102 protein-coding genes, 1 pseudogene and 1 riboswitch (2 of these 104 running past the window's edge) are annotated in these 115,343 nt (G+C 60.3%); of the genes and pseudogenes, 35 read left to right on the forward strand and 68 right to left on the reverse strand.

Features of this window, described 5'->3' with window-relative positions; translation table 11 throughout:
- The 3 genes from TSA66_RS13110 to TSA66_RS13120 form a co-directional block, all read right to left on the reverse strand.
- Positions 1-293, reverse strand: partial view of a DMT family transporter gene (locus TSA66_RS13110; RefSeq protein WP_040042557.1) — the 5' portion only. Its footprint begins 79 nt before the window's first position; 293 of the gene's 372 nt are visible here — the first part of the coding sequence; its start codon is at positions 291-293; its stop codon lies beyond the left edge, outside the window.
- Between the two features lie 11 nt (positions 294-304).
- Positions 305-1,765 (reverse strand): UbiA family prenyltransferase, encoded by a 1,461-nt coding sequence (locus tag TSA66_RS13115; RefSeq protein WP_052452304.1) that lies wholly within the window; start codon positions 1,763-1,765, stop codon positions 305-307.
- 157 nt (positions 1,766-1,922) lie between these two features.
- On the reverse strand, positions 1,923-3,176 hold the full coding sequence (locus TSA66_RS13120; RefSeq protein ID WP_084199593.1) for a glycosyltransferase family 39 protein: 1,254 nt from the start codon (positions 3,174-3,176) through the stop codon (positions 1,923-1,925).
- A gap of 535 nt (positions 3,177-3,711) precedes the next feature.
- Here TSA66_RS13120 and TSA66_RS26920 point away from each other — a divergent pair.
- Complete coding sequence (locus TSA66_RS26920) at positions 3,712-4,050, forward strand: hypothetical protein (protein WP_157691682.1); 339 nt, start codon at positions 3,712-3,714, stop codon at positions 4,048-4,050.
- On the opposite strand, the gene TSA66_RS13125 is transcribed toward TSA66_RS26920, so the two are convergent.
- The 18 genes from TSA66_RS13125 to prsT form a co-directional block, all read right to left on the reverse strand.
- Complete coding sequence (locus TSA66_RS13125; protein ID WP_040040356.1) at positions 4,009-5,472, reverse strand: lipopolysaccharide biosynthesis protein; 1,464 nt, start codon at positions 5,470-5,472, stop codon at positions 4,009-4,011. The two genes, TSA66_RS26920 and TSA66_RS13125, sit on opposite strands and share 42 nt — an antisense overlap.
- Before the next feature lie 151 nt (positions 5,473-5,623).
- Entirely contained in the window at positions 5,624-6,976 is a 1,353-nt protein-coding gene (locus TSA66_RS13130; RefSeq protein ID WP_040040357.1) for a phenylacetate--CoA ligase family protein, read from the reverse strand.
- Positions 6,977-6,996: 20 nt separating this feature from the next.
- A complete protein-coding gene (locus TSA66_RS13135) occupies positions 6,997-8,052 on the reverse strand; it encodes a glycosyltransferase family 4 protein (RefSeq protein ID WP_052452305.1) in 1,056 nt (351 codons plus the stop codon).
- Positions 8,053-8,108: 56 nt separating this feature from the next.
- Entirely contained in the window at positions 8,109-9,326 is a 1,218-nt protein-coding gene (locus tag TSA66_RS13140; RefSeq protein WP_040040359.1) for a TIGR04063 family PEP-CTERM/XrtA system glycosyltransferase, read from the reverse strand.
- A 25-nt stretch (positions 9,327-9,351) separates the two neighbouring features.
- A complete protein-coding gene (locus TSA66_RS13145; protein ID WP_040040360.1) occupies positions 9,352-11,286 on the reverse strand; it encodes an XrtA/PEP-CTERM system amidotransferase in 1,935 nt (644 codons plus the stop codon).
- Complete coding sequence (locus tag TSA66_RS13150; RefSeq protein ID WP_040040361.1) at positions 11,274-12,443, reverse strand: TIGR03088 family PEP-CTERM/XrtA system glycosyltransferase; 1,170 nt, start codon at positions 12,441-12,443, stop codon at positions 11,274-11,276. Before TSA66_RS13150 ends, TSA66_RS13145 begins: the two co-directional genes overlap by 13 nt.
- 4 nt (positions 12,444-12,447) lie before the next feature.
- Positions 12,448-13,995: an exosortase A gene (gene xrtA / locus TSA66_RS13155; protein WP_084199597.1), complete on the reverse strand. Its 1,548-nt coding sequence runs from the start codon at positions 13,993-13,995 to the stop codon at positions 12,448-12,450.
- On the reverse strand, positions 13,992-15,254 hold the full coding sequence (locus TSA66_RS13160; protein ID WP_084199599.1) for a TIGR03087 family PEP-CTERM/XrtA system glycosyltransferase: 1,263 nt from the start codon (positions 15,252-15,254) through the stop codon (positions 13,992-13,994). The genes xrtA and TSA66_RS13160 overlap by 4 nt, the downstream gene beginning before the upstream one ends.
- 4 nt (positions 15,255-15,258) lie before the next feature.
- Entirely contained in the window at positions 15,259-16,266 is a 1,008-nt protein-coding gene (locus TSA66_RS13165) for a FemAB family XrtA/PEP-CTERM system-associated protein (RefSeq protein WP_232429470.1), read from the reverse strand.
- Positions 16,267-16,340: 74 nt separating this feature from the next.
- On the reverse strand, positions 16,341-17,162 hold the full coding sequence (locus tag TSA66_RS13170) for an XrtA system polysaccharide deacetylase (RefSeq protein WP_040040363.1): 822 nt from the start codon (positions 17,160-17,162) through the stop codon (positions 16,341-16,343).
- 28 nt (positions 17,163-17,190) lie between these two features.
- On the reverse strand, positions 17,191-18,369 hold the full coding sequence (wecB, locus tag TSA66_RS13175) for a non-hydrolyzing UDP-N-acetylglucosamine 2-epimerase (protein ID WP_040040364.1): 1,179 nt from the start codon (positions 18,367-18,369) through the stop codon (positions 17,191-17,193).
- A gap of 503 nt (positions 18,370-18,872) precedes the next feature.
- Entirely contained in the window at positions 18,873-19,700 is an 828-nt protein-coding gene (locus tag TSA66_RS13185; protein WP_040040366.1) for an XrtA/PEP-CTERM system-associated ATPase, read from the reverse strand.
- Between the two features lie 16 nt (positions 19,701-19,716).
- Entirely contained in the window at positions 19,717-21,252 is a 1,536-nt protein-coding gene (locus TSA66_RS13190) for a TIGR03016 family PEP-CTERM system-associated outer membrane protein (protein ID WP_157691683.1), read from the reverse strand.
- A gap of 4 nt (positions 21,253-21,256) precedes the next feature.
- On the reverse strand, positions 21,257-22,147 hold the full coding sequence (locus tag TSA66_RS13195; protein ID WP_040042562.1) for an XrtA-associated tyrosine autokinase: 891 nt from the start codon (positions 22,145-22,147) through the stop codon (positions 21,257-21,259).
- Between the two features lie 95 nt (positions 22,148-22,242).
- Positions 22,243-23,772 carry an XrtA system polysaccharide chain length determinant gene (locus tag TSA66_RS13200; RefSeq protein WP_040040368.1) on the reverse strand — a complete coding sequence of 510 codons (1,530 nt, stop codon included), beginning with the start codon at positions 23,770-23,772 and terminating at the stop codon, positions 22,243-22,245.
- A 320-nt stretch (positions 23,773-24,092) separates the two neighbouring features.
- A complete protein-coding gene (locus tag TSA66_RS13205) occupies positions 24,093-24,749 on the reverse strand; it encodes a PEP-CTERM sorting domain-containing protein (protein WP_040040369.1) in 657 nt (218 codons plus the stop codon).
- Positions 24,750-25,367: 618 nt separating this feature from the next.
- Positions 25,368-26,138, reverse strand: a complete 771-nt coding sequence (locus tag TSA66_RS13210; protein WP_094299059.1) for a DUF4114 domain-containing protein — start codon at positions 26,136-26,138, stop codon at positions 25,368-25,370.
- 216 nt (positions 26,139-26,354) lie between these two features.
- On the reverse strand, positions 26,355-29,135 hold the full coding sequence (prsT, locus tag TSA66_RS13215) for an XrtA/PEP-CTERM system TPR-repeat protein PrsT (RefSeq protein WP_040040371.1): 2,781 nt from the start codon (positions 29,133-29,135) through the stop codon (positions 26,355-26,357).
- Positions 29,136-29,375: 240 nt separating this feature from the next.
- On the opposite strand from prsT, the gene TSA66_RS13220 reads away from it, so the two are divergent.
- A complete protein-coding gene (locus TSA66_RS13220; protein ID WP_040040372.1) occupies positions 29,376-30,014 on the forward strand; it encodes an XrtA/PEP-CTERM system exopolysaccharide export protein in 639 nt (212 codons plus the stop codon).
- Positions 30,015-30,146: 132 nt separating this feature from the next.
- On the opposite strand, the gene TSA66_RS13225 is transcribed toward TSA66_RS13220, so the two are convergent.
- From TSA66_RS13225 to TSA66_RS13245, 5 genes are read right to left on the reverse strand one after another with little or no spacing between them, the layout of a single operon-like run.
- Positions 30,147-31,361 carry a pyridoxal-dependent decarboxylase, exosortase A system-associated gene (locus TSA66_RS13225; RefSeq protein WP_232429472.1) on the reverse strand — a complete coding sequence of 405 codons (1,215 nt, stop codon included), beginning with the start codon at positions 31,359-31,361 and terminating at the stop codon, positions 30,147-30,149.
- 8 nt (positions 31,362-31,369) lie between these two features.
- A complete protein-coding gene (locus tag TSA66_RS13230; protein WP_040040374.1) occupies positions 31,370-32,962 on the reverse strand; it encodes an acyl-CoA ligase (AMP-forming), exosortase A system-associated in 1,593 nt (530 codons plus the stop codon).
- A 10-nt stretch (positions 32,963-32,972) separates the two neighbouring features.
- The gene (gene prsR, locus TSA66_RS13235) at positions 32,973-34,325 is read right to left on the reverse strand and encodes a PEP-CTERM-box response regulator transcription factor (RefSeq protein ID WP_040040375.1); all 1,353 of its coding nucleotides are present in this window, start codon (positions 34,323-34,325) and stop codon (positions 32,973-32,975) included.
- Between the two features lie 23 nt (positions 34,326-34,348).
- Positions 34,349-36,433 (reverse strand): XrtA/PEP-CTERM system histidine kinase PrsK, encoded by a 2,085-nt coding sequence (prsK, locus tag TSA66_RS13240; protein WP_040040376.1) that lies wholly within the window; start codon positions 36,431-36,433, stop codon positions 34,349-34,351.
- Between the two features lie 17 nt (positions 36,434-36,450).
- Positions 36,451-37,845: a TIGR03013 family XrtA/PEP-CTERM system glycosyltransferase gene (locus tag TSA66_RS13245; protein ID WP_040040377.1), complete on the reverse strand. Its 1,395-nt coding sequence runs from the start codon at positions 37,843-37,845 to the stop codon at positions 36,451-36,453.
- Between the two features lie 637 nt (positions 37,846-38,482).
- Positions 38,483-38,568, forward strand: a riboswitch (cyclic di-GMP riboswitch).
- Between the two features lie 157 nt (positions 38,569-38,725).
- Here TSA66_RS13245 and TSA66_RS25590 point away from each other — a divergent pair.
- Entirely contained in the window at positions 38,726-39,511 is a 786-nt protein-coding gene (locus TSA66_RS25590) for a lytic transglycosylase domain-containing protein (protein WP_084199603.1), read from the forward strand.
- Between the two features lie 216 nt (positions 39,512-39,727).
- Positions 39,728-40,438 carry a ShlB/FhaC/HecB family hemolysin secretion/activation protein gene (locus TSA66_RS13255; RefSeq protein WP_269748416.1) on the forward strand — a complete coding sequence of 237 codons (711 nt, stop codon included), beginning with the start codon at positions 39,728-39,730 and terminating at the stop codon, positions 40,436-40,438.
- 39 nt (positions 40,439-40,477) lie between these two features.
- Here the strand turns inward: TSA66_RS13255 and TSA66_RS13260 are convergent, their stop codons facing one another.
- Positions 40,478-42,118 (reverse strand): acyl-CoA synthetase, encoded by a 1,641-nt coding sequence (locus tag TSA66_RS13260; RefSeq protein ID WP_040040378.1) that lies wholly within the window; start codon positions 42,116-42,118, stop codon positions 40,478-40,480.
- Between the two features lie 130 nt (positions 42,119-42,248).
- Here TSA66_RS13260 and TSA66_RS13265 point away from each other — a divergent pair, with 130 nt between their 5' ends.
- Both TSA66_RS13265 and TSA66_RS13270 read left to right on the forward strand, forming a co-directional pair.
- On the forward strand, positions 42,249-44,279 hold the full coding sequence (locus TSA66_RS13265) for a PAS-domain containing protein (protein WP_232429473.1): 2,031 nt from the start codon (positions 42,249-42,251) through the stop codon (positions 44,277-44,279).
- The gene (locus TSA66_RS13270) at positions 44,276-45,004 is read left to right on the forward strand and encodes a response regulator transcription factor (RefSeq protein ID WP_040040379.1); all 729 of its coding nucleotides are present in this window, start codon (positions 44,276-44,278) and stop codon (positions 45,002-45,004) included. The genes TSA66_RS13265 and TSA66_RS13270 overlap by 4 nt, the downstream gene beginning before the upstream one ends.
- Here TSA66_RS13270 and TSA66_RS13275 read toward each other — a convergent pair.
- The 9 genes from TSA66_RS13275 to TSA66_RS13305 form a co-directional block, all read right to left on the reverse strand.
- Complete coding sequence (locus TSA66_RS13275) at positions 45,001-45,441, reverse strand: CopD family protein (protein ID WP_040040380.1); 441 nt, start codon at positions 45,439-45,441, stop codon at positions 45,001-45,003. The genes TSA66_RS13270 and TSA66_RS13275 overlap by 4 nt on opposite strands.
- Before the next feature lie 111 nt (positions 45,442-45,552).
- The gene (locus TSA66_RS26925; RefSeq protein WP_157691684.1) at positions 45,553-45,972 is read right to left on the reverse strand and encodes a hypothetical protein; all 420 of its coding nucleotides are present in this window, start codon (positions 45,970-45,972) and stop codon (positions 45,553-45,555) included.
- 78 nt (positions 45,973-46,050) lie between these two features.
- Positions 46,051-46,470, reverse strand: a complete 420-nt coding sequence (locus TSA66_RS26930) for a hypothetical protein (RefSeq protein ID WP_157691685.1) — start codon at positions 46,468-46,470, stop codon at positions 46,051-46,053.
- Positions 46,471-46,833: 363 nt separating this feature from the next.
- Complete coding sequence (locus TSA66_RS13280; RefSeq protein ID WP_040040381.1) at positions 46,834-47,628, reverse strand: c-type cytochrome; 795 nt, start codon at positions 47,626-47,628, stop codon at positions 46,834-46,836.
- Positions 47,625-49,250 (reverse strand): cbb3-type cytochrome c oxidase subunit I, encoded by a 1,626-nt coding sequence (locus TSA66_RS13285; RefSeq protein ID WP_040040382.1) that lies wholly within the window; start codon positions 49,248-49,250, stop codon positions 47,625-47,627. The genes TSA66_RS13280 and TSA66_RS13285 overlap by 4 nt, the downstream gene beginning before the upstream one ends.
- Positions 49,237-49,800, reverse strand: coding sequence for a cupredoxin domain-containing protein (locus TSA66_RS13290; RefSeq protein ID WP_040040383.1), 564 nt, complete (start codon positions 49,798-49,800; stop codon positions 49,237-49,239). The genes TSA66_RS13285 and TSA66_RS13290 overlap by 14 nt, the downstream gene beginning before the upstream one ends.
- Positions 49,801-49,802: 2 nt before the next feature.
- A complete protein-coding gene (locus TSA66_RS27320) occupies positions 49,803-49,979 on the reverse strand; it encodes a hypothetical protein (RefSeq protein ID WP_040040384.1) in 177 nt (58 codons plus the stop codon).
- A 9-nt stretch (positions 49,980-49,988) separates the two neighbouring features.
- Positions 49,989-51,263 carry a c-type cytochrome gene (locus tag TSA66_RS13300; protein WP_040040385.1) on the reverse strand — a complete coding sequence of 425 codons (1,275 nt, stop codon included), beginning with the start codon at positions 51,261-51,263 and terminating at the stop codon, positions 49,989-49,991.
- A 21-nt stretch (positions 51,264-51,284) separates the two neighbouring features.
- Positions 51,285-51,896 carry a c-type cytochrome gene (locus TSA66_RS13305; RefSeq protein WP_157691792.1) on the reverse strand — a complete coding sequence of 204 codons (612 nt, stop codon included), beginning with the start codon at positions 51,894-51,896 and terminating at the stop codon, positions 51,285-51,287.
- 524 nt (positions 51,897-52,420) lie between these two features.
- Here TSA66_RS13305 and TSA66_RS25595 point away from each other — a divergent pair.
- From TSA66_RS25595 to TSA66_RS13320, 3 genes are all read left to right on the forward strand, one after another.
- The gene (locus TSA66_RS25595) at positions 52,421-55,177 is read left to right on the forward strand and encodes an ATP-binding protein (protein ID WP_052452309.1); all 2,757 of its coding nucleotides are present in this window, start codon (positions 52,421-52,423) and stop codon (positions 55,175-55,177) included.
- Positions 55,178-55,397: 220 nt separating this feature from the next.
- Entirely contained in the window at positions 55,398-55,811 is a 414-nt protein-coding gene (locus TSA66_RS13315) for a VOC family protein (RefSeq protein WP_040040386.1), read from the forward strand.
- Positions 55,812-56,048: 237 nt separating this feature from the next.
- Positions 56,049-56,621, forward strand: a complete 573-nt coding sequence (locus tag TSA66_RS13320) for a hypothetical protein (RefSeq protein WP_040040387.1) — start codon at positions 56,049-56,051, stop codon at positions 56,619-56,621.
- Between the two features lie 41 nt (positions 56,622-56,662).
- Here the strand turns inward: TSA66_RS13320 and TSA66_RS13325 are convergent, their stop codons facing one another.
- The 3 genes from TSA66_RS13325 to TSA66_RS13335 form a co-directional block, all read right to left on the reverse strand.
- Entirely contained in the window at positions 56,663-57,193 is a 531-nt protein-coding gene (locus TSA66_RS13325) for a hypothetical protein (protein ID WP_040042568.1), read from the reverse strand.
- A 651-nt stretch (positions 57,194-57,844) separates the two neighbouring features.
- A complete protein-coding gene (locus TSA66_RS13330; protein WP_052452310.1) occupies positions 57,845-58,333 on the reverse strand; it encodes a hypothetical protein in 489 nt (162 codons plus the stop codon).
- Between the two features lie 48 nt (positions 58,334-58,381).
- The gene (locus tag TSA66_RS13335) at positions 58,382-58,708 is read right to left on the reverse strand and encodes a hypothetical protein (protein WP_040040388.1); all 327 of its coding nucleotides are present in this window, start codon (positions 58,706-58,708) and stop codon (positions 58,382-58,384) included.
- Between the two features lie 277 nt (positions 58,709-58,985).
- On the opposite strand from TSA66_RS13335, the gene TSA66_RS13340 reads away from it, so the two are divergent.
- The gene (locus TSA66_RS13340) at positions 58,986-60,113 is read left to right on the forward strand and encodes an aminotransferase class V-fold PLP-dependent enzyme (protein WP_040040389.1); all 1,128 of its coding nucleotides are present in this window, start codon (positions 58,986-58,988) and stop codon (positions 60,111-60,113) included.
- Positions 60,114-60,129: 16 nt separating this feature from the next.
- On the opposite strand, the gene TSA66_RS25600 is transcribed toward TSA66_RS13340, so the two are convergent.
- Entirely contained in the window at positions 60,130-62,187 is a 2,058-nt protein-coding gene (locus tag TSA66_RS25600; protein ID WP_157691686.1) for a PAS domain-containing hybrid sensor histidine kinase/response regulator, read from the reverse strand.
- A 165-nt stretch (positions 62,188-62,352) separates the two neighbouring features.
- Positions 62,353-65,829 (reverse strand): pyruvate carboxylase, encoded by a 3,477-nt coding sequence (locus TSA66_RS13350; protein WP_040042571.1) that lies wholly within the window; start codon positions 65,827-65,829, stop codon positions 62,353-62,355.
- A gap of 205 nt (positions 65,830-66,034) precedes the next feature.
- Here TSA66_RS13350 and TSA66_RS13355 point away from each other — a divergent pair, with 205 nt between their 5' ends.
- On the forward strand, positions 66,035-66,823 hold the full coding sequence (locus TSA66_RS13355) for a dioxygenase family protein (RefSeq protein WP_232429475.1): 789 nt from the start codon (positions 66,035-66,037) through the stop codon (positions 66,821-66,823).
- Positions 66,824-66,863: 40 nt separating this feature from the next.
- Complete coding sequence (locus TSA66_RS26935) at positions 66,864-67,004, forward strand: hypothetical protein (protein ID WP_157691687.1); 141 nt, start codon at positions 66,864-66,866, stop codon at positions 67,002-67,004.
- Positions 67,005-67,020: 16 nt separating this feature from the next.
- On the opposite strand, the gene TSA66_RS13360 is transcribed toward TSA66_RS26935, so the two are convergent.
- Together TSA66_RS13360 and TSA66_RS13365 are read right to left on the reverse strand one after the other, a co-directional pair.
- Entirely contained in the window at positions 67,021-67,584 is a 564-nt protein-coding gene (locus tag TSA66_RS13360; protein WP_040042573.1) for a flavin reductase family protein, read from the reverse strand.
- 56 nt (positions 67,585-67,640) lie between these two features.
- Positions 67,641-67,853, reverse strand: coding sequence for a hypothetical protein (locus TSA66_RS13365; protein WP_040040390.1), 213 nt, complete (start codon positions 67,851-67,853; stop codon positions 67,641-67,643).
- A 167-nt stretch (positions 67,854-68,020) separates the two neighbouring features.
- On the opposite strand from TSA66_RS13365, the gene TSA66_RS13370 reads away from it, so the two are divergent.
- The gene (locus tag TSA66_RS13370; protein ID WP_040040391.1) at positions 68,021-69,073 is read left to right on the forward strand and encodes a saccharopine dehydrogenase family protein; all 1,053 of its coding nucleotides are present in this window, start codon (positions 68,021-68,023) and stop codon (positions 69,071-69,073) included.
- Positions 69,074-69,077: 4 nt separating this feature from the next.
- Here the strand turns inward: TSA66_RS13370 and TSA66_RS13375 are convergent, their stop codons facing one another.
- Positions 69,078-69,956, reverse strand: coding sequence for a DNA ligase (locus TSA66_RS13375; protein WP_040040392.1), 879 nt, complete (start codon positions 69,954-69,956; stop codon positions 69,078-69,080).
- A 129-nt stretch (positions 69,957-70,085) separates the two neighbouring features.
- On the reverse strand, positions 70,086-71,000 hold the full coding sequence (locus TSA66_RS25605) for a queuosine salvage family protein (RefSeq protein ID WP_052452312.1): 915 nt from the start codon (positions 70,998-71,000) through the stop codon (positions 70,086-70,088).
- Between the two features lie 196 nt (positions 71,001-71,196).
- Between TSA66_RS25605 and TSA66_RS13385 the strand changes: the two genes are divergently transcribed.
- Positions 71,197-71,883, forward strand: a complete 687-nt coding sequence (locus TSA66_RS13385; RefSeq protein ID WP_040040394.1) for a haloacid dehalogenase type II — start codon at positions 71,197-71,199, stop codon at positions 71,881-71,883.
- 71 nt (positions 71,884-71,954) lie between these two features.
- On the forward strand, positions 71,955-74,177 hold the full coding sequence (locus TSA66_RS13390) for a malate synthase G (RefSeq protein WP_040040395.1): 2,223 nt from the start codon (positions 71,955-71,957) through the stop codon (positions 74,175-74,177).
- A gap of 146 nt (positions 74,178-74,323) precedes the next feature.
- Here TSA66_RS13390 and TSA66_RS13395 read toward each other — a convergent pair whose 3' ends face one another.
- Positions 74,324-75,040: a FadR/GntR family transcriptional regulator gene (locus tag TSA66_RS13395; RefSeq protein ID WP_040040396.1), complete on the reverse strand. Its 717-nt coding sequence runs from the start codon at positions 75,038-75,040 to the stop codon at positions 74,324-74,326.
- 138 nt (positions 75,041-75,178) lie between these two features.
- Between TSA66_RS13395 and TSA66_RS13400 the strand changes: the two genes are divergently transcribed.
- Genes TSA66_RS13400 through TSA66_RS13420 form a run of 5 tightly spaced genes read left to right on the forward strand, consistent with a single transcriptional unit; the run spans position 75,179 to position 80,268 of the window.
- Positions 75,179-75,958: a (Fe-S)-binding protein gene (locus TSA66_RS13400; RefSeq protein WP_040040397.1), complete on the forward strand. Its 780-nt coding sequence runs from the start codon at positions 75,179-75,181 to the stop codon at positions 75,956-75,958.
- Positions 75,958-76,647: a LutC/YkgG family protein gene (locus tag TSA66_RS13405; RefSeq protein ID WP_040040398.1), complete on the forward strand. Its 690-nt coding sequence runs from the start codon at positions 75,958-75,960 to the stop codon at positions 76,645-76,647. Before TSA66_RS13400 ends, TSA66_RS13405 begins: the two co-directional genes overlap by 1 nt.
- On the forward strand, positions 76,644-78,086 hold the full coding sequence (locus TSA66_RS13410; protein ID WP_040040399.1) for a LutB/LldF family L-lactate oxidation iron-sulfur protein: 1,443 nt from the start codon (positions 76,644-76,646) through the stop codon (positions 78,084-78,086). Before TSA66_RS13405 ends, TSA66_RS13410 begins: the two co-directional genes overlap by 4 nt.
- Positions 78,087-78,142: 56 nt before the next feature.
- On the forward strand, positions 78,143-79,801 hold the full coding sequence (locus TSA66_RS13415) for an L-lactate permease (RefSeq protein WP_040040400.1): 1,659 nt from the start codon (positions 78,143-78,145) through the stop codon (positions 79,799-79,801).
- Positions 79,802-79,812: 11 nt separating this feature from the next.
- Positions 79,813-80,268 carry a universal stress protein gene (locus tag TSA66_RS13420; RefSeq protein ID WP_198358794.1) on the forward strand — a complete coding sequence of 152 codons (456 nt, stop codon included), beginning with the start codon at positions 79,813-79,815 and terminating at the stop codon, positions 80,266-80,268.
- 118 nt (positions 80,269-80,386) lie between these two features.
- On the opposite strand, the gene TSA66_RS13425 is transcribed toward TSA66_RS13420, so the two are convergent.
- From TSA66_RS13425 to TSA66_RS13450, 6 genes are all read right to left on the reverse strand, one after another.
- Positions 80,387-81,076 carry a crotonase/enoyl-CoA hydratase family protein gene (locus TSA66_RS13425; RefSeq protein ID WP_040040402.1) on the reverse strand — a complete coding sequence of 230 codons (690 nt, stop codon included), beginning with the start codon at positions 81,074-81,076 and terminating at the stop codon, positions 80,387-80,389.
- Positions 81,077-81,271: 195 nt separating this feature from the next.
- The gene (locus TSA66_RS13430) at positions 81,272-82,411 is read right to left on the reverse strand and encodes a hypothetical protein (RefSeq protein ID WP_157691688.1); all 1,140 of its coding nucleotides are present in this window, start codon (positions 82,409-82,411) and stop codon (positions 81,272-81,274) included.
- Between the two features lie 178 nt (positions 82,412-82,589).
- Positions 82,590-83,738 carry a GNAT family N-acetyltransferase gene (locus tag TSA66_RS13435; RefSeq protein WP_052452313.1) on the reverse strand — a complete coding sequence of 383 codons (1,149 nt, stop codon included), beginning with the start codon at positions 83,736-83,738 and terminating at the stop codon, positions 82,590-82,592.
- The gene (locus tag TSA66_RS13440) at positions 83,735-84,940 is read right to left on the reverse strand and encodes a GNAT family N-acetyltransferase (RefSeq protein WP_040040405.1); all 1,206 of its coding nucleotides are present in this window, start codon (positions 84,938-84,940) and stop codon (positions 83,735-83,737) included. Before TSA66_RS13440 ends, TSA66_RS13435 begins: the two co-directional genes overlap by 4 nt.
- 279 nt (positions 84,941-85,219) lie before the next feature.
- The gene (locus TSA66_RS25610; RefSeq protein WP_052452314.1) at positions 85,220-86,209 is read right to left on the reverse strand and encodes an alpha-1,2-fucosyltransferase; all 990 of its coding nucleotides are present in this window, start codon (positions 86,207-86,209) and stop codon (positions 85,220-85,222) included.
- 49 nt (positions 86,210-86,258) lie between these two features.
- Positions 86,259-88,055: an ABC transporter ATP-binding protein gene (locus tag TSA66_RS13450; RefSeq protein WP_040040406.1), complete on the reverse strand. Its 1,797-nt coding sequence runs from the start codon at positions 88,053-88,055 to the stop codon at positions 86,259-86,261.
- Between the two features lie 448 nt (positions 88,056-88,503).
- Here TSA66_RS13450 and nirB point away from each other — a divergent pair, with 448 nt between their 5' ends.
- The 7 genes from nirB (at position 88,504) to TSA66_RS26205 (ending at position 95,660) form a co-directional block, all read left to right on the forward strand.
- Positions 88,504-91,032 carry a nitrite reductase large subunit NirB gene (gene nirB / locus TSA66_RS13455; protein WP_040040407.1) on the forward strand — a complete coding sequence of 843 codons (2,529 nt, stop codon included), beginning with the start codon at positions 88,504-88,506 and terminating at the stop codon, positions 91,030-91,032.
- 12 nt (positions 91,033-91,044) lie between these two features.
- Positions 91,045-91,392 (forward strand): nitrite reductase small subunit NirD, encoded by a 348-nt coding sequence (gene nirD, locus TSA66_RS13460; protein WP_040040408.1) that lies wholly within the window; start codon positions 91,045-91,047, stop codon positions 91,390-91,392.
- A 57-nt stretch (positions 91,393-91,449) separates the two neighbouring features.
- Positions 91,450-92,259, forward strand: coding sequence for a formate/nitrite transporter family protein (locus TSA66_RS13465; protein ID WP_040040409.1), 810 nt, complete (start codon positions 91,450-91,452; stop codon positions 92,257-92,259).
- 65 nt (positions 92,260-92,324) lie between these two features.
- Positions 92,325-94,058 carry a bifunctional protein-serine/threonine kinase/phosphatase gene (locus TSA66_RS13470; protein WP_040042575.1) on the forward strand — a complete coding sequence of 578 codons (1,734 nt, stop codon included), beginning with the start codon at positions 92,325-92,327 and terminating at the stop codon, positions 94,056-94,058.
- Positions 94,059-94,213: 155 nt separating this feature from the next.
- Positions 94,214-94,723 carry a glycine zipper 2TM domain-containing protein gene (locus tag TSA66_RS13475; protein WP_040040410.1) on the forward strand — a complete coding sequence of 170 codons (510 nt, stop codon included), beginning with the start codon at positions 94,214-94,216 and terminating at the stop codon, positions 94,721-94,723.
- A gap of 46 nt (positions 94,724-94,769) precedes the next feature.
- Positions 94,770-95,303, forward strand: a complete 534-nt coding sequence (locus TSA66_RS27725; RefSeq protein ID WP_052452315.1) for a glycine zipper 2TM domain-containing protein — start codon at positions 94,770-94,772, stop codon at positions 95,301-95,303.
- A gap of 171 nt (positions 95,304-95,474) precedes the next feature.
- On the forward strand, positions 95,475-95,660 hold the full coding sequence (locus TSA66_RS26205) for a hypothetical protein (protein ID WP_084199609.1): 186 nt from the start codon (positions 95,475-95,477) through the stop codon (positions 95,658-95,660).
- 100 nt (positions 95,661-95,760) lie between these two features.
- On the opposite strand, the gene TSA66_RS13485 is transcribed toward TSA66_RS26205, so the two are convergent.
- Together TSA66_RS13485 and TSA66_RS13490 are read right to left on the reverse strand one after the other, a co-directional pair.
- Positions 95,761-96,051: a PsiF family protein gene (locus TSA66_RS13485; RefSeq protein WP_040040411.1), complete on the reverse strand. Its 291-nt coding sequence runs from the start codon at positions 96,049-96,051 to the stop codon at positions 95,761-95,763.
- A gap of 211 nt (positions 96,052-96,262) precedes the next feature.
- Positions 96,263-96,709, reverse strand: a complete 447-nt coding sequence (locus tag TSA66_RS13490) for a hypothetical protein (RefSeq protein WP_040040412.1) — start codon at positions 96,707-96,709, stop codon at positions 96,263-96,265.
- 84 nt (positions 96,710-96,793) lie between these two features.
- Here TSA66_RS13490 and TSA66_RS13495 point away from each other — a divergent pair, with 84 nt between their 5' ends.
- Positions 96,794-97,153: a MerR family transcriptional regulator gene (locus TSA66_RS13495; protein ID WP_040042577.1), complete on the forward strand. Its 360-nt coding sequence runs from the start codon at positions 96,794-96,796 to the stop codon at positions 97,151-97,153.
- A 59-nt stretch (positions 97,154-97,212) separates the two neighbouring features.
- Here the strand turns inward: TSA66_RS13495 and TSA66_RS13500 are convergent, their stop codons facing one another.
- The 5 genes from TSA66_RS13500 to TSA66_RS13520 are packed head-to-tail and all read right to left on the reverse strand — an operon-like array spanning position 97,213 to position 101,236.
- The gene (locus TSA66_RS13500; RefSeq protein ID WP_040040413.1) at positions 97,213-97,791 is read right to left on the reverse strand and encodes a cytochrome c3 family protein; all 579 of its coding nucleotides are present in this window, start codon (positions 97,789-97,791) and stop codon (positions 97,213-97,215) included.
- Between the two features lie 10 nt (positions 97,792-97,801).
- Positions 97,802-98,272, reverse strand: a complete 471-nt coding sequence (locus TSA66_RS13505; RefSeq protein ID WP_040040414.1) for a nitrate reductase cytochrome c-type subunit — start codon at positions 98,270-98,272, stop codon at positions 97,802-97,804.
- A gap of 9 nt (positions 98,273-98,281) precedes the next feature.
- Positions 98,282-100,780, reverse strand: coding sequence for a nitrate reductase catalytic subunit NapA (gene napA, locus TSA66_RS13510; RefSeq protein ID WP_040040415.1), 2,499 nt, complete (start codon positions 100,778-100,780; stop codon positions 98,282-98,284).
- The gene (locus TSA66_RS13515; RefSeq protein ID WP_052452316.1) at positions 100,777-101,067 is read right to left on the reverse strand and encodes a chaperone NapD; all 291 of its coding nucleotides are present in this window, start codon (positions 101,065-101,067) and stop codon (positions 100,777-100,779) included. Before TSA66_RS13515 ends, napA begins: the two co-directional genes overlap by 4 nt.
- A gap of 10 nt (positions 101,068-101,077) precedes the next feature.
- The gene (locus TSA66_RS13520; protein ID WP_040040416.1) at positions 101,078-101,236 is read right to left on the reverse strand and encodes a periplasmic nitrate reductase, NapE protein; all 159 of its coding nucleotides are present in this window, start codon (positions 101,234-101,236) and stop codon (positions 101,078-101,080) included.
- A gap of 420 nt (positions 101,237-101,656) precedes the next feature.
- Between TSA66_RS13520 and TSA66_RS13525 the strand changes: the two genes are divergently transcribed.
- Positions 101,657-102,370: a hypothetical protein gene (locus TSA66_RS13525; RefSeq protein ID WP_052452317.1), complete on the forward strand. Its 714-nt coding sequence runs from the start codon at positions 101,657-101,659 to the stop codon at positions 102,368-102,370.
- Between the two features lie 634 nt (positions 102,371-103,004).
- Here TSA66_RS13525 and TSA66_RS13530 read toward each other — a convergent pair.
- Complete coding sequence (locus TSA66_RS13530; RefSeq protein ID WP_198358936.1) at positions 103,005-103,448, reverse strand: GNAT family N-acetyltransferase; 444 nt, start codon at positions 103,446-103,448, stop codon at positions 103,005-103,007.
- A 348-nt stretch (positions 103,449-103,796) separates the two neighbouring features.
- Between TSA66_RS13530 and TSA66_RS13535 the strand changes: the two genes are divergently transcribed.
- Positions 103,797-104,021: a hypothetical protein gene (locus tag TSA66_RS13535; RefSeq protein WP_040040418.1), complete on the forward strand. Its 225-nt coding sequence runs from the start codon at positions 103,797-103,799 to the stop codon at positions 104,019-104,021.
- Positions 104,022-104,634: 613 nt separating this feature from the next.
- Here TSA66_RS13535 and TSA66_RS13540 read toward each other — a convergent pair.
- From TSA66_RS13540 to TSA66_RS26940, 8 genes and pseudogenes are all read right to left on the reverse strand, one after another.
- Positions 104,635-104,994: a hypothetical protein gene (locus TSA66_RS13540; RefSeq protein WP_232429476.1), complete on the reverse strand. Its 360-nt coding sequence runs from the start codon at positions 104,992-104,994 to the stop codon at positions 104,635-104,637.
- Between the two features lie 9 nt (positions 104,995-105,003).
- Positions 105,004-105,550, reverse strand: a pseudogene (locus tag TSA66_RS13545) (type II restriction endonuclease); the annotation flags it as partial.
- Between the two features lie 29 nt (positions 105,551-105,579).
- Positions 105,580-105,954 carry a hypothetical protein gene (locus TSA66_RS13550; protein WP_040040419.1) on the reverse strand — a complete coding sequence of 125 codons (375 nt, stop codon included), beginning with the start codon at positions 105,952-105,954 and terminating at the stop codon, positions 105,580-105,582.
- A gap of 53 nt (positions 105,955-106,007) precedes the next feature.
- Positions 106,008-109,112, reverse strand: a complete 3,105-nt coding sequence (locus TSA66_RS13555; protein ID WP_040040420.1) for an efflux RND transporter permease subunit — start codon at positions 109,110-109,112, stop codon at positions 106,008-106,010.
- Between the two features lie 10 nt (positions 109,113-109,122).
- A complete protein-coding gene (locus TSA66_RS13560; RefSeq protein WP_040040421.1) occupies positions 109,123-110,244 on the reverse strand; it encodes an efflux RND transporter periplasmic adaptor subunit in 1,122 nt (373 codons plus the stop codon).
- A gap of 2 nt (positions 110,245-110,246) precedes the next feature.
- Positions 110,247-110,792, reverse strand: coding sequence for a hypothetical protein (locus TSA66_RS13565; protein WP_052452318.1), 546 nt, complete (start codon positions 110,790-110,792; stop codon positions 110,247-110,249).
- Positions 110,789-111,904 (reverse strand): TolC family protein, encoded by a 1,116-nt coding sequence (locus TSA66_RS13570; RefSeq protein ID WP_232429477.1) that lies wholly within the window; start codon positions 111,902-111,904, stop codon positions 110,789-110,791. The genes TSA66_RS13565 and TSA66_RS13570 overlap by 4 nt, the downstream gene beginning before the upstream one ends.
- A gap of 223 nt (positions 111,905-112,127) precedes the next feature.
- Complete coding sequence (locus tag TSA66_RS26940) at positions 112,128-112,484, reverse strand: hypothetical protein (protein ID WP_198358798.1); 357 nt, start codon at positions 112,482-112,484, stop codon at positions 112,128-112,130.
- 810 nt (positions 112,485-113,294) lie between these two features.
- On the opposite strand from TSA66_RS26940, the gene TSA66_RS13585 reads away from it, so the two are divergent.
- The 5 genes from TSA66_RS13585 to TSA66_RS26215 all read left to right on the forward strand — a co-directional run.
- On the forward strand, positions 113,295-113,816 hold the full coding sequence (locus TSA66_RS13585) for a cupredoxin domain-containing protein (protein WP_040040425.1): 522 nt from the start codon (positions 113,295-113,297) through the stop codon (positions 113,814-113,816).
- Positions 113,817-113,819: 3 nt separating this feature from the next.
- Positions 113,820-114,263, forward strand: coding sequence for a DUF411 domain-containing protein (locus TSA66_RS13590; RefSeq protein ID WP_040040426.1), 444 nt, complete (start codon positions 113,820-113,822; stop codon positions 114,261-114,263).
- Between the two features lie 32 nt (positions 114,264-114,295).
- Positions 114,296-114,655 carry a copper-binding protein gene (locus TSA66_RS13595; RefSeq protein WP_040040427.1) on the forward strand — a complete coding sequence of 120 codons (360 nt, stop codon included), beginning with the start codon at positions 114,296-114,298 and terminating at the stop codon, positions 114,653-114,655.
- Positions 114,656-114,845: 190 nt separating this feature from the next.
- The gene (locus tag TSA66_RS13600) at positions 114,846-115,052 is read left to right on the forward strand and encodes a heavy-metal-associated domain-containing protein (protein ID WP_040042582.1); all 207 of its coding nucleotides are present in this window, start codon (positions 114,846-114,848) and stop codon (positions 115,050-115,052) included.
- 258 nt (positions 115,053-115,310) lie between these two features.
- Positions 115,311-115,343 carry the start of a DUF2933 domain-containing protein gene (locus TSA66_RS26215; RefSeq protein ID WP_198358800.1) on the forward strand. Its footprint extends 237 nt past the window's final position, so the window shows 33 of its 270 coding nt (coding positions 1-33); it begins with the start codon at positions 115,311-115,313; its stop codon lies off the right edge, out of view.

The following is a 115,343-nucleotide window of genomic DNA, read 5'->3' on the forward strand; positions in this document are numbered from 1 at the left end:
AGTGTCAACGCGGCAAGGATCATTGTTAAGATGAAACCGAGAGCGACAAAAGGATAGGCGATACTGACGTCTATACGTGCAAGAACGCCAAGCCATACGACCGCACCAAGTGCGTATAAGGTCAAACCTCCCAGAATATGTAGGTTGGTTAAAACAGCCATGCAAATGGCAATGCCCCCTTGTTGAAGCGCGCTTTGCATCGAAGGGGATGCCATTCCGTACTTGAGAAATATCTGCGCAGCCGACGACATGGAGACGCTGACAAGCACGAGAACGAGAATGGAGGGAGTCATGTTGAACCTCATTACAAATGAGCCAATAGGGTAATCAAGACGAGGCTCCCAAATATTACCCAGCTTGCACGATCGCGCGCTGCATAAACGATCGGGTCGTCGTGCATCTCGCCGCGAGCTGTCTTTACCCAGATGCGGCTGACCCAATAGAGAAGCAATGGGCAGAGCAACCAAAGCAGGCGTGGGTGGCCGTAGTGGACGATCGTATTTGGAGATTCGATGAATAACGCCAGGACCAGTGTCGCGGAGCATCCTGAAGCGACACCCAGGGCGGTAAGAATCAGCGTATCCGTCACCCGGTAATCTCTACCCTGAGCCGATTGACGAGATTGCTCGGCCAGGCTGACAAGCTCGGCACAGCGCTTGACAAGCGCCAGGCTCAGAAACATAAACATCGAAAATGCAGCAAGCCAGTTGGATATTTCCGCACCTATCGCGATTGCCCCAGCAATAATCCGCCATGTGTATAAACCGCCCAGACAAAGAACATCGATGAGCATGTATCGCTTCAGCTTCCAGGAATAGCTTAGCGTCGCGACCAGATACACTATGACTGATGCAAGGAAAGCCAAGGATACAGTCGCGGCGAGCGTAAGTCCTCCAGCGAGTATTAGCAGGCCAACGGTGACAGCCTGCAAAATGCCAATCTGCCCAGAAGCAAGAGGCCTGTTTTTCTTTCTGGGGTGCCGGCGGTCAGAATCGAGATCCATCAAGTCATTCATCAGATAGGTGGCTGATGCGACAAGGCCAAATGCAATTATCGCGACGGCCGTGTGCAGAACTGCCACCGGATTCTGAAATTGAAACGCCGTAAGCAACGGTACACCAATCAAAAGATTCTTGAGCCACTGATGAATTCTGATCGCCTTGAGCCAGACTTTTAAGTCGGCCTGAGGCGCGTGGAATACTTTCTGAACGGACGCGACACTACGAGCAGCTGATTCGATGCCGCTATCCGGGTTCACCACGATCGCATGCCGCGCTTCCTGCCATATCGACAGGTCTGGTCTTGCGTTTCCCGCATAGTCGAATGGCTGCTTCGCGGAATGTGCTTTGATTGCGGCCAGCTTATTCTTACCTGCCATGTTGAGGCGATTTGTGCTGCCCATAGTGTCGGTGAAAAAGCCGAGATGGGAAGCAATGCCTTTAACGTAGGATTCATGAGAGGCGCTCGCAAGAATCAGTGCTCTTCCATTCGTGGCATGAAGACGCAGCCATTCAATAAATTCAGCGTGGTACGGGAGATGGGCAACGTCAATGCGAACGCGCCGTGCAATTTCGTGTTTGAGAACCGCCTTCCCGCGAATAAACCACATCAGCATCGCAAAGACATAGAGCGGATTGCGCAAGGCCAGTCGCAATGCCGACTCGACCAAAAGATCAGTCTTGATGAGCGTGCCGTCAATATCGACGTAAATGGGGCAGGCGCGCTCTGACTCAGGATTTTCACGAATAACCGTAGTATCTTGCATAAGAGGTCCTGACTGTCCGATGTCTAAAATTCCAGCGGCAGGTTGGAATGAATGCGGATGTCTTTTAAACGAAGGGAAGCGGCTTGGTCAGGTTTCTGGTCAGTGCCCGCAGAATACTGGATGTGCGGACTCGGATTGCGAAAGAGAGTCATGACGCTTATGTGGGGCTATTCCTTGCGCCTTTATACATTTTGATATGCACCTCCTTTCGCCTTTGCGTGAGTTTCATTCCGATGTATTCCATAAAAATAGCGGCCAGAATGCAAAGCACTGGCATGAGCGGCTCCCGATATCGAAAATTCACGTAATAAATCATATGAACTGCGGTGTAACCCATAATGGCAGTCCACGGCACTAGCATGAATCGGTTTCGAAGCCCTTTCAGGAATAGAGTGGCCGCTGCCGCGAAGGCGAGAATGCTGAATTGGACTAGCCACAAGAGGCGAAGCATACTTTCCGCAATAGAGCCTGGCCCTTTTCCTTTATGAATTGGTGGAAGCCAAAACAAGAATGCTTTTTTTACACTCAACGAAATAAAATCTAATGGGTGTTCCTTCATCCAGCTAATCGCTTCATGTCGTAGCATTTCGGAGGCATGCAGTTCGCCTCCGAGCCGAAGGTCATGCCAGGTAGCGCCGCGCGGTGTGTCTGCTATGGAGATGAAATAACCAGTGGCGTTCGAATTGTTGCCAAGGTAGAGGTTAAATCCGCTGTTTGTATTCAGGACGGGAGCACCCACAACCTGGTTGTTTCTGATAAGCCATGGAGTCAAAAGTGCAAGTGTGCAAATCAGGATGCACGCTGCGTGACGGAGTTTGTCCAATGAGGTGACCGGCGAGAGGGTCAGCGCAAAAAGCGCAGCTCCTGCAAAAGAAAAGCCGGCATTTCCAGTCAAGCCAATGAGACCGAACAGCAATCCAAGTGCAACTGCGAATTTCAAGGTGGGGTGTTTTTGCAGCAGAAGCGCACACCATATAACACCCAGCAAAAGAGGCGTCATCAGGTTTTCTTTTGCCAGGTACCCAGTATATGTCCATGAAGGAATATAAAGTGCGAACAGCACTGCCGCTGTAAGGCGCCCGGCTTTACCCGCGCCCATCTGTTTCGCCACCTCATAACAAATCACGATACTTGCGGCACCGAGCACGGCATTTCCGATCCAAGCCGCAACGAGATTTGCACCGAACACCGAAAAAATTGGTGCTAGGATAAATAGTGGATATCCCACGTTATAAAAGGCATCATTGATGCCGTCCGATAACCCTTTTCCACTAAGGAAATTGACGGCGATCGCATAGTAAGCAGCGTAATCACTTTCCGGTTGTGCTTTCAAAACAAGCGCAGCAAGAATTCGGAAAGCAAAACCGATGACGACAATAATTACTAGTAGCTTTTTTTCATTAACCGCCATATAGGTCTCCTTGGCCCTTCAGCGCATTCTCAGGAAAACACAAACACTTCATGCAAAGTTTTCCTGCACTTTCACCGGAGCGTCTATTAAGAAGGACGCATTCCTGTATCGGAGCCTTCCGGAGTGAAAAGCAAGATGGCTTTCGCCACGATCAAGATAAGGGAGTCGCATCGCCACAATTTCCTCCAATAGATACTGGCCCATCGGATTTGGTGCTTTGCCCAACAAGCCTATCTGGTAAAGGCGCTTTGTTGAGCGCAGATTATTCAGAATCCCGCAGGAGCGCAGCATTGACAATGTACGGCAATGATTGCGACCGCATAAACGTTCTTGGCATTATGTTTCCCCTTGCAGTCACAGATCGTCATAAATTTCTTGTTATATGAGCGGGCTACTTCGACGTTAACACTGACGTATGTTGTTGCAGCTAGTCCTGTGTGGGAAAAACGAAATGAAGCCTGTGGCATTATGAGAAACATGCGAATTGGCAATTTGCGATAGAACAAAGCTGATAGCATTTTGTGCTAACGCGATAATGAAAGAAACTGAAGCCGAGTGGTACTGGGAAGCAGGACACCTCAAGTCTCAACTCGCCAACATGGTACTCAAGCAAGTTCTTTCTTCTGTACGATGCGGCACAAATGACGAGAGCTTCGGTTATTCCGTTACGCCGGCTACGCTGCACGAAAACAGAAACCGCATTGCCCACGAAAGAAAGTCATGTGCAGCATCGTATCCCGAGATTTTTCTTCAGGCACAACAACACATCGCCAATACCACCGGTATAGAAAGCACCGGGAAAGCAGGTGCTCGCCCGAGCATCCCGGTAAAGCTATTTGCGAATACTGTCTGGCTGAGTAGCAACGCGACTTGAACGGAGCAGTGGTGCCACATGTTCTGCGAACGGATGACGTATCATAAAAATACCGGTAAGCCAGCCTGCCGCCGCACCAATCGCACCGACAGCCAGCGGCAGCCATGCATGCGACTCAAAGTTTGGCCAGAACGCCTTGACCATGAGCGGCGCAGCTACAGTAAATAAAGTTATTGCCCCGCTTTTTGCACATGCACGCAGCAGTGCCGGCAGGCTTACTCCGATGGCTTTCCACACGTACCAGGAAACCACGACCAGTGTGATGCATTCCGAGACGATGAGCGCACTGGCGACCTGTAGCAAACCGTATCGTGTTGCGAAGAGAACCGCGACAACCCTGAATGGCTGGACGATCAACTGAGCAACCGTGGCGTTTCTTACCTGTCCATTCGCCACCATGATTTGTCCTGAAAACATGGATACCGACGCAATCGCACCGACGAGGCACAGCAATTCGACCAGCGGAACCGAGGCATCCCATTGCGGACCATAGAGAGTGCGCACCACTGGAAATGCGAGCAGCATCATGGTTGCAAAGAATGGCCAGGCAAAGGCGGTGAGGTAGGACACTGACATGCAGTAATGCTCTGCAAGGTCATTTCCCTGGCGGCGCAAATGGGAGAAATAGGGAAGTATCAACGGCAGCAGCGCGTCGGTCAAAAAACGGGCGAACAGCTGGACCAGGCCATTTGCCCGGCTCAGATAGCCGACGGATGCCATATCCATCATTTTACCGACCAGCAAATCCGGCAGGTTGCCGCCAGCAGTATTGGCAGCATTACCCAAGCTGGCGACACTTCCGTACGACAGAATTTTCCTGATGTTCCTGAAGGTCGGAAGCCAAGGCAATCCCTTTGGACGAACGAGATTGGCCGCCATGCCGATTGACAGGATGCCGAAAAAATTCGCCCACGCCAGGCTCAATGCGCCCAAACCCTTCATTGCAAAGGTGATCGCCACGCAGACGTGACAAATAGTGCTGACTATCCTGATGAAGAAGACCTTTTTCAACTCCATTTCACGGCGAAAAATGCCGTGCAGGAGAGAGCCAAACGGTGAAATCGCAAAACTTCCCGCCATGACCCACAGGATTTTCCGGATCTCCGGGTTGCCATAAAAGTCTGCAATCGCCCAGCTGCTCAAGAACAGAACGAGTGCGACAGCAAGCGCCAATATGATCATGACGCCCATCGCTGCGCGGATTTTTTCGGTGGTCAGCTCGCGCTCCTGAATCAGATACTGCGGCACACCGAAATCGCGGAAGGCGTGCAAGACAGCCATGAGAAAGGCGGCGACGGAATAGACCCCGATTTCTTCCGGCGAGAGTATGCGCGCAAGCACCAGGACCGAGAGAAAGTGAATAACGAGTTCGAGGTATTGCCCTGCGAACGAAATTCCGATGGACTTCTTTGCGCTGATCATGTTTGCAATTTCTTTATTCAGAGCCTCCGGCCAGCAATGACAATGCATTCGTGCCGGGCGTGTAACAAGTCGCCGCTCGGTGCCGAGCGAAGTAATTTTCTTGACAGCTCACGGTTTCGCGCTGCTGCTATGGACTTCACCAACCAGTCGTTTATCGGGTTGGCACGTGGCTGACGACATAACGAAACTTCCCGGACTTTTCCGGTGCGATTTCTCCGACCTCTTCGATCTGGATCACGACGCTTTTTCCCAGCCGCGCCTGGAATTCGCGCATGATTTTGTCTTTGCTCTTCACGCCGAGTTCGCCTTGTGCGACAACCATCACACGGGTGAAATCCATGTTTTCCTGCACAATCTTAAAGGCGCGTACTTGAGGGATGTCGCGCAAGATATAGATCAGCGCCAAGCCATGCATCACCGTGCCGTCCTGCGCGACCACGAAATCGGTGCTCCGCCCCTGGATTTCCTTGAGGACGGGAAGACCGCGTCCACATGAGCATTTACGGTCGTCGAGCACGCCGACATCTCCGGTTCGATATCGAATGAACGGGAAATCGCGCGTAGCCAGATGCGTGACCACGATCTCCCCTGCCGTTCCATGAGGGACAGGATTGCCTTCCTGATCGATGATCTCGACAACAATATCTTCTGCGGTGATGTGCATGCTGCCATGCGGGCATTGATGCGCGATGAAGCCGGCATCACGCCCGCCATACCCATTGGCGACATCGCAACCAAATGTCTTTGAAATCTGCCGCCGCTGATCGTCATAAAGCCGCTCCGATGTGACGAACGCAACACGCACCCCAAGGTCGTTCATGCGCATCCCCTTGTTCTCGGCATGACGTGCAAAGTGCGACAGTGCGGACGGATAACCGAAGAGTATTTTCGGGCGCGTTCTGCGGATGTCGTCCAAAAACATATCGACCTTTTGCCCCGACATTTGGAAGGCGGGAAGCAGGCGTGTCCTGAATACCCGGTCGCGCAGCGCGCGCACCCTGTCTTGCGCGCCGAGTTCGATGGGCGAACCCCATACGACGATTTCCGGGTCCCCGATGTCGACGCCCCACCAGCGCGTTGCGCGCCACTTGGCGGCTACGTCATGACTGACGCGCTCCCTGCCGATAAAGAAAATCAGCGGCTCGCCGCTCGAACCGCCCGTATTAAAGCGTGCCAGACCTTGCGCGCAGTCCGACTTGAGCGCCTTGGTATTTGCCCGGATCGCCGCTTTGTCCAGTAACGGGAGTTTGGATAGATCAGCGAGGCTGCGAACATCCTCCGGTCGCATGCCAAGCTTGGCAAATAGCTGCCGGTAATACGGCACATGCGCGTCGGCGTGTGCCAGCAAGGCGTTGAGGCGCTTTAACTGGAAGTCCATTAGCCGCGATGAAGGCCACCATTGGCTCTGCTCCATCTGGCGCCGCACGGCGGTAGTCCGATGGCGTTTCAGTTTTTCATGCAGCGGGAAAAGCGCATGGGAGACAACGGATGTATAGAGGTTCATATCTGCAGAGAAGGACTTATTCACTTCGTTTTGGCGACCAGCTGCCCTCTTTGGGCAAGCACGTCCTGATACACCTCAAGCAGGCGCAAGCGCACTTTGGGCCACGTATACCGGCGAACCGATGCGGAGCCCGCCTTCTTCAGGCGGCTTGCCTTTGCAGGGTCGCACAGCACAGCCAGGATGGCGTCAGCCATTTTTTCCGGACATTGCGGGGGAACCAGGATGGCGGTCTTGTCATGTTCAACCAGCTTTGGAATTCCCCCTACGTTCGTGGATACCACTGGAACGCCACACGCAAGCGCCTCCAGAATGGAAATCGGCATGTTATCGGCAAGACTGGGGTTCACCGCCACATCAGCCTCGCGGTATAGCTTTGCCATGTCTTCATTTTCAACGCGCCCGGCAAAAATAACGGCCCGCTCCACGCCCAGCTCGGAAGCGAGCGTTTCCAGCGCGTGCCGCTGTGGGCCCGACCCGGCAATCACCAGTCGCGCCGAAGGGAACGATCGTTTGACAATCTCGAAAGCGCGCAACGCCGTCGCATTGTCGTAGATCGGCTCCAGGTTGCGTGCAACTAGAATGCATGGTGCTGCCGGCGTAGTAGAAGCCACGCGCGCAACAGCTGAGAATCGGCCCATATCAATAATGTTGGGTACGATGCGTGCTTGCCACCCACGGTTGCCAAAGACTGAACCCAAGAAGTCCGATGGAACGATAATCGCGTCCGCCTGGTCCATGGTGGGCTTGACCCATGTGAATGCCTTATCAAAAAACGATTCCGCCTCCCCTCCCCGGTAGTTGACGATGACCGGCTTTCCCGCCATCCGCGCAATCCACACTGCGGGAGCAGCGAAAAGATGCCACGACCAGCCGGAATTGGCCATGATGTGGTACAGATCGACCCGGCTGCTCGACCGCCACAGACGCACCAGATAGGGAACAAGCCGAAACCCGGCGCGAATGCCTTTCAGCCGCTCAACCCATCGCGGGCTGTATGGGGCATTGACCTGGATGACCTCGACCGTCGCGCCATCCTCGCGCAACAGCCTGGCCAGTTGCAATGTCTGGTTAGCCATCCCACCTGAAGGCGGCGGCAAGGGACCGACAAGACCAATGCGCAATCCTCGTGCTTTCACGCTGCTGCTCGCTTTCCGGTCAGGCCGAAATAGATATCTCGGTAGCGGGACACGCTGGCCCGCCAGTTGCGTTCAGTTTCGACGTACCGCCGCGCGGCGCTGCGCAACAACGGCCAGCGCAACGGTTGGGAAAGCAGCGCCAGCACCTGCTGTGCCAAGGCATCCGGATTGCCTGCCTCGAAAAGTACGCCTGTCCTGCCATCCTCGATCAGTTCGCGATGTCCGCCAACGTCCGATGCTACGAGCAGCCGCCCCTGCGCCATCGCTTCCAACGGCTTGAGCGGCGTGACCAGATCAGTCAGCCGCATCTTCAGGCGCGGGTAGACCAGTACGTCGATCAGGTTGTAGTAGCGCTGCACCTCTTCATGCGGCACGCGCCCTGTGAAAATCACCTTGTCGGCTATGCCCAGCTTCCCGGCCAGGTCCTTCAATGCCTTTTCCTGCGGCCCGCCTCCAACAAGCAAGACCCGGGTATCTGGCTGTTTGGAAAGTACCGCTGGCAGTGCCTGCAGCAGGATATCGAGCCCCTCATAGGCGTAGAAGGATCCGATGAAACCCAGCACCTGCTTTTGCTGCAGGCCCAGTTTTGCGGCCAATGCTGTATCCGCTGCATCATGCATGTCGAAACTGTCGATATTCACGGCATTGGGAATGACCGTAATTTTTTCGGCCGGAATACCTCGCTCAACGATATCGCGTCTGAGTCCTTCGCAGATGGTCGTCACCGCGTCCACCTTTTTCACGGCATAGCTTTCGAGAGCGCGCGTGAGCCGGTAGCGCGCGCCCCACTCGCGGCTGGTCCCGTGGTCTACCGCCGCATCTTCCCAAAAAGCGCGGATCTCATACACGACTGGGATGCCCAGTCGGCGGCCGACCCGTAACGCAGCAATCGCATTGAGCGCTGGCGAGTGCGCATGCAGGACATCGGGCTTGACGCGCATCGCAACCTGCTCCAAACGCCGCGCGAGGCTGCTAATCACGGCTACCTGGTTAAGCACCGGCAGTTTCGCCAAAGGGCTCGCGGAATGTGGTGTGCGAAAAAAATGCCAGTTGTCGACCTGCTCTTCCTGCGCATCGCAGGCACCCTGTTTCGGGCTGGTGATATGTGCGGTATCCCAGTGCATGGCCCGCTGCTCCTTCAGGATGGACAGCGTGCGGAAGGTATAGCCGCTATGCAGCGGAATCGAGTGGTCAAGTATGTGCAGAATACGCATTCTCTGTCCTTTAACGTCGCAGGCCCTACGCTACTTGCAGGATGGAGGGTGCTGCGTCGGCCACAGTCCCCTGATGCACGTTACGCAGAAATGCCTCAAACATCAGCAGGGACCAAAGCGGCGCACTGTAGTCACGCCTGCCGGACTCGTGCTGGTCGACCATCTCTTTCAGATAGGAGTGATTGAAGATGCCAGTCGCGGCAAGTGTCGGTCCGAGAACGGCACTTCGCACGCGCTGACGCAGCGGCCCGCGGAACCAGCGCGCCAGCGGTGTCGCAAAGCCCATCTTATTGCGATACAAAATGTCTCGCGGCAGGTGCGGCTGCAATGCTTTCTTGAAGATGTATTTGCCTTCTCCACCCTGCAGCTTGAGTGAGGGTGGAAGGCCGGAAATCCATTCAACGAGCTTATGGTCAAGCAGCGGAACTCGTACTTCCAGCGCATGCGCCATGCTTGCCCGGTCGACCTTCGTCAGGATGTCTCCCGGAAGGTAGGTTTTCATGTCAAGATATTGAATCATCGACAATGGATCGTCAGTCGGAGATTTTGTGGCGTGGCCACGCATGACTTCGACTGCACTGTAGCCTTGCAACTGGCGCCGGAAGCCGTGGTTGAACAGCCGCTCACGCATGCCATCGGACATCAACGACACATTATGAAAATATCCGTCAACCAAGTCACGCGACAGTGACTCGAACGTCGTTTTGGCGCGGAATATGCGCGGCGCCCAATCGGCTTTCGGATAGTAACGCCCGAGCGTTCCGAAAACGCCTCTGCGCAAGCCAGCCGGCAGCTTATCGCGCAAGTGCTGCTCGGCCAGAGTGAACCGGTAGCGTCTGTAACCGGCGAGGTTCTCATCACCGCCATCGCCGGACAACGCGACGGTAACCCGCTTTTTTGCGAGCTGACAGACACGGTACGTGGGGATGGCAGAGCTGTCAGCGTACGGTTCGTCGTACAGTCGTGCCAGCGTGTCGATCAGATCATAGTCATCGTTTTCCACGGTCTCGACGTGATGCCGCGTTCCATACAGTGAAGCAACCTTCGCAGCATGTCCCGACTCGTCGAACGCAGGATCGGTGAAGGCAATCGAGCAGGTGTTGACCGGTTCGTCCAATTCCTGCGCCATGGCGGCGACGACTGCACTGGAATCCACTCCGCCCGAAAGGAATGCCCCCAGCGGCACCTCCGCCACCAGGCGAATTCGCACCGCTTCGCGCAAGCGTTCCATGAGTTCGTGTTCGGCATCTGCCTCCGAAACAGGTTCGGAAAGCTTGAAGGGAACATCCCAATACTGTCGCGGCCGTATATCGTTGCTGCCCGACTTGAGGGCCAGGGCATACCCTGGCGGCAGCTTGCATACCCCCTGATAGATCGTGCGCGGTTCCGGCACGTACCCGTAGGCGAAGTATTCCTCGACCGCGAGCGGATCAAGCTCGCGTCGCACGCCCGGGTGGAACATCACTCCTTTCATCTCGGATGCAAATACAAACATGCCGTCCAAGGTCATCGCATAATAGAGCGGCTTGATGCCGAGCCGGTCGCGTGCAAGAAAAAATGTCTTGGTGCGGCGATCCCATAGCCCGAAGGCGAACATGCCGCGGAAACGATCCACGCATGCCTCCCCCCATTCCTCCCAAGCGTGCACAATGACTTCCGTGTCGCAGCGTGTTCGAAACTGGTGGCCACATTGCACCAGTTCTTCCATCAATTCCCGGAAGTTGTAGATTTCGCCGTTGTAGACAATCACCACGCTGCCGTCTTCGTTGAACAATGGTTGCTGACCTGACGAAAGATCGATGATCGACAATCTCCGGTGGCCGAGGCCCACACCTAGTTCAGTATGCAATCCGCCTTCATCAGGGCCGCGATGGTGCTGGGTCTCGTTCATCTGCGCAAGCAGCTGCCGATTGATTTCGCGCTCACCACGCATATCGAAAATGCCGACTATTCCGCACATGGTTTATACGCCCCCTGAAGTTTGTTCTTGCATAAATCGTCGTACATATCTGTGTATGCCGAAACCATGGAATCCATAGCAAATTTCTGTTCAACCCATGCCCTTCCGGCAGCGCCGTGACGTGCAGCAAGCTCAGGGTCCAGGCAATAGCGTGCCAGCGCAGCGGCCATTGCATCGACATCGTGCGAAGGCACCAAAAGCCCGGTCGCACCATCGCAAACTACATCCGGCACGCCGCCGACACGAGTTGCCACGACCGGCAATCCTGTAGCCATGGCTTCAAGAACAGAACCGGGGGTACCTTCTGCGAGGGATGACAGAGCAAAGACTGAGAATGCGTTGAGAATTTCCGGCACATCCATTCTTGCGCCGGGCATCCATACTATCTCCGCTAGCCCCAAGCGATCGGCCTTCTCCATGAGGAAGGTGTGCAACGGCCCCGTTCCGACAATCACAAGACGCAAACGCTCCCGACACAAAGGAACTAGTTCGCGCAATTTGGCGAACGCCTCGATCAGAAGCGTCTGATTTTTTACTTCCTGTATCCGGCCTACCGTGCCAACGACAAAACAATCGGCAGGAAAATGCTCCATGCCTTCCGGCCTTGCCAGCAGACGAGCAGGCCGAAAGCGGTCTGTGTCGATGCCATTGTTAAGTAGACGGATTTTCCCGTCAGGGACACCAATCACGGACTTATTCCAACGTAGCAAATCGGCCGAGTTGGAATAGCAAACGTCGTAAAATGGAATCAGCCACTTGCGCAATCGGTTATGCGAGCGGTTCCTTCCGTCCGGGTCGCTGGCTTCCCTGCCATGCGATCCATTAATGCGCACAGGTACGCCTGCAAGAAGCCCGGTAACACCATATTCAATCGCAGCAAGGTTATAGGTGTGCAGAACGGTAGGGCGAAGCTGCCGCAGCAACTTCCAGAGCTTGAAATGCGTTCCAGGCGCTTGCCCAGGTGGTTTATGAAGCGCGTACAGTGCAACATCAGGTTTTTTGATCTTTTTCGAAAAGTCGGTATAGCGCGTCAGGCAGATCACGGCATGGCGATACTTGTTGGTTGGCATTCTATTGATGCGTTCCACCAACAGCGATTCCAGCCCGCCGAAGTCGAGCGCATAGGTCAGGTGGACAATAAGAGGAATATCGACCATGTTCCTAACCGCCCCTTCCACCAGTGCCGGGCAGTGCCGCTTCCAGCAATTCGAGGTTGTCGTCCAAGAAGCGTCGCATGGCTAAACGCCCCACGTCGCCGTTTTCCCCATATGGAGCAAACAGGAAGACTGCAGCACCGTCGTTTCCTCGCATGAGGAGCTTTTGCCTTGCCTGCAGCAGCTTCCCGGCATAGTCGTTCGCGGTAAACCTGCCGTCGATCCAGTAGCCGTGCCACACCTGCAGCTTTTCGCCCTCTGACTGGATCACCGTCTCACGTACTGGGATGCTTTTACCGCCGACTACCTCGCTACGCACGGACGATTCGACTTGTCGCCAGCGGCGCTCATCCTCCGGAAGCATGTGGTTGGCGGAGCTGATCAATTGCACGCCACTCGCTCCGCTACGATACAAAAGAATCGCCACACCTACCGCTTTCGCATCTCGTTGATAGAAACGGTAGATTTCGGAGTCAGGCGAGAGAAAGGCGGGCTTCCATCCGGTAAACGGCGTCCCCCGCTCCCAATGGGGCTCGAAGCTAGTTATTCCAGCGCCCTGTTCACGATCCGCATAGCGTTCTGCATACGTCCCATATAGGGGCCAAATCGCCAGGCATGCGACAGCTGCCAAAGCCGCTGAGGCAATATGGCCGGTCGTACTCTGCGCGGTATGAACGACAACGCGTCCCTCGGGTTGTACCGGCGCCTTGGTGCGAGCGCCCCCCTCCTGCCACATGCCACCTATCCAGAACATGGTAAGCATGACCATGCCGAAAAACACCCAACCATAGATGAGATGGTCGACGCCCGCTGCGAGCTTGTTTCCGCTGAGATGCCCGATCAGCACGATCAGATAAGCACGAATGCCATTGGCGATAATTGGAACAATGATCGACAGCACGACGAAAGCGAGCCGACGAAAAAGTGAACGATAGGTGAGGTAAGCGAACAGGCACCCTAGGGTGAACGACGAAATCAGGTAACGTACGCCACTGCATGCTTCGACTACCGACCAGCTCCCTGAGGGAATCTCAAAGCTATTGCCGTTGCGTAGAACCGGAATACCCGTTGCCTGCAGCGTAGATACCGTAAAGTCTGCAGTGAATTTAACCAGCGGGTCGATAAACACTTCACCAAACGGCACAGCCAACAGCAGAAAGAACAATGGAAATGCCATGGCACGCGCCAGCTGCACGCCGAGGATCGCGAGCACAACAAGCGGCAGCATCGCGACGAATGCATATTGCCGTACCACTTGGACACCGGAAAGATCTGCCAGCAACCATACCGCGCCACATGCGGAAAGGGGAATAAGTGCAGGCCAGTAAGGCCGTGCCTGCAATTTCGCAAGATCATCCCTGCGGCGCCAAATGAGCCACAGGCTTACTGGAACAATGATGTAGCCATGCGCGTAGGTCTCCGAGCGGTTCCAGATCGCCACGATGGAATGCAGCGTTCCAAGATAAAGCACTACGGACGCGACAATTGCGGCGACAAGTGCACCATAGAGTTGCGGCTGTGTCGTCGACAGCGTGTGAATGGCAGTGCGGCTCATACACGCTCTCCGATATCTTGTCGCAGCGGCGACTCCTTTTCTTGCCACCTGCCCGGATGGCGTACTCGTTTCACATTGAGCAGCTCATCAATGCGTGCCAGGTTGCGGCTCCAGCCGTAGTGTTCAACTACTTTTCGGCGCGCGGCGCAGCCGATTTCCGGTCGATGTGCGCAAAGCAGCGCGCAAAGGGCCTCGATGAACTGCCGATCGCTTTCTGCGAGCAGTACCTCGCATCCCGGGCGCGCATCGATACCTTCGAGCGCCGGGGCAGAGACGATGACTGGCATTGCCATTGCCATCGCCTCCAGCACTTTGTTCTGAATGCCGCGTGCAATGCGCAGCGGCGCTACCGAAGCACAAGCATGGGCAAGATAGGGCCGTATGTCAGGCACCGTTCCGGTCACACTGACACCTGGCCGTCTTGCCAATGCCGTCACGTTTTCTGTCGGACGGGAACCTACAATGTAGAAATTGGCGCTCGGGTAGCGTTCGCGTACGGCAGGTAGCACCTTCTCGGCAAACCATTGCACCGCATCGACGTTTGGCCAATAGTCCATTGCGCCAGTGAACACGATCGGCAGCTCGTCCGTGGAATAAGGATTGTCATATGCGCGCTCAGGAGAAAAATATTCCGTATCCACTCCATTGCTGTAATAACCTATCCGATCATTGCACTCTGGAGCACGCTGGCGAAATAGTTCCGCTTCCGCAGGGGATACGAAAAGCGATGCATCGAAGGTTCGCGCCGTCCGGCGTTCATAACGGAGCAGCTCCCGGCCTTCGCGACGATAGAGCCATGAGAACGGCCAGCGTTTGCCGCGCGCATACTGCGTCCATTTGTCCGAGTCGACATCAACGAAATCGATAATGCGCTGGGCACCCTCTATGCCTTCCGCATATTGGGCCATGGCAGATGAAAAGACAACCACTCGGTGTATTGGCTGCCGCTGTAGCAGATTGCGTACCCAGGCATGCATGCCCGGATCATCGTAGTAATCGAGCGACATTGGGCGCTGGGCTGCGAGTGCGGAAATACTGCGTACTCTGGCGACAAAGGGGTGTAGCTTTCCGAAATAGGTTTCGTTGCAAAAGCGCTTCACTTCATCGACGTACCGCCAATCATCCGGATCATCCACAAAAGTGCCGAGATGCACGCAATAGCGTTTCGCCAAATGCCTCAACAAGTGGTAGGAACGGATCTTGTCTCCCTTATTGGGGGGGAAAGGTATGCGGTGCACGAGCAGTAGTAGATGTTCCACAATATCACCCGAGATTCTTGACGATATGTGGTCCGATCATATTGGCGGCCACCAGTGGCATGTGCTGCCAAAGCTTGATGAACAACTGGTATTTCGGATTGAGTGGATTATTGTCCGGCAGTGCCTTGGCACGATGCAGCTGGTACGCATACGGGAGCGGCTGCGCTTGAAAACCCCAGTTTTTCTTAAAATCGAATGCACCGGTTCCCATTTTGCTCCGCCCAAAGTCGAAAATCGTGTATCCACGCGCGGCGGCGCGACGCATCAGCTCCCAATACATGAAATCATTGCCAGCGACTTCACGCGCCTCCGCGGTGCCGCCGCCGTAATACGGCAGCACCTCATTGCGGAAATAAAAACTGAGTACGCTGCTCACGGTTCGGCCATCCCGCGTGATGGTCAAAATCTCACAGTCCTCCCCGAACGTGTCCCGCAGAATTTGGAAATATCTCTTCGCAAATACTGGTGTCCCCAGGCGATGTACACTTTCGGAATACGCAGCAAAAAAGCGCTCGACATCGTGGTCGACGGCACTCTGCAGATTGGCCTTGATGCCCTTGCGCACCATCGCGCGCTGCTTCTTCGGAATGGCGAGCATGTTGGACTCGTCATCAGGCGAGATCTCCTTGCGGAACGTGACGTACAGCTCCTTGGTAGCCCAAGCTTCCTGGCGCGCATGCATATTTCGGTATTCCAAGTGCCCGACGCCAAGCTGTGTCGCAAGGCGCTGCGCTTCCTGGTGCAGGGCATGGCGTGCGGCCTCCGTGTTCGCAGCTATTCCGCCATACACGCAGAATGGGAGGGATACCAGAGAATGGCCAAACATCAGGCTCTTGACCTGGGCTAACGGAAGCACGCCTTCGATCCGTCCTTCCGATTCCGCATAGAGAAAATATGTACGGTGGCCGAACGCACGTTCGATGACGGACTTCCATCCGGCGCGATGAAAGAAGGTCGCCTCTGAACACTTGTTGACGAAGGCATCCCATCGTTCCTGATCGCCATCACGCATTGCACGTACCGCAGGTGCCGGTCGAACGACGAGGGAAGGCATTGATACAGACAGATGGGATTCAGGAAGCGCGCTCAATTTTTCACCAAAAAAATGTCATCCATACGCCCCCACCGAAAATCACGAATCAGTGCTCGTAGACGGGCTTCTGTTCGATGGAGGTTGATGTAGTGCCGGAAGCGCGTTTTTAGCCCGACATTCGGCTGCCGAGGTTGTGCGGGATCGATTTCCCATGGATGGAAATAGAAAATTCCAGGCTGCTTGTCGTCGTAGTTAACCCGGCGCAGCAGCCAGCGGGATACGGGATAGGGAAATAGACGGAAATAGCCTCCGCCGCCCGAGGGAAGATTTCGCTTCATCAGCCGTACGGTCGTAATCGGCAGTTCCAGCATCCCTCCCCTACCCCGTGGGTAGAAGGCAAAACGTGGCGCATGCGGCATCCCGTAGTGATCGTGACTGATCGGATAGATGCTGGAGCTGTACCAATAGCCGCACTCTTGCAGGATGTCCAGCGCCCATAAATTACGGGTGCCAATCGAGAAGCTGGGAGCACGATAGCCCAGTACGCGCTGCCCGCCAACATCCTCCAGCAGGGCCTTGCTGCGAATGATGTCTTGACGGAATTCGTCTGCGCTTTGATCGGATGCACGGCAATGCGAGTATCCGTGGCTGGCGAGCTCATGCCCATTGTCGACAATGCGGCGGATCATCGCTGGGTATCGTTCCGCAATCCAGCCCAGAGTAAAGAATGTTGCCTTAACTTCTCCCGCATCGAGGAGCGCGAGAATACGCTCGATGTTCGCTTCGACCCGGCACGGCAATGCAGGCCAATGTTCGCGCGAGATGTGCGCTTCAAATGCGGAAACCTGAAAGTAGTCTTCCACATCGATAGTCATTGCATTTCGAATTGACACTGTCACTCCTTCAGGCGACTTTTAATGCCGGCGCTGGAGCCGTTACGCTCCTGATCCATGCATGAATGACTTGCGCAATCCGCAACGCCGCCCTGCCGTCCCAAAATTCCGGAATGCGGCCGGTCTTCCCTCCCGTGCGCATAACGTCGTCGAAGATCTTCAGGATGTTTTCCGGGTCGACACCGGCAAGAGTGTTGGTTCCTTCGATGAGAGTGATCGGGCGCTCGGTATTTTCGCGTAGGGTGATACAGGGCACACCAAGGGCTGTTGTTTCCTCTTGAATGCCGCCGGAGTCGGTCAGAACCACGCGCGCGTCCCGCATCAGCCCCAACATCTCCAGATATCCCATGGACGGCACCAGCAGAATGCGGGACGAGTCGAGCAACGCGGTCAAGCCATAGCGTGCAGCCATGGAACGCGTACGGGGGTGCATTGGAAAAATTACGGGTAGCGTCTTGGAGACCATCTCCACTGTCTTCATCAGACCGTCGAGCGTTTCAGGATCATCGACATTGGAGGCGCGGTGCAGGGTAAACACAGCATATCCCTCGGTATCTTTCAGGAAACCCACTGCACCGGACTGCTGAATGATAGTTTCAACCGGCACCGCGTGGTCCAGATTGCGCCGCAACGTATCGATCATGACATTGCCGACAAAGTGGATGCGTTCTTCAGCGATCCCTTCGCGCAGCAAGTTATTGCGCCCCTCGCGTTCGGTCGTAAACAGCAGATCGGCAATCTGATCTGTCAGAACTCGATTAATCTCTTCGGCCATCCGGCGATCGTGGCTACGCAATCCGGCCTCGACATGAATTACAGGCACTCCCTTTTTTGCAGCCACAAGTGCACATGCCAAGGTAGAGTTGACATCGCCGACGACCAAGATGGCATCGGGCATTTGCTCATCCAGAGCGGGTTCGAAACGACGCATTATTTCTGCAGTCTGGACTGCATGACTGCCCGCTCCAACTTCAAGGTTGACATCCGGCGCAGGAATGCCGAGCGCCTCGAAATACTGATGGCTCATCGCGGCGTCGTAATGCTGCCCGGTATGCAGCAGTCGCATGTCAATGTCGGGCGATACGTCCCCTAACGCGGCCATGATGGGCGCTATCTTCATAAAATTGGGACGGGCGCCAACGACGCAGAGGAGGCGAAATGGTTTATGGACCGACGTGTTGGATCGCATAATAGGCTTAAGGCTTGGAACTAATAGAGGCGGAAAGACGGCAGCTCTTGTTCGGAGCACAGCCTCAGTATGAGGGGCACGTGGGCGTTGCGCCTGTAATGGTCCTGCCGTGCGAGGCCACCGTCCAAGCTGCCCTCCACATAAACATGGAAAGGAGACCTTCGATGACAGAACGCTGTAAAGAAGAACGCATTGCACACTCCCTATTTTTTATTTTCTCGGATGTCGGAATGCGTGTCTTATTAATTTTTATTGCCACGCATTTCCTAGATTTTTTGTAACATCGGGAGCTATTGTGCTAGCAGGATGCAATGGTAGTTTTGATAATCAACAAATAGTGAAGATCTGCAAGATTGCCCATGCGCTATTGGAAGCAAACACTGGTGCACTTGCCAGCGAAACGTCCCAAGCACGGTGGCACCTGCCGTTAGGCTCGTTCTGAAAAATCAAAATATTCGACGCCGCCGGTCTTCCGTCATCACTTGAGCGCGATGCGATGGCCCTTATCCAGTCAATACGCCGAACTCGCGTTGTACTTCGCTGATCACTGTTTGAAGTTCCGCTTCATCAAACACATGCAATTCTTCCAGCGCCCCCATGAGGAAAAGGCGGTCGCATAAAGTATTAATCTTGCGTGGAATTCCGCCGGTGTAATCGTGGATCGCGGAATATGCTGCATCCGTTACCTGGGGGTCGTTTTTCCATTCGACGGTACGCAAGCGATGCTGGATATAAGAACAAGTTTCTAGATAGTCGAGTGGGCCCAGGTGATAAGCCGCAATAACGCGCTGCCGCAGCTGCTCCATATCAGGGCTAAGCATCGTCTGCCTGAATTGGGGCTGGCCAAGTAGGAATATCTGCATCATGCACTTGTCATCAGTCTGGAAATTGGACAGCATGCGAAGTTCCTCGACTGCTTGCGGTACAAGGTTCTGTGCCTCATCAACGACAAGCAATGCACGCCGGCCGTGCTGGTCTCCCTGACGCAAGAACAATTCAAGCCTTGAAAGCAAGGTAGTCTTGCTTGCGTTTTCATAGGGGAGCCCAAATGCAGCAGCAACGCTGCGCAACACGTCATCCGGGTCGAGATAGGTGTTGACGATCTGGGCTGCCCTGATCTTGCTTGAGTCGAGCTTTTGAAACAGATTGCGCATCAGCGTAGTCTTGCCGGCGCCGACCTCACCAGTAATCACGATGAAACCTTCACCACGCGAGACGCCATATTCCAGGTAAGCCATGGCCCGCTTGTGCCCTTTGCTACCAAAGAAGAAGTGCGGGTCCGGCTTGAGTTGAAATGGGTTGGCCGACAAACCGTAAAATGCTTCGTACATTGCGTGGTAAACCTCGCTAAAAGTTCATCAGGAGAAAAGCGGTTAACGCGTTTTCGCGGAATTCATTGCCAGCCTGGCTCGAACGCTTTTCAAGCCGTCGTAACTCGATTCCGCCATTGAGCTTGGGGTGCAGCTGGTGCGCTACGCCCATCCTGAATGTCATATTGTCGTCGTGTCTGTCGCTGGTGGCCGCACTTGCCCTGCTAAAGGCGGCATTCGCCGCAAGACGGGTACGCGGAGAAAGCGCCCAGTTCCAAAGGGCGCTGACGCCGTTCTGGCGCGTCGCATCGTCCAGCAGAGCTCCCGTCGAGGCCGTCGTTCCCGCTGCCGATTGTGGGTCACGTTCTGTATGAAAGACAGTGACGATTAATGTGTTCTTCGTCCCTCTGGATGCCACAGATACATTAGCGCTCTTCTGGAGGAACACGCGATTGGAAAAGGTATTGACTGGGGCTACAAGGCTCGGCGGCAGGTTGGCATCATGGATAAAGCGGCTCACCTGCTTTTCGCGCTCCACCTTGTCCGGCACGCTGTTCATCAGTAACCCATCCAGAAAGGCAGCCGTGTCGCTAGTCGATGGAAGAAGGAACTGCGAACGTGCGGTTGTAATTTCCTCCTGATAGGCTGCACTAAAGACGGCAATACGAGCGCGATGCTGTGCGGCGAACGATACGGTGTTGCCAAAGTAACGCCGCCCGGCGCTAATCGAGATGGAAGTCCGCTGTGCTGGCATCCAGTCAGCGCCGAGCGCCCAGAATGCACCTTCCGGCTTCTCGCCGATGGCAACATAATTGTTGCGTTCATAGCCGGCGCTTCCCGTCGCTGCGAAACGAGGTGTTAACAGATAACGCAGCGATCCGGACAACCTTTTCAAATCAACATCGTCGGAGGACTTGTAGTCGATTCTCTGCGCGTCGTACAAGGCGCTCCACTGCAAGGCTCTGAAATCTCGCCCGCTATCCAGGCTTATATGGACGCGATTCGACTGGCTATCGAGCAGATTGTCAGCGCTCGAACTAACTCCGTCGCAGCTAACACGCAATTCGGCAGTCGCACTATGACCGAAATGATGGCGCAAGTATGGGCTGAGCGTATAGGTCCGCACCTCAGCCTGATTTCCATTCAGGTTGCCGTTGTCGGCAACCTGGGCACCAAACGGTGAAATTGCCTGTTGCCCAAGCGATGCATCGCCATCGAAAAACAGCAAGTCATCAACCAAGGTCGCATCGGCTGCAGCATGCAGCTGATGCTGCGTATTCGATGCTCCGCTTGTGCGCGCGTAAAAGAAATTGCGCATGACATAATCTGCATTCAAATGCATGCGCGATCCGACTCCTCTCACTGCGAGGTTGGGTGCAACTTCAGTGACAAAATCACTGCGCTCGGCGCCGCGAGAAGCAAGCGTCAGGTTATCGGTATACGTTTCCCTTAGATCAAGACCTGGCGTAATGCTCCATTCCGCAGCACTAGCGGACTGCGGCCACGCAAGGGCAACACAGGCCGCCATCGGCGCCAGAGGAAAGAGGCAGACATAAGCACGACGGATTCGCATGGCACTAGTTGCTGTAATAACCATAGGAATCGTGCTCCGCGAAATCCCGCCTCTTATTGTAGAGGAGGCTCACATTGTCACACGTACCAATGCGACGCAACGCGTCCTTCACCGCGTTTTGCGTCGTCTTTTCCGCCTCCACGACCATGACGATTTGTCCCATCTGCTCCGCTAGTACGCGCGCTTCGCTGGTCAACAAAACGGGAGGCGAATCGAAGATCACAATCCGGTCTGCGTATCGCGCAGCGATCTGGTCAAGCAACAGCTTCATCGACTGGCTCGCCAACAACTCGGTCGCATTCTTTGGGCTGGCTCCGCTTGGCAGAATGGTCAGCGCGTCCACATTGGTCTTGACTAATACATCGCTCACGTCCAATGAATCGTCGCGTAACAAATCCATCAGGCCTTTCTGTGCCTCGATACCTAGTGTCGACAGTACGGACGGGCGCGCGACATCGGCATCCACAAGCAATACCGTATGATCCATCTCCATGGCGATACTCATGGCCAGGTTGATCGAACAAAAGGTTTTTCCCTCGCCAGGAAGCGCACTCGTCACCATAATCAGATTGCCGTGCCGTCCGGCCCGCTCATCCCGCCGCAACGCGGAGCTGATGAGCGAGCGCTTGATGAACCGAAATTCCTCGGCAATCGGAGTGCGCTCCCCATTAGGCGTCACCATGCCTTCGGCATGCAACCGCTCAAGATCGATATGGTGGCGCGGAGTGCTGGCGTTTTCTCGCGCTCGCGTTTCCGATTCCTGCGGCCTCCTGTCGATGTCAACTTGGGGGCCAAACGAAGCAGGTGTAGCCGCAGGAGACACGGAGGAAACACGGGGCCGGGTTTCCATGGATTTCTGGGCAAGGCGGCCGGCGGCCTTTTCAATAATGCTCACATTCTCTCCCAAGGAAATTTTAGTACTTGTATTACGACCGATTCGCCCGCCCCGCCTCTTTCTGGCAAAAGAGATAGAGGCAGGAGGCCTCAAATTTAGTACATGACCAGCATGCGCGCTGCGACGCCGCTACACAGTATGAGCAGCAGGGCAATGGATCCGACAAAAGCAACATTTCCTTTGCGATGCCGCATCCTTTCCTGTTCTGTCCAATACATGCCGACCGTTCCCAGGACCGGCAGCCCGGTCACTTCGCGCAGGCTATACTGCGTCAGGAATGTCGCACGGACTTTGCTCATCAAGAAGGCCGCCCCGATGCCAGCAGCGATGGCGCCGAACACAACACCGATGAACAGTTTCAGCCTGGGTGGGCCGGCGGGCGTCGGCGGCACCATTGGCGGATCGACGACACGGAACGTCAGCATGTCGGTGGTATTGGTAAGGTCGCCAGCCAGTTTTGCGGCTTCACGGCGTCCGAGCAGCTTCTCGTAGTTTTCCTTGTTGATCTGGTAATCGCGATTTAGTTGAGCGAACTGTGCCTCTACTTCGGGCACCGCCTTATTCATTGCCGTAAGGCGATTGACACGGCTTGCATATTCATCCACCCGTGCTCGCAGCGACGCCACACGTGCCTCTGCCTCGGCAAGGGAAATCGTCAACTTCTGGAGCAGGGGGCTGTAATTGGCGCCCCGGTCCGGATTCGGCCTTCTTATCTTGGCTTCCTCGCGTTTGCGTTCCTCTAGTTGCGCAATCAACCGCTGCGTCGCGATGATGTCGGGATGCGCAGAGGTAAACTGCATTTGCAAGTTATCGAGGTTCTTGCGCAGTGCCTGTAACCTCTCGTCGAGTTCTGGATTGCTTGCGGCGGCAGCGCGCATTGCTGTGGTGGCATCAGCTTCGTCACCGGCAATCTGACGCTTGAGCGCGTCACGCGCCTGTTCAGCCTCGTGCAGTTCGAGTCGAGCCTGATTGAGGGTATCGGTGGCATCCATCAGTTTGCTGTTGTAATCGCCGCCCTGCCGGGATAACAGCCCCGAATTCTTGAGCATGAACTCTTTGCGCGCATTTTCTGCCGCAGTCAGTTTCTCTTCATAAGACTTGATCTGATCGTCAATGAAGCTCACCGCATTCTCGGATTCCTTCTTCTTGTCGCCTATGCCGGCTTCCACAAAGATAGCTAGCAGAGAGCGGACCACATCCTTTGCCAGTTTCGGGTTCTCGTTGTTGTAGGTGATGGTGTAGATGTTGTCGTGCGGGCTGCCGGCGAGCTTGATATCACGCGCCAGCTTTTCAAGCAGCTCTTCCTTTTCCTTTGGCGTATTAATCTTGATGTCGAGATCCACCATCCGGACAAGCCGCTCCAGGTTAGGGCGGCTAAGTAAGGTCCGGCTCATGATTCCAACTTGCTGTTCAACATTGGGAACAGTCGTCATGCCAGAAAGGAGCGGCTTGAGGATGCTTTGCGTATCGACAAAAACCCGGGCAGAAGCCTCGTATTTATCGGGGAGGATATGCACAACAATACCGCCGGCAATCGCGACCAGCCAAGCTGTTGCAAGCGCTAACCAGCGATATTTCCAGATTCCCTTGACATGGGCGATCAGCTGCGCCAGTTGTTCTTCCATCTATCCGTGCTCCCTGATGTGTCGCGATAGGCTCCCGCGACCGGCGTGACTTGTATTGAAGGCAGCGCGATTTCCGCGCCATCAAAGGTTACTTTTATCCGCAGAGTAAGAGTTGACGTTTGTCAAGGTGACAACTGGAATTGGCGAAAAGTCGTGATGCCAAGCCGGTGAAGTTCACAGGCCAAGTGGTTACCGGACTAAATCGTTGAAACGGCGAGAAGCTCCGTCCGACGGGATGGGCGAATCCCAAAAATGACTAAATGCCGAGGATCGAACTCCTCGGCATAAAGAGAGGACATGCAGAAAATCGGGCGCTATGTTTAATTGCCACGCGCTCCCTTGCGCCGCATCGCGAGCATCCCCAGTAAACCGGCACCGAGGAGCGAGACGGGAAGAGGTTCAGGTACGTTGTTCGGCCCCTGCACTTCGCTGATCCGGAACTGTCTGCCGTCATCGATATTCACCATTTCGACGCCAGTGCTGCTGTTGATGTCGACGCTGGTGATACGCTGCCCGTTGGTAGCAAGGATCGTCAAGAAGTTTTCCCCGTTGCCGACCGCCAGATTGTAAGTCGCGTCCGGGCCGTTCACCTGGTGAACCGTGATCACAGCCGTACCGGTATCTCCCTGGACGGCGTTAAGATTGAAAATGAGATCGCCGAACGTGCCTCCATTGAGCAGCGAAACCGTCAAATCCGTGAAGGCGCCGTCGGCCGCATCGACGCGCGCCTGGCCGTTGGCCGGGGTCACCAGATTTTCCGTCGACGTAAAAGCGACCAGAACATCGGATTGATTGGTCCTGCCAGTTACCGTCAGCGCCGGGCCGGAAATGGTGCCAGCGCCATTGAACAGGATGTTTTCCTCGCCAGACTGTTGAGGATTATTTCCCGGTAAGAACATAATGTCGGCATGCGCCAAGCCGCTTGCCAAAGACAGTGCAACAGCCACTGCCGTCAGGCTCTTTTTAAAAATATCCATCGCTTCTCCTTATTGTTGCAGTTAGTAGAACGTGCCATGACACCACGCAGTAAAGAGCAACAAGCAGGCCAGGCTCATAATCTCTTTTTTTTTCAGGCACTTGCGCAAATAGAGAGCTCGTCAATTAGGACGGGTGTAAAACTAGTCGACAGCTCTTGTTGCGCGCATAGCCGAATATGGGCTTGCATACTGTGATCGCTAGCTGTACACATTGCAAGAGACTGAGTCGCAACAAGACAAACTCTGATTTTGGCGCTTGCTATTTATCGAGCCATCACATGCTCGCTGATCAAGCGACAGGTGAGAAGAGCGCATTCTGTCGTGGCGGCGCAAGGGCGGCATCGAAGACTGCGATGGTGGAAACCGGCGACAACGTCTATTTTTAATTGGGGTGTTTCCAATAACGGACCGGCCTTTGACACGATGCGCGCAAAGATAAAAGCTCCCACAACAATATCGCTATTTCACGACAATCTAAGGATTCCATGCAGACCAAGCCGGCAAGCTGCATGCTTGAACCTAGGTGCAGTAGTTCGAAAGTCGATATTCGTCTTGACGATGCACTGCATATAAAAAAACACAGCGGCCATACGGCCGCTGTTCATACCTGCTCTCCGATTAAACCTGCTTGCTGTCGCGACGACGGCGTGCCAACCCGCCGAAGCCCAGCAGGCCTGCGCCCAGCAGCAGCGCGGTGCCCGGCTCCGGCACTGCGGCAACGACGCTTTCCACACGAATCACCAGATCCTGAAAGTCGCTGTCACCACCAACGGTGTCCTCGAATCCGATCACCCAGTTGGTGCCATTCACACCGGTGCCATGGTATGCCACCGAGTAGGCATTGCCGCCATTGAGCTGATCGGCAGTATAGAAGTTGTTGCCGCTAGTGCCCGGGCCGGACAGGAAGAAGCCAAACTGTGCCCATGGGATACCGGAGAAGGTTCCGGTAACCACGTCACCTGCATTGCCACCGATCTGGCCAATGATGCCGGTGTCAGCGCCGGTCCATGCAATCGTGGCACGCGTACCAATGCTGGCTGATCCATTGAAGATGAGGCGTTCGGTCAATGCGGTCGTATCCGTGCCGCCCCACAGCCCCAAGCTGTTGGAATTGGCGTTTCCCGCGAATTCGAACGACAGGACCGGGGTCACCGTCGGAAAAATCGGGCTGGAAGAACTCCACATCGCGGCGCTGTCCTGATTTGTCGCGGCACTAACGCCTTGGCCCGGGAATACTGAATCAAGGATTTCCTGCATCGACGTCTCGCCGCTGACACCGATTGGTACCGGCCGCGTATTGGTCAAATCGATCGGGGCAGCCAGTGCACTTCCCCCCATCATCACGCCAACAGCGAGGCTGACTGCACTAGCTAGGTTTTTGAATGTCATGATCTTGCACTCCAAATTGAATACTTGTTTTGAAATTTGCTTGCTACTTACTGAGTGAATACCGATTGCTTCGTGTATTGCGAATCAGTAATCGCAATATGTATGCCATGCAATACAACTGCTTTCAAAACAAGGACTTAATAGATTTGACTGCCTTGTTGGCCGCGCCACTGTAAAGACTCTCGACAGCGCGGCAGCTTCGGTCCATCGTCGGCGTTAGAGTTGCGTGAGCAACGCGCGCGCTTCCTTTTCCTTCGAAAATTCCTTGCCTGCTGTAAGCAAATGCTGCAGTTCGGTGCGCGCCTTTTCCTTGTCGCCCGATTTCACCAGGCCGAGCGCGAGGCGATAACGGATCTCCATCGCATCGGGCGCAAGCGCCACTGCCTGTTGAAGAAGACTGATGCCACGGGCATGCTCTCCACGCTCCACCAAGATCCATCCCAACGTATCGAGCACGGATGGATTGCTGGAGTTTCCGGCATAGGCCTTTTCGGCATACTGCAATGCGCGGCTGTCCTTTTCCTGTTGATAGAGCCATGCGAGATTATTGAGTGCCCGGACATCGCTCGCATCCCGTTGCAGGACGGCTTCGTAGTGCTTGATCGCCTGCTTGTTCTGCCCAATATTGAGATAGTTCTGCGCAACGTAGGCATGCACCGCGGTATCGGCAGGGTGGTCTTTCAGCCATTGCTCAATGTACCGTTCCGCATCCTTCTCCCGTCCCGCCTGGCGTAGAACAGTATGCAGTTTCATTGCCAGCGTTGCCGTCCTGCCGAGCGCGTATGCGCGCTCATATGCTGCAATGGCAGGCTCCAGCTTGTGCTGCGCCAGCATAAGCTCAGCTTCCAGCAGATGGCCTGCCGGCGACTTCTCATGCTGCTTCTGGATGCTGCGCGCGAGCGTCAATGCCTGATCCCGGTTGCCCCGTGCTTGCTCGACACTGGCCAATGCGACCTGCGCTTCGAGATAGCCGGGCTGCAGCGAAAGCGCTTTCTTCAATGCTTCGGCTGCCTCCGCAGTCTTTTGCATGGTCATGTGGATTGCTGCAATCTTCACGAACACTGCCGCCGATGATGGATTAAGCGCTGCCAGCTTCTCGTAGCTGTCGAGGGCCGCTCGCTTGTCATTACTGGCGAACTGAACCTTGGCCAAGAGATCGAGGGCACCGGCATTAGTCGGGCTGGCTGCTTGAAGTTTTTGCGCAAGCGTGAGCGCTTTTTGATTCTGTCCTAGCCGCAAATAGTGCATCGCCAGCTGCGTTGCCGGCTCCAATGCATCGGGGTTTTCACTATGGGCCTGCTCGAACCAGCGCGTCGCTTCGTCATTCTGCTTTTGCGCAACTGCAATGCTTCCGAGCGCGATCATGGCTTGCACGTTCTTCTTGTCTGCTGCCAGCAGCGCTTCAAAGCGTTTTTTCGCAGCATCCGGCTTCTTGTCGATCATGTCGAGTCGAGCCAGGCTTGCCACCGCATTGAAATAGGTGGCGTCGTACGACAGCGCTCGCTCATAACTCTGGCGTGCGCTTTGCACATCCTTCTTGGCAAGGTAGATGCCGCCCTTCAGATGCTGCAGCTCCGGATTTTTGGGCTGCTCCTTTTCGATGGTAGTGACCATCGAAAGCGCCTTGTCATACTGCTTCTGCTGCAGATAGGCCAGGATGAGGGCTTTGTTCGCCTGCCCCGGCTCCTTTTCCAACGCCGCCGCCTTTTGGAATTCATCGATTGCGCCACCGCTGTCGCCCTGCCCCAATTTGATCTTGCCAAGCGCAGTGCGAATCATCGCATCCTGCGGCGCAGCGGCACTGGCCTTCTGAAAGTATTCGATCGCTCCGGAAAAGTCTTTTGCCTGTGCCGACGACTCGCCTGCCAGCGTCAGCAGTTGTGCATCCTGCGGCGCGTCCTTCGCGGCCGTCGAGACTATAGTGAGCGCCCGCTTCGGCTCGCCGTTCCTGAGCAGCGTCGCTGCGAGCAATTTGCGCGCGTGCAGGTCGTCAGGCCTTTTCTCGAGATACGTCTTCAGGTGCATTTCCGCCTGCTGCGTCGCACCGAGTTCATACTGAACGGTTCCCGCCAGCAGCTGGGCCTGCAAGTGGCCTGGTGCCGCACGCAGCACGTGCTGAAGCGACTCCAGTGCCGCAGCAGGTTTGCCCTGCTTGTAGTCGAGCAAAGCCTGCGTGTACAAAACGCCCAGCGTGCTGGCGCCCTTCTTGCGCGCGGTGTCCAAGCTCGCGCGGGCGGCATCGTATCTGCCGGCGCCAATTTCGATCGTCGCCTTTGCCACCAGCGCTGCAGCGTGATCGGGCTTGAGCCTGAGCGCTTCTTCATAGGCGGCGAGAGCTGCTTCGGCTTTTGCCTGCGCGCGCAGCAAGTCTCCCTTGAAATTCCAGGCATCCGCGTTCGCCGGATTCTTGCTGACAGCCTGCTCGCTGTACCGGGTCGCAGCATCGACATCCTTTAGCAAGAGCGCGTGCCTGGCCAGGCCGATGAGCGCATCCGGGTTGTCCGTATTGTCCTTGCGCGCGAGTTCGAAAGCATCCTTTGCTTCCTGTGCCTTGCCGAGGCCGAGATAAGCGTTTCCGCGCATGACGGCGATCTCGGCGCCGGTTGCGGCCCCAGCTGCCGGCGTCGTTTCCTCCAGCACCTTCTCGAACTTGCCCTGCATGAGAAGCGCCTTCGCCAGTGCAGCTAAAGCCTGGTCGGTATGGTTGCCAAGATCGATCGCCTTGCGCACTTCCTTTTCAGCGGATTGCGGATCGTTGGTTTCGATATAGATTGTGCCGAGCAAGAGCCGGGCGTCCTTGTCATCCGGGTTCTTCTGCAGCGCATTCTTCAACTGGATGATCGCAGCCTTGTTGTCGCCTTTTTGGTGGTAATCGCCGGCTTCCGCCACGAGCGCCTGCGCGCTTTGTGTCTTGCCGCAAGCCGTTAGTCCGCTCGCCAGCAGGGTGCCGGAAATCATCGCGATGCAAAGCGGACGTGTGTGATGAAGAGTGGCCATTGTTGATTCCTTATTAGTGATCGAGTCGCCGTAACGACGATTGCGTGAAAGCGCCCCTTCCGGCTGTCGGCCTTCCCTGATTCACGCGCCATATTCGCACCGGGAAAAGAGTTTATGCGAGGCATGAACGGCGAGACCTTGCAGGAGCACGTTCCATTGAGATGTATCAAAACATCAACATTCCAACACGCAATACTGGCGCTCTCATACAGCGATATCGATGGTTGCCAGGGAGAAAAAATGAAGAAAGTATTTCCTGACCTTGCGTCATGGGCTCAATGGTTCGGTTTTGTGCTTACCCTTTTCATCGCAGGGTGCGCAAGCAAACCGGCAGCCCCGACGGTCGGTGGCGAAGCGGATGCCGCCTCCTACCAACATGAATACCGGATTGGCCCGGGGGACAATGTCATTATTTCTGTATGGCGGCATCCGGAAGTGTCGTTGACGGTGCCGGTACGCCCGGACGGGAAAATCACTACTCCGTTGGTCGAGGATTTGACTGCCAGCGGGAAGACCGGAACCGAGCTCGCACGCGATATCGAAAAGGCATTGGCAAAATACATTCAGGACCCGGTCGTCACGGTCACGATTACCGGCTTCGTTGGTCCTTATGGCGAACAGATTCGGGTCATCGGACAGGCAGCCAAGCCTCAGGCACTCGCCTATCGTGAAGGCATGTCCGTCATGGACGTTGTCATTGCCGTCGGTGGATTGACTGAATTTGCCGCAGGAAACAAGGCAAGCATTGTCCGCACCATCGGAGGAAAGCAGCAGAAGCTTGCTGTACGACTGAACGATCTCATCCGCGACGGCGATCTCTCGGCCAATATGCCAGTCCGTCCGGGAGATATATTGGTCATCCCGGAAAGCTTCTTCTGACGCAGGCGCGGGCAGCGCCGTCGCTTGACGGCGCCGCTGCGTTTTTCACGCACTTGTTGCACTACTTTGCCGGTGCATCTTCCGCGTACGACTCATCAAGCCACAAACAAGGTTGACATCGCTAGGCACTACCTAAACCAGTACTTCTTCCGGCACCGGGTGCCCAAGGAACGCGGTCGGGCTAGCGGTGAGTCCGTAGGCTCCCGACTGGAGCACAACGACCAGATCGCCTATCTTGGCGGGCGGCAGGTCGATCTTATCTGCGATCAGATCAAGCGGCGTACACAGCGGTCCGACGACGGAGGTATTTTCGGAATTGTGGGCGGCGACACGGTTGCCGATCAGGACAGGGTAGTTTTTGCGAATTACCTGCCCGAGGTTGCCCGAAGCGGCAAGATGATGATGCATGCCGCCGTCGGCGACGAGGAAAGCGTGGCCACGCGACACCTTGCGATCGATGATGCGCGTGACGTAGATGCCGGCTTCACTCACGAGATAGCGCCCAAGTTCGATAGCAAGCTGCGCTTGCGGGAGCTGTGCTTCGAGGCGCGATACGACCTGCGCAAGATGGTCGCCAATCGATCGGATATCGAGCTCGTTCTCGCCAGAAAAGTAAGGCACGCCGAAGCCACCACCCATGTTCAGCAGACGCATGTCCTGCGGCGCATGCTGCGCAAGGCGCACTGCAAGTTCCAGCGTGCGTGCTTGCGCCTCAATGATTGCCTCGGCCTTCAGGCATTGCGAACCGCTGAAGACATGTAAGCCAACAAAATCCAGGCCGAGTGCAGCGATCTGCCGCAGTACCTGCGGCGCCAGTTCCGCATCGATGCCAAATTGCTTTGCACCGCCGCCCATCCTCATGCCGGAAGACTTCAGTTCGAAATCCGGATTGACGCGCACTGCGACGCGCGGCCGGATACCGAGACGGTCGCCAGAGCGTGCCACGCACTGCAGCTCGCGCATGGATTCGATATTGATGAGTACGCCCGCAGCGACTGCACGCGCCAGTTCGTCCTCACGCTTGCCCGGCCCGGAAAAACTGATGTGTTCCGGCGCCATCCCGGTATCGAGCACGACCTTCAGCTCGCCCGCCGAAGACACGTCGCAGCCATCGACCAACCCAGCCATGTGTTGCACCAGTGCGGGCATCGGGTTGGCCTTGACGGAGTAATGCAGCCGGACCTGCCGCGGCAACGTCGCACGCAATGTCTTGGCACGGGCGGTGAGCAAGCCGCGATCGTAGGCATAGAACGGTGTCCGGCCGACACGTTGCGCCAGGCGCGTGAGTGGCACGCCGCCGACTTGCAGACAATTGTCGACGACGGGAAATGGCAATTTCCGTGGCATGGTATCGGTCATGAAAGGGCAAGGCTGGTGGAAAACAGGGCATTGAACTTGTTCCGCAAGGCAGACCGATCGATCTTCCCGTTCGCGTTGCGAGGAAGCGCTTGTGGACTGAAAGCGACGTGCGACGGCACCATATATGCAGGCAGGCGTGCACGGCACTCCTGCGTGAGAATTGCCGAGGTCACGCCCTTCCCGGGTACAGGCACCACGACGGCGACGATTGCTTGTCCCAGGTTCGGATGAGGAACGCCGAACACGGCTGCCTCTGTCACGCGGCCGGTGGCATGCAACACTTCTTCGATCTCGGTCGGGCTCACGCGATAACCTGATACCTTGATCATTTCGTCGCGGCGGCCAATGAAATAGAGGAACCCTTCCGCATCCATGCGCACCGTGTCGCCGGACCAGACAGCGATCTCGCGCAGGGGCAGGCCGGCATGCGCACCAGGCAGCGGACGAAAGCGCTCGGCAGTCTTGTCCGGGTTATTCCAGTATCCGAGCGCTACGTGCACGCCCCGGTGCACCAGTTCACCCGGCTCATCCACCGCGCACGGGCTGCCGTCCGGTCGCACCACCAGAATTTCTGCCCCCGGAATCGCACGGCCAATGGAATCCGGGCGCCGTTCTAGTTCGGATGGCGGGAGGAAGGTCGAGCGAAATGCCTCGGTCAACCCATACATCAGGAACACGCGCGCATCGGGCAGAATATGCCGCAACGATTCCAGCACATTGCGCGGCATCGCCCCGCCTGAATTGGTCAAATAACGCAGCGTGGTATGGCGGGGCCATCGTTGTTGCGCGAACTGTATCCACAATGGAGGAACGGCCGCCAGACCGGTGATGCGCTCTTCCTCGACCGTCTTGATCACATCGCGCGGCAAAAGGTAATTCATCAATACCGCTGTCGCACCGCAGCAGAATGCGGTTGTCAACTGGCTCAAGCCGTAATCGAAACTGAGAGGCAGCACTGCCAGGATGCGGTCGCTTGCGGTATTTTCCAGGTACTGGACAACACTCTTGGCGCCGGCGACAAGATTACGATGCGACAGCACCACGCCCTTGGGGCGACCTGTGCTGCCCGAGGTGTACAGGATCGCTGCCATGTCGCTGTCGATGCAGCGGTGCGGGGTTATCGAGCGGGCATCCGAGAGGAAGTCTTCCCATTGCACGAGACGCGCTGCAGCGAACGATGGCCAAGCTTCGACGTCATCAACGACAACGATGGTATGCAGGTCGCCACAGCGTGGCAGCACCGGGGCCAACATGTGCAAACGCTGTGCGGACGTCACCAGAATGCGCACATTACAATCAGCGAGAATGTGGGCGACCTGATTGGCCTTCAGCAGGGGGTTAATCGGGACGAAAACGCCGCCGGCAGTGGACGCGCCGAACAGGGCGACCACCGTCTCGATGCGTTTATCCAGGAAAACGCCCACGCGCTCGCCGCGCGCAAGTCCGGCGGATAACAATCCAGATGCCATCCGGTCCATGTGCCCTGCCAGCTGCCCATAGCTGAGCCGGCGATCCCGATCGACCAGCGCCTCCGCGTCCGGTGTGGCGCGCGCGCGGTCGAACACGAACTGGTGGATGAGCCCGTTCACTTGATTGCCTTCACTTGATCCCGTGCCGGCTCATCAAGTCATAAATGGTCGGACGGCTAACCCCGAGCAATTCCGCTGCCTTGACGATATTGCCGTCCACCCTTGCCAGCGACTTGACGAGCGCCTTGTATTCCGCGTCGTCGCGTGCCTGCCTCAGGTTGATGAAATCATTCTCTTGCGCGGGCGGCACCAATCCGAGATCGTCGGCGGTAATCTGCGGCCCCTCGGCCATGATGACCGCGCGCTTGATGCAATTTTCCATTTCTCGCACGTTGCCGGGCCAGGTATGCGCTTCGATCGCAGCCAGCGCATCATCGCTGAAACCTAATGCAGAGCGGCGCTGCAACGCGGTGAACTTGTTCTTGAAATGATGGGCGAGCAAGGTGCAATCTCCAATGCGCTGCCGCAGTGACGGCACGGTCAGCACAATTTCGCACAGGCGATAGTACAAATCCTCCCGGAAGCGCCCCTGGCTGACCAGATCCTGCAGGTTCTGGTGGGTCGCACAGACAATACGTACATCGACTGGAATTTCAGCTCGCCCGCCAACACGCTCTATCACCCGCTCCTGCAAAAAGCGCAGCAGTTTGGCTTGCAAGGAAAACGGAAGATCCCCCACCTCGTCAAGGAAAAACGTGCCGCCGTTGGCCATCTCGATCTTGCCCAGCGTTTGCTTTACAGCGCCCGTAAATGCCCCCTTTTCGTAACCGAACAATTCACTTTCAAGCAAAGTTTCTGGAATGGCTGCGCAATTGATCGCGACGAACCGCTTATCGCGCCGCGGACTTAACTGATGTACCGCGCGCGCTAACAACTCCTTGCCTGTTCCGCTACTGCCCAACAGCATGACAGTCGCTGTTGATGGCGCGACCTTTTCGACGCTGCGGCAAAGCTTGAGCATGCCGGGGTCGCGGCTGACGATGCCGGCCATCGGCCCGTCATCCTGCGCCTGCAGCAGGCGGCGATTTTCCTGTTGCAATGCATGCAGGTGAAATGCGCGTTCGATCACCATCCCCAATGTAGTGCTGTCGAACGGTTTTTGGTGGAAATCATAGGCTCCCATGGACACGGCCTTCACGGCATTGACACGATCCTGATTGCCAGTCAGGACGATGACTTTGGTATCTGGGGCCATTGCCAAAATCTGCTGCAGGGTCGCCAATCCCTCCGTCACGCCGTCTGCATCGGGCGGCAAGCCGAGATCCATCGTGACGACGGCCGGTTCATGCCTCCGGATTTGGGCGATCGCGCTTTCCCTGTCGCCGGCAATCTGTATATCATAGGCTTCGAAGCTCCAGCGCAATTGCTTTTGCAGCCCGGGGTCGTCTTCGATGACTAGAAGTTTTTTCCTGTTGCCGCTCATGCGGTTATCTCCCTGGCCTTTTTCTATGCGGCGGCAGCCGCAAACTTGTGGTCGTATTGGTGAATTGGTAGCGACACCCTGAAAGTGGTTCCGCATGAAGGAACACTATGTACGTCGATCTCGCCGCCAAGCAAACGAACATACGCACGACTCTCGAACACTCCGATTCCCATTCCTGCCGTCTTCGTCGATTCGAAAGGCGTAAACAACTTGTCACGGATGAATTCCTCGGTCATGCCGTGCCCGGAATCCTGTACCTCGATCACTGCGTGGTCGCCGCTCCTGCATAACCGTACGGCGACCGTACCGGAACGGGGCGTTGCTTCGATCGCATTCTGAACCAGATGGCCCAGTACCCGTTCAAGCCGCGCATGATCGGCTAGCACTACAAGATCCGGTGTATCGAGATGAAGTACTGGCTTGAAGTCGAAGGAAGACTTTTGCTGGACCGCTTGCATCAAGATATCGGTGAGCAGCACGGGAGCAAATGTGTCCGTTTCTGGCCCGCGGCTCAATTTCTGAAGCAGTAGTTTCATTTTTTTGACGGATAGATCCACTGTTTCCAGCATGTCGGCCTGGAACTCCGGGTTATCCTTGTGCCTTTCCGCATTCGTCAGCATCAGGGACAGTTGCGAAATCAGGTTCTTCAAGTCGTGCACGATGAACGTCGACATCCGTGTGTACGATTCGAACTGGCGCGCCACCATGAGGGCATGTTGCGATTCACGTTGCGCCAAATAGCTTGCGGCTTGGGCTCCGGCAATCTTGAGCAAGTCGATTGCTTCCCAATTGAGCTTCATCCTGCTGCGCGGCCGGCCGAGCACCACGAAACCGAATAGCTGACGCTCCAAAAGCAGCGGTACCACCAGCCATGCCGCACGCATATTTGCGAGCCATTCAGGAAGAATGAGGCCTTCATATTTCTCCGGACAGGCTTCATACTCCTGCAAGTCGATCACCCACTGTGTGTTCTCGAGATAACCGCATAATGAACCGTCCAACGGCGCGGCATGGTGAATTGGCGGCATGTTCCAATGGGTTACCGATTCGCACGCCCCACTGTCGTCCTTGCGGAGGAAAAGTGCGCCGGAGGGGCTTTCCATTGGCTGGGCGATCGCTTCTATGGTGCGCTCGTTCAACCCGGCGCCCGCATCCGACAGGGCGCGCGTAAAACGGATCCATTCTTCCCGATAATCGTAGCGATAGCTATAGAAGTGCTTGCTGATGAACACCCGCAGCCAGGCGCGTGCCGAGCCAGAGAACAATGCCGCAAACAGCAGGATGGCGGCGCCGAACAGGAAAGCCACTTGCATTACTGTGCCCCAGGTGCCGCCGAACAGGCGCAAGTAATAGCCGGCTGCTGCCATGGCCAGCAGATAAGCAGCGGAACCGATGATGACTGCGGAGTGAAACAGCACGGTGCGCGATATCGCAAGTGCCTTGGACCATCGCGGATTGCGCGCCGCGGATATCGCGATCAACGGCGCGGTCAAGGCATCGGCCAGCCCGCGTGCCGCCCAAATTTCGAGGTTAATACGATGAAACAACATCGCGTCGCTATAGAGGTAAAAATCGTAGGCAAACAGGCCACCGATGCCCAGGCAGGCATATTTGATCGCCCATCGCTCCTCCTGTGCCGAATTGCGGTACAACTGCTCGACCAGCAGCATGTTCAATACTGCCGCTGCTGTTCGGCCAACAATGATGACCATAAATCCGCCTGCCCCTCCGATGTAAGCAGGATTAATACGCAGGAAGATGGTGGCCCCGAGGAGAAGAAAGCAAAAGAGGCCGATACCGGCGAGTGGAAACACGCTCGCTGTCGACATGCTTCGCTTTCCCGTGCGCAGTTGTCCCAGCACTGACAGCAGAAAGAACGCCCAAGCGGCGCTACGCAGTATTTCCAACACTTCAGACAGCCAAATCAGCGACTGGCCTTCCATGGCGACGGCTACCGTGGAAGCGCCCCACGCAGCCGTCAACAGGCACGCCCCGGCCAGTTCTGCTGCATGCAGTCGTGCACGCCAGCGCGTAAGCAAGAGCAGGGAGAGAATCAGAAAGGCTAAGGCGGCAAGGACATAACTCGCGGCCACGATACTGGTCGACATCTATGTCATTCCCGGCTTCACCGGCTTCCCTTGGCAAACAAAACGACCTGCAAGGTTTCAACCAGTATCAACAGGTCGAGGAAAAGACTATGGTTCTTTACGTAGTACAGATCGTATTGAAGTTTCTGAATCGCATCCTTAACCGAGGAGCCATACTGATAACGTACTTGCGCAAAGCCTGTAATGCCCGGCTTGATGGTATGTCGCACGTTGTAGTAAGGGATTTTTTCGTTAAGCTGCTGAACGAAGTAGGGGCGTTCCGGACGTGGTCCGACAAAGCTCATTTCTCCTTTCAACACATTGATGATCTGCGGCAGTTCGTCTATGCGCAGCTTGCGAATAATGCGTCCCACTCGTGTCGTGCGTGCGTCGTTGGTGGCCGCCCATTGTGGCGTGCCGCTCTGTTCCGCATCACTTCGCATACTGCGGAATTTCAGAACGAAGAAATTTCTGCCATTCTTGCCGACCCGCTCCTGCCGGTAGATGATCGGCCCCTGGTCTTCAAGAGAGATGCACAGCGCTGTCAGTAGCATGACCGGCAATGACAAGCCAAAGATAAGCAGACTGACGGTCAGATCGAAGGTGCGTTTGCATACGTTACGAAGAGTGTCCTGCTTGAAGCCATCACCGTAAATCAGCCAGCTCGGATAGAGGCTGTCGATACGAATCTGGCGCGCCTCGCGTTCAATAAACGCTGCAGCGCCGGTGACCTTGATTCCGTTGAGCTTGCATTCGAGCAGATCATGCAGCGGGAAACCGCCACCGCGCTGATTCTGGGTCGACACCACGATTTCACGCACGCTGTGCTTCTTCGCAATCGAGAATAGCGACTCGTCGGCAGGCAGGATCGCCGAGGAAGACACCAGGCATTCTTCCATGCGAAGCGGTACGAAGCCGACGATGTTGTACTTCTTCGACAACCCCTTGTCCTCTGCAAGGTTGCTGCACTCTTTCGCAAGAGCCCCTTCACCGACAAAAATGAGGCGCGACTCCAGAACGCTCAGCTCGAAAGTCCGGAAAATAACAGTCCGCAACGTCAAAATTGTCACCGCGGCACCGATGGCAGCAATCGCAAGGACGCGCAGGTCGAAATACATGTCCGGCAACAGCTGAAGCAACACGGCAGCCATGCCAAAGCCCAGTGCGGCGGATGGAGCAAGACGCAACGCCGTCATCGTCGCAGTCGGCTTGCCTTCCAAATGGTAGAGGCCGAACGCAGCCATGCTGAACACGGTGGTCAACGCGAAACCGGACGCCGATGCAAAGAAAGTCTTATCCATCGGCCGGACAGGATAGCCATACGCAACAAGGATGTCGTGCGCACCGTACAGCGAAAAAATCAATGTAAAGATCTCGATGAGCAGTAGTGCTGACACCAACTTGGAAACATAGTGATTGAAGATCTTTACCATGACTCACTCCGACAGGTCATTCATTGCGCTATTTTGTGCGGTGGCGGACGCGGCATCTCACATCGGTCGTGATGCACTATGCTTCCAAGTACGGGGGCTTTTTTACTGTTAGTCAATTCGAATGACGTAACTTAACTTTTGATACCTCGTGCATTCTTGAGAAAGCGCAATTAAGTTACAGCCTGTAATACTTTGCGGAAGGGTGTCTGCGGAGAATCAAATTGCCAACGGGGAACAAAGTACAGTGACTAAGTACTGGAATACTTTGCTGGGCGGGGCCTACTTATAGCTGACCGGACTCAGCGCTCAAATATATGTCAATGTGAACGAGAACATCACACTGCGACAAAATGTGTAATCCTCGCCCCAATAACGTGGGCAGGATTGCTCCCGGCTTCCGGGCGCCAAGGCTGCATATCAACTGGACGCAATGTCTCCACGCCCACGCGATACCATGATCGGCCGTGCAGTCCATATGCCCTCCATCCCGCCCGCTTTCCCCTTGACCCTTGCAACACCAGCAATACACGTGGTGTTCCTGCAACAAATCAATGGATCTCAATCAAGCTCCCGCCTCATATCGGAATTTTCAATTTCCTCTTGGAAATAACCGACGGTATGCTGAGAACTGCCATCATCTCGACATTGGCAAACCCGTTGAAAAGCGGGGACGCAAAGCTTCTGGTCTACTGGCCTGGCGCCTATGACAGCAGAGCTGCACAGAGTGAATGACACTGGAAGAACGCGTTCTTCCTGATCGCCTGTCCCCCTCGCAGCTGCCCAGCCACCATTTCGCACCCGAAGTCGTTCGCCCCTCTCTTTTCTCGCTCGCCGTCGGGACTACCGGGCCGCGCCAACGCGGCATTCTAGAGAGAGCGTTATGCATGCAAAGGAAGTACCCCGAAGTGGAGGCAAGCCGGCGATGTCGTACAAGGCCGGCGCAAACATGCTGCGCCTTGGGCAGGCGGTGGCATGCATCATTGTTGCGATGCTGCTAGGCGCGTGTTCCGGTGCATTGCCGTTCCAGTCCGACGGTCAGGCCCAGCCGAGCGCGTCTGCGACTTACGGTGCGCCGGGCAAATCGAAGCACATGCGCGCCACCACCGCCCGCGACATCCTGGCCGAATGGGGCACGTTCGGCATCGAGCGCAAAGCCGCCAGGCGGGGTCGCGTGCCTGACGCAATCCGCAGTTACGACGATCCGCCCGAACTCGCCATGTCGGTCGACGACATCATGGCCAACGCGGTATGCCACTCCTGCGATCAAAAGCCATATCACCAGATGGTGCTGAATGCATCGCAACAGCATGGCGTGCCGGCCAGCCTGATTCATGCCGTCATCCAGAAGGAATCCGGCTACAACCCGAGCGCCACCTCGAAACGGCATGCGCGCGGCCTGATGCAGATCACGCCGCAGACGGGTCGCTTCGTCGGCGTGCGCGACAGCCGGCGGCTGTACGATCCCCAAACCAACATCAATGCCGGCGCGGCCTACCTGAAATACCTGATGAGCATGCACGACACTGTCGACAAGGTACTCGCCGCCTACAACTCGGGACCGGGCAACGTGCGAAAGTACAAGGGCGTTCCGCCCTTTAGGGAAACCAAGCGCTATGTGAAGGATGTGAAGAAGTATTACGCCAGCGCAGCGATCCGGCCGCGCTGAACGCCTGTCGCGGCTCAGGCCGCGACATACTGGCTGATTTCGCGCTAGTGACGCTCTGACACACATACCAGCGCGAAACCGAACTGGCACTAGCTGTTTGACCAAACGCATGCACATGCCGCTTGCGGAAACATCAATCAGCACGCTATTGATCGTGGGGATGCTTGCCGCCATGACCAGCGCGGACGCGTCGCCTATACGCATTCGTTTTACACCCTGGCGGGCGACTTCAGCAGCCTGGACGCCACCGGCACGGCCGACGTCACCAGCCTCGGCCTGTCCTATCCGCTGATCCGCTCGCAGCAGCGCAACCTGGTGCTGGCGGCCAGCTTCGAGCACAAGCAGCTCAAGGACCGGCAAGGCGCGGCCGGCACCAGCAGCAGCAAGACCAGCTCCGGCATACCGGTCGCGTTGAGCTTCGACGTGCGCGATCAGCTGTACCGCGCCGGCATCACCTACGGCGCGCTGTCCTGGACCCGCGGCAGCGCGAACCTGGACGACACCTTGCAGGGAACGGACCAGAATACGGCGCGCAGCTCGGGCAGCTTCAACAAGTTCAATCTCGATCTCGCCCGCATTCAATCGCTGGCCGAACACGTCGACCTGTACGGCCGTGCATCGGCGCAATGGACCGGCAAGAACCTGGATTCGTCGGAGAAGTTCGGCCTGGGAGGCATCAACGGCGTGCGCGCCTATCCGAGCGGCGAGGGATTCGGCGACGACGGCTGGCTGGCGCAACTCGAGCTGCGCTACGCGGCGGGGCCGTATACGCCCTTTCTCTTCTATGACACGGGGCGGGTGAAGATCAATCACGATCGATGGACCGCGGGCGACAACCATCGCAGCGTTGCCGGCGGCGGCGCGCCGCGCTCGGACACGCAGGATCGCGTCCCGATGGCCTGGGGCAGCGTGCAGTACCGCTTCTGATGCTGTCGCTGTGGCGCCGCGCAAGGCGGCGTCACAGCGTTACTGAATCGCCGAGGCCGAGTTCATCCGCTGGCGGAGCGCGAACTTCTGGATTTTTCCGGTCGAGGTTTTCGGCAGCGAGCAAAACACGATGTCCTTGGGCACCTTGAAGTGCGCGAGCATGCTGCGGCAATGCTTGATCAGCTCCTCCGCCGTGGGCTGCGCGCCCGGCCGCAGCTCGATGAAGGCGCACGGCACTTCGCCCCACTTGTCGTCGGGCTTGGCCACCACGGCCGCCACCATCACGTCCGGATGGCGGTACAGCACTTCCTCCACCTCCAGCGACGAAATATTTTCGCCGCCGGAGATGATGATGTCCTTGGAACGGTCCTTGATCTTCACATAGCCGTCCGGCTGCACCACCGCCAAGTCGCCGGTGTGGAACCAGCCGTCGGCGAAGGCCTCCTCGGTGGCCGCCGGATTCTTCAGGTAGCCCTTCATGACGAGATTACCGCGGAACATGATCTCGCCCATGGTTTCGCCGTCCCACGGCACCGGCTGCATGGTGGCGGGATCGAGCACCGTGATCGCTTCCTGCATGTGGCTGCGCACGCCCTGGCGGCTGTTCAAGGCGGCACGTTCGGCCAGCGGCAGGTCTTCCCAGCTGTCATGCTTAGCGCATACCGAGGCCGGGCCGTAGGTTTCGGTCAGGCCGTAGACGTGGGTGAGGCTGAAACCCAGGCGCTCCATGCCTTCGATGATGGCCGCCGGCGGCGCGGCGCCCGCCACCATCGCCGACACCTTGTGCGCCAGACCGCTGCGCACGTCCTCCGGCGCGGAGATCAGCATGCCCAACACGATCGGCGCGGCGCAGAAGTGCGTGACGCGATGCGCGCGGATGAGCGCGAAGATCTGCCTGGCGTCGATCTTGCGCAAGCACACGCTGGTGCCGGCATTGGCCGCCATGGTCCAGGGGAAGCACCAGCCGTTGCAGTGAAACATCGGCAGCGTCCACAGATAGGTCGCATGCGGCGGCATGCCCCAGCCGACGATGTTGGACGTCGCGTTCAGATAGGCGCCGCGGTGGTGGTACACCACGCCTTTCGGGTTGCCGGTGGTGCCGGAGGTGTAGTTGAGCGCAATCGCGTCCCACTCGTCGGTCGGCAGGCACCAGGCGAACTGCGGATCGCCCTCGCGCAGGAAGGCTTCATATTCGATCTCGCCGAGGAACTTGCCGCCATCATGCAGGGCGTCGTCGACGTCGATCACCAGCGGGCGAGGTCCGTCCAGAAGCGCCAGTGCCTGCTCGACCGTCGCGGAAAACTCGCGGTCGGTCAGCAGTACCTTGGCCGCGCCGTGACGCAGCATGAAGGCGATCGCTTCCGCGTCAAGCCGGGTATTGAGGGTGTTGAGCACCGCACCCGCCATCGGCACGCCGAAGTGCGCCTCGTACATGGCCGGGATATTGGGCAGCATGGTCGCCACCGTGTCGCCGGCGCCCACGCCGCGTCGCGCCAGGGCCGAAGCCATCCGCCGGCAGCGCTCGTAGGTCTGCTGCCAGGTGTAGTGGGTGTCGCCGTGGATAAGCGAGGTGCGCTGCGGATAGACCTGCGCCGTGCGCTCCAGGAAACTGAGCGGGGACAGCGGCGTGTAGTTCGCCGCATTCTTGTCCAGGCCGAGGCTGAACGGATTGTCTTGCATGGTCAGACGTCTCCTCTGATGGTTATTGCGCGCCATAATTTCAGAGGAATTTTTCCCGACTATGTGTGAAATGTAACGAATGTTTGCAACATTTCGCCGAAGTGATAGCCGGCATGGAATCTGATCTAGAATGCGGGAATCCGAACCGACTCCTGCCATGCAAGCCCATCCGCCAGGCACGCCATCCTCCCCCCCGTCCGAGCCGCAACGCCATGAAATGCTGGCCGTCGGGCTGAACCTGCTGGACCAGGGGCTGACCGTATTCGACGTCGACCTGCGCCTGGTCGCATGGAACCAGGCTTTCCTGCGCCTGCTCGATTTCCCAGACGAGCTGGCCTATGTCGGCGCGCCATTCGACTCCTTCATCCGCTACAACGCCCGGCGCGGCGAATACGGCCCCGGCGACGTCGAGCACCAGGTGGGCGAACGCGTCGCCGCCGCCCGCACCTTCAGCGCGCACTACACCGAACGCGAGCGGCCGGGCGGGCAGATCATCGCCGTGCGCGGCGAGCCGCTGCCGCACCGCGGCTTCATCACGCTCTATACCGACATCACCGCGCAGCGGCGCTACGAGCGGCTGGCGCGCGAACAGAATGCCGAGCTCGAACAGCGCGTGCAGGAACGCACCCGCGAGCTGCAGGCGACCACGGCGGCGCTGCGCCGCAGCGAGGAGCGGCTCAGCCTGATCACCGACCGTGTGCCGGCCCTGATCGGCTATTTCGACCGGCACCAGATCTACCGCTACGCCAATCAGGGATACGCCGACTGGTTCGGGCGCAGCAAGGACAACATCGTTGGCCACCCGATCCGGGAAGTGATCGGCGAGCGCATCTACCGCGAGATCCTGCCTTCCATCGAGCGCGCCATCGGCGGCCAGCAGGCCACCTACCAGTACGCCATGGAGAACCGGGAAGGACGCAGCGTGCATGCGCGCAGCATGCTGGTGCCGGAATTCGACGGCAACGGCGACGTGCTCGGCTGCTTCGTGCTGTCCGTCAACATCTCCGAAATCAAGCGCGCCCAGGCAGCGCTGGTGCAGGCGCAGAAAATGGAGGCGGTGGGGCAGCTGACCGGCGGCCTGGCGCACGATTTCAACAACCTGCTGACGGTCGTGATCGGCAACCTTGCCGCGCTCAAGGAGCGCCACTCGCAGGACGACGTGGCCACCTTCCTCGACCCCGCGCTCAAGGCGGCCCACCGCGGCGCCGAGCTGATCCGCCGGCTGCTGACGTTTTCCCGCCAGCAGCCGCTGGAACCGCGCCCGGTCGACGTGGTGGAGCTGGTGGAGGACACGGTGACACTGTTGACGCGCTCGCTGCCGGAGACCATCCGCATTTCCACCCACGCCGCGCTGCCGCTGCTGTTTGCGCGCACCGACGCGCACCAGCTGGAGAATGCGCTGCTCAACCTCGCATTCAATGCGCGCGACGCGATGCCGCGCGGCGGGCAGCTGCACATCGAGCTCGCGCCGCTGACGGTAAGCGCCGACATGCAGGTCGAATGCGACGTCGCGCCCGGCAGCTATGTCCAGCTCTCCGTATCCGACAACGGCGCGGGCATGGACGCCAACACCGCGGCACGCGCTTTCGAGCCGTTCTTCACCACCAAGCGCTTCGGCTCCGGCAGCGGGCTGGGGCTGTCGATGGTCTACGGCTTCGCCAAGCAGTCGTGCGGCAGCGCGCGCATCCAGAGCGAGCCCGGCAGCGGCACCACGGTGCGCCTGCTGCTGCCGCGCTGCGAGGCCGCCGCCGCGTCGCCGCACTACGGAACCGGTGCGGCTGCGCCCGCCGCGAACCGCCGGCCGCTGGTGCTGCTGGTGGAAGACGACGACGCCGTGCGCACGGTGGTACGCAACCAGCTCACCGATCTCGGCTATCCCGTGCTGGAGGCGCAGGACAGCGCCGAGGCGCAATCCATGCTGCACAGCGTGCCCGACATCGGCATCCTGGTTTCCGACATCGTCATCCCCGGCGACATGAACGGGCGGGAAGTCGGGCGCATGACGCGCGAGCGCTACCCGCATATCCGCGTCGTGCTCATCAGCGGCTATGCGGACGACACTGGTAGTAGCGGCGGCGCGCCGGAGCCGGCGCTGTTCGTTCTGAAAAAACCCTTTACCAAAGCGATGCTGCAGGCGGCGCTGGATACGGAAATGCGATGACCGGACTGCCCGCCCACGACAGCCACGGAAAGATCGTCTACGTCGTCGAAGACGACGCGGACGTGGCCCGCCTGATCCGCGCCACGCTGCAGGATTTCGGCTTCGGCATCGTGGTCTGTCCGGCCGCGGCCGACCTGTTCCGCCGCATCGGCCGGCAGGCGCCAGACCTGTGCATCGTCGACCTGGGCCTGCCCGACATGGATGGCATGGACGTGGTGCGGCAGCTGCGCGAGCGCTGCGACTGCGGCATCCTGATCCTGACCGGGCGCGGCTACGTGGGCGACCGCATCATGGGGCTAGAGCTGGGGGCGGACGACTATGTCGCCAAGCCGTTCGACCCGCGCGAGCTGGTGGCGCGGGTGCGCAGCATCCTGCGCCGCACCGCCTCGCCGGCCGCCGGGCAGCGCAAGGCGCCGAGCACGGCACTGTTTGCCGGCTGGTCCTTCCACACCGGCAGCAACACGCTGGCCGCTCAGGATGGCCGCGAATGGAGCCTGAGCACGGCCGAAGCGCAGCTGCTCAAAACCTTCATCGCGCACCCGAACCGCATCCTGAGCCGCGAACAGCTGCTGTGCGAGCGCGATGTCTCGCCCTTCGACCGCAGCATCGACGTGCGCATCTCGCGCCTGCGCCGCAAGCTGGAAGCCGATCCGCAGAATCCGAAGCTGATCCGCACCGTGTACGGCGCGGGCTACCTGTTTGCTGCGGATGTGAGCTGGAGTTAAATCAGTCCGCCGCGGAACGACACGCCGACCACGACGAACAGCACCGACAGCGCCGTAACCAGCCTGATCCTGCGTCCCATGACGGGCAGCGTCTTGGCGCTGAGCCTGGGGATGATGCGCAATCTTGCATCGATCGCCAGGAGCACGGTCGCCGTCAGCAACGCCAGCTTGAACAGGATAAGCATCGCCGGCGGCCCTGCCATGGAAAACCAGGCGGAGACATCCGGCAGCATGGCATGCGCCATCCACAGCCCTGACGCCGCCTGGATCAGCAGCGCCGGCATGCCGATGCGTTCATACCCCGACTCGAAAGCGAGGAGGATGGCGGGGTCGCGCGCGGCGAGCGCGCGCGGCAGCACCGACAGGGCAAGCACCAGGTGACCGCCGGTCCATACCGTCGCGGCGAGCACATGTAGAAGAAGAATATAGCTATACATCGGGGGAGAGGGTTGGTGTGGAGGTCTAGCAGCTAAGTTGACCTGCTTACGTTGGAGGTAACCGAATCGACAGAAAGCTGCGCTTTTTTCCCGATCTGGTGGACGGACTTGTTATGTTGCACGGCGTACACCCAGCAATACGGCTTCGAGGTCTGTTTGTGCTACCGATGAACTGCCGAGCGCATCTTGACGCATTGCCACCACCATCTCAGTGAAGGCGCCGCACTGTTCCTTGGTGTTCATGGCGGCGCCCAAGCGTTCAAATGCTGCAAATGCTGAGATCACTGCAGGGGCGCCATAGAGCGAGATTCTGCATTTTGCATCTGCGGTTTTGGCACCTAGCTGTCGCCCTTCTATGGAACTTTTCTGGTGTCCAAGATTTGCGTGCTCACTTACACACTGTAAATAATCAGCGTATGCCTTTGCTCGGAGATCGCGCTGGTGCTTTTTGTTGTCGAGGTGCCGTGTGAACAGGAACTGCAATACAGCTCCGACAACAAGACCAATTAAAGAAACGACCGTGGTATTCACCTGGCATCCTTTGCAACATAACGATTCCGTTGACCCGCACTACGGTGTCGGAGTCGAACAACAAGTTAAGCCCACAAGTTAAAGTGCTGAGTACGAAGCTACGACGCGACGAAGTTTCGGCAAAACCACTAAGCGTGCCCCTCCACGGTTCGCAACTGCATAATAGCCAACATTATTCCATGCAGCGTCAATGACCTTCTTAATCTCAGCATTGCCTACTGCACATTTCAGACCGGCGCATGCCCCATTTGGCGAGTCCACTGATGTCCAATTCTCCGGCAAGGGTGTTGTATGCCAAGGGTTATAAGCTATCTTATAGCGACCTTCTTTTTGAGGTTCACTAGCCCGCTCGAAAAATTGAATTCTTTCTCGCTCGATTTCGCTTACCGTATCCTTTGAAAGTTCGAAAACCGCAACGCCTCCAGCGCAATTCCCCGAGAATAGCCAGTAGCCGTGAATAAAAACTAGGCCGTCTGTATGAATCTCGGCGGGCAGCATCTCCCTAAACATCCCTCACTTGCCGAACTCACAAGTAGTGTAAGTCGTCGCAATGATTGCAATACCAATCCACAAAAAATACTTTGACGCTTGCATTTCGACTCTGCTGAATTTTTACGTAGTTAGACTTAACTGTTTATTTGGACGGACAAATAAAAATTCGTGAAAGGCGGATAGCCATGCCGGCGGTTTGCACGGAACCGAGTGTAGAAGGAAATGACTCTTGCGGCAACGATGCCGAGTAGGGAGCGCATATCAAGCGCGAAGAGGAAATGGGCCGTTGCTGATTCTTCGTACAACAACGCAAGCAGCGCCCCACGCGCCCGGTCATTGCCGGGTGCGCATTATTGGGCTGATGCCGCGCTAACGCCGCGAATAGTAATCGACCACGGCCTTGATTTCTTCCGGCGTCATCTGCCGCACCACGTTTCGCATCTGGCCGTGGATGTCGTTATGGCGGGTGCCGTTGGCGAAGGCGGCAAGCTGCGTGTGCAGGTATTGCGCCGGCTCGCCGTCGAGCGTGGGACTGGCGGTCTTGCGGTCGCTGCCGCCATGACAGGAGACGCAGGGCGGGATATTCCTCATGGGAGAGCCGATCTGCACGATCACCGGCGCTCTCAGCTGTTCCACCAGCGTCGGCGGCGGCGCAAGACGCGGCAGGTCGGCGTAATAGGCAGCCAGGTCGCGCATGTCCTGGTCGCTCAGGTTGCGCACATGCGGCGCCATGATTTCGCTGATGCGGTGCCCCGACTGGAAGTCGCGCAGCTGCTTGTAGACCGATTCGGCATTCTGCCCGGCCAGGTTGGGCGTGTTCGCGCCGCTCATGCCGCGCGCGCCGTGGCACATGGTGCAACGCAGCGCCAGCGTGGCGCCGCGCCCGACCGAGATCCGGTCCTCGGAAATCATCTGCGGCACGACGATCACGTCGCTCGAATGCACCCGGCCGGAGCCGACGTCCGCCGGCGCTGCGGCGGGGCCGGGGGCGCCGGCGGCGCGGCAGATCGCATCCCACAATCCGCCGATACTCTTGTCGTTCTGCGCATAAGGCATCCAGACGAAGCCGACCAGCGCGGCCACCAGCGCGGTGCCGGCCACGGCCGCAACCGAGCCGACGAACCACGGATTCTTCAGGGAGAAAAGCTGTTCGCTGCCGCTCATTTCTTGATCCCCACAGGTACGGCGGGCACGGAAGTCTCGGGTGTCGCCATCAGCTTGGCGATCGGGTATCCGTAGTTCACCAGTGTCAGCGCAATCATCAGCGCCAGCCAGAGCGCAAAGCTGTTCAGGGCGACCGGCACCCGGTGCGGCTGGTGCACCGGCGCAGAAAAGCGGAATTCGGGCAGCGTCACGCGGGCGGCGCGGTGCCCGCGCAGCAGGATGAGGATGAACAGCAGCGCCGAGACCACCAGCAGCAGGCCGCCGAAGAAGGTGATGGTGACCGACAGCGCCTGCGGCGCGATGGCTGGATCGCTGTAGTCGAAATACGCCATGCGGCGCGGAATGCTGAGGATGCCGACGTAGTGCCAGGGGAAGGTGACGACCAGCATGCCGATGAACCACAGCCACAGCTGCGCGCGCATCAGGCGCAGGCTCTCCAGCGCCTTGCCGGTCAAGTGCGGCCACAGGTCGTAGGCGATGGCGAAGTACATGATCACGATCGCGCCGCCGAAGATAAGGTGGAAGTGGCCGGTGATCCACTGCGTGTTGTGGATGGTGAAGTCGAGGCGGTAACTCATGTTGATGATGCCGCCGGCGCCGCCGAAGCCGAGCAGGATAAAGGAGAACGCCACCGCCAGCATCATCGGATTACGCCAGGGCAGCGCGGCGATCCAGCCAAACAGGCCGCGTCCGCCGCGCAGGCGCCCGGCGATTTCGACCGAGGCCGTGATCGTGAAGATGGTCAACAGCGTCGGCACCGAGACCATGCCGGTGAATACCGCATGCAGAAACTTGAAGCCTTCGCCGACCTGCGGGTCCTGGAATACATGGTGGATACCGATCGGCATCGAGAACACGAGGAACAGCACGAAGGCGACGCGCCCCATCATGTCGCTGTAGAGCCGCCCGCCGATGGCGCGCGGAATGAGGGTGTAGAACGCGATATAGGATGGAATCAGCCAGAAGTAGACGATCGCGTGCAGCGTCCACGAGAACAGCACGCGCGCCAGGCCGGCGTCGATGGTGGACTTGAAGCCGAGTGCGACCGGCAGGATCTGGAACAGGATTTCCAGCGCCGCGCCCACCGACGTCCAGGCCCACAGGTAGGCGCCGGCGACGTTGGCGAACATCGGCAGCGGCACCGGCGTGCCGGGATTGTCCCGCTTCCACAGGCGCAGGTTGACCGACATTAGCGCCACCCAGATCCAGGAGCCGACCACCACGAGCACCACGCCGAGGTAAAAGAACACGTTGCCGACCATCGGCGGATAGAAGGTGTACAAGACCGAGGCCAGCCCGAGCGCCACCGGCACCATCGCCACCACGGTGCCGAGCACCACCAGCGCAAAGCCGGCCCAGGCCCATTTGAGGCCGGCCAGCGGGCGCTTTAACGCCAGCTCGACGATCGCATAGCCAAAGCCCATCGCCACCAGTGTCGGAAACACATAGGCCATCGCCGAGCCGTGCGCGGTGACGGAGCGGTAGTACAGCTCGGGATTGCTCAGGCCGGCAAACAGCGGGCTGCGCACATACATCTGCCATTCGCCCAGCAGCAGCGCCAGCAGGAAGGCGGCAAAGGCAAACCAGAAGTGCGCAAGCACTAGTTTTCTACTGTTGAACACAGCTTTGCCTCCGCTCGGTTTGCGCCTGTTTGAAGAAGCTGTCGCGGTCGATGACCTTCACCCGCGCCCACATGCCGGCGTGGCCGACGCTGCAGAATTCGTGGCAAGGCATCACATGCATGCCCGGCTTCCTGAAGCGCGCCTGGAAGGTCGAGATATAGCCGGGTTCGAGCATGACATTGACGTTGGTGTCGGCGATGATGAAGCCGTGGATGACGTCGGCGCTGGTGCCGCGGAACCGGACCGGCGTGTTGTCCGGCACGACAATGCATTGGGGCACGAAGGAATACTGCTGGCCGACCAGACGCACGGTGACAGAGCCGTCCGGCTCGACGGCCGAACCGAGGTTGTCCTCCACGAATTCGCCGGTCAGGTGCAGGGTGGTTGGATTGATCGTTTCGACGCGGCGGGCCGGCATCATGACCCAATGCAGGCTAGCAAAGGCGATCATCACCAGCAGCAAGCCGATGACGACCATCACGAACACGGCCCAGCGCAGCTCGGCTTGCGCGGCGACGTCCTCGCCATGGTTTCCGGGTGCGGTCGCCATGGCTAGTTCCTGGGCACAAAAACGAAGAGGTAAAAGGCGAACCAGATCGCCAGCACGATCAGCACCGCCACGCCGGCCAGGGCCATCGCACCGCGCGGGCCCTGCCGCACGACGTCGTCAACTGCTCGCTGGTCCGCGTCGGCCGCCGCCGGATTGTTATCGAGTGTCTCGTGGAACATCGGTCTCGTTTACTCCATGGTGACGACGCGCAGCGCATTGGCTTCGCGCGGGGTGACGGGGCCGCCATGGTTGCCCCAGGCGGTGCGGATATAGGTGACCACGGCGGCCACTTCCACGTCCGATAATTCCTGCGCAAAGGGTGGCATACCGTAGGGCATCGGATTCTTTCTGGTGCCCGGCGGATAGCCGCCGTTTAACACCATCCGGATCGGATTGACGGCCGATTCCATTTCGATCGACTGATTGTTGGCCAGCGGCGGATAGTGCGGCGGCATGCCGCGCCCGTCGCTGGCATGACAGACCGCGCATTTTGCCTCGTACACGCGCCGCCCTTCGGAAAACACCTGTACCGCGTCCGGCGTATTGGGCAGCTGGTTCGGCCCGTTCGCCGAGGTTTCCTTGTCGGGCAGGCTCTTCAGGTAGACCGCCATCGCCCGCACATCCTCGTCGCTGAGGTACTGCAGGCTGTTGTAGGTCACTTCCGCCATCGGCCCGAACACCACGCTGCGCCGCGACACCCCGGTCTGCAGCAAGTCCATGATGTCGCGGATGTCCCACTCGCCCAGCCCCGCTTCCCGGTTCGACGTCAGCGACGGCGCGTACCAGTGCTGCATCGGGATCAGCCCGCCCTGGAACGCCTTGGCTTCGGAAGACCCGCCCAACGCATTGATCGGGGTGTGGCACATCGCGCAATGGCCGAGCCCCTGCACCAGGTAGGCGCCGCGGTTCCACTCGGCCGACTTGGTCTTGTCCGGCTGGTATTCGCCTTCCTCGAAGTACAGCGTGCGCCAGCCGATCAGCAGCGCGCGATTGTTGTAGGGGAAACGCAGTTCGTGCGGCCGGTTTTGCTGCGTCACCGGCGGCACCGACTTGAGATAGGCGAAGATGGCGTCGGAGTCGGCGCGCGTGACCTTGGTGTAGGACGCAAACGGCATGGCCGGATACAGGAGCGAACCGTCGCGCGAGCGGCCGGTATGCATCATGTTGTAGAACTCGGCGGCGGTCCACCGGCCGATGCCGGTTTTCGGGTCCGGCGTGATGTTGGGCGCATAGAGCGTGCCGAACGGCGTGGGCAGGGCGCGGTTGCCGGAGAAAATCGGTTTACCGGGAACAGTGTGGCAGGCGATGCAGTCGCCGGCCTGCGCCAGGTAGCGCCCGCGCTCGACCTGGGCAGCGGAGGTGGTCGGCGGCGACTGCGGTTGGGATTGGCCTGCGACAAGGAAGGCACCGACCATGAACAGGCAAGCCGCCGCAACCATCATGCGATTTCGCCGAATTGTCATTGGCACCGTGAGATCTCCTTGCTAGTGCTGCTGGCTGCCGCAGGCAAGCGGCAGGCGTTCGGACGAAGCCTTCAGCGGCCGGGTATCGGCCGGAACCGGCATGGAGGACAGCCAGCCCGCCACGGCGGCCACTTCGGCTTCCGTCAGGCGTGCGGCGATCAGCTGCATGCAGTCCGGCTCCAGCGCGGTGCGGGTGCCATAGCGCCAGGCGCCGAGCTGGGCGCTGATGTAGTCGAAGCGCAAGCCGATCAAGCCCGGGATGCCGGGCTCGCGCCCGCTCAGGTTGGGGCCGTGGCAGGCGACGCAGGCCGGTATCTTGCGCCCGGGGTCGCCTTGCATCACGATGCTCTTTCCGCGCTGCCGCACTTCCTCCGACAGGACGGGGGACGCGGGATTGTCGTAAGGCACCTGGGCGTCGGCATAGTACTGCGCCATTTTTTTCAAGTACTCATCGGGCAAATAGGCGAGCAGAAAATTCATCGGCGCATACTTGCGCCGCCCGTCGCGAAATGCCGTGAGCTGGTGATACAGATAGCCGGCCGGCTTGCCGGCCAGCCGAGGAAAGTAGACATTGTTGGTGCCCTTGCCGTGCTCGCCATGGCAGGACACGCAAGCGCGCAGGCGCTCCTCCATGGTGTCCGGCGGCCGCTTGAGCGGCGCAGGGTTTTGTGCCGCGCCGGGACGGCACAGCGCTGCGAGAAAAACCACCGCCAGTGCGAAGAAATACCGGTTCACCCATTTCCTCCCGATACATACCGGTGCCGCGCCATGTCTTGCCCCTCGATCATTATCATTAAGACAATGCCAAAAGTAGACTGGCAAACGACTGAAAGATTCCCTCGCCGTACGAACATGGCGATGCGACGACGAATGCGCGCAGCAAAGATGGGAAAGCAAACCATGTCCAAAGTGCAGAAATGCACAAGGGCATCGCCATTGCTGCAGTGTCTTGTTGCGCTTATCGCAACTAGCGCGTCTGTCCCTGCGGCAAGAAGAGAGTTTTTGACTACAGAGTTGAATCGAAGCAACTTCATCCCGGTGCAGCCGCGTAAAATGACAGACCGCCCGGAACAGCGCGCCAAGGTGCCGCTCCGGGGCCAGCGCGCCGGCAGGAAATGTATGGTGCTCCGACAGAAATACTTTGCGACGAAGGCAGTATGGTTTCCAAGCTTGACGCACTCGCCGGCCGGCAGTCAGCGGGCCAGACCGGCAATTTATCGTCCTTGTGGTCCGTGCGCACCTTCCTGGTCTGCCTGGTCCTGGCCTGCCTGCTGCCGGGCCTCATCGGCGCGGCCGCGCTGTTCATCCACGACTATCGCAACAGCCGGGCGCAGCTGGAAAAAAACACGATCCTTACGGCGCGCGCGCTGGTGCAGACGGTCGACAGCTACCTGATGCGCTCGCAAGCGGCGGCGCAATCGCTGTCGACGTCGCGCGCGCTGGCAAGCGGCGACCTGGCCGAATTCCACCGACAGGCGCGCGAACTGCTGGAGATGGCCGCCCCGGGCACCAATATCGTGCTCAGTGACGCCAGCGGGCAGCAGCTCGTCAACACGCTGCATGAATATGGCGCCGCGCTGCCGCTCCACGGCAATGAAGTGCAGGTGCGCCGCGTGCTTGAAACCGGCAGGCCGGCCATTTCCGACCTCTTTATCGGCCCCGTGATGCAACGCCCCGTCATCAGCGTGGACGTGCCGGTCATCATCGGCGGCAAGACCACCTATGTCCTGAGCGTCGGCATGCTGCCGCAGCAATTCAACGAAATCCTGCGCAGCCAGGGCCTGCCGCAGGACTGGATCGCCGCCATTCTCGATACCAGCGGCACCATCGTGGCGCGCACCCATGTCCCCGACCAGACCATCGGCCAAAAGGGAACGGCCGAATACATCCGGCGCATCCAGGCCGTCGGCGAAGGGTCGATGGAAACCACGACCGTGGACGGCACGCCGGTGCTGTCGACCTTCAGCCGCTCGCCCGCGACGCGCTGGAGCATCGGCATCGGCATTCCGCGCCACAGCCTGGAAGCGGACATGGCGGGCTCGCTGATGCTGCTGGCGCTCGGCATGTCCGGCCTGTTCTTGCTCGGGCTGGTGCTGGCGTGGATCGCCGGGGGACGCATCGCGCGCTCGGTGCAGGCGCTGACCGGCCCGGCGCTGGCGCTGGGCGCAGGCGAAGCGGTTCCCGCGCCGCGCGTGCACATCCAGGAAGCGGCCGAAGTGGCCAGCGCCATCGCGACCACCTCCGAACTGCTGTCGCGCCGCACCGCCGAGCGCGACCTGGCGCGCCAGGAGCTGGAAAAGCACCGCGAACATCTGGAAGCCGAGGTGGCCGAGCGCACCGGAGCGCTCGAGGATGCGATGGCCGCGCTGGCCGAAAGCGAGCGCTTCATCAAGGCGATTACCGACAACGTGGCCGGCCTGGTCGCGTACTGGGACAAGGATTTGCGCTGCCGCTTCGCCAACCAGCCGTATGTCGAATGGTTCGGCAGGACGCCGCAGCAGATGCTGGGCATGCGCTTCGAGGACGTGCTGGGCGAAAGCGTGTACCGCATCAGCGAGCCGTATGCGCGCCGCGCGCTGGCCGGCGAGCGCCAGTCCTTTTTCCGCAGCCTGGTCAAGCCCTCGGGCGAGGTGGGCCACACCTGGACCACCTATATCCCCGACAGCGACGAAGCCGGCGCAGTGCGCGGCTTTTACGTCCTTGCGGCGGACGTCACCGAGCTCAAGCAGGCCGAGCTGCGCCTGCAGGAACTGAACGAGGAAATGGCGCGCGCGCGCGACCGCGCCGAAGCCGCGAGCCAGGCCAAGAGCGAGTTTGTGGCCAACATGAGCCACGAGATCCGCACGCCGATGAATGCCATCCTCGGGCTGTCGAGCCTGCTGGAAGACACGCCGCTGGGCGAGCAGGAACGCGACCATGTCGCCAAGATCAAGATATCGGCCCGCTCCCTGCTGGGCATCCTCAACGACATCCTCGACTTTTCCAAGATCGAGGCCGGCCGGCTGGAACTGGAGCGCACGCCGTTCGCGCTGGAGGAAGTCTTGCGCAACACCTTCGTCATCGTGTCGGCCAATGCGCGCGACAAGGGCATCGCCACCTCGTTCCACATCGCGCCCGACGTGCCCGGGACGATCGTCGGCGACCCCTTGCGCCTGCAGCAGGTGTTGCTGAACCTGGCCGGCAATGCGGTGAAGTTCACCGAGCACGGCAAGGTGACCGTGAGCGTGCGCAGGCTGGCCATCAACGACAGCGCGGTGACGCTGGAATTCTCGGTGCGCGACACCGGCATCGGCATCGCGCCGGAGCACCATGCGCGCCTGTTCGAGGCATTTTCGCAAGCCGACAATTCGACCAGCCGGCGTTACGGCGGCACCGGTCTTGGCCTGACCATCAGCAACCGCCTGGTCGCCTTGATGGGTGGCAGCGTGACCTTCACCAGCGCGCCCGGACTGGGCAGCGACTTCCGCTTCACCGCCATCTTCGGCAAGGAGGAAAAGCCGTGCGCCGAGGTGCCGGCGGCCGCTCGCCTGGCGCGCTTGCGCGTGCTGCTGGTGGAGGACGATGAAATCAGCCAGAAGGTGGCCGCACAGATCCTGCGCCGCGCCGGCGCCACGATGGCAGTCGCGGCCGACGGCCAGGCGGCACTGGCCCTGCTGCGCCAGGAAGGCGCCGGTTTCGACGCGGTGCTGATGGATATCCGCACGCCGGCTGTCAATGGCTACGAGACGGCCCGCCTGATCCGCAGCGAATTGAAGCTGGCACTGCCCCTAGTGGCGATGGGCAGCGGCGCTGACGCCGCCGAACGCGACCGCGCACGACAGGCCGGCATGCATGCCTATCTCGCCAAGCCGATCGATGCCGGCACGCTAGTGAGCACGCTGGCAGCGCTGATGGCTGAAATCCAGCCTGTCTAGAGAATGCTAGGAACTATTTTATTGGAAGCAGATAGGTTGGCGAAGGCAACACCGGCGGCAACCTAGGTTCCCGTTTGCAATACGCCCTGCAGGCAGCCCGTTTTCTTCTCGTTCCATGATGCCGCTCACAACGCATTTGCACCAACAGCGTGAAATGCCTACTTTATCGGCATAGCCGATGCGCATCCCGTCATATCGACGCCCCTCAACAAGGAACGCCATGCTAGTGCAACCCTATCTCTTCTTTGACGGCCGCTGCGAAGAGGCCATCACGTTCTACCGCGACACGCTCGGCGCCGAAGTGACGGCGCTCATCCGCTTCAAGGATAGTCCGGAACCGCCGCGGCCCGGCACCATGCCGCCAGGCTGCGAAGACAAGGTCATGCATGCAAATCTGCGCATCGGCGAAACCATGTTCATGGCGTCGGACGGCCACTGCCTCGGCAAGCCCAGCTTCCAGGGCTTTTCGTTGTCGCTCACCGCGGCCGACGATGCCGCCGCCGAAAAACTGTTTGCCGGGCTGGCCGACGGCGGACAGGTGCAGATGCCGATGGCCAAGACCTTCTTTTCTTCACGCTTTGGCATGGTGACCGACCGCTTCGGCGTTTCCTGGATGGTGATGGCGGCGCAGTGAGTGCGTCGCACGGCAGGATTAGGCGCCGCGCACCTGTCCGGAGACACGCGCCGGCTCCGCTCTGGCGGGGCATCCTTTCCCTACTGATGTTTGAGCGCTTTCATAAAGAGGGTCAAAAACGCGCATTCGCTAGAGATCGCACAACAAAATTTATTTCATGACGAGTTAAGTTTCAGGAAACGTTCCGACTATAACAACTGTCAAATTTGGATAAATTCGACACCAGGAGATATCTGCATGGCCTCCAATCTAAAATCCGCACGACAAGCCATTGAAGCGGAACTAGCGCATGCCAAACAAGGCGCCGCCTATTACGCGGCACGCGTGGAAGCGCTGGAAACCGCGCTGCAACAACTTGAAAGCGTAGAAGGCGGCGGCGCGACCTCGCCCCGGGCCGCAAGCACCCAGGCAAGCGCGGGCAGCCTCAAAAGAGGTGGTGCGCGCACGCGCCGCCGCATGCGTGCCGCGAGCACCAACGGCAACGGCGCATCGCTGGCCAACGGCGGTGCGCCCAAGCGCAGCCGCAAGGCACGCGCCGCGAGCAGCGCGAATCGCGCGGATGACAGCCTCTTCACCGGCGGCGATTTCTGGCTCAGCCTGGTCAGCGAACAGCCGCGCTCGGCCGTCGATATCGCCAATGCGGCAATCGAAACGCTGGGCATCGCCCCAGACCAGAAAGACAAGATTCAGAAACTGAAGCAGCGCGTATCCCCCGCGCTTGCCGGCCTGGTGTCGGCACACAAGATCAACGATTCGGGGGCCGGCCGCGAACGCCGCTTCTTCAAGGGCGGCCAGGCCGGCACGCACTGATGCCGTAGCCCCTTGCCGCACTGCCCCGCCACGCAGCGCGATTAGGGCCGCCGGAACGCATTCTCTATCCAGGCCTCGGCGCTGGCCTTGCTCAGCTTGAAGGTCGACGCCACGCGCACCTGGGCCAGCCGCGTTCCCGCTTCATCGTATGCGGCCAGCGTTGCATACGCGTGCTCGTCGTCGGGTTCGATATCGAGCGTGACCGTCACCGGCGCGGCGTCGACGGACACGGTCACCTGCTTGTGCAGCATCGCGTGCATCTGCTGCTCGTGCCGCCGGCGCACTTCGGATGCGCTCTTGACCAGGGTGGCAAACGCCACGGCATCCAGCGGCCGCGGGTTCTTCTTGTCGCGCCCCATCGTCCATGGGCCGACGAATGCGGGCTCCGTCTCGCCATCCCTTGTCATCGCCACCGCCCAGCCGTCGCCCTCGTCGTTCTTGATCACGCGCGCGGTCCATCCGTCGTCACACCAGCAGTGCGGCTGCCGGGTGTCCACCTCGGGTTCGGCAGCCGGTTCTGCGGGCAGGTCGGCCGCTGTGTCGCTCGGTGCATCGACCGGAATAGCGGGCATGTCCGTCGTTACCGGATCGCTGGCTTGAACGGCGTCGGCCTCAAAGGAGAGCGCAAGCTCCAGCTGATAAGGGCAGGTGGAGGTTTTCCGTTTCATTTTCTGCATTGGTACGGCCACGATGCTGGCGACGGGAGCGGTGCAATGGAACGTGTGCAGAGCGCAAGCCGCGCTCTGGCGAAGAATCGGTTATGCATGAATTTCATTGGACAGATCGTACCAAGTTTCGTTGGACGGCTCGCGTATGCAAGAGGTTCGCATCCGACGCTGGCGAAACTCGCGCGCCGCATTGACACGATGTCCATCGGCCGCATCGGCGCCGCTCTTTCAAGGGGCTGACCCGAACCGATGAATGCTGAGGCGATGCCATGTTCACCCTGCCGCTTGCTGGCCGCCTCCCCAACGACAAGACCCTGGATGATACGCAATGATTGCTAGCAATCAAAGCAATGTTCAAGCGGACATCGGGCGGTTGATGTTCTGCTGCTGGCTGAAAAAAGTTGAAAGACGATAAGAAGGCGCCCGTTTTGCCAACGTGGATCCATGCTCCCTGTCATTGCACAAAAGCAGCACGACCACTGCCACCTTAAAAAAGTGAGAACCTGCTAACAAATTCCGGTCTAAAACTTACTTCTGCAGTTTCTGAAGCATCCATTATTTCTCTGAAGGAGCGAGCATGAAGAAGTTACCTATAGCAATCTTTTTATCGCTGATCGGAATAGCGTCCCAGTCATTCGGCCAAACCACGACCACGACCACGACCAAGGACGATGCGGCCAAAAACAGTGCGGCGCCGTCGGGCACCGATGCGTCATCCGGCACCTCCAGCTCGTCCGGTGCCTCAGGTACCTCCGGCGCCTCCGGTTCATCCGGAACCGTAACCACGACCACCACCACGGTCAAACCGCCGAAGAGCGACTCCTCTTCGTCCGGATCGTCCGGATCCTCGGGCACGGACAGCAGCAGCGGCAGCTCGGGAGCGAGCTCCACGCCTGACACCAGCACTTCCGGCTCCGGCAGCATGAGCAGCGGCTCCAGCGGAACATCAGGCACAGGCACCACGCCTGACAGCAGCACCAGCACCAGCCCGGGCACGAGCAGCACATCGGGCAGCTCGGATACATCCGGCACCAGCTCCAGCACCAGTTCCGGTACTAGCAGTCCCAGCCTGAACGTGCCGCCGCCGCCCGATTACAGCAACAAGGGCAGCTCATCGTCCAGCAGCTCGCCCAGCACGTCGGGCACCGGCAGCACCATGCCCGGTACGGATTCCTCCGGTTCCAGCGGCAGCAGCGGCACTTCCGGCACGAACACACCGAGCACGTCCGGCAGCGGGTCCAGCGCAACGCCGTCGACCGATACCACGACGACGCCGTCCGACCAGAACAAGGCGAAATCCGGCACGTCGCAGTAAACGGGTAACGCGCCGGGTAACGCACAGCGAGTGGCCGCTTCGGCGGCCGCTCGCCATATATAAACGCCGCGCTGGCATCCCTTCCTGCTTTCTTCATTGCACATCCAATAGCAGCTTCCTTTGCTGCCGCAAAACCTCACCCGATGGCAGATGTGCTTTCCGGGAAGTCACAAAAAATTGTTCCATGTCAATTAGCCGAGCTTGACGGCATTCGTCCAGTGCGGACAAGATTACTGGCTTGACCCGCCTGTCGATCTGCCGTGTTCACCTTGTGCAGCGTGGACAAATACGCAACCGGGCAATACACTGTTTCTCGGCCAAGGCGAGTATCCGTATAACAACAAGTGCCCATTCCTTCATCCATTTTTTCCGGAGACAAGCGTGCCAGGTTTACTCCCCAATGTTGATCGCGACGGACTTCTCGAATATTCGGTGGTATATACCGATCGTGCAGTCAACCATATGTCCCAGCTCTTTCAGGGAACGATGCGCGACATTTCCGCCATCCTGAAAAAGGTCTACAACGCCCGCTCGGTGGCCGTCGTGCCGGGCAGCGGCACGTTCGGCATGGAAGCCGTCGCGCGCCAGTTCGCGACGAAGAAGAAATGCCTGGTGATCCGCAACGGCTGGTTTTCATTCCGCTGGTCGCAGATCTTCGACATGGGTGGCATCCCTTCCGACGCCATCGTGCTCAAGGCGCGCCCGGTCGAAAGCGGCCGCCAGGCGGCATTCGCGCCGGCACCCATCGAGGAGGTGGTGGCCGCCATCCGCGAGCACAAGCCCGACCTGGTGTTTGCGCCGCACGTGGAAACCGCTTCCGGCATGATGCTGCCCGACGCCTACCTGCGCGCGGTGGCGGACGCGGTGCATGCGGTCGGCGGCATGTTCGTGCTTGACTGCATCGCCTCCGGCACGATCTGGGTCGACATGCAAGCCACCGGCGTCGATATCCTGATCAGCGCGCCGCAAAAGGGATGGAGCGCGTCGCCCTGCTGCGCGCTGGTGATGATGAGCGCGCTCGCGCGCGAACGGATCGATGAGACAACCAGCACCAGCTTTGCCTGCGATTTGCGCAAATGGCTGCAGATCATGGAAGCGTATGAAAGCGGCGGCTTCGCCTACCACGCCACCATGCCCACCGACGCACTGACGACGTTGCGCGACGTGATGAAGGAAACCGAAGCCTATGGCTTCGACAAGGTGCGCGCGGAACAGCAGGAACTGGGCCGCCGGGTGCGCGCGCTGCTGGCAGGCAGGGGCATCAAGAGCGTCGCCGCACCCGGTTTCGAAGCGCCGGGCGTGGTGGTGAGCTACAGCGATGATGACGGCGTACGCTCCGGCAAGAAGTTCGCCGACGCCGGCCTGCAGGTCGCGCCCGGCGTGCCGCTGCAATGCGACGAGGGCGAGGACTTCAAGACCTTCCGCCTCGGACTGTTCGGCCTCGACAAGCTGCATCACGTCGATCGCACCGTCGATACCCTTGCGCAGGCGCTGGACCGCATTTTCTGACAAGAGCGCACGCTGCTCATCCGTGCGCCGAAGGCATCTTCAGGTCCGGCAAGATGCCCTTGATCGCATCGATCGTCACCGGTTTCGTCAAATGAAAGTCGAAACCGGCTTCCTTGCAGTCGGCGCGGTCCTTTTCACTGTCCCAGCCTGTCAGCGCAACCAGCCGGGATCTCTGCAGCGCCTGCTCCCGGCGCAACTGCCGCGCCACGTCGAGGCCGCTTATATCCGGCAATCCTATATCGAGGAATGCGATCTCGGGGTGAAACTCCCGCGCCACCCGCACCGCATCGCGTCCGTTATAGGCAAGCGCAATCCGGTGCCCGCCGATTTCGAACAACGTGCCAAGCGTATGGGCGGCATCGACATTGTCATCCAAGATCAGGATGCGCCGCTCCCTGCTAGACGCTGACAGCGGTGCGCGCGCCGCAGGGCCGGCATTGCCGTCTGCTGGGTCATGGCAAAGCGGTAAGCGCACAGTGAAGGTGCTGCCGGTCCCAAGGCCGGCGCTGTCCGCCGTCAGCGTCCCGTCATGCATTTCCGTCAATTGCCTGGCAAGCGACAAGCCGATGCCGAGCCCGCCTTTCCGGCGCTCGCGCGCGTCCTCTGCCTGGCCAAACATCTCAAACACCTTCGGCAGCATTGCGCGGTCGATGCCAATGCCATTGTCGCTGACACGGATAACCGCATTGCCGCACTCTTCTGACACCGCCACCGTGATGCGGCCGCCCTCCGACGTGTACTTGACGGCATTGTTCAGCAGGTTGCAGACAACCTGCTCCATGCGCATCAGGTCCGCTTCCACATACAGCGGCTCGCCGGGCAGGCAAACCTCGCACGTATGGCCGGACGCCTCGATGTGCGGGCGGCAGACTTCCATCGCATTGTCGATGATCGCCCGCAGCGCGATTTTCCGCTTCTTCAGCTCCAGCTTACCGGTGTTGATGCGGGAGACGTCCAGCAAGTCGTCGATCAGGCGTACCAGGTGGGAGAGCTGCCGCTCGACGATGGCGCGCACGCGCACGGGCGCCGGCGCCCCGGCCGGAACCAGTTTCATCAACTCCAGGCCGTTCTGGATCGATGCCAGCGGATTGCGCAACTCATGGGCCAGCGTCGCGAGAAATTCGTCCTTGCGCTGACTTTCCCGCATCACCACCTGTGCCGCCGCCTTTTGCGCGGTGATATCGATGAACGCGCCGACCGCGCCAAAAACTTCGCCGGCTTCGTTGAGAAGCGGCGCCGCGTTGGCCAGCAGGTGGATCTCTTCGCCGGAGTCGAAACGGTAGGTCAGCTCAACCCCGCGCACTTCCTTGCCCGTTGCGGCGGCGCGCTGCATCGGCAGCTGGTCGGGTGCGACCGGCGCGCCGCCGGCGTCCCGGTAGGGCCGGCGGTCGATCGGGTTGGCCGAAGCATTCTCGTCCGGCTTCAGATGCAGCATGCGATTGCCTTCCGCGTTGCCGATCACCTGATCGCAGGCCCTGTCGCGCGCAAGGAAGATGGCGGCGGGCGTGGCGTTCATCACGACTTCCAGTTCGCTGGCGCGCTGGCGCTCTCGCAACTCGCTCGCTTGCAAGGCGTCATGCAGCCGCTTTTCTTCGGTGACGTCCTCGACAGCGACGTTGATGCCGACCACGCAGCCATCGTCGGCGAGAATCGGATAGATATTTTCCCGCCAAAACCGGGGCACGCCCGGCTGCGCGCTGGTCGCCCCCTCGAACACGATGCCAAGCTGCGGCTTGCCGGTCCGAAGCACCTGCCGGAACAGGTCCTCCGCCTGTCTGGCGACATCGGGCACGACGTCGCGCACGGTCTTGCCGATATGGTCCCTCGCACTCACGCCGTTGAGTTGCGCAAGCAGCTTATTGATCCTGATATAGCGCAGGTCGCGATCGAGCATCGCCAGGCCGAGCGGCGCATGGGCGTAGGCCATTTCCATCTCTTCCAGCGCGCGCCGCGTCTGCAACGCCGTTTGCCGCAGCCCGCGCAGGCGATACCAGGCAGCCGCCAGACAGCATGCGAGCAGCGCGAATGCAATGCCCGCGATCACTTCGCCGGCGACGTAGCTATCTTGCCCCACCGCATATCCCGTCAACACAAACCGATAAGATAAGCGACCGACGGTTCACGACGCACGATATGGCGCAATGCGCTTCACACTCGCCAGATGGAAATATGCGTGGCGGCATCGACGTCATGCATGATCGATGCCGCCACGGGCGCTGGCTGCCTTCAGGCAGCCAGCTCAGCTAGCCAACTCGAGCAGCAAATCCTTCGCCGTCACCACCGCGCCCGGCCGCACATGGATGTGCTTGACCACCGCATCGCGCTCGGCGCGGATCATGGTTTCCATCTTCATCGCTTCAATGGACACCAGCGGATCACCCTTGGCCACCTTCTGCCCGGCCTTGACGGCGACCGTCACCACCATGCCCGGCATCGGCGCACCGACGTGGTTGGCATTGCCGTCCTGCGCGCGCGGATGCGTGACTTGCTTGACGGCGCCGGCGCGGTCGACGCGCACGAGGCGCGGCTGGCCGTTGAGCTCGAAGAACAGCTTGCTCTGGCCTTCTTCCTCCAGCTCGGTCTGGCCCTGCAGGCGCACCACCAGCGTCTTGCCCTGGTCGATATCGACCGAGATTTCCTGCCCTTCCTTCAAGCCATAGAAGAATACCGGGGTCGGCAGCACGCTCACGTCGCCATACTGGCGGCGGTGCTCCGCATAGTCGCGGAACACTTTCGGATACATCAGGTAGGACGCCAGCTCCTGCTCGCTGATGCTGCGGCCGACCGCCTTTTCGGCATCGGCCTTGGCCTGCGCCAGGTCGACTGCCGGCAGGTTCGCACCGGGGCGGCCCTGCATCGGCTGGCCGCCCTGGAGCACCTTCTTTTCCAGGCCCTTGGGGAAGCCGTCCGGCGGGAAGCCGAGTTCGCCCTTGAACAGCGAAATGACGGATTCGGGAAACGCGATTTCCTTGTCCGGATTCTTCACGTCATCCGGCGTCAAGTCGTTGGCGACCATGAACAGCGCCATGTCGCCAACGACCTTGGACGTCGGCGTCACTTTCACGATATCGCCGAACAATTGATTGACGTCCGCATACGCCTGCGCCACTTCGCTCCAGCGATGCTCGATGCCCATCGCGCGCGCCTGCTCGCGCAGGTTGGTGTACTGCCCGCCCGGCATCTCGTGCCGGTACACGTCCGAGGTGCCGGAGCGCATATCCGCCTCGAACGGCGCGTACTGCCGGCGCACGCCTTCCCAGTACTGCGAGATCGCGAACATCGCCTGCCGGTCCATCTGCGGGTCGCGCTCGGTGCCGGCCAGCGCGGCGGCGATCGCGCCCAGGTTCGGCTGCGAAGTCAGGCCACTCATCGCGTCCATCGCACCGTCGACCGCATCGCAGCCTGCTTCGACCGCCGCCAGAACGGTGGCGGCGGAAATGCCGCTGGTGTCGTGCGTATGGAAGTGGATCGGCAAGCCGACTTCTTCCTTCAACGCCTTGATCAACGCGCGCGCCGCGTGCGGCTTCGCTACGCCGGCCATGTCCTTGATGCCGAGAATGTTGGCGCCGGCCTTTTCCAGCTCCTTGGCCATGTTCACGTAATACTGCAGGCTGTACTTCGGACGCGACGCATCGAACGGATCACCCGTGTAGCAGATCGCGCCTTCGCATAAAGCGCCGGTCTCGCGCACCGCGTCGATCGCCACGCGCATGTTCTCCACCCAGTTGAGCGAGTCGAACACGCGGAACACATCGACGCCGCCAGCTGCCGCCTGCTGCACGAAATGCTTGACCACGTTATCGGCATAATTGGTGTAACCGACCGCGTTCGATGCGCGCAGCAGCATCTGGAACAGGATGTTGGGCACCTGCTCGCGCAATTGCGCCAGACGCTCCCACGGATCTTCCTTCAAAAAGCGCATCGCCACGTCGAACGTCGCGCCGCCCCAGCATTCCATTGAAAACAGGTTGGGCATCATGCGCGCGTAGTACGGCGCAATCGCCAGCATGTCGGCGGTGCGCATGCGGGTGGCGAACAGCGACTGGTGCGCGTCGCGCATCGTGGTATCGGTCAGCAGCACCTGCGGCTGCTCCTTCATCCATAGCGCAAACTTGTCCGCACCGAGTTCCTTCAGCTTGTCGCGCGTCCCCGGCAGTATCGGCGCGGAGCGGTTCATCGTCGGCAGCAGCGGCGCGGGAAGGATGCCGTCGATGCCTTTGCGGCCCTTCATTTCCGGATTGCCGTTGACCACCACGTCACCGAGGAAGCGCAGCAGGCGCGTGGCGCGGTCGCGGCGCTTGGCGAACTGGAACAACTCCGGCGTGGTATCGATGAAGCGCGTGATGCATTCGCCCGACTTGAACAGCGGGTGGTTGATCACGTTTTCCAGGAACGGCAGGTTTGTCGATACGCCGCGGATGCGGAATTCGCGCAGCGCGCGGTCCATGCGGGCAATCGCCTCATCCGACGTCGGAGCCCACGCGGTGACTTTCACCAGCAGCGAATCGTAATACGGCGTGATGACCGCGCCGGAATACGCCGTGCCGCCGTCGAGGCGCACCCCGAAGCCGGCCGCGCTGCGATAGGCGGTGAGACGGCCGTAGTCTGGCGTGAAATTGTTTTCCGGGTCTTCGGTAGTGACGCGGCATTGCAATGCATGGCCGTTCAGGCGAATGTCTTTTTGCGCCGGAATACCCGCGCCATGCTCGTCGGTTTCGCCGATCTTCACGCCTTCCGACACGCGGATCTGCGCCTTCACGATATCGATGCCGGTGACCTGCTCGGTCACCGTGTGTTCGACCTGGATGCGCGGATTGACTTCGATGAAGTAGAACTTGTTGGTGTCGGCATCCATCAGGAATTCGACGGTGCCGGCATGGGTGTAATTAACCGCGCGCCCCAAGCGCAACGCCGCGTCGCACAACTCGGCGCGGGTAGCGTCATCGAGATACGGCGCCGGGGCGCGCTCCACCACTTTCTGGTTGCGGCGCTGCACCGAGCAGTCGCGCTCGAACAGGTGCACCAGGTTGCCGTGCGCATCGCCCATCAGTTGCACCTCGACGTGGCGCGCGCGGCGCACCAGCTTTTCCAAGTACATTTCGTCGTTGCCGAATGCGGCCGCCGCTTCGCGCCGCGCCACTTCCAGCTGCCCCGGCAGGTCCGCTTCCGACTCGATCACGCGCATGCCGCGCCCGCCGCCGCCCCAGCTGGCCTTCAACATCAACGGGTAGCCGATCTCGGCGGCCATTTTCTTCGCCTGCTCGATATCGTGCGGCAGCGCGGACGTTGCCGGCATCACCGGCACGCCGGCCGACACCGCCGCGTTGCGCGCGGCGACCTTGTTGCCGAGCGTGCGCATGACTTCCGGCTTGGGGCCGATGAACACGATGCCGTTGGCGGCGCACGCTTCGGCAAAATCCGGGTTCTCGGACAAAAAGCCGTAGCCGGGGTGGATCGCATCGACTTCCGCTTCCTTGGCGATGCGGATGATGTCGTCGATGTCGAGATAGGCGGCAATCGGCTTCTTGCCTTCGCCGACGAGGTAACTCTCGTCAGCCTTGAAGCGGTGTAGGGCAAAGCGGTCTTCGGCAGCATAAATGGCGACCGTGCGGATGCCGAGTTCGGCGGCAGCGCGCATGACCCGGATCGCAATCTCGGAGCGGTTGGCAACGAGGATTTTCCGGATCGGATGAGGACGTGGTTGTGGCGTGGTCATGGTGGTCAAGGTTGGTAAGGAATGTGAAAGCTTGGGCAATTATTGTGGAGAGCGACAACCTGCACAATTGAATTTTCTTCATCGCTGCGCGCGAGGCCGCTGCATTCCCGGCCCCCGAAAAAACAGGGCATATGCCCTTGCCCAAGCAGCCAAACGCCGCCTGCCGCATACTGAAGGCTTCACCACCGACTGCTCCGGAGTACCGATGATGTCCCGCTTACCGACCTTGTTCATTTCGCACGGCTCGCCAATGCTGGCCATCGACGACAGCCCGGCGCGCCGCTTCCTGCAGGATCTCGGCCGCCAGCTGCCGCGCCCTCGGGCTATTCTCGTTGCCTCCGCGCACTGGGAAACGATGGGCGGCCCGGCCGTCAGCTTGGCGGCGCAACCGGAAACCATCCATGACTTCGGCGGCTTTCCGCCGGCGCTGTACGCGCTGCAGTACCCGGCACCGGGTGCGCCGGAGGTCGCCGCGCGCGCCGCCGATCGGCTGCAGCAAGCCGGCTGGACGGTCGGACGCAGCGACGCGCGCGGGCTCGATCACGGCGCCTGGGTGCCGCTGCGCCTGATGTATCCGGACGCGGACATCCCGGTGGCGCAAGTGTCGGTGGTGCGCGGCGGTACCCCGCAGGCGCATGAGAAGCTCGGACAGGCGCTGGCAAGCCTGCGCGAGGAAGGGGTGCTGATCATCGGGTCCGGTTCGCTCACGCACAACCTGTACGAATTGCGCGGGCAGGACATCGACGCGCCGGTGCCGGACTGGGTCAGCGCATTCGGCGACTGGATGATGAGCGCGCTGCGCGATGGCCGGCGCGACGCGCTGCTCGACTACCGCAAACAGGCACCGCACGCGGCGCGCAACCATCCGACCGAAGAGCACCTGCTGCCGCTGTTCGTCGCCATGGGCGCCGCCGGGGACAGCGCGCAGGCACAGAGGTTGCACACGAGTCATGAATACGGCGTGCTGGCGATGGATGTCTACGCATTTTCCTGACGCCGCAACATGCCATGGCAACCGCGCAAGAGCATAAGAGATGGACAAGCCGCACGAACCCCAGACAACGCAGCAGCAGCGCGCCGAGCGCATGTCGCGCGTCATCGTGTCGGTCATGACGCTGCTCGGCGCACTGGGATTGCTGGCACTTGTCTTTTTCCCGCTGCACTATCTGCGGTAGCGGGCAGCGCCAACGTTTACTGGTCGACGTCGAACGCGGCGCCGGTTTCGAAGAAATTACCGCCGGCAATGTAATGAATGCTGCGCGGCGCGCCTTCCTCGAATACCCAATGACCATCGCGGAAGGCGCGCGGGTCGGCCCAGGCGGCAACGACTTCGCCGAGGAACAGGTCGTAGCGCTGCTGAATATGCGGCTCCGGGATCACGCGGCATTCCAGCCAGCCGAGGCAGCCGTCGAGCAAGGGCGCGCCGATTTTTTCGGCTGCGAATGTCGCCAGCCGGTACTCGGCGAACTTGTCATGCTCGCGCCCGGACACCGAGCCTGCCGCCAGCGTTGCCTGCGCCATTTGGCGCGACGGAATGTTCAAGGCGAATTCCCCCGACGCCTCCACCAGCTCGCGCGTGCGCGTGCTGCGGTCGATGACGAGCGCGACCTTCGGCGGCGAGAAATCGAGCGGCATCGACCAGGCCGCCGCCATGACATTGGTGGCGCCGCCATGGGCGCTGCTGACCAGGACGGTCGGGCCATGGTTGAGCAGGCGATAGGATTTGGACAGTTCGACGGGCAGGCGTGAAGACATGGTCATTCCGGGAAGGAGGGGGGCTGCGGTGAAATACGGGATTATGCACCGCCGCGTCATACCAGTTCGAGGAGCGCTCCGTTGGGTCCCACCCGGGTCATTTGCACAATGGGCATCACCTTCGTCTTCCCACCGGTTTCCTCGATGAACAGCCACTCGCCGGCAATGCCGGTTACCACGCCCCGATACTTTGCCACCTCGCCCGAGGCGCACTTTCCGGCCACGTCGCGCCGGAACGCGACCGTATCACCCACACGAATCTTGCTCATTGTGTCACTCCGAAAATATTGATCGCTGGATAGACAGCTTCCATGGAGCAATGTTCCGGCAAAGATCGATAAGCCAAGCCGTCGTCACCGGCCCTTGATCTTCCATCATCAGGCAGCGTTTACAATCGTTCATCCTTGTCATCAGCGATAACACCACGGGAGCAGCGATGAGCAGCTGGATGATCTATGGCGCCAACGGCTATACGGGCGAACTGATTGCCCGCGAAGCGAAGCGGCGCAACCTGCGGCCGGTGCTGGCCGGTCGCCATCGGGAACGCATCGAGCGCCTGGCCGGCGAGCTGACACTGCCCTGCCGCGTATTCAGCCTCGACGATCCGCTGGAAGCGGCCAAGCAAGTCTCCGGCATGAGCTTGGTGCTCAATTGCGCCGGGCCGTTCTCGGCCACCAGCGCGCCGATGATCGAGGCTTGCCTGCAGGCGCGGGCGCACTATCTCGACATTACCGGCGAAATCGGCGTGTTCGAGCATGCCCACGCGCTCGATGCGCGCGCCCGCGACGCCGGCGTGGTGCTTTGCCCCGGCGTCGGCTTCGACGTCATTCCGACCGATTGCGTCGCCAGCGCGCTGAAGGCGGCATTGCCCGACGCGATCACGCTGCGCCTCGGTTTCGATTCGCGCTCCGGCTTTTCGCCGGGCACCGCCAAGACCTCGGTCGAGGGGCTGGCGCAGGGCGGCAAGGTGCGGCGCGACGGCCGGATCGTGACCGTGCCGCTGGCCTACCAGGTGCGCCGCATCGATTTCGGCGACGGCGAAAAGCTGGCCATGTCGATTCCCTGGGGCGACGTCGCCACCGCGTATTACAGCACCGGCATCCCGAATATCGAGGTCTACATTCCGGCGACGCCCGGCATGGTCAGCAACCTGCGCCGCGCCAATTACCTGCAATGGCTGCTGCGCATGAAGGCGGTGCAGGCGTTCCTGAAAAGGCGCATCGAAAAGTCGGTGCGCGGCCCGGACGAACAAACGCGCAACCGCCTGCCGACCCATGTCTGGGGCGAGGCGACCAACGCCGGCGGGCAGAAGAAGACCGCCCGCATCAAGACCGCCAACGGCTACAGCCTGTCCGTGGCCGGCGCGCTGGCGATGGCCGAGTTCGTGCTGTCACACGCGCCGGAAGGCGGCTATTACACGCCGTCGCTGCTGGCCGGCGCCGACCTCGTCGCGCGGCTGCCGGGCTCGGGCCCGCTCGTGCTCGAATAGGCGGCTACTCGCTGTCGCGCACGCGCAGGAAGCTGGCGAAGCGCGGCAAGCCGGCAGCGGTAAGATCGCGGTAGCGGTAGGTGACGGTGGCGCCGATGGCGGGAGGCGTACGGCGCGCGGCATCGCTCAGGCCCGTGCCCAGCCGGAAGCGCCGGCCGTCCGGCGTCATCACGACGAGCGCACCGAGCAGCCCCTGGTACTTTCCGCGCCCCGCCTCGTGCGCGACGACCACGGCTTCCGCATCCTGCTGCGGCTTGAGTTTCAGCAGCACATCCGAGCGCCCGGTCTGCCACGCCGCGTCGGCCCGATGCAGCATCAAGCCTTCGCCGCCGTCGCGCACGACTTGCGCCAGTTTCAGCTGCAGCGCGGCGCGGTCGGCCACGCGCACCTGGGGCAGCACGCGCAGCCACGGCACGCCGGCTTGCGCGACGCTGTCCTGCATGGCGGCGATGCGCTCGCTAAAGCTGCCGGCGCCGCCGGGCAGTTCGTAGACTTGATAGCTGATGCTTTTCCACTCCGCGTCGAGCGGCTCCTGGCGGCGCACGGCGGCCGATAGCTGCTCGAAGCTGCGCCGCCCCATCCACAGCTCGCCATCCAGCGCGTGCGCCGGCAGTTGTGCGGTGAACCAGGCCGGTGCGTGGATCGGCCGGCCGCTGCGAAATGCCAGGGTTTTGCCGTCCCAGTAGGCGCGCACGCCATCGAGCTTTTCGCTCACCAGATAGCCGGCGGGGTCATGCCCTTCGGGCCAGGTTTGCGCCAGCAGCAAAGGCGGCGCCCCGGCGTCGTGCCGGGCGGCGCATGCGGAGGTGGCGGGATGCAGCGCTCCGCACAGCAGGAGCAAGGCGAGCAGAGGGCGCAGGGCGGGTAATCGGATTGGCATCATGGCGGGTATCGGTGTGCTGTTGTCTCGGAAAGAATCGTCTTGAGCCGAGCATTTTATTATTAATTTTGCAACAAAACGAAAAAACCGGATCATCCAGTGCGAGTGCGGCGCGCCTGCAGGCGCGCAAGCTCAATAATCAGTGGTAATCGTCAAGTGATAAGGAATCGCCCCGCACGCATGCCGGTTCTGCCACAGGGTGTTGACCATTGCGTGCTCGGACACGCCCAGATGCTGCGCCATCGCCTGCGCGCCCAGCACCGTGGCGGCGCGGATGGCGCGTTCTTCCTCGCTGTCACGCAGGATGAACTCGTGGCTGTCGATCTTGGCGGCCAGCCCCGGCGCAAAGCGCAGGACTTTAATGGAGCGCATCACGCGCGGCATCTGGTAGCTGGCGGCGACTGTGACGTCGCAGTCGACCTGGATGCCTTGCTCCATCAGATAGCCGGCGTACCACATTACCGCCAGCTGCGCGCGCATCAGGTAGGCGTCCTGGCCGTACGCCATCGGGAAGCGCTTGGCCAGCCGCTCGGCATCGTCCGAACTGAGCCGGCCGGCGTTGCCGGCGGCGACCAGTTCGGCAGCGGTCTGCTCCAGCTGATCGCCCGACAGCACTTCGCGCAGGAATTGCGCGCGCCGGCGCGGCATGGGAATGTCGCCCAGGATATCGATGACCGCCTGCTCCAAGCCGGAACCGAGGCGCTCGCGCAGCCGGACTGGCGTTGGCTCGTCGCCCCACACCTGGTCAAAGGCGGCCTTCAGACCGTGCGCGCCGCCCTCGTTGTTCCAGTGGTAGCGCGCCATGCCCTCCGTTGTGGGCGTCCAGAACATGAAGTTCAGGCTGTTTAACGCGATGCTGTAGGCCGCCGCCCCTTCCGGCGTCTGGCCGGCGGGTTTGCCGAACAAGCCGACCGTCAGGTGGCTGAAGCGCTCGGCGCGCGCCGGCAGCCGCGCAATCGCCTCGGCATCGATGGCGACGAGTTCGGGCCGGTAATCTTGACAGGCCTGGTCGAGCAGGCGTTCTTTGGCGGTGTGCGGTGCAGACATGCGGTCTCCTCAATGTTACTTATAAGCAAGGATAACCGACAATAATCGCGATTGGACGACCCTAGCTAGGGAAAACTGCCTGAGAATCGCTCCATTTGTGACAAAAACGCACAAATCAAGTGACAAAATCGTGAAGCATATGACTTTTTGATCGCATATACTTTTCCACAATCCTTCATTCTGTACGACTGCATCCGTGGCAATCCAGGCAATCCTCTTCGACGCTTACGGCACCCTGTTCGACGTGTACTCGATCGGCCGGCTGGCGGACAAGCTGTTTCCCGGCCAGGGCGACGCGCTGGCGGCATTGTGGCGCGCCAAGCAGATCGAATACACGCAATTGCGCACCCTGTGCTCGACCTACAAGCCGTTCTGGGAAGTGACCCAGGATGCGCTGGTGTTCAGCTGCAAAAAGCTGGGGCTCAATCTGGACCTCGATGCCCAGCAGGCGCTCATGTCGCAGTATGCGAAGCTGTCGCCGTTCCCGGAGTGCTTGTCCGTGCTGCAGCAATTGCGCGCACAAGGCTTGCGCCTGGCGATTCTGTCGAACGGCAATTCGCAAATGCTGGAAGCCGTCGTGAAAGCGGCCGGCATGCAGGCGCTGTTCAACCATGTGCTGTCGGTCGACAGCGTGCAGAAATACAAGACCGCGCCAGAGGCGTACCAGATCGGCACCGACATGCTCGGCACCGGCGCGAAGAATATCCTTTTTGTCTCCAGCAATTGCTGGGACGTGTGCGGAGCAACCTGGTTCGGCTACAAGGCGTTCTGGGTCAATCGCGCCGGAGCGCCCATGGAGGAGCTCGGCGTGACGCCGTACGGGCAGGGTAGCTCGCTGGCCGACCTGCCCGCCTTCGTCGAACACGAGCGCGAGCACTCATGAGGCGCAACGCACGGGATTCGCAGCTCCGTTTTTTTGATTTCCAATAGTCGCAACCACATACGAGGACACACATGACTGCACGCACCGCTTGCCACCGACTCCAAGTGGCTACAGTTCTGTACCGCTTCATCGAAGACCAGGTACTGCCCGGCACCGGCATCGACAGCGCCGCTTTCTGGAAAGGCTTCGACGCCGTCGCTCACGACTTGGCGCCCAAGAACGCCGCGCTGCTGGCCGAGCGCGACCGCCTGCAAACCGAGCTGGACAACTGGCACCGCGCCCATCCGGGCCCGATCGCCGACATGGCCGCCTACAAGGGCTTCTTGCAATCGATCGGCTACCTGCTGCCGGCACCGGGCGAGGTCAAGGCGACCACCGCCAACGTCGACGCCGAACTGGCGCTGCAAGCCGGCCCGCAGCTGGTGGTGCCGATCCTGAACGCACGTTATGCGCTTAACGCCGCCAACGCGCGCTGGGGCTCGCTGTACGACGCGCTGTACGGCACCGATGCGCTGCCGGAAACCGACGGCGCCACCAAGCTCGGCGCCAACGGCGAAGCCTACAACCCGGTGCGCGGCGCGAAAGTGATCGCCTTCGCCCGCAACTTCCTCGACCAGAGCGCGCCCCTGGCCAAGGGCTCGCACGCCGACTCGACCGCCTACCACGTGGACGGCGGCAAGCTCGTCGTGACGCTCAAGGATGGCAGCACCACGGGTCTGGCCGATGAAAAGAAATTCGTCGGTTTCCAGGGCGACGCCAACGCGCCGACCTCGATCCTGCTGAAGAACAACGGCCTGCACATCGACATCCAGATCAACCGCGCCACCAAGATCGGCGGCCAGGACGCCGCCGGCGTGTCCGACGTGATCGTCGAAGCCGCGCTGTCGACCATTCTCGACCTGGAAGACTCCGTGGCAGCGGTAGACGCCGAAGACAAGGTGCAAGCCTACAGCAACTGGCTCGGCATCCTGCAGGGTACGCTGGTGGAAAGCGTGTCCAAGGGCGGCAAGACCTTCAACCGCACGCTCAACGCCGACCGCCAGTACACCGCCGGTGTCGGCGCCACCGACGCCAAGGATGGCGTGGTGACGATGCATGGCCGTTCGCTGCTGTTCCTGCGTAACGTCGGCCACCTGATGACCAACCCGGCGATCCTGCTGGAAGGCGGCCGTGAAATCCCCGAAGGCATCCTGGACGCCGTCGTCACCGTCACCATCGCGCTGCATGACTTGAAGCGCAAGGCCGGCCAAACCATCGGCAACTCGCGCACCGGCTCGGTGTATATCGTCAAGCCGAAGATGCACGGCCCGGCCGAAGTCGCGTTCGCCGGCGAACTGTTCGGCCGCGTCGAGCAATTGCTCGGACTTCCCGCCAACACCGTCAAGCTCGGCATCATGGATGAAGAGCGCCGCACCAGCGTGAACCTGAAGGCTTGCATCAAGGAAGCGGGCGCGCGCGTGGCCTTCATCAACACCGGCTTCCTGGATCGCACCGGCGACGAAATGCACACCGCGATGCATGCCGGCCCGATGATGCGCAAGGGCGACATGAAGACCAGCAAGTGGCTGACCGCCTACGAGCGCAGCAACGTATTGACCGGCCTGTCGTCCGGCCTGCGCGGCCGCGCCCAGATCGGCAAGGGCATGTGGGCCATGCCTGACCTGATGGCGGCGATGATGGAACAAAAGATCGTCCATCCGAAGGCCGGTGCCAACACCGCCTGGGTGCCGTCGCCGACGGCGGCCACCCTGCACGCGCTGCACTATCACCAAGTCAACGTGGCGGACGTCCAGAAAGAACTGGAAAAAATCGATGCGCCGAGCGAGATCGAGCGCCTGTTGAACGACCTGCTGCAGATTCCGGTCGTGCCCGAAGCCAAATGGTCGGCTGCGGAAATCCAGCAGGAGCTGGACAACAACGCGCAAGGCATCCTCGGCTACGTGGTGCGCTGGGTCGACCAGGGCGTCGGCTGCTCCAAGGTGCCCGACATCCACAACGTCGGCCTGATGGAAGATCGCGCCACGCTGCGCATCTCCAGCCAGCACATCGCCAACTGGCTGCTGCACGGCGTCGTCACCGCCGCACAGGTGGACGAAACCCTGCAGCGCATGGCCAAGGTAGTCGACGCGCAAAACGCCGGCGACCCGCTGTACCAGCCGATGGCCGGCCATTTCGATACGTCCTACGCCTATCGCGCCGCCCGCGACCTGGTCTTCAAGGGCCTGGAGCAGCCCAGCGGCTACACCGAGCCGCTGCTGCACGCATGGCGCCTGAAGGTCAAGGCGCAAGCCTGATCGACGAAGCCGCCGGCGCGGGCCGCTGCCCGTGCCGGCATGTTGTAGATGTAATATCAAAATCCCCTGAACCTTTCGGATTCAGGGGATTTTCTTTTGCATGCACCGGGCATTTACTGCCCATAAGGGCTGCCGGTCTGACCAGTTCAGGTGCGGGCAGGGTCGTATGCGAGGTTGGCGCGCACGTAATCGATATGCGCCTGCATCGCGGTGCGCGCCTCTTCCGGGCGGCGCGCGCAGATGGCGTCGCAGATCGTGCGGTGCTGCATCAAGAGTTGTGCCGACATGCCTTCTTCCAACTCGCGCAAGCCGACGACATTCAAGGTGATGTGTTCGCGCAGCATGCTCATGATGCTGCCGTGTAGGTGTAAAAACATGCTGTTGTGCGAAGCCAGCGCGATCGCGTCGTGCAGCTGGGCATCCGTATCCGATTCGGCCGACTTGTCGTCTTCCTGGCGGGCGCGGTCGAGCTCCGCCATCAGCGCGCGGATGCGCTCGATATCCTGGTCGTTGCCGCGCAACGCGGCAAAATAGGCGGTGGCGCCTTCCAGCACGCGGCGAAACTCGAGGATATCTTCGCGCACCGCAGGATGGTCCGCGACCAGCTGTCCCCAGGGCGAAGACATGCCGGTGCGCAGCTGGTCCGACACGTACACGCCGGCGCCCGGGCGGCTGCGCACCAAGCCACGGGCGGCAAGACGCTGGAGCGCCTCGCGCACGGTGTTGCGCGACACGTCGTAGCGCTGCGCCAGTTCCCGCTCGGCCGGCAACCGGGTATTGGCAGGATAGGTGCCATTCAGTAAAGCCATTTCAAGCTGGCGCATGACGCCTTCCACGCGCCCGCGGTGTTGATTGCCGTTCATTGTTCCTCGCACACCACACAATTGGTCCAACCAATTTGCGTATCCTCATAGATACCGGGATTATGCGACCAAGAATAAGAAAACGCAAAAACACGCTTGGTCCGACGCCTCCCGCCGGACTCTATACGGAGACGCTCCATGCAAAGGCAATATCCCGCTCCCCCGAGCCAGGTTTACCTGTTCGGCACCTGCGTGATCGACCTGTTCATGCCGCAGGCTGGACTGGATGCGGTCCGACTGCTGGAACGCGAAGGCTTGACCGTTCATTTCCCGCAAGGCCAAAGCTGCTGCGGCCAGCCCGCCTATAGCAGCGGCAATCCGGTCGAGGCGCGCGCTGTCGCAGCCGCGCAGCTCGACCTGTTTGCCGAACCTTGGCCGGTGATCGTGCCGTCCGGCTCCTGCGCCGGCATGATGCGGCACCACTGGCCGACGCTGTTCGAAGACGATCCGGTGGCCGGACCAAAAGCGCGCGCGCTGTCGGAACGGATTTTCGAGCTCGGCGAATTCCTGCTGCGCGTCATGAAGGTGCAGCTGCAAGACACATCACCCGGCCAGCAAGCCCCGGAAAGCGTGGTGCTGCACACTTCCTGCTCGGCGCGGCGTGAAATGGGCACGCGCCAGCACGGCGTGGAACTGGTCGATGCGCTGCCCGGCGTGACCCGCCTCGAACATGAGCGCGAGTCCGAATGCTGCGGCTTCGGCGGCGCGTTCGCGCTCAAGCATGCCGACATCTCGGGCGCGATGGTCAAGGACAAGATCGCATCCGCCTGCGCTACTGGTGCCGACCGCCTGGTTTCCGCCGACTGCGGCTGCCTGCTCAATATCGGGCACGCGGCGCAGCATCAGGGCGCGCCGCTGCCGGTCGAGCATCTGGCCAGCTTCCTGTGGCGGCGTACCGGCGGCGCGGGAGAGAAATAATGAACGCACGCGAAATCATGCTCGGTCGCCTGCGGGCCGCCGCGCCGAAGGCGGCTGCCGCCGTCGACCTCGACCGTCGCATCGACGCCCACTTCGACGCGCGGCGCGCTACGCGCAGCGCATCCGAGCTGGCGCAGTCGCTGCAGGCGGCAATGACGGCATCGCACGCCGAGGTCTGGCAGGCGTCGCGCTCGGCGTGGCCTGCGCTGCTGGCGCAGCAGCTCGATGCGCATGGCGTGCGCCGCCTGCTGCTCGACACGGCCGGCGCGGAAGGCGCGGCGCTGTCGCAGGCGCTGCCGCCGACGATGCAGGCGCTGCCGTTTTCCCAACCGATCGAAGCCTGGAAGTCCGAGCTGTTCGACAGCGTCGACGCCGGCTTTACGGTGGCGCGCTCGGGCATCGCCGCGACCGGCACCCTGGTGCTGGCGCCCGACGCCGGCACGCCACGCACCGTGTCGCTGGTGCCGCCGCTGCACATCGCGCTGGTGTATGCCAATACGCTGCACGCCGACCTGCACGCCGCCGCGCGCGCCGAACGCTGGCGCGACGGCATGCCGACCAACCTGGTGCTGGTATCCGGCCCGTCCAAGACGTCCGATATCCAGCAGACGCTGGCCTACGGCGCGCACGGACCGCGCCGCATGTGGGTCATCATCGTCACCGACGACGCCACGGAAGCGACACCATGAGCACGACACCGCTGCATTTTGTTCCCACGGCGGATTTCCGCGCGCGCGCCAAAAGCGCGCTGGACGATCCCAAGCTGCGCAAGAGCTTTCGCGGCGCGATGGATTTCCTGCAAACCAAGCGCAGCGCCCAGTTTCCGGACGGCGACGAGCTGGAGCAATTGCGCGACCTCGGCGAAGCGATCCGCCAGCATGCGCTGGCCAATCTTCCGGACCTGCTGGTGCAGCTCGAAGCCAAGCTGCAAGCAGCCGGCGTGCACGTGCACTGGGCAGCGACGGCGCAGGATGCCAACGACATCATCCATCGCATCGTCCAGTCGCGCCAGGCCAAGCGCATCATCAAGGGCAAGTCGATGGCCAGCGAAGAGATCGAGCTGAACCATTACCTCGAAGAGCGCGGCATCGCCTGCCTGGAATCCGACATGGGCGAATACATCGTCCAGATGGCCGGCGAAAAGCCGTCGCACATCGTGATGCCGGCCATTCACAAGACGCGCGGCGAGATCGGCGAACTGTTCGAAAAGAACATCCCGGATTCGCCCTACACCGAGGATGTCGACACCCTGATCCAGACCGGCCGGCGCGCGCTGCGCCAGGCCTTCGTGGATGCCGACATCGGCCTGTCCGGCGTCAATTTCGCGGCAGCCGACACCGGCACGCTGTGGCTGGTGGAAAACGAAGGCAACGGCCGCCTGTCGACCACCGTGCCCGACACGCACATCGCGATCATGGGCCTCGAAAAGGTGGTGGCCAAGCTCGAGTACATCGTGCCGCTGTCCAACCTGCTCACGCGCTCGGCCACGGGACAGGCGATCACCACCTACTTCAACCTCATTTCCGGCCCGCGCCGTCCCGGCGAACTGGACGGGCCGCGCGAAGTGCACCTGGTGCTGCTCGATAACGGCCGCACCCAGGCCTATGCCGACGAACAGCTGCGCTCCACGTTGCAGTGCATCCGCTGCGGCGCCTGCATGAACCACTGCCCGGTCTACAGCCGCATCGGCGGGCACGCCTACGGCACGACCTACCCGGGTCCGATCGGCGCGATCATCTCGCCCCACCTGCTGGGGCTGGAAGCCACCGCGGACCTGACCACGGCGTCGACCCTGTGCGGCGCCTGCGGCGAAGTCTGCCCGGTGCGCATCCCGATCCCGCAACTGCTGGTGCGCCTGCGCACCGAAGCCAACCGCAACCCGGAAGAACAGGTCGCGCATCCGCTGCGCGGCCAGGGCGCCAAATTCAGCCGCGGTGAGCGCCTAGTCTGGCGCTTCTGGAGCGGCGCCTTCGCGCGCCCGGCGGTGTACCGCCTGTTCCGCTGGGCCGCCACCCGCCTGCGCGCGCTCACGCCGTCACAGCAGCTGGGCTGGACCAAGTACCGTGCGCCGCTCAAGCCGGCGCCGCGCAGCTTGGCCGACCTGATGCGCGAGCGCGACCGGCGCTGAGCTAACGCGAAAGAACAACAGATTTACGCAACTGCCATCCTTTGGAGGAGACACTTATGATTTGGCAACAGGTTTACGACCCGCTAGGGAACATGGTCATGTCGACCATGCTGGCGGCAATACCAGTAGTGGTCATGCTGGTCGCACTGGGATTCTTGCACATCAAGGCGCACATCGCCGCCGGCTTGGGCCTGTTGGCCGCATTGGCCGTGGCCGTCCTGGCGTACGGCATGCCGTTCAGCATGGCCGGCAAGGCAGCGATGCTGGGTGGTTTCACCGGCTTGCTGCCGATCGGCTGGATCGTGCTGAACATTATCTTCCTGCAGCAGCTGTCGGAACAGAACGGCAGCTTCAAGGTCTTGCAGGCGTCGCTGTCGGGCATCACCGACGACCGCCGCCTGCAGCTGCTGCTGATCGCGTTCTGCTTCGGCGCCTTCTTTGAAGGCGCCGCCGGCTTCGGCACCCCGGTGGCGGTAACCGCCGGCATCCTGATCGGCCTGGGCTTCTCGCCGCTGGCCGCTTCCGGCCTGAGCCTGATCGCCAACACCGCGCCGGTGGCTTTTGGCGCGCTCGGCACGCCGGTCATCACGCTGGCCAAGGTGCACGGCTACGACCTGATGGAAGTGACCGCCATGATCGGCCGCCAGCTGCCGTTCTTCTCGCTGATGGTGCCGTTCTGGCTGATCTGGGCCTTCGCGGGCCGCAAGGCGATGATGGAAATCTGGCCGGCGATCCTGGTCACCGGCGTGTCGTTCGCCATTCCGCAGTACCTGGTGTCGAACTTCATCGGCCCGGAACTGGTCGACATCATCGCCGCGATCGTGTCGATGGTCTCGCTCGTGCTGTTCTTGCGCGTGTGGCAGCCGAAGAAGATCTGGACCTCGCCCACCCTGAAAGGCCATGAAAACGACGGCGGCGACGCCAAGCCGGCCGAACCGGTGCAGAAGTACTCGCGCGCCGAACTGCTGCGCGCCTGGACCCCGTGGCTGATCCTGACCGTGTTCGTGTTCATCTGGGGCCTGCCTTCGGTGAAGACCTACCTCAACGGCCTGTTCGCGCCCAAGTTCACGATCGAGGGCCTCAACAACCTGATCATGAAGATGCCGCCGGTCGTATCCAAACCGACCGCGGAAGGCGCAGTGTACGTGCTCAACCTGCTGTCCGCCACCGGCACCGGCATCCTCTTGGCGGCCATCATCGGCGCGCTGACGATGAAGTACAAACCGGTCGAAATCGTGCGCACCTTCTTCCGCACCTTCTGGCTGGTGCGCTATTCGCTGGTCACCATCGTTCTGATGCTGGCGCTGGGCACGCTCACCCGCTACTCCGGCACCGACACCACGCTCGGCCTGGCGTTTGCGAATTCCGGCGTGCTCTACCCGTTCTTCGGCACCCTGATGGGCTGGATCGGCGTGGCCATGACCGGCTCCGATACCGCCTCGAACGTGCTGTTCGGCGGCATGCAGCGCGTGGCGGCCGAACAGCTGGGCCTGTCGCCCAACCTGATGGGCGCGGCCAACAGCTCCGGCGGCGTGATGGGCAAGATGATCGACGCGCAATCGATCGTCGTGGCTTCCACCGCCACCCGCTGGTTCAACCATGAAGGCGACATCCTGCGCTACGTGTTCTTCCACTCGATCGCGCTGGCAGCGCTGGTCGGCGTGTTCGTGACGCTGCAGGCTTACGTCTGGCCGTTCACCGCGATGGTCAAATAATTTCGGGAGAGATGATGAGCAAACGTATTTTTGTCGCGATCGACGACAGCCCCACGTCGCAAAAGGCGCTCGATGAAGCGGCCCGCATCGCCGGCGCGCTCGGCGCGTCCCTGTGCATCGCCACCGCGATCGACGAAGGCCCGCTGGTCCAGCACGGCATGGGACTCGGTTCCTACATCGACGTCGACCAGATCAAGTCCGAGATGCGCCAGGCCGCCAACGCGCTGCTGCAGCAGGCGGTCGCCCGGGCGGCGGCAGCAGGCTGCCAGGCCGAACAGCTGCTGATCGAGCCGTCGCCGCGCCGCATCGCGGAAATGATTTCGGACGCGGCAAGCCAGTGGCAGGCCGACCTGATCGTGGTCGGCACCCACGGCCGCCGCGGCGTCGAGCGCATGCTGGTGGGCAGCGTCGCCGAAAACCTGGTGCGCATCGCCACCACGTCCGTGATGCTGGTGCGCGAGAAATAAGCGCATCCGTTCCGGAGCGGCGCCTGCGCGCCGCTCCCGGCGCAGGCGGTGCACACGCTGTAAAGCGCGCCGCCTGCGCAACCTGCCGCCGGCAGGTTCCTCCTCAGATCACCTCAGATCAGATCAACCCCGCCCGATCCAGCTCGATGGCTTGATCGAGCGTCTTCAGAAATGCCTCGCGCGCCTTGAGCTTGGTCTTCGCGTGCGCTCCCATATTGATTTTTTGCAGCTGCTGCGCCATCGCCACGGCCGTCTCCATCAGTTGCTCGGGCGCGACCACCTTGTCGAGGAAACCTGCTTCCAGCGCGGCCTGCGGGGTGAACATTTCGGCGTTGATCACCGAACGCTGAAACGCCGACTTGCGCAGGCGATCGCGCGCCAGCTCGATGCCGACATGGTGCATGGTCATGCCGATCTGTACTTCGTTCAGACCGATGGTGAACGGACCCTCGACGCCGATGCGGTAATCGGCCGACAGCAGCAGGAACGCCCCCTTGGCCACCGCATGGCCGGAACAGGCGACGATGATCGGGAACGGATGGGCCAGCATGCGGCGCGCCAGAGTCGAGCCGGCGGTCACCAGATTGACGGCGTTTTGCGGACCAGAAGTCATGACCTTGAGATCATAGCCGCCCGACAGAATGCCGGGCTGGCCGGTGAGGATCACCACCGCGCGGTCTTCCACGGCGCGGTCGAGCGCCTGATTGAGCGCCGCGATGACGTCCGGTGAAATCGCATTCACCTTGCCGTTGTTCAGGGTCAGCGTGGCGATGCCATCGGCGAGTTGGTAGGAGACGAGTTCGCTCATGATGATGTTCCTTGATAGGGATGGGCTGGTTATAAACCGGCATCGTGCCAAGCCGGCGGGAGATGTCGTGCCGGACATCTTCCAATGAAGCACGGGCATTTGTCCATGGAGGGAGACTTCGAAAATAATTCGGCGCGGCGCCAAAAAAACGCCCGGGGTTCAGGCCCGGGCGCGCGATTCGTGCGGCGACTCGATTTACTGCGGCGGATACATGCGGATCCACGCATTGCCGTTGATTCCGGCGCCGCTGACCGGCGGCTGGTCGTTGACCGTAATCGACTGGCCGACCAACTCCTTGCGCTCCAGGGCGGGGGATTCCGCCGTTGCGCCGGCGGCAGGGCGCACGAGTTCCTGCAGCGACGACAGGGTGAGGTGCATGGCGAAGTGGCCGGCGATGTTTTCCAGCGCGGCGAGCTTGCGGCCGGCTTGCGAGAACCCGGTTTCCAGGTCCAGCAGCAGGAAAAAGCTGGTGGTGTCGCCATGATTGTCGGGCACGTCCACCATCGGCAGTATGCGCACCGTGCCGGCAGGCGCGGGGATGTTTTCCCGCACTTCCACGCCGCTGGCGCTGCGGCCGTAGACATGGATCTGCGCGCCATCCTGGACCTTCACGGACGCCAGCTCGCCATTCTGGTTGGTCGACAGCTCGACCTTGTCGATCACAAACCGCATGATCTCCGGCACTTCACTGGCGCTAAGGCCGGGGGAATCGGTGCGCTCGGTGAGGTCGATCGCAATGCGTCCCACCACGGTCTGGTTGCCCACCGCCTGCCCCGCAGCCGTGGGTAGCACATACTTGCTGACCCGGATGCCGAATGCGGCTATCGGCGCCGCCGGCGCGGCCGCCGGCGGTTGCACGGCGCAGGTTCCATCGTTGGTGCGATTGCAGCCGGCGGCGGCGGCCTGCGCCTCGAGGCCGTCGATGTGCGCCACCGGACTGCCGGCCGCCACGTCGACGATGCCCCTGTCGCTCTCGAATTCGCTCATGACGACGGGAAGATAGATGATTCGGTTCCTGCGGATGTACAGGATCTGGTTGGCGACCACTTCCACATAGCCGTTGAGCTTCTGGTCGACTGCAGTCGGCGCGGGCGTGGTGCTGCCCGGACTGGTTGCGGGCGGCTTCTGGGTCGTCGTCGATCCCGCAGCCGGAGTGCCGCTATTCGCGGCGGTCGTGCCGCCGGCAGGTTGCGCTCCGCCGCTGGCATTGGTCGAGGTTGCGCCGCCCGTGCTTGCGGCCGCCGTGGTGCCGGGCGTGTCTCCGCCGCCTCCGCCGCACGATACCAGCAGTGCCGATGTTGCAAGTAGAAACAGGATTCTCTTTTTCTCAAACATGTTGGCCATCCTTGCTTGCTAGGTTAAAAAAGTTCCAACAGCTCCTTGAAAGCCGGTCCAGCGGCGGGTTTTACAGGCGTCGCGAGCGGTGTGGAGACGGTGGGGAGCGCGCATACGAGCGATGCGCCGAGCACCGCACACGCCGTGCCGAACCGCGCAGCAGCCTGTAAAACACGCCCTAATCAGTCGCTCCTTTCGATCGTTTTGCCCTGCGCAGGAAATCCACCGCCCTGGCCAGCAGCCGATAGCCCCGTCCCTCCTTGTGTTCGAGGTCATGCAGCAGCCATTGCTTGGCCAGCCAGATGCGACCCTTGGCTTCCTTGCGCGCGATATGGGCAAGGCTGGCCAGCGCCGCGACGCGGCTGCGGTAGACATCGAGATGGAGGATGTCGCGCCGCTCCGCCAGCAGGCGGTACTTGTAGCCGTAACGCCCCTGCAGCAGGTGAAAGCGCTTTCCGCCGCGCGCGATGCCTTCGCAAATGGTGTGGTAGTAGCAGAGGATGCCGAGGCTGTAGTCGTTGTATTGCGGATGGTGGGCAATGACATGCATGAAGTAGCTGTCGCCGATCCGGAAGCCGATCGCGCCGGCGCACACCTTGCCGTCGATGCGTGCCAGGCCGACTATGCCGCTGGTTTTGGCGAAGGCGGCGATCCAGTCGATCTCGGTGTCGTCGAAGCGCGGAACGATGTTCTTGCTCTTCATGCGCATGCAGCTCAGGGCGATGATGTCGCGCACATCCTGTTCGCTGATGTCGCGCTCCAGATAGAGTTCGTAGCGGTAGGAGGGAAATGCCTTGCTCAAGGCGCTCGAATAGCGCTTGATGTTCCTGCGCATGTTCTTGCCGACGGCGTTCTCGTAATCCTTGACGCTCGGCGGCAGCGGCACCACCATGTCTTCGCTGCACACCATGGCGTGCCGGGGCAGGGCGAGCGTGTCGACGTTCGCATGCAGCTTCGGGAAGGTGACGCGCTTGACGCCGGGGTAGCGGCTGAACATGTGGCGGCAAAAGCGTTCGATTTCCGCCGCGTCCAGCGTCAGGTATTCGCTGACCACGGTCACCTCGTCGCGCGTGCGCCGGTAGGGAAGGACGGCGATGGCGTGGCCGTCGGAGCTGGCGACATAGCAGCTTGCCGCAGCCATCGCGCTTGCCGCCTCGAAGTAGCGCGGCGAACAGTAGAGATGCCCGTACAGGCGGTCTATTTCGGCGGCGGCAAAGGCCGGCACCTCGTTTTCATGGCAGTCGATCTGCACCTGCTCCACCCGCAGCGAATGCTCGTTGCGCGGCGGGCGGCGGGACAGCGGAAGCGTCGAGCCGGCGGTTTTCATAGTTCTCCTGAAGATTGCGAATTGCGGGTTTCTCCCCACGCCGGCGGCTCTTTCGCGGCCACGCCGGTCCCGGCCGCAGCCATGGCATGACTACCCGCCGGACGATGCTGCATCCTGAAGCGATCGAGCGAGCGCTTGACCTTCTTGAGCCCGTTGAGGCAGTGATACGCAGCCCGGTGGAGCCTGCTGGAGTCATCCAATCTTCTTGCCCGGAGCTCCATCCAGTTCTTCACCTCGTACATCCGCCCGCGCCAGACGTGCCGGACGGCGGCCGCGCCGTTGAGGAGCAGGTGAAGGCGCGAACGGTAGACCAGCAGGTGGCTGAGGTCGCGCTGCACGCCGAGCAGGCGGAACTTGTATTCGTAGCATCCCCACAGGAAGTGGTATTCGGCGGCCTTGCGCGCGATGCATTCGCAGATGGTGAGATAGCAGCACAGCGTACCCAACCCGTAATCGTCGTAGTCGGGTGCGTGGGCGATGACTTGCAAGAAGTAGTTGTCAGCGACGCGGTAATTGATCGTTCCGGCGCACACCTTGCCGTCGATCGTCATGACGGTCACCAGTCCGCAGCGGCGCACCATCTGCAGGATGCGGTCGGCCTCGGCGTCATCGATGTACGAGTCCTTGTACTTGCCGGCCATTCTGGCGCGGTTGAGCTCGATGATGGCGCGCACGTCCGCCTCGCTGGCGGCGTCGCCTTCGCGGGTCGTCCACGACACCGACGGCAGGCAGCGCTTGAGCTTGTTGAAGTAGCGCTTGATGTAGGTGCGCGTCGACTTGCCCAGCCGGGCCTGATATTGCTCTTCGCTGGATGGCAGCGTCAGCACGATGTCCTGCGTGCACTTGGCGCCCAGGAAGGGATAACGCAGCGCCGCCGGCATATTGTCGATGACCGGGAACGAGATCACGCCGGTGGACGGGAAGCGGGCAAAGATGTGGCGCGCGAACGCGTCGATCACATCGGGCGGGAACGTGCACTGCTCGTTGATGACGCACACCCGCTTGCCGTCGAAGCGATACAGCACCACCGCGATGATCTCCGCGCCCTGCCGCAGCACGCAGGTATGCGTGCCGGCACCGAGATTGCCATACACCGCGTGATACGCCGGCGATGAATGCAGATGGCGGTAGAGGCGGTTCAGCGGTTCGTGCACGAACTGCGGCACCGCATCGTTATACATCGAGACATCGATGCCTTGCATGAGCGTGATCCTCCAATCGTGTTCGCGCCTGCCGCAACAGGCGCGAATCAAGCAATAAGCGACGGGCTGTTATGGAATTCAAAGGGCAAACGACTGCGTCGAGAAACTCGCCGCCGGCGTTCATCGTTGTTCTCATCTTTGTTCATGCAAGCGCTTAGCTCTATCCCAAGCCGCTGCTTTTTTGCGGACCATCAAACAGGCAAATGGCGCGACACGAAGCGTAAATAGACGACGTTCAAAGCAACATGGAAGAACTTGCGCGACATTGACATGCCACCCTCAGGAATCGATGACGTTCCAGTCCGCGGGGAAGAAGTGCTCCGGGTGATTCAGGTGATCGAGCGCATTCATGCGCCGCGTGCGCAGCACTATCTTGTCCGGATTCCTGTTGAGGTAGGCGCCCCACCAGCTGAAGGAACTGAAGCCCGTGGTGATGTTGTGCCTGCAGCGACTCATCAGGTGCAAGTCTTCGTAGCCGGCATCGGGTCCGTTATGGTCCACGTAGACGATCTTGCCGGGCAGGCTGAGGTTGGCTTTCACCCACGGCATGTCGTCGGAAAAAACGAAGAAGCAGGGATCGGCAAGCCGCTCGCGCATGTAGGTTGTCGCATTGCGGTAATAGCTTTCCGTGACCACGCCCTCGTACCAGCTGCGGTATTCGGGGTTGGTGACGACGTCGCCGCGCCGGATATGCAGGCTCACCGACTGGCAGGCCGCGATACGTTCCTCCACTGCCTTGCTCTGCGCGGAAAGCGGCACCTTCAGAGTCAGCTCCTGCTGGATCAGCTCCCGGATCGGATCGAAGTATTTATACGAAAAGAAGCAGCCGCGCAGGATGGTGTCGTCCGCCAGATCCATGAAATGCGGCTTGTAGCCCCAGTCGCCGCGCTCTTCCTTGAAAAAGCGCTTCTCGTTGCCGGACAGCTTGAGCAGCAGGCGCGCCGGATCGATGCCGTTGTCGCGCAGGCGCCTTGCCGCATTGCGCAGCAGGTCGTTTTCGCGCAGGCGGACCTTGAGCGCGCTATACAGGCCCAGCCCCGACACCACAGCCTTGCCGCCCGGTTCCGACAAGCCAGGGTACTGCGCCGCGATATGGAATTTATCCAGCTGAAACGAATGACCGACGTACTGCCCATGGTCGACGCCGTTGCGGCAATCGGTATCGACGTCGAGATACAGGCTGGTGTTGTGCTTGTGCGCGAGCGCGCGCGCGGCCGCGTACATGAAGAGCTGGTTGCCCAGCCCGCTGTGGATCTGCACGACGATCATGATGGCTCCCTCTGCTGCGACGATTGTTCTGGCTTGCCGGGCGCCGCGGTCAGCCGGCGGCGTTGGCGACCAGGTCCTCGTACCGGCTCTGCGACACGATGCGCCCCTTGTTGAGGCGATAGATCGCATCGCATCCACGCAACGTGCCGATGCGGTGCGCGATCATGACGATGGTGAGCTCGCGTCCCAGGTTTTCGATGGCCTGCATGACCGCCTCTTCGGTGTCGGCATCGAGCGCGCTGGTGGCTTCGTCGAACACGAGCACGGTGGCCTTCTTGTAGAGCGCGCGCGCAATCGCAATGCGCTGGCGCTGGCCGCCCGACAGGCGCACGCCGCGCTCGCCGACCGTGGTCGCATAGCCGTCTGCGGTCGACTCGATGAATTCCGCGATCTGCGCCTGCCGCGCCGCCTCGCGCACCCGGGCCGGATCAATGTCCTCGGACGGCATGCCGAACGCGATGTTTTCCGCGAAGGAGGCGTCGGTCAGGAAGATCATCTGCGGCACGTAGGCGATGTTGCGCTGCCAGGCCAGGCGCGCATCCTCGTCCAGCACGACATCGTCGACCAGGATGCGGCCGGCGGTCGGGCACAGCAGCCCCAGCAGCAAGTCCATCGCCGTCGTCTTGCCGCTGCCGGTCGCGCCGACGAAGCCGATGCGCGCCCCCTTCGGGATGACGAGGTTGAAGTCGCGCAGCACCAGCGGAGTGTGCGGCTGGTAGCGGAACGACACGCTGTCGAAGCGGATCGCGCTGCAAAACGGCAGGGCCGGCAGCGCCGCCTTCCTGGCGGGCGCCGCGGACCGGGTGGAACGCGGCAGCGGACGCTCGAGAAAGCTTGTCACGTCGGACACGACGTCGAGGTTGCCGGATATGTATACCCAGCCCTGGTAGGTTTGCTGCAACAGCGGCATCAGGCGCTGCGCGCCCAGCGCGAGCGCGCCGAGCGTGGGAATGGTGGCGGCGATGCTGCCCCGGGACTCGGTGATGTAGTAGCCGAGCAGCGCGATGAGGATGATGCCCAGTGCCTCGACCATGATGCGCGAGCTCGGGCCGCCGATGATGGCCGTGCTGGCCTGCGCCAGCCGCATCGTCTTTTCGGTGTCGTGAAAGCGCCGGGTATAGAACTCCTGGGTGTGGTCCAGCAGCACGTCGCGTATGCCGCCCAATCCTTCCTGGATCGATTGCACCCGCTTGCCGTAGGCGCGGTTGACCACCTGGCTGTTGCGGGCCAGGCGGCGCCGCGTGAAGATGGACATCAGCGCGTAGATGGAGCCGAATCCGAGCAGCGCGATGCCCGCGATCACCGGGTCGATCAGCAGGAGCGTCACGGTGATGAACAGCGCCATCAGGGAACAGCTGCAGATGATCAGCATGCTGGAGATGACGAACACCACGTTATCCATCTTGTCGATGGCGCCGACGGTTTCGCTGCTGTTGCGCGCGACGTGGAAATCGTACGGCTGGTAGAGCGTGCGCCGGTACACCTCGGTGCCGAGCTCGTAGCCGAGGATGTAGTTCAGCCGCGTGGCCGCGTAGATGACGGCAAAGCGAATCGCCCCCGCGATCACTACCGCCAGAGCGAAGATGACGGTCAGGCGCAGGCGCAGCTCGGCCGCGCTGTCCGCATTCAGGGTTTGCACGATGCGGGCCACGAACGGCCTTTGCATGGCCGCCACCGGGTCGGCAAGAATGGCGAGAAACGGGACCAGCGTGGCAAGGCTGACCATCTCGGCCACCGCACACACCAGCATCAGGAACAACAGGGGCGGCAACTGCCGGCGACGCCGGGGGGGCAGGCAAGCGAGGAACCGGCTCAGGCGTTGCACCGTCCCGCGATACTGTTTCATAGAATCTCCGCTGCACAGCTGCGGTATTGGCCGCAGCCCGTGAATTGCTGAAAAAGCCGACGCGAGGTCTGAGTGGAGATGCTGCCGACACCGTCCCCGGCTCCAATTGCGACGGATCAAAATTTCTCGCGCTTGCCGGCGCCGGCAGTGCCGGGGTTTGATGCATCGCGGATGTCATGCGTGCCAATGTCGCGTGATCGCCATGTCGCCAAGGGAATTGCCCGGCGTTGAAACAGGCATGCGCGCCGCACCTTTCCAGTGCAAACGCATCGCGGCGGTGCCCGCAGGTAAGGCGCACCATCCCACTTTGAGGCGCATTCCATGCCGCCGCGCGCGCATTGCGCCCGAATCCGCTTGGCACACCGATTGCTAAAGTTGGAACAGAGCAATCACGCTGTACACGACAGGGAGCCCAGCGCCGGGTTCCTCCAGACAATGGAGTCTCATCATGAAAATCGTCGTCATCGGCCATGGCATGGTCGGCCACAAGTTCCTGGAAAGCCTCTATGAGGCGGGCGTGCGCGATGCGCACGTCACCGTGCTGAGCGAAGAAGCGCGTGCCGCCTACGACCGCGTGCATCTGTCCGAATTCTTCTCCGGCAAATCCGCAGACGACCTGTCTCTGGTGGCGCCCGGCTTCTTCGAGCGCGACAATCTGCTGCTCAAATTAAATGCGCGTGCCACCGCGATCGACCGCAGCAACAAGACCGTCACCGTCGCCAGCGGCGAGGTGCTGCCCTACGACAAGCTGGTCATCGCCACCGGCTCCTATCCATTCGTGCCGCCGGTGCCGGGCAGGGAGCGCAAGGATTGCTTCGTCTACCGCACCATCGACGACCTGGAAGCGATGCTGGAATGTGGCAGCCGCTCCGCCAGCGGCGTGGTGGTCGGCGGCGGCCTCTTGGGCCTAGAATGCGCCAAGGCGCTGCGCGACATGCACCTGAAGACGCATGTGGTCGAGTTCGCGCCGCGCCTGATGGCGATGCAGGTCGACGACGGCGGCGGGCGCATGCTGCGCAAGAAGGTCGAAGAGCTGGGCGTGGCCGTGCACACGCAAAAGAATACCGTCGAGATCGTCGACGGCGAGCAGGCGCGTAACCGCATGGTGTTTTCCGACGGCACGCACCTGGAAGCCGACATGATCGTGTTCTCCGCCGGCATCCGGCCGCGCGACGACCTGGCGCGCGCCAGCGGCCTGGAAATCGGCCCGCGCGGCGGCATCGTCATCGGCAACGACTGCCGCACCTGTGACCCCGACATCTACGCCATCGGCGAATGCGCGCTGTGGAACGGCCAGATCTTCGGCCTGGTCGCGCCCGGCTATGACATGGCGCGCGTCGCCGCCAAGCACCTGGCGGGCGAAGCAGCCGAGTTCGCAGGCGCCGACATGAGCACCAAGCTGAAACTGATGGGCGTCGATGTCGCCAGCATCGGCGACGCCATGGGCAGCACCGCCGCTGCCCGCGCCTACCAGTTCACCGACGAGCGCCGCCAGGTCTACAAGAAGATCGTCGTCTCCGGATGCGGCACGCACCTGCTGGGCGCGGTGCTGGTGGGCGACGCGGCCGAATACGGCACGCTGCTGCAGATGATGCTCAACAAGATCGCCTTGCCGGAAGCGCCGGAATTCCTGATCCTGCCGCACAGCGACGGCAAGGCCAAGCCCGGCATCGGCGTCGACGCCTTGCCCGCATCCGCGCAGATTTGCTCCTGCAACAACGTCTCCAAGGGCCAGCTGTGCGATGCGGTGGCCGCCGGCGCGACCAACGTGGTCGAGCTGAAGTCGTGCACCAAGGCCGGCACCGCCTGCGGCGGCTGCGTGCCGCTGGTGACGCAGGTAATGCAGGCCGAGATGAAGAAGCGGGGACTGGCCGTCAACAACCACCTGTGCGAACACTTCGCGTATTCGCGCCAGGAGTTGTTCCACCTGATCCGCGTGGGCGACATCAAGACCTTCGACGCGCTGCTCGACAAGCACGGCAAGGGGCTGGGCTGCGACATCTGCAAGCCGGTCGCCGCCAGCATCTTTGCATCGTGCTGGAACGACTTCGTGCTCAATAAGGAGCACGCGAGCCTGCAGGATTCGAACGACTATTTCCTCGGCAACATCCAGAAGGACGGTACCTATTCGGTCGTGCCGCGCATGCCGGGCGGCGAAGTCACGCCCGACGGCCTGATCGCGGTCGGCCAAGTGGCGAAGAAATACGGCCTGTACACCAAGATCACCGGCGGCCAGCGCGTGGATCTGTTCGGCGCGCGCGTCGACCAGTTGCCGCAGATCTGGGAAGAGCTGATCGCCGCCGGCTTCGAGTCGGGCCATGCCTACGGCAAGTCGCTGCGCACCGTGAAATCGTGCGTCGGCTCGACCTGGTGCCGCTATGGCATGGACGACAGCGCCGGGCTGGCGATCGAGCTGGAGAACCGCTACAAGGGCTTGCGCGCGCCGCACAAGATCAAGTTCGGCGTGTCCGGCTGCACCCGCGAATGCGCCGAGGCGCAGGGCAAGGACGTGGGCGTGATCGCCACCGAAAAGGGCTGGAACCTGTACGTGTGCGGCAACGGCGGCATGAAGCCGCGCCACGCCGAACTGCTTGCGTCCGACCTGTCGAAACAACAGCTGGTGGCCTACATCGACCGCTTCCTGATGTTCTACATCCGCACCGCCGACCGCCTGCAGCGCACCAGCGTATGGCGCGACAACCTCGAAGGCGGCCTCGACTACCTGAAGGAGGTCGTCATCGGCGACAAGCTGGGCCTGGCGGCGGAACTGGAAGCCGACATGCAGCGCGTGGTCGACACCTATGCCTGCGAATGGAAGAACGCCGTCACCGATGCCGAGACGCGCAAGCGCTTCCGCCAGTTCGTCAACAGCGACCAGCCGGACGAGAACGTGGTGTTCGTCGAAGAGCGCGGCCAGATCCGCCCGGCCACGCCGCAGGAACGCAAGGTCATTCCCATCATTGCCAACGTAGCGTAAGGACAGAAAGCCATGACACACGAATTCAAGACCACCACCTGGAGCCCGGTCTGCTGCGTCGACGACATCGTTCCCAACACCGGCGTGTGCGCGCGGATCAAGGACCGGCATGTCGCGGTCTTCCACGTCAGCGACAAGACGCCGCGCCTGTTCGCCATCGACAACTACGACCCCAACGCGCAGGCCAGCGTGCTCTCGCGCGGACTGGTCGGCAACGCAGGAGAACGCATCGTGGTCGCCTCGCCCATCTACAAGCACCACTTCGACCTGCAAAGCGGCCAGTGCATCGAAGCGCCGGAGAACTCCGTCAAGGCCTATCCGGTGCGCGTCGAAAACCGCACGGTCTGGGTCGCCGTCTGAGTGCCGGAAAAACAGATTCCCCATTAACCGCAGCACCAGCAACAGGAAGGAAGCACCATGGCTTATCTCGCGCCCTCGGAATTCGTCACCAAGATGGTGGACGCCGGCGAATCGAAAATCTTCATGTCGACCAGGGATACCCTGATCCGGGCCTATATGGCCGGCGCGATCCTCTGCCTGGCGGCGGCGTTCGCGGTGACGATCAATGTCCAGACCGGCCAGCCGCTGCTGGGCGCCGTGCTCTTTCCCGTCGGCTTTTGCATCCTGTATTTGCTCGGCTACGACCTGCTGACCGGCGTGTTCGTGCTGTCGCCGCTGGCCTTGCTGGATAAGCGCCCCGGCGTGACGCTGGGCGGCGTGCTAAAAAACTGGGGGCTGGTATTCGTCGGCAATTTCGCCGGCGCGTTCACCGTCGCCGTCCTGATGGCGATTACCTTCACCTACGGCTTCTCGGTCGAGCCCAATGCGGTGGGCAAGGCGATCGGCGTGATCGGTGAAAACCGCACGCTGGGCTACGCAAAATATGGCGCAGCCGGCATGCTGACCTTGTTTGTGCGCGGCATGCTGTGCAACTGGATGGTATCGACCGGCGTGGTCGGGGCGATGATTTCTACCTCCGTCCCCGGCAAGGTCATCGCCATGTGGATGCCGATCATGGTCTTCTTTTACATGACCTTCGAGCACTCCGTGGTGAACATGTTCCTGTTCCCGTCGGGCCTGCTGTTGGGCGGGCATTTTTCGCTGATGGATTACCTGGTCTGGAATGAGCTGCCGACGGTCCTCGGGAATCTGGTTGGCGGGCTGACCTTCACCGGCCTGACGCTGTACACCACCCATGTGAAGACCGCGCCCAAGCGCGCCTTCTGATTCGCATCGCGGCAGGAGAGCCCCGTGCCGTCCGGACCGGGGCTCTTTATCTTTTGGCATCCACCATGCGCAGTCAGCTGAAAATCTCCGTCGGTCAGCATTCCGACAAGGGGCGCAAGCAAACCAACCAGGATTTCCACGGCATCTGCGTGCCGCAGGAGCCGCAGCTCGGTTCCAAGGGCATTGCCGTTGCCATCGCCGACGGCATCAGCAGCAGCCTGGTCAGCCACATCGCCAGCCAGTCGGCGGTGGCCGCCATCCTGCAGGATTACTACTGCACGTCGGACGCCTGGTCGGTGAAGACCTCGATCGAGCGCGTGGTGGTCGCCACCAACTCCTGGCTGCACGCGCAAACGCGGCAAAGCCAGTACCACCTCGACCAGGACCGAGGCTACGTCTGCACCTTGAGCGCCATGGTCATCAAGTCGACCACCGCGCACCTGTTCCATGTCGGCGACGCACGCATCTACCAGCTGCACGGCAAGCGGCTCGAGCAGCTCACCAACGACCATCGGGTATGGGTGTCGCGCGAACAAAGCTATCTCGGCCGCGCACTGGGCATCAATCCGCAGCTGGAGATCGATTACCGCGCGCTGCAGGTGGAGCCGGGCGACCTCTTCCTGCTGGCCACGGACGGCGTCTATGAATACGCCAGCGCCGACGGCATCGCCGCCGCCATCGCCAGCCACGCAAACGACCTGGACCGGGCCGCCAGAAGCATCGTCGAGGAAGCCTGCCGGCAAGGCAGCCCGGACAACCTCACCGTCCAGCTGGTCCGAATCGACGCCTTGCCCGATCCGCAGGCAAGCGAGATGGTCCGGCAGCGCGGCGCGCTACGGCTGCCGCCGCTGCTGGAGCCACGCATGATGTTTGACGGATACCGGATCATCCGCGAAGTGCACGCCAGCAGCCGCAGCCATGTCTACCTGGCAGTGGATGGCGACACCGGCGAGCACGTCGTCCTCAAGACGCCTTCCATCGACTTGCGCGACGATCAGGCCTACCTGGAGCGGTTCCTGATGGAAGAATGGATCGCGCGCCGCATCAACAGCGCGCATGTGCTCAAGCCCGGCCGGCAGACCCGAAAGCGCAACTTCCTGTATGTCGCCACCGAATTCATCGAGGGCCAGACACTGTCGCAGTGGATGATCGATCACCCGCAGCCGGATCTGGATACCGTGCGCCGCATCGTCGAGCAGATCGCCCGGGGATTGCGCGCCTTTCACCGGCTGGAAATGGTGCACCAGGACCTGCGGCCCGACAACATCATGATCGACAGCAGCGGCACCGTCAAAATCATCGATTTCGGCGCGACCAGCGTTGCCGGCATCGTGGAAAGCGCGCCGCCGGCCGAGCGTTGCCATCTGCTCGGCACGGCCCAATACGCCGCTCCCGAATATTTCCTGGGCGAGCCCGGCACGCCGCGTTCGGACTTGTTTTCGCTGGGCGTGATCGCCTACCAAATGCTGGCCGGACGGCTGCCGTACGGCGCGCAAGTCGCCAAGGCGCGCACCGCTGCGGCGCAACGGCGGCTGCAATATGACGGCGCGCTGGGCATGAACCGCAAGATTCCGGCCTGGGTCGACGAAGCGATCAGGAAGGCGGTCCATCCGGATCCGCGCAAGCGCTATGACGCGTTATCCGAGTTCGTATTCGACCTGCATCACCCGAACCGGGCCTTTCTCAACCGTGCGCGCCTGCCGCTGATCGAGCGCCATCCTGTTGCTTTTTGGAAGGGTGTTTCCTTTGTGCTAACGACGCTCTTGCTCGCATCGCTGCTGCGTTCGGCCTTCCGGTAACCGCCTGCGCGGGCCGGGCAAGGCACTTGCCATTCCAGCCACGCGGCGCGCCGTTACAGCTGCTTACCATTGAAACAGTGCAATAAAGACTTTATACGTGCGTCAGGCGTTTCTCCCTGTAAGAATCACCTCGTTGAATCTTTTGGAGAGTAACCATGCAAGCAAGCAAACAGTCCGGCCACATTCATCCCCTCATGGCTGGCGCCGCCGCGTCCGTCATTCTGGTCAGCTTGGTCGCCGCCGCCGCGATTGTCGGCATTATCCCGAATTCGCACAGCAGCGCCGTAGACAGCGAACACGCCGCGCCGCAGGCCGTCATGGCCGCCCCCGCCCCGGCGCCCGTCCAGCAAGCCGCCGCCGCGCCGGTCGCCGTCAAGGAAGTGGTGCAGCACAAGACCGTCGTGCATCACCAGTATGTGCAGCATCACGCCAGGCCGGTCCAGGTCGCGCAGGCGGCACCCGCGCCGCAGTACGCGCCGGCCCCGGCGTACCAGCAACCGGCGCCCGCCGCACAGAACAGCCCGGTCGGCATCGGCGTGGGCGCGGTCGTCGGCGGATTGATCGGCAGCCAGGTCGGCGGCGGCAACGGCAAGACCCTGGCGACGATTGCAGGCGCGGTCGGCGGCGGATACCTCGGCAATGAAATCGCCAAGAAGAGCCAGTAAAGGCCATGCCGGTGCGCCGGCCAATCACCCTCGTGGGAGCATCATCATGCCAACCAGACTAGTCATCGCAGCCGCCATTCTTGCCCTGCCGCTGGCGGCCGGCGCCACCGAATACCGCACCGTCGAGCGGCCGCGGCAGGAATGCTGGAATGAGCAGGTGCCGGTCCAAAGCGCAGGCGCCGATTACGGCGGCGCCATCGTCGGCGGCCTGGCCGGCGGCATCCTCGGCAACCAGGTCGGCGGCGGCAACGGAAAAACGATTGCCACCGCGGTCGGCGCCATGACCGGCGCAGTCGTCGGCGATCGCATGTCGTCGCGCGGCGCGTCGTATCAGACGCAAACCGTGCGACGCTGCCGCACCGTGGTCGACCATGTGCAGGTTCCCGTCGTCCGCGAGCAAGTCCCGGTCTACGTCGAGCCGCAGCCGGTCTACGTGCAGCCGCAGCGGGTGTATGTGCAGCCGCGCCCGGTCGTCGTGGTTGAACAGCCAGCCTATTTCGTGGGGCGTGAAGAATACCGCTACGGCTGGCGCGAGCACCACCACCGCCACCATCATCATCGTTACGACGACGATGATTGAAGCCGCCAGTCGGTCGCCTGCCGTGCCGCGGCCGGCATGGCGCCATGCAGGTCACAAGCCGGCCTTGCCTCCTGCGCCATTGTGCTAGCGCACATAAGAAGTTCTTGTCTTCAGTGAATGCGTTCTGCTAGTCTAGTATCCATACTTTTGCGTAACCACGGAGGTGCACCCTTGCGCGGCTCTAGCTGGAAATACCGGGACGACTATTCGAATGCCGCCCCACTCAAGGCGCTGATGACAGCTACGCCGATGACGGCACAGCAACATACGGCATTACTCCAGAAACGGATAGAACGCAGAAGGAATCTGGAAACGGCAAAAGAACTCAAGGCGGCGGCGGACGACAATCTTTGGTAGTGATGTCCTGAAAGCCATGCCGCTCGCGCCGTCCGGCGAACCGGCACCGCAAGCACGCATAAAAAAGGCCCGCAGTCGCGGGCCTTTGTCTTATCAGCGCTTATCCGCTCTTCTTCAGGCACTCGCTCATGAACTTCTTGCGATCGGCGCCTTTCATGTCCTTGGCTTCGGCGTTACAGGATTTCATTTTCTCCTGTTGCGCCTTCTGCGCCTCGCTGACTTTCGGCTTACTGCTCAGGCACTCTTTCATGAATGCCTTGCGCTCGTCGCCCTTCTTGTCGCTGGCCTCCTTGTTACAGGCCGCCATTTTCTGCTGTTGCGCGGTTGCGGCAAACACGGGCTGAAATGCGAAGGGTGCAAGAAGCAAAGCTGCTGCAAAGAACTTCTTCATACGGCTCTCCTTTGTAGAGGGTTAACAACATTTTCTAGGTTCCCACTATACGAGGAAATTGAAAAGGTGTGAAATCAAGCAGGAAAGCCATTCCTTGGAAAATCTGTGCGGCCAATATCCAGTCTGGCGCGTTACCCCGTTTGCCCCGGGAAATACGCTGCCGACATAGCCGATCCCGTTCCTGGCAACCCCGCCTGGGGGCACAGGTGCTTCATTCATGCCGTTCCGCAGAAAACGACGCTGTGCTGGGCCGGCCAGAGCGGGCCAACGCCACCGGCAGGCTCTGGGCAATGCCGAAGCCGAGCTCAACGACGGTAAAGGCCAGGATGATGGGATTGGCGCCGAGGGCGAGGGCATACAGCTGCCAGGCAGCGAACAGGAAGCGGCCGGCGGCATCATAGCGGCCGTAGCGTTGCTGCGTGTGGCGCAAGCGCAGGATCGCCCACACGGTAACGATCGAGCCCAGCAGGTTCGCCATCAGCATGTGTTCCGGCGCAAACGGCGGCAGGCTGCCCGGCAAACCGAGCAGGCCCGCCGCCGTCCCCAGTCCGCCATGAATTGCCGCAAACGTCCACGGCGTCGCGAAGCCGATGGTCGCGACCAGGTCATACCATGCGCTGGCGCGCACGATGCGCAAATAGCTGTTCGCCTCAATCATTTCTTTCTCCCTGCTGGATGATGGAGCCAGCTTAAAGCCTGGAGTACACTCCAAGGTCAAGCGTTACTTGCGGGAGCAATGTTCATGAGGATCGGCCATCTTGCGGCGGTGACCGGCGTCAGCTGCGATACCCTGCGCTTTTATGAAAAGCGCGGCTTGATCCGCGCGGCCCGGGGCAGCAACGGCTACCGGCGCTATGCACCGGAAACCGTGCAACTTGTCGGCTATATCCGCACCGCGCAAAGGCTGGGATTCAGTTTGACGGAGATCGGGGAAAGCCTGCCCGCGCTATGGAATGCCGCGCATCCGGATGCGGCCGTGGCGCAGCTGCTCACGGAGAAGGTCGAAGCCATCGAGGTGCGCATCGCAGAGCTGGAAGGCTTGAAGAAGGAGTTGCTGGAGCGGGCTGCGCAACTGTGCCCGCTGGCCAACCGGCGCCAATGAAATGGCGATAACCGGGGTTAGCCGCCGATCGTTCCGCACGACCAGCGGCATGACGAAGCTTACCTGCCGCCCATGTCCGGCAAGTGGTGCGCGATACCCTTGTGGCAGTCGATGCAGGTCTTCTCGCCGGAAGCAAGCTGGGTAGAGTGCGCATCGACGGCACGCTTGCTCTGCTTGGTGAAGTCCATCGACTCGAACAGGTGGCAGTTGCGGCACTCCAGCGAATTGTTCGCCTTCAGGCGGTTCCACTCGTGGGTGGCCAGTTCCAGCCGCTTTTCCTCGAACTTCTCGCGCGTGTCGATGGTGCCGAAGATCTTGCCCCAGACTTCCTTGGAGGCCTGCATCTTGCGCGCGATCTTGTCGGTCCAGTTGTGCGGCACGTGGCAGTTGGAGCAAATGGCGCGCACACCGCTGCGGTTGCTGTAGTGGATGGTCCCCTGCAGTTCCTGATACACGTTGTCGCGCATCTCATGGCATCCGGTACAGAAGGCTTCCGTGTTGGTCGCTTCCATCGCCGTGTTGAAACCGCCCCAGAAGATGATGCCGGCGATGAACGCGCCGATCGTGAGGAACCCGAGGCTCAGGTGGGTGCTGGGACGGCGCAGTATGTCCCAGTACACCTTGAGGACTTTTTTCATGATCGGCCTCTCACTTCTTCTTCGCCGGGGCAGGCTTGCCGGGCTTGCTCAGCAGCGTGTCGACGTCGACGAAGCCGTTGTCCACCAGCGGCTTCAACTCGGCCTGCGGCACGTGGCATTGCAGGCAGAAGTAGCGGCGCGGCGACAGCTCGGCCAGGAAGTTGCCTTCGCGGTCCATGAAGTGCGTGACGCTGATCATCGGCGCCTGGCTTTCCTGGGTGCGCGTGCGCGCATGGCACATCATGCAGCGGTTGGCGTTCTTGTCGAGCTGGTAGCCTTCGATCTTGTGCGGCACGACCGGCGGCTGCATCGCGTAGTTGCGCGCACGCCGCACATCGCTGTTGTCGGGATTGACCAGCGGCGGGGGCTGGGTGGTCTGGTCGAGCGGCGTCGGGCCGCGCATGCTGTCGATGAATTCCCCTGCCGAACCGAGCAGCGGCACCGCCATGAGCAGGGCCATGAATGCTTTTTTGATGTTCATGTCGCTCTCCTATACTTTGCGAATCTTGACCGCACACTTCTTGAAGTCGGTCTGGAACGAGATCGGGTCGGTCGCGTCCAGCGTCACCTTGTTGATGAGCTGGCTGGCGTCGAAGAACGGCACGAACACCAGGCCGCGCGGCGGCTTGTTGCGGCCCCGGGTTTCGACGCGCGAGCGGATCATGCCGCGGCGCGACGCAATCTCGATCATGTCGCCGCGGCGCGCGCCGAGCTGCTTGGCGTCTTCCGGATGCATGAAGCAGACCGCATTGGGCATGGCGCGGTACAGCTCCGGCACACGGCGCGTCATGGTCCCGGTATGCCAGTGCTCCAGCACGCGGCCGGTCGACAGCCAGAACGGGAATTCCTTGTCCGGCGCCTCCGCCGGCGGCTCGTATGGCAATGCGAAGATCACCGCCTTGCCGTCGGGCTGGCCGTAGAAACGGATGCCTTCGCCCGGCTTCACGTACGGGTCGGCGCCCTCGCGGTAGCGCCAGCTGGTTTCCTTGCCGTCGACCACTGGCCAGCGCAGCCCGCGCGCCTTGTGATACATGTCGAACGGCGCGAGGTCATGGCCGTGGCCGCGGCCGAACGAGGCGTATTCCTCGAACAAGCCTTTCTGGATGTAGTAGCCGAAGGCCTTCGCTTCGTGGTTGTCGTAGCCGGCTTCGATCTGGCTGTTCGGGAACTTGTCGACCACGCCATTCTTGAACAGCAGGTCGTACATGGTTTTGCCGCGCCATTGCGGCGCCTTGTCCAGCAAGTCCTTGGTCCAGACTTCTTCCATCTTGAAGCGCTTGGAAAATTCGGCCAGCTGCCACAGGTCGGAGCGCGCCTCGCCCGGCGCGTTCACCAGCTGGTGCCAGAACTGGGTGCGCCGTTCGGCGTTGCCGTAGGCGCCTTCCTTTTCCACCCACATCGCGGTCGGCAGCACCAGGTCGGCGGCCATCGTGCTGGTGGTCGGATATGGGTCGGACACGACGACAAAGTTGCTCGGGTTGCGCCAGCCGGGGAGGATTTCCTGCATCACGTTCGGGCCGGCCTGGGCGTTGTTGTTGCACATGACCCAGTACGCGTTGAGCTTGCCATCCTTGAGCATGCGGCTTTGCACGACCGCATGGAAGCCGGGCTTCTCGGGAATGGTCCCGGCCGGCAGCTGCCAAATCTTTTCCGCGATTTCGCGGTGCTTCGGATTGGCCACGACCATGTCCGCCGGCAGGCGGTGCGAGAACGTGCCGACTTCACGCGCGGTGCCGCAGGCCGACGGCTGGCCGGTCAGCGAGAACGGGCTGTTGCCCGGCGTAGAAATTTTGCCGGTCAACAGGTGGATGTTGTACAGCAGGTTGCTGCACCAGACGCCGCGCGTATGCTGGTTAAAGCCCATCGTGAAGAACGACGTGACCTTGATCGTCGGGTCGGCATACAGTTCGGCCAGCTTTTGCAGCTTGTCCTTCGGCACACCGGACAGTTTCGACACGTAGTCGGCGTCGTAGGTGCTGACGAATTTCGCGTATTCCTCGAAGTTGATCGGCTTGCTGCCGTTGGCATCGGGGCCGGCATTCTTCGCAGCCTTCTGCAGCGGATGGTCGGGCCGCAAGCCGTAGCCGATCTCGGTATTCCCCATCGCGAAGCGGGTGTGCTTGCTGACGAAATCGCGGTTGACCTTGTTGTTCTTGATGATGTAGTTGGCGATGTAGTTCAGGATCGCCAGATCGGTCTGCGGCGTGAACACGATCGGCAGGTCGGCTAGGTCGAAGCTGCGATGCTCGTAGGTCGACATCACCGACACCTTCACATTCGGCGCGGACAGCTTGCGGTCGGTGATGCGGGTCCACAGAATCGGGTGCATTTCCGCCATGTTGGAGCCCCACAGCACGAAGGCATCGGCGGCTTCGATATCCTCGTAGCAGCCCATCGGTTCGTCCATGCCGAACGTGCGCATGAAGCCGGCCACGGCCGACGCCATGCAGTGGCGCGCATTCGGATCGATATTGTTGGACCGAAAGCCCGCCTTGAACATCTTGGCCGCCGCATAGCCTTCCCAGATGGTCCACTGGCCCGAGCCGAACATGCCGATGCCGGCCGGTCCCTTGTCGCGCAGCGCCGCCTTGAATTTCTGCGCCATGATGTCGAATGCCGTATCCCACGACACCGGCGTGAATTCGCCATTCTTGTCGTACTTGCCGTTGCTCATGCGCAGCAGCGGCTTGGTCAGGCGGTCCTGGCCATACATGATCTTGGACAGGAAGTAGCCCTTGACGCAGTTCAGCCCGCGGTTGACCTGCGCGTTGATGTCGCCGTGGGTGGCGACCACGCGGCCGTCCTTAACGCCGACATTGACGCCGCAGCCAACACCGCAGAAGCGGCACGGCGCCTTGCTCCAGGCGATCTGGGTTTTCGATGCGTCGGTGATGACGTTGGAGGCGATCGATTCGATCGGAATGCCGACCGAGGTGGCTGCCGTCACGGCAGCGGATTGCTTGATGAAGTCGCGTCGCGTGAGCTTCATGGTGAGACCTCCTGGTCGAGTACAGTTAAGGGAATCGCGAGCTCGCTCAGCGGCTCCGCATGTTGATAGACGAGCACGACGTCGATGACGCCGGGCAGTGCGCGCATCGCATCCATGATGTCGAGCGTGCGTTTGGTGCTTTCCGTTTCGAGCGTCACCACCAGCTTGCCGCCGCTATCGGCGTGGATCTCCGCGCCGGGCACGGCAGCAATGCATGACTTGATCGATTCGAGATACGCAGGCTGGGCGTACACCACCACGCCTGCGATGTGGATTTCCTGTTCCATCTGCCGCCCCTTAACCGGTGGGCAGGTGGCCGGTCAGCAGCTGCATCATCCAGATGCAGAAGCCGTATCCGCCAACGGCCATCACGGCCACGATCGGCGCTGTAATCACAGTCAGGGCGAGGAAGGCGCGCATTTCCTGCGCTTTGGTCGGTGCCTTATTGGCTTCCATTGCAACTCCAGTTCATGTCGGAACAATATGGCGCATCGTCATTGGCATCACTGCGATGCCGCCTGCGCGGGCAGGAGGGGGAGCCGATATCTGCGTCAGGCCATAGGCCTGCGTGACAAAGAGAATTCTTTCCGACAAGCATTCATTTGACACGTGCCCATGCTATCGGAGTGGGTATTTCCGCATCATTGATATAGGTCAACTTTGCATGAGGGCATTGAATTTATGCGCGTAGGGTGGGACGCGTGTTGTTTTTTAGAGATATGTCCAGGCGCCGCTCAGCAACGCGGCGCATGCAGGGATTTTTTGGCCGCAGCCCCCTGTCTATGACGATATCCGCCAGCATTCGGGCCGCAGGCAAGACTCCCCCGAGCGCCAAGGCAATCAATAACGTCGTACGTGCAACGGTCAGAGGACATCATGAAAGCGAGCTTCGAAAACACGTTGGACCCGACATTCCAGTCGGCACTTGCCGATGAGATCGTCAGCATGGTCGCAGCGGTCGTCTCCAATGCGTCCGCGCCGGACTCCGCAATCAGAGCACTGGTAAAGAGCAGGCAAGATTCGCTGGCGCCGGAGCAGCGTGCCGCCGCAGCCGCCCTGCAGGCGTATGGCATACGGTGCGCCGCAGACGTTTTCACCCCGGCGCTCGAACCGGAGGCCATCGAGCGCGCGGCCAAGCTGCGTCAGGCGCTGGAATCGCAGTCGGCCGATGACGCGCTAGCCGCACTGGAATCAAACCCGGAGGCGGGCATGGAATTCAAGTCAAGGATGAGCCGCGCCATTGCCAGCAAGTGCGCCGAACTGGCGGCCGCCGAAATCGAACGCGCCAAGAGCGGCCCCGTGACGATTTTGAATGAGGCCGATGCGAAAGTCTTTGAAACGCAGCACGCGCAGCACCAGAAACAGCGCTCGCAAGCCACCACGACATTCCTCAGTTCGCTGCCGGTCCGATTCCCCTCGTTTGGCGTCGATCTTTTCAACGCGATCCGGCGCGACGTGCAACGAGAGATCGAGGAAAACCACAAGCGGCCAGATGTCCATGCCGCCGTCGCCGCGTTGTTCGACGATGCCATCGCCGCCATGCCAGCCAATATCCGAGACAAGGTCGCGGCAGCAGCAGGCGGACATTAGGGCGGGGACCTTCAGGCAATCTCGTAACCGCGATCGGCACCGACGCGGTCACGCATCAAAATAAAAACGGCCCGCGTTCTTGCAAACGCGGGCCGCCGGAATTGTACCTGTCGCACGGTGCCAGCACCCCCGAACCATGGGTCCAAGGGGGTCGGAATCGGCTTAGTTTTGGGGTCATCGACAAGCGACAATCACTCCCGCCAAGACGCGTTTCCAACCGATGCGCGTAGATCGTCCAAAGGATGTTTTGGCACGTATGAACGCGACAGGTGATTTACATACTACGCGCTTGGCCGCTGCTGTCAAGGCAGAACAAAGACTGTCTTTTCCGTAGGCCGCCAGAGTTGTTGCAATCGACCGAGTTCTCACATCACGCTCATGCCCTCACTGGGCAATCCAGAGGAGGGCATTTTTTCGTCAGGAATAGGACGATGCGCAGTCGCTCGGGTAAGGAGAGGGGGTACTGCAGACGACGCCAACCGGCCAATCGGGAATCGCCGGGTGCGCCCCTTGTCGGCATACATGGCTTCGGAAAGCAGACGCTCAAATTCCGGCGTAAAACGTTCGTCGCTGTCTACGCGGTGGACGGCAATTCACCGGCAAATTACTGCCTGCAGCCTTCCTGCCAACCGCTTTACGCCAGTAGCTTTCGATACTGAATGAATCCGCTCTTGTCTGCAATACGATCATAAAGAGCGATCGCTGTCTCATTCGACTCGTGTGTCAGCCACCAGACCCTTGAGCTGCCTGCTGCCGTCGCTTGTGCATACACCCGCTCAATCAACGCCCTGGCCACGCCATGGCCGCGCATCTCTGATGGAACGTATAAGTCTTGCAGGTAGCAGTAATCCCCCTTGGTCCAGCAGCTGCGGTGAAAGATGTAATGAACCATTCCGACCAGCTGTTCACCTTGGACAGCGACTTCACAGTGCATCGGTTCATGCGGATCAAGAAACCGCTCCCATGTGCGCATGGTTACATCCTCGGGAATCGCTACCTGATAGAACTCCTGGTAGCCGACCCATAACGGTAGCCATTCATTGAAATCTTCTTCTTGCACGGGGCGAATTAGCATCATGACCTCTCTGAATGAATTGGCCTGAAAATTGTAAGAATAATTTGGTAAAAACATAGTGCCACTTCACTGCGCGTTCATGGGTCCGCTTCGCACAGTCTTTTCGTCGGAGTCGCCGCCATCCGGACCTGGCCGAACCCAGCAGCAGGCGGCGCCATGGCTGGTGGCTGCTTTGTATCAGGGTCCAACAGCGAAAATGGTGTCGTACCCTGGAATAATCCCGAGCTGACAAAATCAGTCCTGCAGCACTGGGAGAACCGGTACGATCGGGGCGTTGATGACAAATCGTCCTATTAAAGCCAGCTTCTGGACTCCACCTTTAGTGCTGCCTTGAGTCGACGGAGGATCGCGATGTTTTTAGATGTGGAAACTCGGCCAGGCCTTCACGGCGATAAGGAGCCGGTCGCCTTTATGCTAGGTGACAAGCGCATTGAAGTTGTGGAAATTCTCGACAGATGGATTGGCGGCGATCACAGCTACTTCAAAATCCAGACGAGCGATCAGGCCACATACATTTTGCGATTTGAACCGCTGTTGAATCGGTGGCAACTCACCCTGTTTAAGGCCCACTTCTAAAACTCTACTGCTGATGATCAGGCGCCATTAACGGTGGGCCGGCTTGAGCGGGGTGACATTCAGCGAGTGCGGGCCGAACATCAAGGAAACATTTCTTCAACGGGCCGCTCGTTGCCTATGCACCGGCGCGCCTTACAGCAAAAGCTCGGTAAGAAGTCAGCCATCAGGTAGCCGGAAATTGGCTGGAGAACCGACTCAACATTCTCTCAACAACAGCACCTGCGACAATTGGCCGCATTGTCGGCCTGGCTTTATGCCTCCACAATGCACATTGTCGGTAAAGAATAACCCCATCTCTGCAGCATGTCTCAGGATGAATTGATGCTGCATGAGTTGCACCCCAGCGCTGCCGCGCTGGCCACAACCTGTTTCGGTAGGCCGATCGCTATCAAAGCTTGTGTCTTCCTTTCCTCACACCAGCTTGGCTGCCAGCCTCACTCCGGTTATCGGCCTACCGAAACAGGTTGTTCTAATGGTCCGCACCAACTCTGAACTGAGCTAAAAAACTAAACTTTTCACTTTCTCATCCGCCTTTCTGCTAAGGGGCTATCTCAACAGTTCAAAAGCAAAAGGCCCGCATTCTGCGGGCCTTTCACTTAATCACGAGGGCGAGTTATTTTGCCGGAGTGGAAGCCGCATTCTGAGCTGCGGAAGCGTCAGCAGCTTTCGCCTTTTTGGCAGCGTGCTTCTTGGCGCGTTTCTTGTGTTCGACCTTCTTAGCAGGTGCTGCGGCGGTTTGCGCTGCAGGGGTGGATGCGGCCGGTGCGGACGCTGCGGCGGAAGCCGGAGCCGCATTCTGGGCGCTAGCGACACCAGCAAAAGCAAACAGGGCAGCGATAAGGGCGATTTTTTTCATGGAAAGGCTCTCTTTCTTTGTCAGTGCAAGGGAGAAATTTCCCTTGTTGCCCTCAGTAACGAGGTCACCACACATTCCGATGACATGCTTACAAATTGTTGCAAAGGCGAAAACCATAGCCCACGTCTACTTCGCATGCATCCTTCTTTGAAGCTGCTGCGAGATTTCCATCAGCGGCTTGATGCCCGCACCGAACCGGGCAATCGGTTGGCGATGCTCCTTCAATTGGCTGTACGGCAGGTAGCGGATGTTCAAGTCCGACACCCGTGAGAATGCAGGCCGGCAAGGCTGCTGTTCCACTTCGTCGCGGCGGTTATCCGGCGCCACCAGGAACAGCGTGCTGTTTTTCCCGACATGCGTGCCGAGCGCTAAATCCAGCATGCGGACGATGCCAGAATAGATGGACGTCGAATGCTCCACCTCGAACGCAGCGGCCACCTCGTGGGAATCCGTGGTGAGCCATACGATATCAATCAGGCGCACCGAATCCATGCCCGCAGTAACCCCGTCCGGCAGCTGAGCAAGGCACTTGTCGCCAAGATGCCCGTCACTGTAGCTGCGGCTCCGGTCGTTTGCGGCGACCCACACGTCGAATCGCAATGCTAGGCCAAGGTCGCGCAGCCATCCCTGACTCGGTATGCGTGGCGTCGCTTTCCGGCTCGGCTGTACATTGCGCCGGCGCCGGTCCAGTTAACGGCTTTCTTACTTTATAAAAAAGCGCACATTCGTCGTTTTCTTATCCGCGAAGGTCACCGAAGCGATTGCCTTGGCGCCGGCTCCCAATGCGACGTTGGATTTACTTACCAGGATGTTGTCCGCCGTCGGCTCCAGAGGGACTTCGGTTTTGTCCGCGCCATTCAAGACCGTGAGCTTGCCGGATGTGCCGGCGGTTGCGACCGGCTTGCCATGGTCCTCCACATAGATGGTTGCCTTACCATCTTTGTTGACCAGCTCGAAGCTGATGTCGTTGCTGGCGGATTGGACGATGCCACCGTGTTTCGGCTTGTCGCCATGCGCATAAGCGCCCGTTGCGGCTACTGATGCTGCTATTGCCACCAGGGTCAGAAGTTTTTTCATTGCTTTCTCCATATGGGCAGCGGCTCTGTACTGGGCGCCGCTGCATCAGCCCATTAGTATGCTTCCTGCGTTTTCCCGGCCACGATGGCTTCCAGTTGCTTTCGTCCGACTAGCCAGAAAATCAGCGGTGTCAGTAACGAGTCGAGAATTGTCGAGCTGACCAGCCCGCCAAAAATCACGACCGCAACCGGATGCAAGATTTCTTTGCCTGGTGCGTCCGCTGCAAGCAGCAACGGCACGAGCGCAAACGCAGCTACCAGTGCTGTCATCAGCACCGGAGTAAGCCTTTCAAGCGAGCCACGCACAATCATCCTGGTGTCAAAAACTTCACCTTCGAACTTGCACAGATTGATGTAGTGGCTGACCTTCAGGATGCCGTTACGTGTGGAGATACCGGTCAGAGTGATGAAGCCAACCATCGAAGCAACCGACAGCGAGACGCCGGCCACCCACATCGCGATGACGCTGCCGATGAGTGCGAACGGGATGTTCCCCATGATGACCAAAGCCAGTGCGCCGGACTTATAGCGCGAATACAGCACCAGGAAAATCATGGCCAGAGACACCAGCGACAAGCCGCCAATCAGCTTCGTTGCCTGTTCCTGCGCCTGGAACTGCCCCTCGATACTGACAAAGTAGCTGTTTGGTAGAGGCGTAGCGGCAATGGCCTTCCGGATGTCGCCAATGATGCGAGACATGTCAGAGCCGTCGGTGTTGGCGTACACGACAATCCTGCGGCGCCCATTTTCTCGTCCAATTTGATTCGGTCCGTCACCTTCTTCAACGGCTGCGATGCTGGACAGCGGAATCCGGCCGGACGGGCTATCGAGCATCACGCGGGACAAGTCCTGCGGAGAGCGACTTGCATCGGGCAAGCGAACCATCAGGTCGAATCGGCGCGCCCCATCCACTACCTGCGTGACACGGTCTCCATCGGAAAGCGTTTCCAGCGTCTTCAGCACTTGGCCAGGCGCCAAACCGTACTGGGCGGCTTTCCGATAATCGACTCTGACCTTCACCTGCGGGATGAGCACCTGTCGTTCAACCGACAAATCGACCAGTCCTGGCACGCCCGCCAGTTTGCTACGCAAGCCTTCAGCCAATCCCCGCAAGGTATCCAGGTCGTCGCCGTAGATTTTTAATGCGATCTGCGCCCGTACCCCGGAAAGCAGGTGGTCGAGTCGGTGGGAAATGGGCTGACCGATTGCAACGGAGGCGGGAATGACTGAGAGCCGACTGCGAAGGTCGGCCATGACCGCCTCCCGGCTTCGCGCTGAGCGCTTCAGGTCGATGTCGATTTCCGACGAGTGGACGCCTTCGGCGTGCTCGTCCAGTTCCGCGCGGCCAGTGCGGCGTCCGACTTTCGTCACTTCTGGCACATCCTTCATCAGCGTTTCCGCCAGCGCCCCCATGCGATTCGACTCGGCAAGGGAGGTGCCGGGCGTGAACGTCATTCCCATGACCAGCGAACCCTCGTTAAACGAAGGAAGGAATGCGCGAGGAAAGAATGGAACGCTTGCTGCGGCAGCGACTACCGCCAATACCGCAATGGCCAAAATGCCTTTTGCACGAGGGAATGACCATTCGAGAATGCGCGTATCCCATTCCTTCAGGCGTCGGACGACCGGGCTGTCGCCGTGCCCCAGCTGCTTCATCCGCGGCAGCAGGTAATACGACAGAACCGGGGTAACGGTCATGGACACCAGCATCGACGCCAGGATGGAGACGATATAGGCGATACCCAATGGCGCGAACAAGCGGCCTTCGATGCCAGGCAGGGCGAATAGCGGCACGAATACCAGCACCACGATAACGGTTGCGTAGACGATGCCGGACCTGACCTCGACAGACGCTCGCCAGATAACCTCCATGACCGATGGCGCATTGTCCCCGCTGCCACGTTGCTTGAGCCGGCGCAGGATGTTTTCCACGTCCACAACGGCATCATCCACGAGCTCCCCAATCGCAATGGCGAGGCCGCCCAAGGTCATGACGTTGATGGACTGCCCCAGCAGATGAAAGGCGACAGCAGTCACAGCCAGCGACAGCGGTATCGCGATGAGCGAAATGGCTGTCGTGCGGAAGTTGATCAAGAACGCAAACAGGACGATAGCGACCAGAATCGCACCGTCTCGCAGCGCCTCCGTAACGTTGTCGATAGAAGCCTCGATGAAATCAGCCTGACGGAACAGCACTTCAGGTGCAGACAGGCCGGCTGGAACGCCTTGCTTGAGCTCCTTCAGCGCGTTCTCGATTTCCCGTGTCAGTTTCACCGTATCGGCCGCCGGCTGCTTCTGGACGCTCACAATCACCGCGGGTTTTCCGTTCATGCCGGCGTCACCACGTTTGAATGAGGGGGCATAGCGAACCGATGCAACCTGCTCGAGCAAAACCGGCGCGCCGTTACGAAAGGCGACAGCGAGGTCCTTGACGTCCTCCAGGCGATTTGTGCGACCGAGGTTGCGAATCAGGTATTCGCGGCTGTTCAGATCAATAAATCCGCCACTGGTATTGCTGGCAAAGCCCTGTAATGAGGCAGCAATCTGGTCCAGCGTGACATTGAACTGCGCCATGCGTGCCGTATCGGGCTCTACCCGAAGCTGCCGGACGTCGCCGCCAATAGGAATGACCTGCGATACACCGGGAATGGACAGCAGCCGCGGACGCAGCACGAAGTCAGCGTATTCCCGGGCCTGCATTGGATTGGCTTTGGCTACATCGATTGGCAATGCAATCAACATGACTTCGCCCATGATGGACGACACCGGCCCCATGATGGGAGTGATGGCAGCAGGAAGTTGGTCCTTCACCAGGGTGAGCCGCTCCGACACCAGTTGCCGGTTGCGGTAGATGTCGGTTCCCCAATCAAACTCCGCGTACACGATCGAGAGGCCCACCCCAGAAACCGAGCGTACCCGGGTCACGCCGGGCATTCCGTTTAATGCCGTCTCAAGGGGAAATGAGACCAACTGCTCGACCTCTTCCGGTGCCATGCCCCCCGCTTCGGTGAGCACGGTGACCAACGGCTTGTTCAGGTCCGGGAAAACGTCGACCGGCGTGCGGGTTGCTGTCAGCGCGCCATACACAATCAGCAGCAATGCTGCCGCCAGTGCAAAGAGCCGATTGGCTAGGCTGAAACGAACTATCCAGTTAAACATGTTTCGCCCCCTACCTAATCTGATTAATCAGTGCCGCACCGGAGACGACAACGCGATTTTCGGGAGTAAGGCCTTTCACGATGACAATCGTTTTTGCGTCGAGCGTCTTGTACTCCACAGGACGCGGAATGAAGCGCTCGACACTGGCCTTGGTCCACACGATGGTTTCATTGGCCTGGTTGCGCACCAATGCTTCGGCTGGCAAGGCAATTCCCTTCATCTTGTCGTTCAGCCTCACCACCACCGTCACCGGCTGGCCGATAGCCAGTGGCGTATTACCTACCTTTGCCCGGAAGTTCAGGGGCAGCGCGCCGTCGCGCAGGCTGCGTCCGCCACCCAGTAGACCCAGCTCGACGCCAGTGACGTTCGCCAGCGCAGCGCTCTCGACTCGATTCGCAAGCGACGGGTCAGTCGTCAGCGCCTCGACCACCATCTTGTTTGGGTCGACGATTTCGAACAGGACATCACGCGCTTCAACAATCTGACCACTGAGCACGTTGGCTGTTGCGATGATTCCCGATGCCGAAGCAGTAATGGCTTCGCTTCCGCCGACACTGCTTTCCACTGCCCGCTCACGTCCAGTGAGGCTGGAAAGCTCTGCGCGAGCAGCTTCGATTTCCTTTTGCGGCACAGCTCCTTCCAACGACTCAAGCCGTTTCACGCGTTGCTCGGCAAGCTTTCGATTGGCTCGTATATCTGCCAGCTGCGCCTGCTGGTTTCCCAATTCGACTGCGCTGGAAACCGGCCGGACATGCGCGAGCACCTGGCCTTTTTCGACCCGCTGCCCCGCAACCGGCAAGCCTTTCGTCCCCGGCTCGATGCGTCCAGCAAATGGGGCCTGCACTCGCCCGCCCGCATTCGGGTCAATGCCTACGCGCCCATTCAGTTCCACGGTTAGCGGATGTTCGTCTTCCTTCGCCACCAGGGTTCGGATCTCCATGCGACGTTGTGCCTGTTTCGGCACATTGACACTACCGTCCGGCAGGCGCGCCAGGCCGCTTGCGCTCGCTACTGTTGCTGGCTCATCCGAATGCGGCTCATCTCCATGGGCGTTTGCCTCTGTAACCAAAGTCAGGCACGCCGCACCGGCTGCAATGAAAGGAATGATTGAGTAAGAAAATTTGTTCGACATGATTATTTCCCCATTGCTGTTTTGGGGCGGCGAATCTTCGCAGCCAGTGCTAACGCACACAATGCGGCAAGCAAGCCTGCGCCTGCCCACGCCCATGGAAAGTGCAAATCGTTATCCGTATGCGCATCAGCGGCAATAGCCAGAACCCCGTCCAGGAGGTCGCTCTCATTTGCCGTTGTCAGGGTAAAGACCAGTGCATGCTTCCCTGGCTTGGCGAGTGCATTGAGAAACGCCTTATCGTCGATGGCATAGTCGCCATGGTCGCCGTGAAATTTCGCTGTCGCCTTCAGCCCTTCGGATTCAAGTTCCAGTTTTGCGTCAAGTACCGGTTCGTTGGTGTCAAAGCGGTCAATCAGGATAGACAGCTCGTCTTTATTCAATTGGCCGACAAGCTCGAAGGATTCCGAGGATGCTTCTACGCGCGGCGATGCGCCGGGCTGCGTCGGTGCGGCTGGTGCATCTTCATGGCCATGGTCGCCGCCCGGGCCGTGTGCGAATGCGATGGATATGGTGCAGACATAGAGCAGGATGATTTTTAAGATGTTCATGGAATGATTCCTAAAGCTTGATTCAGACGTGCATGGGCAAGGCCCACTGCCACTCGTTGCTGGCGCTCGGCGGTTGCTGCTTCGTGCAGTAGCGTCTGGGCGCGCAACTGGTCGACCAGGCCGCGCTCGCCGAGGCGAAACGCTTTATCGATAAGCTGCATATGCTCGCGCGCCATATCCAGACGGGATGCAGCCGCTTCCAGTGCTTGCTGGGATGCCGCCACTTGCTCCTTTGCGACGTTAATGTCGGCGTTGAGTGTTACCTCTGCTTGCGCGGCTTCAGCAGTTGCTGATGCAATCTGGGTCTGTGCTGCCGTTTCAAGTGGGCGATTGCGTGCGTTGGTACCAATGGGAATCTGGACCGCCAGCACCACACTTGATGCCGTTGCAGTGCTCGCATCCCGTTCGCGCCGCATTGCCACAGCCAAGGTCGGAGGCTCGCTACGGGTCTTGTTCACGACTTTGAGCGATGCCTGCGCACTTTGTATTCCCGCACGCGCGGCTAATATCCGTGGATGCGGGTCGCTTATGGCCGCGGCGAGCGGCTCCGGCTCGGGCGTTTCGACATCCGGCTGGCCCGTCAGCGCGGTATAACGCACCAGCGCTTCCTGTGCCTTTACCTGTGCGTCCATGACAGTCGCTTTGGCTGCAAAAACTTCTTGCTGCGCTAGTAGGCCATCCGTACGTGCCAGGTCGCCTGCCTTGACCCGACGCATGACTTCATCAGCGGTCGCTTCAAGGTGCCGCTGATGTTCTATCGCTTCATCCAGAGCCTCCCTGGCGGCCACTACCGACCACAACCGGTCGCGTACTTCTCCCGCCAGGCTGAGCTTGGCGTTTGCAAGTTGGGCCTCCAGTTCGAGAGCGTTGGCGTCGGCCTGGTTTTGTCGCGCCGACTTTTGACCGGGCAGCCAAATCGGCGCAGCCAGTGACACCTCGTTTTCGCGGACGCCAGTTCGATCGGTCCACCGGTCGCTCCGCTGTGACAGACCAATCGTGGGTGAACCGGCAATCCAGGACTGGGCCGCTTCACGGCCTGCAGCTGTTTCGTTGCGCCGAGCGGTGAGGGTCCGCGCCTGCGGGGACCTCTGCCATGCAGCTTCGACAGCCATATGCAGGCTTGATGGGGCAACTTGCGACTGCGCTAACGGCGCGACAAGCGCCAAGGCAGTCACCATGCAAAGATGGTGTATTGAAAAATGAGCACGCATGCAATCTCCATTCAAAATTCGGAAAGAATGGCCGAAGGCAGCTGCGCATCACGGACGTCATGCCGCGTGAATGCTCGGTGAAGCTATTTCTAGTTTGAAAAGACGCAGAAATGCCCTCGGCGGATTAACCGAGGGATGACGGAGGACGCTGGAGGCTATCCGGGAAGCGGTCGGGAATGTAATGGTTGTGCTCGGTCTCTTCGACCTTGACAGGGGCGATGGCGACCAGAAATGGAATCTCAAGTATCACGGCTACGCAGTGGTGCGAAGCAGAGTGGTCGGCCAGATGCTTTGCGGAGTCGCCCGATTTATCGTAATGCATCGCGCCATGTTCATCGTCATGATGGTGGCTTGCCCCCATCAAATGCGCAACTTCATGGGAGACGTCAAATGCATTTCCGCCCGACGGCAGCTCGACCTGCATAGCAAAGCTATGCAAGGGCAAGAAGAACATCAGGAAAATGCAAAGCAGTCGTCGCACGGTTCAATCGCAAAAGAGTTACGCGAAGTAGATTATACCAATTCAATATACTTCACCAGCTCACCTGGTTAAGGAATATAAACATCAGTATTTAACCGTTTTACATCAAAAATTTTTCTTGACCTTCCCCTAGTGGGAAGGATTATGCTTGCCCATATTGCGTTAAGTCTTACTTTTTCTGCATCACATTCACCGGATGATTCGCGTCCTCAAGACATTGTTGCTTTGGCTTTTGATTGCGTCCCTGCCCATTCGCGGGTTGGCCGCTGTCGATACGTCTTGTGGTTCGGCGCATAACGGTAGGACAACCACCAGCATGCCGGCTCATATGCAAGTTGAGGCGACCCACCAGCATGAGCTGGATGTATCGGCACCGTGCGATATAGTGCAGAACCAGGTTTCAATGGCTGAACATTCGACGCATGGCCACGACTCCCACAAAGACTTGAACGGCGGCAGTTGCGCGGCATGCTTTATCGGTGCAGCTGCACCGTCTACGGCGATTGACTGGGCCGCTGGTTCCAGAGGCTCGGAAGCTGTCATTCATTTCCCCACCATCTCGTTCACCGGCTTTATTCCGGCCGGCCTAGAACGGCCTCCACGGCACATCCTCGCCTAAACACAAAGCCCGCGTGGGCCATGCCTGATTCAACCCCGGCCAGGCTTGTTCACTCGCGCTTGTTCTGACAGGTGCATCCCATTCGCTTTGGAAAAAGCAATGGCTCTTCATCGTACGCGGTTGCTATCCCCACGCCATTGCCCTTCGAGCAAATGGTTGGCGGCGGCCGTTGAATCAAGAAAGAATATTCAATGAAAAACGTAACAACAAAGACTGCTCTTTTCGCCGCTCTGTTGAGCATGACGCTTGGCGTCGCCATGCCTATTGCCTTTGCTCACTCTGACGAGAGTCATGAAATGCATGGCAGCTCGGAACATCACCATTCGGATGACGAATCGGATTTCGGTAAACCGGGCAATCCGACAAAGGCCACACGCACGATTGCTGTGGATATGACCGATGCCATGCGCTTTGGCCCCTCAGCCATCACCGTCAAGCAAGGCGAGACCATTCGCTTCGTGGTGACCAACAAGGGCAAAGTGGCTCACGAGATGGTTCTCGGCACCCTAAACGAGCTCAAGGAGCATGGCGAAATGATGAGAATGCATCCTGACATGGTGCATGAAGACCCGTCTTCCGTTCGAGTCCAGCCTGGGGAAAAAAAAGATATGGTGTGGCAGTTCACGCAACCGGGCCAGTTTTACTTCGGTTGCCTCATCCCAGGGCATTTTGAAGCCGGGATGGTCGGAAAACTCAAGGTCAAGAAAGGATAACGCATGAAACGGCGCACTTTGCTGCAAGGATTACTGGTCGGGATGCTTGGCATTCATCTGGGCGCTAATGCAGCTTCACCGGTTATCGAGGTGTACAAGAGCGAAAGCTGCGGTTGCTGCTCTGACTGGGTCAAGCATCTCCAGAATAACGGTTTCAAGGTCAATGCGCATAACGTCGCCAATCCGTCCGACTACCGGACACGGTTTGGCATCCCCAATGAGCTTGGCTCCTGCCATACCGCCACTGTCGATGGATATGCGCTCGAGGGACATGTTCCTGCAGCGGAAATCAAGCGCCTCCTTGCCGATAGGCCTAAGGCGAAAGGATTGGCGGTCCCCTCAATGCCACCCGGCTCACCCGGGATGGAAGGCGCACGCACGGTTCCCTATGACGTCTTGTTGGTCACATCCGGTGGTCGATATAGCGTCTACAAGCACTACAACTGAATTTCATCAACGATACAACCACTGAACCAACCATGAAAACGCTTAACCAATTTTCTTTTACCGCGGCTCTTGTGCTGTCCTTCGCGGCTCTTCCCCTTGCCAATGCTGCCGACAGCATGCATGACCATGACATGGGGATGCATAGCATGAGCACGTCTATGGCAGACGGAAAGATGAGCGAGGGAGAAATCAAGAAGGTCGACAAGGAGGCTGGAAAAATCACCATCAAGCATGGGGAATTGAAAAACCTTTTAATGCCTGGGATGACTATGGCGTTTCGCGTGAAAGACGCGGCAATGCTCGACCAGGTGAAATCCGGAGACAAGGTAAGTTTTGCCGCCGACAAAGTTGGAGGGCAACTCGTCATTTCAAAAATCGAGTTGAAGAAGTAACGCCGGCATTTGTTGGCAGAGAGCCGCCGTCATGCGGGGAACAGCGGACGCCCGGAGCAGCCTCCAATGGGGCTGCTCCAAAGGAACAGTCAACTCATGCCTACTCGCTAGATGCTCTCCTTGACCTTCCCATCACAGGAGGGTCTATGTTGAAAGTACAGAATCACAGGCACATTAAGGAGATATGACCATGTATGAGTTTCAGGTGGAAAAGATGAACTGTGGCGGCTGCGCCAGCCGCGTGACGAAGGCGATTCACGGCGTTGATAGCTTGGCGAAGGTCGAAATCGAATTGAAGAGCAAAAAGGTCTACGTTGAGAGCAACATTGACGTGAAAACACTTGCAGCAGCGGTGATTGAAGCGGGGTATCCGGTTGTGGCGGGGGCAACTGGCTGAAAAGGATATAACGGGTTTTCATTCGAATGCCGGAAACAGAACCGGCCGGCGAAATGAAAAAACGAATAGCTATCAGAGCCATATCCAGAAGTTTTTGACCTAGGTCATTCATTTTAATGAGTGCGCTTCCTACGATGGACCGACGACGAAGGTAAGTGGCAGCATGACCTGACAGAACTGAACGCATCCGGAGCACCAGGGTAAGTTTCTCTCCATATGCCTGGTGTTCCATCTCCGTAAGGAGGAAAGGAGTCGACCATGGACCACATCGAACAACACGACCACACAAGG

It is taken from the genome of Noviherbaspirillum autotrophicum, assembly GCF_000818395.1.
GTDB lineage: Bacteria > Pseudomonadota > Gammaproteobacteria > Burkholderiales > Burkholderiaceae_D > Noviherbaspirillum > Noviherbaspirillum autotrophicum.

What these genes read in the sequence shown, in the direction of transcription:
- TSA66_RS13420 (WP_198358794.1), top strand. Translation starts at nt 79,813, where the DNA reads ATGATGAGCAAACGTATTTTTGTCGCGATCGACGACAGCCCCACGTCG.
- TSA66_RS27320 (WP_040040384.1), bottom strand. Translation starts at nt 49,979, where the DNA reads ATGTTCCACGAGACACTCGATAACAATCCGGCGGCGGCCGACGCGGAC.
- TSA66_RS13300 (WP_040040385.1), bottom strand. Translation starts at nt 51,263, where the DNA reads ATGACAATTCGGCGAAATCGCATGATGGTTGCGGCGGCTTGCCTGTTC.
- TSA66_RS26935 (WP_157691687.1), top strand. Translation starts at nt 66,864, where the DNA reads ATGGACAAGCCGCACGAACCCCAGACAACGCAGCAGCAGCGCGCCGAG.
- TSA66_RS13185 (WP_040040366.1), bottom strand. Translation starts at nt 19,700, where the DNA reads ATGTACGAAGCATTTTACGGTTTGTCGGCCAACCCATTTCAACTCAAG.
- TSA66_RS13590 (WP_040040426.1), top strand. Translation starts at nt 113,820, where the DNA reads ATGAAACGGCGCACTTTGCTGCAAGGATTACTGGTCGGGATGCTTGGC.
- xrtA (WP_084199597.1), bottom strand. Translation starts at nt 13,995, where the DNA reads ATGAGCCGCACTGCCATTCACACGCTGTCGACGACACAGCCGCAACTC.
- prsT (WP_040040371.1), bottom strand. Translation starts at nt 29,135, where the DNA reads ATGGCCACTCTTCATCACACACGTCCGCTTTGCATCGCGATGATTTCC.
- TSA66_RS13475 (WP_040040410.1), top strand. Translation starts at nt 94,214, where the DNA reads ATGCAAGCAAGCAAACAGTCCGGCCACATTCATCCCCTCATGGCTGGC.
- TSA66_RS13135 (WP_052452305.1), bottom strand. Translation starts at nt 8,052, where the DNA reads ATGGCTAACCAGACATTGCAACTGGCCAGGCTGTTGCGCGAGGATGGC.
- TSA66_RS13170 (WP_040040363.1), bottom strand. Translation starts at nt 17,162, where the DNA reads ATGACTATCGATGTGGAAGACTACTTTCAGGTTTCCGCATTTGAAGCG.
- TSA66_RS13395 (WP_040040396.1), bottom strand. Translation starts at nt 75,040, where the DNA reads ATGAACGGCAATCAACACCGCGGGCGCGTGGAAGGCGTCATGCGCCAG.
- TSA66_RS13245 (WP_040040377.1), bottom strand. Translation starts at nt 37,845, where the DNA reads ATGGTAAAGATCTTCAATCACTATGTTTCCAAGTTGGTGTCAGCACTA.
- TSA66_RS13275 (WP_040040380.1), bottom strand. Translation starts at nt 45,441, where the DNA reads ATGTATAGCTATATTCTTCTTCTACATGTGCTCGCCGCGACGGTATGG.
- TSA66_RS13190 (WP_157691683.1), bottom strand. Translation starts at nt 21,252, where the DNA reads ATGCGAATCCGTCGTGCTTATGTCTGCCTCTTTCCTCTGGCGCCGATG.
- prsR (WP_040040375.1), bottom strand. Translation starts at nt 34,325, where the DNA reads ATGAGCGGCAACAGGAAAAAACTTCTAGTCATCGAAGACGACCCCGGG.
- prsK (WP_040040376.1), bottom strand. Translation starts at nt 36,433, where the DNA reads ATGTCGACCAGTATCGTGGCCGCGAGTTATGTCCTTGCCGCCTTAGCC.
- TSA66_RS25605 (WP_052452312.1), bottom strand. Translation starts at nt 71,000, where the DNA reads ATGTCTGCACCGCACACCGCCAAAGAACGCCTGCTCGACCAGGCCTGT.
- TSA66_RS13470 (WP_040042575.1), top strand. Translation starts at nt 92,325, where the DNA reads ATGCGCAGTCAGCTGAAAATCTCCGTCGGTCAGCATTCCGACAAGGGG.
- TSA66_RS13355 (WP_232429475.1), top strand. Translation starts at nt 66,035, where the DNA reads ATGATGTCCCGCTTACCGACCTTGTTCATTTCGCACGGCTCGCCAATG.
- TSA66_RS13405 (WP_040040398.1), top strand. Translation starts at nt 75,958, where the DNA reads ATGAACGCACGCGAAATCATGCTCGGTCGCCTGCGGGCCGCCGCGCCG.
- TSA66_RS13535 (WP_040040418.1), top strand. Translation starts at nt 103,797, where the DNA reads ATGTTTTTAGATGTGGAAACTCGGCCAGGCCTTCACGGCGATAAGGAG.
- TSA66_RS13320 (WP_040040387.1), top strand. Translation starts at nt 56,049, where the DNA reads ATGGCCTCCAATCTAAAATCCGCACGACAAGCCATTGAAGCGGAACTA.
- TSA66_RS13500 (WP_040040413.1), bottom strand. Translation starts at nt 97,791, where the DNA reads ATGAAAAAAGTCCTCAAGGTGTACTGGGACATACTGCGCCGTCCCAGC.
- TSA66_RS13570 (WP_232429477.1), bottom strand. Translation starts at nt 111,904, where the DNA reads ATGGCTGTCGAAGCTGCATGGCAGAGGTCCCCGCAGGCGCGGACCCTC.
- TSA66_RS13410 (WP_040040399.1), top strand. Translation starts at nt 76,644, where the DNA reads ATGAGCACGACACCGCTGCATTTTGTTCCCACGGCGGATTTCCGCGCG.
- TSA66_RS25595 (WP_052452309.1), top strand. Translation starts at nt 52,421, where the DNA reads ATGGTTTCCAAGCTTGACGCACTCGCCGGCCGGCAGTCAGCGGGCCAG.
- TSA66_RS13210 (WP_094299059.1), bottom strand. Translation starts at nt 26,138, where the DNA reads ATGACATTCAAAAACCTAGCTAGTGCAGTCAGCCTCGCTGTTGGCGTG.
- TSA66_RS13130 (WP_040040357.1), bottom strand. Translation starts at nt 6,976, where the DNA reads ATGAACCTCTATACATCCGTTGTCTCCCATGCGCTTTTCCCGCTGCAT.
- TSA66_RS13400 (WP_040040397.1), top strand. Translation starts at nt 75,179, where the DNA reads ATGCAAAGGCAATATCCCGCTCCCCCGAGCCAGGTTTACCTGTTCGGC.
- TSA66_RS13560 (WP_040040421.1), bottom strand. Translation starts at nt 110,244, where the DNA reads ATGTCGAACAAATTTTCTTACTCAATCATTCCTTTCATTGCAGCCGGT.
- TSA66_RS13415 (WP_040040400.1), top strand. Translation starts at nt 78,143, where the DNA reads ATGATTTGGCAACAGGTTTACGACCCGCTAGGGAACATGGTCATGTCG.
- TSA66_RS13315 (WP_040040386.1), top strand. Translation starts at nt 55,398, where the DNA reads ATGCTAGTGCAACCCTATCTCTTCTTTGACGGCCGCTGCGAAGAGGCC.
- TSA66_RS13600 (WP_040042582.1), top strand. Translation starts at nt 114,846, where the DNA reads ATGTATGAGTTTCAGGTGGAAAAGATGAACTGTGGCGGCTGCGCCAGC.
- TSA66_RS13555 (WP_040040420.1), bottom strand. Translation starts at nt 109,112, where the DNA reads ATGTTTAACTGGATAGTTCGTTTCAGCCTAGCCAATCGGCTCTTTGCA.
- TSA66_RS13220 (WP_040040372.1), top strand. Translation starts at nt 29,376, where the DNA reads ATGAAGAAAGTATTTCCTGACCTTGCGTCATGGGCTCAATGGTTCGGT.
- TSA66_RS13490 (WP_040040412.1), bottom strand. Translation starts at nt 96,709, where the DNA reads ATGATTGAGGCGAACAGCTATTTGCGCATCGTGCGCGCCAGCGCATGG.
- TSA66_RS13280 (WP_040040381.1), bottom strand. Translation starts at nt 47,628, where the DNA reads ATGAGCGGCAGCGAACAGCTTTTCTCCCTGAAGAATCCGTGGTTCGTC.
- TSA66_RS13165 (WP_232429470.1), bottom strand. Translation starts at nt 16,266, where the DNA reads ATGCGTGATGGCGATCAGGAACGATGGGATGCCTTCGTCAACAAGTGT.
- TSA66_RS13495 (WP_040042577.1), top strand. Translation starts at nt 96,794, where the DNA reads ATGAGGATCGGCCATCTTGCGGCGGTGACCGGCGTCAGCTGCGATACC.
- TSA66_RS13370 (WP_040040391.1), top strand. Translation starts at nt 68,021, where the DNA reads ATGAGCAGCTGGATGATCTATGGCGCCAACGGCTATACGGGCGAACTG.
- TSA66_RS13520 (WP_040040416.1), bottom strand. Translation starts at nt 101,236, where the DNA reads ATGGAAGCCAATAAGGCACCGACCAAAGCGCAGGAAATGCGCGCCTTC.
- TSA66_RS13375 (WP_040040392.1), bottom strand. Translation starts at nt 69,956, where the DNA reads ATGATGCCAATCCGATTACCCGCCCTGCGCCCTCTGCTCGCCTTGCTC.
- TSA66_RS13270 (WP_040040379.1), top strand. Translation starts at nt 44,276, where the DNA reads ATGACCGGACTGCCCGCCCACGACAGCCACGGAAAGATCGTCTACGTC.
- TSA66_RS13125 (WP_040040356.1), bottom strand. Translation starts at nt 5,472, where the DNA reads ATGATCAGCGCAAAGAAGTCCATCGGAATTTCGTTCGCAGGGCAATAC.
- TSA66_RS13515 (WP_052452316.1), bottom strand. Translation starts at nt 101,067, where the DNA reads ATGGAACAGGAAATCCACATCGCAGGCGTGGTGGTGTACGCCCAGCCT.
- TSA66_RS13425 (WP_040040402.1), bottom strand. Translation starts at nt 81,076, where the DNA reads ATGAGCGAACTCGTCTCCTACCAACTCGCCGATGGCATCGCCACGCTG.
- TSA66_RS27725 (WP_052452315.1), top strand. Translation starts at nt 94,770, where the DNA reads ATGCCAACCAGACTAGTCATCGCAGCCGCCATTCTTGCCCTGCCGCTG.
- TSA66_RS13565 (WP_052452318.1), bottom strand. Translation starts at nt 110,792, where the DNA reads ATGAACATCTTAAAAATCATCCTGCTCTATGTCTGCACCATATCCATC.
- TSA66_RS13440 (WP_040040405.1), bottom strand. Translation starts at nt 84,940, where the DNA reads ATGCAAGGCATCGATGTCTCGATGTATAACGATGCGGTGCCGCAGTTC.
- TSA66_RS13305 (WP_157691792.1), bottom strand. Translation starts at nt 51,896, where the DNA reads ATGGAGGAGCGCCTGCGCGCTTGCGTGTCCTGCCATGGCGAGCACGGC.
- TSA66_RS13140 (WP_040040359.1), bottom strand. Translation starts at nt 9,326, where the DNA reads ATGCGTATTCTGCACATACTTGACCACTCGATTCCGCTGCATAGCGGC.
- TSA66_RS13325 (WP_040042568.1), bottom strand. Translation starts at nt 57,193, where the DNA reads ATGCCCGCTATTCCGGTCGATGCACCGAGCGACACAGCGGCCGACCTG.
- TSA66_RS13450 (WP_040040406.1), bottom strand. Translation starts at nt 88,055, where the DNA reads ATGAAACAGTATCGCGGGACGGTGCAACGCCTGAGCCGGTTCCTCGCT.
- nirD (WP_040040408.1), top strand. Translation starts at nt 91,045, where the DNA reads ATGACACACGAATTCAAGACCACCACCTGGAGCCCGGTCTGCTGCGTC.
- TSA66_RS25590 (WP_084199603.1), top strand. Translation starts at nt 38,726, where the DNA reads ATGCATGCAAAGGAAGTACCCCGAAGTGGAGGCAAGCCGGCGATGTCG.
- napA (WP_040040415.1), bottom strand. Translation starts at nt 100,780, where the DNA reads ATGAAGCTCACGCGACGCGACTTCATCAAGCAATCCGCTGCCGTGACG.
- TSA66_RS13205 (WP_040040369.1), bottom strand. Translation starts at nt 24,749, where the DNA reads ATGGATATTTTTAAAAAGAGCCTGACGGCAGTGGCTGTTGCACTGTCT.
- TSA66_RS13335 (WP_040040388.1), bottom strand. Translation starts at nt 58,708, where the DNA reads ATGTGCAATGAAGAAAGCAGGAAGGGATGCCAGCGCGGCGTTTATATA.
- TSA66_RS13225 (WP_232429472.1), bottom strand. Translation starts at nt 31,361, where the DNA reads ATGCCACGGAAATTGCCATTTCCCGTCGTCGACAATTGTCTGCAAGTC.
- TSA66_RS13200 (WP_040040368.1), bottom strand. Translation starts at nt 23,772, where the DNA reads ATGGAAGAACAACTGGCGCAGCTGATCGCCCATGTCAAGGGAATCTGG.
- TSA66_RS13260 (WP_040040378.1), bottom strand. Translation starts at nt 42,118, where the DNA reads ATGCAAGACAATCCGTTCAGCCTCGGCCTGGACAAGAATGCGGCGAAC.
- TSA66_RS13120 (WP_084199593.1), bottom strand. Translation starts at nt 3,176, where the DNA reads ATGGCGGTTAATGAAAAAAAGCTACTAGTAATTATTGTCGTCATCGGT.
- TSA66_RS13365 (WP_040040390.1), bottom strand. Translation starts at nt 67,853, where the DNA reads ATGAGCAAGATTCGTGTGGGTGATACGGTCGCGTTCCGGCGCGACGTG.
- TSA66_RS13525 (WP_052452317.1), top strand. Translation starts at nt 101,657, where the DNA reads ATGAAAGCGAGCTTCGAAAACACGTTGGACCCGACATTCCAGTCGGCA.
- wecB (WP_040040364.1), bottom strand. Translation starts at nt 18,369, where the DNA reads ATGCGATCCAACACGTCGGTCCATAAACCATTTCGCCTCCTCTGCGTC.
- TSA66_RS13115 (WP_052452304.1), bottom strand. Translation starts at nt 1,765, where the DNA reads ATGCAAGATACTACGGTTATTCGTGAAAATCCTGAGTCAGAGCGCGCC.
- TSA66_RS13150 (WP_040040361.1), bottom strand. Translation starts at nt 12,443, where the DNA reads ATGGTCGATATTCCTCTTATTGTCCACCTGACCTATGCGCTCGACTTC.
- TSA66_RS13530 (WP_198358936.1), bottom strand. Translation starts at nt 103,448, where the DNA reads ATGATGCTAATTCGCCCCGTGCAAGAAGAAGATTTCAATGAATGGCTA.
- TSA66_RS13585 (WP_040040425.1), top strand. Translation starts at nt 113,295, where the DNA reads ATGAAAAACGTAACAACAAAGACTGCTCTTTTCGCCGCTCTGTTGAGC.
- TSA66_RS13390 (WP_040040395.1), top strand. Translation starts at nt 71,955, where the DNA reads ATGACTGCACGCACCGCTTGCCACCGACTCCAAGTGGCTACAGTTCTG.
- TSA66_RS13465 (WP_040040409.1), top strand. Translation starts at nt 91,450, where the DNA reads ATGGCTTATCTCGCGCCCTCGGAATTCGTCACCAAGATGGTGGACGCC.
- TSA66_RS26930 (WP_157691685.1), bottom strand. Translation starts at nt 46,470, where the DNA reads ATGCTGCCCGCCGAGATTCATACAGACGGCCTAGTTTTTATTCACGGC.
- TSA66_RS13550 (WP_040040419.1), bottom strand. Translation starts at nt 105,954, where the DNA reads ATGAAAAAACTTCTGACCCTGGTGGCAATAGCAGCATCAGTAGCCGCA.
- TSA66_RS25610 (WP_052452314.1), bottom strand. Translation starts at nt 86,209, where the DNA reads ATGATCGTCGTGCAGATCCACAGCGGGCTGGGCAACCAGCTCTTCATG.
- TSA66_RS13595 (WP_040040427.1), top strand. Translation starts at nt 114,296, where the DNA reads ATGAAAACGCTTAACCAATTTTCTTTTACCGCGGCTCTTGTGCTGTCC.
- TSA66_RS13485 (WP_040040411.1), bottom strand. Translation starts at nt 96,051, where the DNA reads ATGAAGAAGTTCTTTGCAGCAGCTTTGCTTCTTGCACCCTTCGCATTT.
- TSA66_RS26920 (WP_157691682.1), top strand. Translation starts at nt 3,712, where the DNA reads ATGAAAGAAACTGAAGCCGAGTGGTACTGGGAAGCAGGACACCTCAAG.
- TSA66_RS13265 (WP_232429473.1), top strand. Translation starts at nt 42,249, where the DNA reads ATGCGGGAATCCGAACCGACTCCTGCCATGCAAGCCCATCCGCCAGGC.
- nirB (WP_040040407.1), top strand. Translation starts at nt 88,504, where the DNA reads ATGAAAATCGTCGTCATCGGCCATGGCATGGTCGGCCACAAGTTCCTG.
- TSA66_RS13540 (WP_232429476.1), bottom strand. Translation starts at nt 104,994, where the DNA reads ATGGTTTTCGCCTTTGCAACAATTTGTAAGCATGTCATCGGAATGTGT.
- TSA66_RS13145 (WP_040040360.1), bottom strand. Translation starts at nt 11,286, where the DNA reads ATGTGCGGAATAGTCGGCATTTTCGATATGCGTGGTGAGCGCGAAATC.
- TSA66_RS13350 (WP_040042571.1), bottom strand. Translation starts at nt 65,829, where the DNA reads ATGACCACGCCACAACCACGTCCTCATCCGATCCGGAAAATCCTCGTT.
- TSA66_RS13505 (WP_040040414.1), bottom strand. Translation starts at nt 98,272, where the DNA reads ATGAACATCAAAAAAGCATTCATGGCCCTGCTCATGGCGGTGCCGCTG.
- TSA66_RS13290 (WP_040040383.1), bottom strand. Translation starts at nt 49,800, where the DNA reads ATGGCGACCGCACCCGGAAACCATGGCGAGGACGTCGCCGCGCAAGCC.
- TSA66_RS13360 (WP_040042573.1), bottom strand. Translation starts at nt 67,584, where the DNA reads ATGTCTTCACGCCTGCCCGTCGAACTGTCCAAATCCTATCGCCTGCTC.
- TSA66_RS13430 (WP_157691688.1), bottom strand. Translation starts at nt 82,411, where the DNA reads ATGTTTGAGAAAAAGAGAATCCTGTTTCTACTTGCAACATCGGCACTG.
- TSA66_RS13435 (WP_052452313.1), bottom strand. Translation starts at nt 83,738, where the DNA reads ATGAAAACCGCCGGCTCGACGCTTCCGCTGTCCCGCCGCCCGCCGCGC.